107 protein-coding genes, 4 tRNA genes, 3 pseudogenes and 1 riboswitch (1 of these 115 running past the window's edge) are annotated in these 115,343 nt (G+C 44.6%); of the genes and pseudogenes, 49 read left to right on the top strand and 65 right to left on the bottom strand.

Annotation, left to right across the window (positions count from 1 at the left end; all coding sequences use genetic code 11):
• The 7 genes from feoB to LQ247_RS00525 all read right to left on the bottom strand — a co-directional run.
• Positions 1-605: the beginning of a ferrous iron transport protein B gene (feoB, locus tag LQ247_RS00555; RefSeq protein ID WP_020453561.1), read on the bottom strand. The gene continues 1,408 nt to the left of window position 1, outside the view; only the first 605 of its 2,013 coding nucleotides appear in the window; it begins with the start codon at positions 603-605; the stop codon falls past the left edge of the window.
• Positions 602-829, bottom strand: coding sequence for a FeoA family protein (locus LQ247_RS00550; RefSeq protein WP_020453562.1), 228 nt, complete (start codon positions 827-829; stop codon positions 602-604). Before LQ247_RS00550 ends, feoB begins: the two co-directional genes overlap by 4 nt.
• Before the next feature lie 183 nt (positions 830-1,012).
• A complete protein-coding gene (locus LQ247_RS00545; protein ID WP_020453563.1) occupies positions 1,013-2,101 on the bottom strand; it encodes an acyltransferase family protein in 1,089 nt (362 codons plus the stop codon).
• Between the two features lie 144 nt (positions 2,102-2,245).
• Positions 2,246-4,132 carry an FtsX-like permease family protein gene (locus LQ247_RS00540; RefSeq protein ID WP_020453564.1) on the bottom strand — a complete coding sequence of 629 codons (1,887 nt, stop codon included), beginning with the start codon at positions 4,130-4,132 and terminating at the stop codon, positions 2,246-2,248.
• A complete protein-coding gene (locus tag LQ247_RS00535; RefSeq protein ID WP_020453565.1) occupies positions 4,107-4,871 on the bottom strand; it encodes an ABC transporter ATP-binding protein in 765 nt (254 codons plus the stop codon). Before LQ247_RS00535 ends, LQ247_RS00540 begins: the two co-directional genes overlap by 26 nt.
• Before the next feature lie 91 nt (positions 4,872-4,962).
• Positions 4,963-5,970, bottom strand: a complete 1,008-nt coding sequence (locus LQ247_RS00530; protein WP_020453566.1) for a sensor histidine kinase — start codon at positions 5,968-5,970, stop codon at positions 4,963-4,965.
• Complete coding sequence (locus LQ247_RS00525; RefSeq protein WP_020453567.1) at positions 5,967-6,674, bottom strand: response regulator transcription factor; 708 nt, start codon at positions 6,672-6,674, stop codon at positions 5,967-5,969. The genes LQ247_RS00530 and LQ247_RS00525 overlap by 4 nt, the downstream gene beginning before the upstream one ends.
• A gap of 181 nt (positions 6,675-6,855) precedes the next feature.
• On the opposite strand from LQ247_RS00525, the gene LQ247_RS00520 reads away from it, so the two are divergent.
• Positions 6,856-7,242, top strand: a complete 387-nt coding sequence (locus LQ247_RS00520; protein WP_020453568.1) for a YxeA family protein — start codon at positions 6,856-6,858, stop codon at positions 7,240-7,242.
• 28 nt (positions 7,243-7,270) lie between these two features.
• Here LQ247_RS00520 and LQ247_RS00515 read toward each other — a convergent pair whose 3' ends face one another.
• A complete protein-coding gene (locus LQ247_RS00515; protein ID WP_020453569.1) occupies positions 7,271-8,956 on the bottom strand; it encodes a methyl-accepting chemotaxis protein in 1,686 nt (561 codons plus the stop codon).
• A 162-nt stretch (positions 8,957-9,118) separates the two neighbouring features.
• Positions 9,119-10,543 (bottom strand): alanine/glycine:cation symporter family protein, encoded by a 1,425-nt coding sequence (locus LQ247_RS00510; protein WP_026580389.1) that lies wholly within the window; start codon positions 10,541-10,543, stop codon positions 9,119-9,121.
• A gap of 313 nt (positions 10,544-10,856) precedes the next feature.
• On the opposite strand from LQ247_RS00510, the gene ald reads away from it, so the two are divergent.
• Positions 10,857-11,987 (top strand): alanine dehydrogenase, encoded by a 1,131-nt coding sequence (gene ald / locus LQ247_RS00505; protein ID WP_020453571.1) that lies wholly within the window; start codon positions 10,857-10,859, stop codon positions 11,985-11,987.
• Between the two features lie 162 nt (positions 11,988-12,149).
• On the opposite strand, the gene LQ247_RS00500 is transcribed toward ald, so the two are convergent.
• From LQ247_RS00500 to LQ247_RS00475, 6 genes are all read right to left on the bottom strand, one after another.
• Positions 12,150-13,424, bottom strand: coding sequence for an arabinogalactan endo-1,4-beta-galactosidase (locus LQ247_RS00500; protein ID WP_025810526.1), 1,275 nt, complete (start codon positions 13,422-13,424; stop codon positions 12,150-12,152).
• 100 nt (positions 13,425-13,524) lie between these two features.
• Positions 13,525-15,579 carry a beta-galactosidase gene (locus LQ247_RS00495; RefSeq protein WP_020453573.1) on the bottom strand — a complete coding sequence of 685 codons (2,055 nt, stop codon included), beginning with the start codon at positions 15,577-15,579 and terminating at the stop codon, positions 13,525-13,527.
• Between the two features lie 35 nt (positions 15,580-15,614).
• Positions 15,615-16,454, bottom strand: coding sequence for a sugar ABC transporter permease (locus LQ247_RS00490; RefSeq protein WP_020453574.1), 840 nt, complete (start codon positions 16,452-16,454; stop codon positions 15,615-15,617).
• Between the two features lie 3 nt (positions 16,455-16,457).
• A complete protein-coding gene (locus LQ247_RS00485) occupies positions 16,458-17,714 on the bottom strand; it encodes a carbohydrate ABC transporter permease (RefSeq protein WP_025810524.1) in 1,257 nt (418 codons plus the stop codon).
• 81 nt (positions 17,715-17,795) lie between these two features.
• Positions 17,796-19,064, bottom strand: a complete 1,269-nt coding sequence (locus LQ247_RS00480) for a sugar ABC transporter substrate-binding protein (protein WP_231005408.1) — start codon at positions 19,062-19,064, stop codon at positions 17,796-17,798.
• A 143-nt stretch (positions 19,065-19,207) separates the two neighbouring features.
• The gene (locus LQ247_RS00475; RefSeq protein ID WP_020453577.1) at positions 19,208-20,200 is read right to left on the bottom strand and encodes a LacI family DNA-binding transcriptional regulator; all 993 of its coding nucleotides are present in this window, start codon (positions 20,198-20,200) and stop codon (positions 19,208-19,210) included.
• A gap of 241 nt (positions 20,201-20,441) precedes the next feature.
• Between LQ247_RS00475 and LQ247_RS00470 the strand changes: the two genes are divergently transcribed.
• From LQ247_RS00470 to galT, 3 genes are read left to right on the top strand one after another with little or no spacing between them, the layout of a single operon-like run.
• Positions 20,442-21,611 (top strand): galactokinase, encoded by a 1,170-nt coding sequence (locus LQ247_RS00470; RefSeq protein WP_144497498.1) that lies wholly within the window; start codon positions 20,442-20,444, stop codon positions 21,609-21,611.
• Positions 21,612-21,625: 14 nt separating this feature from the next.
• Positions 21,626-22,627 (top strand): UDP-glucose 4-epimerase GalE, encoded by a 1,002-nt coding sequence (galE, locus tag LQ247_RS00465; protein WP_095291223.1) that lies wholly within the window; start codon positions 21,626-21,628, stop codon positions 22,625-22,627.
• Positions 22,624-24,111, top strand: a complete 1,488-nt coding sequence (gene galT, locus LQ247_RS00460; RefSeq protein WP_231005406.1) for a UDP-glucose--hexose-1-phosphate uridylyltransferase — start codon at positions 22,624-22,626, stop codon at positions 24,109-24,111. The genes galE and galT overlap by 4 nt, the downstream gene beginning before the upstream one ends.
• 35 nt (positions 24,112-24,146) lie before the next feature.
• On the opposite strand, the gene LQ247_RS00455 is transcribed toward galT, so the two are convergent.
• On the bottom strand, positions 24,147-25,322 hold the full coding sequence (locus LQ247_RS00455) for an ROK family transcriptional regulator (RefSeq protein WP_231005404.1): 1,176 nt from the start codon (positions 25,320-25,322) through the stop codon (positions 24,147-24,149).
• A 206-nt stretch (positions 25,323-25,528) separates the two neighbouring features.
• On the opposite strand from LQ247_RS00455, the gene LQ247_RS00450 reads away from it, so the two are divergent.
• From LQ247_RS00450 to gnd, 7 genes are all read left to right on the top strand, one after another.
• Positions 25,529-25,900 (top strand): MarR family winged helix-turn-helix transcriptional regulator, encoded by a 372-nt coding sequence (locus LQ247_RS00450; RefSeq protein ID WP_228119609.1) that lies wholly within the window; start codon positions 25,529-25,531, stop codon positions 25,898-25,900.
• 12 nt (positions 25,901-25,912) lie between these two features.
• Entirely contained in the window at positions 25,913-26,305 is a 393-nt protein-coding gene (locus LQ247_RS00445) for a rhodanese-like domain-containing protein (protein ID WP_020453583.1), read from the top strand.
• The gene (locus LQ247_RS00440; RefSeq protein ID WP_128822245.1) at positions 26,299-26,733 is read left to right on the top strand and encodes an EVE domain-containing protein; all 435 of its coding nucleotides are present in this window, start codon (positions 26,299-26,301) and stop codon (positions 26,731-26,733) included. Before LQ247_RS00445 ends, LQ247_RS00440 begins: the two co-directional genes overlap by 7 nt.
• Positions 26,734-26,919: 186 nt before the next feature.
• On the top strand, positions 26,920-27,651 hold the full coding sequence (locus LQ247_RS00435; RefSeq protein ID WP_020453585.1) for a GntR family transcriptional regulator: 732 nt from the start codon (positions 26,920-26,922) through the stop codon (positions 27,649-27,651).
• Positions 27,644-29,185, top strand: a complete 1,542-nt coding sequence (gntK, locus tag LQ247_RS00430) for a gluconokinase (RefSeq protein WP_231005403.1) — start codon at positions 27,644-27,646, stop codon at positions 29,183-29,185. Before LQ247_RS00435 ends, gntK begins: the two co-directional genes overlap by 8 nt.
• 21 nt (positions 29,186-29,206) lie before the next feature.
• Positions 29,207-30,553 carry a GntP family permease gene (locus LQ247_RS00425; RefSeq protein ID WP_023856844.1) on the top strand — a complete coding sequence of 449 codons (1,347 nt, stop codon included), beginning with the start codon at positions 29,207-29,209 and terminating at the stop codon, positions 30,551-30,553.
• 30 nt (positions 30,554-30,583) lie between these two features.
• Positions 30,584-31,990 carry a decarboxylating NADP(+)-dependent phosphogluconate dehydrogenase gene (gene gnd, locus LQ247_RS00420; protein ID WP_231005402.1) on the top strand — a complete coding sequence of 469 codons (1,407 nt, stop codon included), beginning with the start codon at positions 30,584-30,586 and terminating at the stop codon, positions 31,988-31,990.
• Between the two features lie 72 nt (positions 31,991-32,062).
• Here gnd and LQ247_RS00415 read toward each other — a convergent pair whose 3' ends face one another.
• The gene (locus LQ247_RS00415) at positions 32,063-33,985 is read right to left on the bottom strand and encodes a 3'-5' exonuclease (protein WP_231005401.1); all 1,923 of its coding nucleotides are present in this window, start codon (positions 33,983-33,985) and stop codon (positions 32,063-32,065) included.
• A 364-nt stretch (positions 33,986-34,349) separates the two neighbouring features.
• On the opposite strand from LQ247_RS00415, the gene adhE reads away from it, so the two are divergent.
• The 3 genes from adhE to ahpF all read left to right on the top strand — a co-directional run bounded on the left by adhE (position 34,350) and on the right by ahpF (position 39,327).
• Positions 34,350-36,953, top strand: coding sequence for a bifunctional acetaldehyde-CoA/alcohol dehydrogenase (adhE, locus tag LQ247_RS00410; protein WP_231005400.1), 2,604 nt, complete (start codon positions 34,350-34,352; stop codon positions 36,951-36,953).
• 267 nt (positions 36,954-37,220) lie between these two features.
• Positions 37,221-37,784 (top strand): alkyl hydroperoxide reductase subunit C, encoded by a 564-nt coding sequence (gene ahpC / locus LQ247_RS00405; RefSeq protein ID WP_020453590.1) that lies wholly within the window; start codon positions 37,221-37,223, stop codon positions 37,782-37,784.
• A gap of 13 nt (positions 37,785-37,797) precedes the next feature.
• Positions 37,798-39,327 (top strand): alkyl hydroperoxide reductase subunit F, encoded by a 1,530-nt coding sequence (gene ahpF, locus LQ247_RS00400; RefSeq protein ID WP_020453591.1) that lies wholly within the window; start codon positions 37,798-37,800, stop codon positions 39,325-39,327.
• A gap of 48 nt (positions 39,328-39,375) precedes the next feature.
• On the opposite strand, the gene LQ247_RS22005 is transcribed toward ahpF, so the two are convergent.
• From LQ247_RS22005 to LQ247_RS00390, 3 genes are all read right to left on the bottom strand, one after another.
• Positions 39,376-39,498 (bottom strand): hypothetical protein, encoded by a 123-nt coding sequence (locus LQ247_RS22005; protein WP_257419524.1) that lies wholly within the window; start codon positions 39,496-39,498, stop codon positions 39,376-39,378.
• A 127-nt stretch (positions 39,499-39,625) separates the two neighbouring features.
• Positions 39,626-40,978, bottom strand: a complete 1,353-nt coding sequence (locus LQ247_RS00395; RefSeq protein WP_043054522.1) for an amino acid permease — start codon at positions 40,976-40,978, stop codon at positions 39,626-39,628.
• Between the two features lie 147 nt (positions 40,979-41,125).
• A riboswitch (glycine riboswitch) is annotated at positions 41,126-41,205 on the bottom strand.
• A gap of 237 nt (positions 41,206-41,442) precedes the next feature.
• Positions 41,443-42,405: a helix-turn-helix transcriptional regulator gene (locus tag LQ247_RS00390; RefSeq protein ID WP_025810516.1), complete on the bottom strand. Its 963-nt coding sequence runs from the start codon at positions 42,403-42,405 to the stop codon at positions 41,443-41,445.
• Positions 42,406-42,514: 109 nt separating this feature from the next.
• On the opposite strand from LQ247_RS00390, the gene LQ247_RS00385 reads away from it, so the two are divergent.
• From LQ247_RS00385 to LQ247_RS00325, 15 genes and pseudogenes are all read left to right on the top strand, one after another.
• Positions 42,515-43,000, top strand: coding sequence for a GyrI-like domain-containing protein (locus LQ247_RS00385; RefSeq protein ID WP_231005399.1), 486 nt, complete (start codon positions 42,515-42,517; stop codon positions 42,998-43,000).
• A gap of 21 nt (positions 43,001-43,021) precedes the next feature.
• Complete coding sequence (locus tag LQ247_RS00380; RefSeq protein WP_023856840.1) at positions 43,022-43,486, top strand: hypothetical protein; 465 nt, start codon at positions 43,022-43,024, stop codon at positions 43,484-43,486.
• Positions 43,487-43,699: 213 nt separating this feature from the next.
• Positions 43,700-43,792 (top strand): annotated as a pseudogene (locus tag LQ247_RS22245) (hypothetical protein); the annotation flags it as partial.
• 507 nt (positions 43,793-44,299) lie between these two features.
• Positions 44,300-46,225 carry a fructose-1,6-bisphosphatase gene (gene fbp, locus LQ247_RS00375; protein WP_023856838.1) on the top strand — a complete coding sequence of 642 codons (1,926 nt, stop codon included), beginning with the start codon at positions 44,300-44,302 and terminating at the stop codon, positions 46,223-46,225.
• Between the two features lie 109 nt (positions 46,226-46,334).
• Positions 46,335-46,673, top strand: a pseudogene (locus LQ247_RS00370) (FAD-dependent oxidoreductase); the annotation flags it as partial.
• A 381-nt stretch (positions 46,674-47,054) separates the two neighbouring features.
• Positions 47,055-47,280 (top strand): annotated as a pseudogene (locus tag LQ247_RS22240) (iron-enterobactin transporter ATP-binding protein); the annotation flags it as partial.
• A complete protein-coding gene (locus tag LQ247_RS00365) occupies positions 47,231-48,151 on the top strand; it encodes an iron-hydroxamate ABC transporter substrate-binding protein (RefSeq protein WP_041817479.1) in 921 nt (306 codons plus the stop codon). The pseudogene LQ247_RS22240 and the gene LQ247_RS00365, both read left to right, overlap by 50 nt.
• An 84-nt stretch (positions 48,152-48,235) precedes the next feature.
• Complete coding sequence (locus LQ247_RS00360; protein ID WP_035339312.1) at positions 48,236-49,246, top strand: FecCD family ABC transporter permease; 1,011 nt, start codon at positions 48,236-48,238, stop codon at positions 49,244-49,246.
• Positions 49,243-50,247, top strand: coding sequence for a FecCD family ABC transporter permease (locus LQ247_RS00355; RefSeq protein ID WP_075212818.1), 1,005 nt, complete (start codon positions 49,243-49,245; stop codon positions 50,245-50,247). The genes LQ247_RS00360 and LQ247_RS00355 overlap by 4 nt, the downstream gene beginning before the upstream one ends.
• Positions 50,248-50,662: 415 nt before the next feature.
• Positions 50,663-52,306 carry a DUF2075 domain-containing protein gene (locus LQ247_RS00350; RefSeq protein ID WP_231005398.1) on the top strand — a complete coding sequence of 548 codons (1,644 nt, stop codon included), beginning with the start codon at positions 50,663-50,665 and terminating at the stop codon, positions 52,304-52,306.
• Positions 52,303-52,614: a nucleotide pyrophosphohydrolase gene (locus LQ247_RS00345; RefSeq protein WP_023856830.1), complete on the top strand. Its 312-nt coding sequence runs from the start codon at positions 52,303-52,305 to the stop codon at positions 52,612-52,614. Before LQ247_RS00350 ends, LQ247_RS00345 begins: the two co-directional genes overlap by 4 nt.
• Before the next feature lie 265 nt (positions 52,615-52,879).
• Entirely contained in the window at positions 52,880-53,782 is a 903-nt protein-coding gene (locus LQ247_RS00340) for an ABC transporter ATP-binding protein (RefSeq protein ID WP_035338100.1), read from the top strand.
• Positions 53,779-54,516 (top strand): ABC transporter permease, encoded by a 738-nt coding sequence (locus LQ247_RS00335; RefSeq protein WP_144497493.1) that lies wholly within the window; start codon positions 53,779-53,781, stop codon positions 54,514-54,516. The genes LQ247_RS00340 and LQ247_RS00335 overlap by 4 nt, the downstream gene beginning before the upstream one ends.
• A gap of 6 nt (positions 54,517-54,522) precedes the next feature.
• Positions 54,523-55,662, top strand: a complete 1,140-nt coding sequence (locus LQ247_RS00330) for a sensor histidine kinase (protein WP_035338104.1) — start codon at positions 54,523-54,525, stop codon at positions 55,660-55,662.
• A complete protein-coding gene (locus tag LQ247_RS00325) occupies positions 55,659-56,261 on the top strand; it encodes a response regulator transcription factor (protein ID WP_035338106.1) in 603 nt (200 codons plus the stop codon). The genes LQ247_RS00330 and LQ247_RS00325 overlap by 4 nt, the downstream gene beginning before the upstream one ends.
• A 306-nt stretch (positions 56,262-56,567) precedes the next feature.
• Here LQ247_RS00325 and LQ247_RS00320 read toward each other — a convergent pair whose 3' ends face one another.
• The 19 genes from LQ247_RS00320 to LQ247_RS00230 all read right to left on the bottom strand — a co-directional run bounded on the left by LQ247_RS00320 (position 56,568) and on the right by LQ247_RS00230 (position 72,588).
• Positions 56,568-58,556 (bottom strand): AAA family ATPase, encoded by a 1,989-nt coding sequence (locus tag LQ247_RS00320; protein ID WP_035338108.1) that lies wholly within the window; start codon positions 58,554-58,556, stop codon positions 56,568-56,570.
• A gap of 114 nt (positions 58,557-58,670) precedes the next feature.
• On the bottom strand, positions 58,671-59,150 hold the full coding sequence (gene rlmH, locus LQ247_RS00315) for a 23S rRNA (pseudouridine(1915)-N(3))-methyltransferase RlmH (RefSeq protein WP_003177946.1): 480 nt from the start codon (positions 59,148-59,150) through the stop codon (positions 58,671-58,673).
• Between the two features lie 80 nt (positions 59,151-59,230).
• Positions 59,231-59,389 carry a CxxH/CxxC protein gene (locus LQ247_RS00310; RefSeq protein WP_003177948.1) on the bottom strand — a complete coding sequence of 53 codons (159 nt, stop codon included), beginning with the start codon at positions 59,387-59,389 and terminating at the stop codon, positions 59,231-59,233.
• Between the two features lie 198 nt (positions 59,390-59,587).
• Complete coding sequence (locus LQ247_RS00305) at positions 59,588-60,070, bottom strand: DUF4234 domain-containing protein (protein WP_025810499.1); 483 nt, start codon at positions 60,068-60,070, stop codon at positions 59,588-59,590.
• A gap of 429 nt (positions 60,071-60,499) precedes the next feature.
• Entirely contained in the window at positions 60,500-61,018 is a 519-nt protein-coding gene (locus LQ247_RS00300) for a GNAT family N-acetyltransferase (protein WP_043054528.1), read from the bottom strand.
• 30 nt (positions 61,019-61,048) lie between these two features.
• Complete coding sequence (locus LQ247_RS00295) at positions 61,049-61,519, bottom strand: hypothetical protein (protein WP_020453614.1); 471 nt, start codon at positions 61,517-61,519, stop codon at positions 61,049-61,051.
• A gap of 252 nt (positions 61,520-61,771) precedes the next feature.
• Entirely contained in the window at positions 61,772-62,623 is an 852-nt protein-coding gene (locus LQ247_RS00290) for an SAM hydrolase/SAM-dependent halogenase family protein (RefSeq protein WP_043054529.1), read from the bottom strand.
• 288 nt (positions 62,624-62,911) lie between these two features.
• Complete coding sequence (locus tag LQ247_RS00285) at positions 62,912-64,123, bottom strand: S1C family serine protease (RefSeq protein ID WP_026580409.1); 1,212 nt, start codon at positions 64,121-64,123, stop codon at positions 62,912-62,914.
• A gap of 82 nt (positions 64,124-64,205) precedes the next feature.
• A complete protein-coding gene (locus LQ247_RS00280; protein ID WP_003177960.1) occupies positions 64,206-65,000 on the bottom strand; it encodes an MBL fold metallo-hydrolase in 795 nt (264 codons plus the stop codon).
• A gap of 14 nt (positions 65,001-65,014) precedes the next feature.
• Positions 65,015-65,863: a two-component system regulatory protein YycI gene (locus tag LQ247_RS00275; protein WP_101561262.1), complete on the bottom strand. Its 849-nt coding sequence runs from the start codon at positions 65,861-65,863 to the stop codon at positions 65,015-65,017.
• Positions 65,850-67,214: a YycH family regulatory protein gene (locus LQ247_RS00270; RefSeq protein WP_020453618.1), complete on the bottom strand. Its 1,365-nt coding sequence runs from the start codon at positions 67,212-67,214 to the stop codon at positions 65,850-65,852. The genes LQ247_RS00275 and LQ247_RS00270 overlap by 14 nt, the downstream gene beginning before the upstream one ends.
• Positions 67,204-69,048, bottom strand: coding sequence for a cell wall metabolism sensor histidine kinase WalK (walK, locus tag LQ247_RS00265; RefSeq protein ID WP_231005397.1), 1,845 nt, complete (start codon positions 69,046-69,048; stop codon positions 67,204-67,206). Before walK ends, LQ247_RS00270 begins: the two co-directional genes overlap by 11 nt.
• A gap of 7 nt (positions 69,049-69,055) precedes the next feature.
• Complete coding sequence (gene walR / locus LQ247_RS00260) at positions 69,056-69,763, bottom strand: cell wall metabolism DNA-binding response regulator WalR (RefSeq protein WP_003177967.1); 708 nt, start codon at positions 69,761-69,763, stop codon at positions 69,056-69,058.
• A 415-nt stretch (positions 69,764-70,178) separates the two neighbouring features.
• Positions 70,179-70,251 (bottom strand) — tRNA-Phe (locus LQ247_RS00255).
• 21 nt (positions 70,252-70,272) lie between these two features.
• Positions 70,273-70,349, bottom strand: a tRNA-Asp gene (locus tag LQ247_RS00250).
• A gap of 88 nt (positions 70,350-70,437) precedes the next feature.
• Positions 70,438-70,509: transfer RNA gene (locus LQ247_RS00245), tRNA-Glu, on the bottom strand.
• A gap of 7 nt (positions 70,510-70,516) precedes the next feature.
• Positions 70,517-70,592 (bottom strand) — tRNA-Lys (locus LQ247_RS00240).
• A 226-nt stretch (positions 70,593-70,818) separates the two neighbouring features.
• On the bottom strand, positions 70,819-71,232 hold the full coding sequence (locus tag LQ247_RS00235; RefSeq protein ID WP_025810498.1) for an NUDIX hydrolase: 414 nt from the start codon (positions 71,230-71,232) through the stop codon (positions 70,819-70,821).
• Positions 71,233-71,295: 63 nt separating this feature from the next.
• Positions 71,296-72,588 carry an adenylosuccinate synthase gene (locus LQ247_RS00230; protein WP_020453621.1) on the bottom strand — a complete coding sequence of 431 codons (1,293 nt, stop codon included), beginning with the start codon at positions 72,586-72,588 and terminating at the stop codon, positions 71,296-71,298.
• A 265-nt stretch (positions 72,589-72,853) separates the two neighbouring features.
• Between LQ247_RS00230 and LQ247_RS00225 the strand changes: the two genes are divergently transcribed.
• On the top strand, positions 72,854-73,120 hold the full coding sequence (locus LQ247_RS00225) for a holin (protein ID WP_020453622.1): 267 nt from the start codon (positions 72,854-72,856) through the stop codon (positions 73,118-73,120).
• A 17-nt stretch (positions 73,121-73,137) separates the two neighbouring features.
• On the opposite strand, the gene dnaB is transcribed toward LQ247_RS00225, so the two are convergent.
• Positions 73,138-74,502, bottom strand: a complete 1,365-nt coding sequence (gene dnaB / locus LQ247_RS00220; RefSeq protein WP_020453623.1) for a replicative DNA helicase — start codon at positions 74,500-74,502, stop codon at positions 73,138-73,140.
• Positions 74,503-74,685: 183 nt separating this feature from the next.
• Here dnaB and LQ247_RS00215 point away from each other — a divergent pair, with 183 nt between their 5' ends.
• Positions 74,686-74,883: a DUF2188 domain-containing protein gene (locus LQ247_RS00215; RefSeq protein ID WP_101561260.1), complete on the top strand. Its 198-nt coding sequence runs from the start codon at positions 74,686-74,688 to the stop codon at positions 74,881-74,883.
• 33 nt (positions 74,884-74,916) lie between these two features.
• Here the strand turns inward: LQ247_RS00215 and LQ247_RS00210 are convergent, their stop codons facing one another.
• A complete protein-coding gene (locus LQ247_RS00210) occupies positions 74,917-75,144 on the bottom strand; it encodes a hypothetical protein (RefSeq protein WP_371268723.1) in 228 nt (75 codons plus the stop codon).
• Between the two features lie 133 nt (positions 75,145-75,277).
• Between LQ247_RS00210 and LQ247_RS00205 the strand changes: the two genes are divergently transcribed.
• From LQ247_RS00205 to nagE, 7 genes are all read left to right on the top strand, one after another.
• Positions 75,278-75,430 carry a YycC family protein gene (locus LQ247_RS00205; protein WP_020453626.1) on the top strand — a complete coding sequence of 51 codons (153 nt, stop codon included), beginning with the start codon at positions 75,278-75,280 and terminating at the stop codon, positions 75,428-75,430.
• Positions 75,431-75,487: 57 nt separating this feature from the next.
• Positions 75,488-76,693: a CynX/NimT family MFS transporter gene (locus LQ247_RS00200; RefSeq protein WP_020453627.1), complete on the top strand. Its 1,206-nt coding sequence runs from the start codon at positions 75,488-75,490 to the stop codon at positions 76,691-76,693.
• A 131-nt stretch (positions 76,694-76,824) separates the two neighbouring features.
• On the top strand, positions 76,825-78,075 hold the full coding sequence (gene nagA / locus LQ247_RS00195) for an N-acetylglucosamine-6-phosphate deacetylase (protein WP_081303461.1): 1,251 nt from the start codon (positions 76,825-76,827) through the stop codon (positions 78,073-78,075).
• A complete protein-coding gene (gene nagB / locus LQ247_RS00190; protein WP_025810495.1) occupies positions 78,072-78,818 on the top strand; it encodes a glucosamine-6-phosphate deaminase in 747 nt (248 codons plus the stop codon). The genes nagA and nagB overlap by 4 nt, the downstream gene beginning before the upstream one ends.
• Positions 78,815-79,546 carry a GntR family transcriptional regulator gene (locus LQ247_RS00185; protein WP_020453630.1) on the top strand — a complete coding sequence of 244 codons (732 nt, stop codon included), beginning with the start codon at positions 78,815-78,817 and terminating at the stop codon, positions 79,544-79,546. Before nagB ends, LQ247_RS00185 begins: the two co-directional genes overlap by 4 nt.
• Positions 79,543-80,439, top strand: coding sequence for an N-acetylmuramic acid 6-phosphate etherase (gene murQ / locus LQ247_RS00180; RefSeq protein ID WP_035338126.1), 897 nt, complete (start codon positions 79,543-79,545; stop codon positions 80,437-80,439). The genes LQ247_RS00185 and murQ overlap by 4 nt, the downstream gene beginning before the upstream one ends.
• Positions 80,440-80,441: 2 nt before the next feature.
• Positions 80,442-81,815, top strand: coding sequence for an N-acetylglucosamine-specific PTS transporter subunit IIBC (nagE, locus tag LQ247_RS00175; RefSeq protein ID WP_020453632.1), 1,374 nt, complete (start codon positions 80,442-80,444; stop codon positions 81,813-81,815).
• A gap of 44 nt (positions 81,816-81,859) precedes the next feature.
• On the opposite strand, the gene rplI is transcribed toward nagE, so the two are convergent.
• From rplI to LQ247_RS00155, 4 genes are all read right to left on the bottom strand, one after another.
• Entirely contained in the window at positions 81,860-82,309 is a 450-nt protein-coding gene (rplI, locus tag LQ247_RS00170; RefSeq protein ID WP_020453633.1) for a 50S ribosomal protein L9, read from the bottom strand.
• Positions 82,306-84,288: a DHH family phosphoesterase gene (locus LQ247_RS00165; protein ID WP_020453634.1), complete on the bottom strand. Its 1,983-nt coding sequence runs from the start codon at positions 84,286-84,288 to the stop codon at positions 82,306-82,308. Before LQ247_RS00165 ends, rplI begins: the two co-directional genes overlap by 4 nt.
• 35 nt (positions 84,289-84,323) lie before the next feature.
• Complete coding sequence (locus LQ247_RS00160) at positions 84,324-85,253, bottom strand: YybS family protein (RefSeq protein WP_020453635.1); 930 nt, start codon at positions 85,251-85,253, stop codon at positions 84,324-84,326.
• 216 nt (positions 85,254-85,469) lie between these two features.
• The gene (locus LQ247_RS00155; protein ID WP_020453636.1) at positions 85,470-85,610 is read right to left on the bottom strand and encodes a hypothetical protein; all 141 of its coding nucleotides are present in this window, start codon (positions 85,608-85,610) and stop codon (positions 85,470-85,472) included.
• A 159-nt stretch (positions 85,611-85,769) separates the two neighbouring features.
• Here LQ247_RS00155 and LQ247_RS00150 point away from each other — a divergent pair, with 159 nt between their 5' ends.
• Entirely contained in the window at positions 85,770-86,246 is a 477-nt protein-coding gene (locus LQ247_RS00150) for a spore coat protein (protein WP_035338130.1), read from the top strand.
• Between the two features lie 42 nt (positions 86,247-86,288).
• Here the strand turns inward: LQ247_RS00150 and LQ247_RS00145 are convergent, their stop codons facing one another.
• Positions 86,289-86,708: a universal stress protein gene (locus tag LQ247_RS00145; RefSeq protein WP_020453638.1), complete on the bottom strand. Its 420-nt coding sequence runs from the start codon at positions 86,706-86,708 to the stop codon at positions 86,289-86,291.
• Positions 86,709-86,725: 17 nt separating this feature from the next.
• Positions 86,726-88,192: a SulP family inorganic anion transporter gene (locus LQ247_RS00140; protein WP_020453639.1), complete on the bottom strand. Its 1,467-nt coding sequence runs from the start codon at positions 88,190-88,192 to the stop codon at positions 86,726-86,728.
• A gap of 214 nt (positions 88,193-88,406) precedes the next feature.
• Between LQ247_RS00140 and LQ247_RS00135 the strand changes: the two genes are divergently transcribed.
• Positions 88,407-89,708 carry an MFS transporter gene (locus LQ247_RS00135; protein ID WP_023856804.1) on the top strand — a complete coding sequence of 434 codons (1,302 nt, stop codon included), beginning with the start codon at positions 88,407-88,409 and terminating at the stop codon, positions 89,706-89,708.
• 77 nt (positions 89,709-89,785) lie between these two features.
• On the opposite strand, the gene rpsR is transcribed toward LQ247_RS00135, so the two are convergent.
• The 6 genes from rpsR to LQ247_RS00105 all read right to left on the bottom strand — a co-directional run bounded on the left by rpsR (position 89,786) and on the right by LQ247_RS00105 (position 93,626).
• On the bottom strand, positions 89,786-90,025 hold the full coding sequence (gene rpsR / locus LQ247_RS00130) for a 30S ribosomal protein S18 (RefSeq protein WP_003178022.1): 240 nt from the start codon (positions 90,023-90,025) through the stop codon (positions 89,786-89,788).
• 51 nt (positions 90,026-90,076) lie between these two features.
• Complete coding sequence (gene ssbA, locus LQ247_RS00125) at positions 90,077-90,589, bottom strand: single-stranded DNA-binding protein SsbA (RefSeq protein ID WP_003178024.1); 513 nt, start codon at positions 90,587-90,589, stop codon at positions 90,077-90,079.
• A gap of 46 nt (positions 90,590-90,635) precedes the next feature.
• Positions 90,636-90,923 (bottom strand): 30S ribosomal protein S6, encoded by a 288-nt coding sequence (gene rpsF / locus LQ247_RS00120; protein WP_020453642.1) that lies wholly within the window; start codon positions 90,921-90,923, stop codon positions 90,636-90,638.
• Between the two features lie 113 nt (positions 90,924-91,036).
• On the bottom strand, positions 91,037-92,137 hold the full coding sequence (gene ychF / locus LQ247_RS00115) for a redox-regulated ATPase YchF (protein ID WP_035338134.1): 1,101 nt from the start codon (positions 92,135-92,137) through the stop codon (positions 91,037-91,039).
• A gap of 181 nt (positions 92,138-92,318) precedes the next feature.
• Positions 92,319-92,525, bottom strand: a complete 207-nt coding sequence (locus LQ247_RS00110; protein ID WP_011201785.1) for a DUF951 domain-containing protein — start codon at positions 92,523-92,525, stop codon at positions 92,319-92,321.
• 87 nt (positions 92,526-92,612) lie between these two features.
• Entirely contained in the window at positions 92,613-93,626 is a 1,014-nt protein-coding gene (locus LQ247_RS00105) for a YkvI family membrane protein (protein WP_023856802.1), read from the bottom strand.
• Positions 93,627-93,929: 303 nt separating this feature from the next.
• Between LQ247_RS00105 and yyaC the strand changes: the two genes are divergently transcribed.
• Positions 93,930-94,547 carry a spore protease YyaC gene (yyaC, locus tag LQ247_RS00100; RefSeq protein ID WP_035338136.1) on the top strand — a complete coding sequence of 206 codons (618 nt, stop codon included), beginning with the start codon at positions 93,930-93,932 and terminating at the stop codon, positions 94,545-94,547.
• A 36-nt stretch (positions 94,548-94,583) separates the two neighbouring features.
• On the opposite strand, the gene LQ247_RS00095 is transcribed toward yyaC, so the two are convergent.
• From LQ247_RS00095 to rpmH, 12 genes are all read right to left on the bottom strand, one after another.
• Positions 94,584-95,432 carry a ParB/RepB/Spo0J family partition protein gene (locus tag LQ247_RS00095; RefSeq protein WP_020453646.1) on the bottom strand — a complete coding sequence of 283 codons (849 nt, stop codon included), beginning with the start codon at positions 95,430-95,432 and terminating at the stop codon, positions 94,584-94,586.
• Positions 95,425-96,186, bottom strand: a complete 762-nt coding sequence (soj, locus tag LQ247_RS00090) for a sporulation initiation inhibitor protein Soj (RefSeq protein ID WP_020453647.1) — start codon at positions 96,184-96,186, stop codon at positions 95,425-95,427. Before soj ends, LQ247_RS00095 begins: the two co-directional genes overlap by 8 nt.
• 242 nt (positions 96,187-96,428) lie before the next feature.
• Positions 96,429-96,872 carry a carboxymuconolactone decarboxylase family protein gene (locus LQ247_RS00085; RefSeq protein WP_023856800.1) on the bottom strand — a complete coding sequence of 148 codons (444 nt, stop codon included), beginning with the start codon at positions 96,870-96,872 and terminating at the stop codon, positions 96,429-96,431.
• Between the two features lie 66 nt (positions 96,873-96,938).
• Entirely contained in the window at positions 96,939-97,796 is an 858-nt protein-coding gene (locus LQ247_RS00080) for an RNA polymerase sigma-70 factor (RefSeq protein WP_231005396.1), read from the bottom strand.
• 55 nt (positions 97,797-97,851) lie between these two features.
• Positions 97,852-98,703: a nucleoid occlusion protein gene (gene noc / locus LQ247_RS00075; RefSeq protein ID WP_023856799.1), complete on the bottom strand. Its 852-nt coding sequence runs from the start codon at positions 98,701-98,703 to the stop codon at positions 97,852-97,854.
• 97 nt (positions 98,704-98,800) lie between these two features.
• Complete coding sequence (rsmG, locus tag LQ247_RS00070) at positions 98,801-99,520, bottom strand: 16S rRNA (guanine(527)-N(7))-methyltransferase RsmG (protein ID WP_020453651.1); 720 nt, start codon at positions 99,518-99,520, stop codon at positions 98,801-98,803.
• Between the two features lie 13 nt (positions 99,521-99,533).
• Positions 99,534-101,420, bottom strand: coding sequence for a tRNA uridine-5-carboxymethylaminomethyl(34) synthesis enzyme MnmG (gene mnmG / locus LQ247_RS00065; protein WP_020453652.1), 1,887 nt, complete (start codon positions 101,418-101,420; stop codon positions 99,534-99,536).
• Positions 101,421-101,436: 16 nt separating this feature from the next.
• Positions 101,437-102,816: a tRNA uridine-5-carboxymethylaminomethyl(34) synthesis GTPase MnmE gene (gene mnmE, locus LQ247_RS00060; protein WP_020453653.1), complete on the bottom strand. Its 1,380-nt coding sequence runs from the start codon at positions 102,814-102,816 to the stop codon at positions 101,437-101,439.
• A 335-nt stretch (positions 102,817-103,151) separates the two neighbouring features.
• Positions 103,152-103,775, bottom strand: coding sequence for an RNA-binding cell elongation regulator Jag/EloR (gene jag / locus LQ247_RS00055; protein WP_020453654.1), 624 nt, complete (start codon positions 103,773-103,775; stop codon positions 103,152-103,154).
• Entirely contained in the window at positions 103,772-104,572 is an 801-nt protein-coding gene (gene spoIIIJ, locus LQ247_RS00050; protein ID WP_095291183.1) for a YidC family membrane integrase SpoIIIJ, read from the bottom strand. Before spoIIIJ ends, jag begins: the two co-directional genes overlap by 4 nt.
• Positions 104,573-104,737: 165 nt before the next feature.
• Entirely contained in the window at positions 104,738-105,097 is a 360-nt protein-coding gene (gene rnpA, locus LQ247_RS00045) for a ribonuclease P protein component (RefSeq protein WP_020453656.1), read from the bottom strand.
• Positions 105,098-105,181: 84 nt separating this feature from the next.
• Complete coding sequence (gene rpmH / locus LQ247_RS00040; protein WP_003178075.1) at positions 105,182-105,316, bottom strand: 50S ribosomal protein L34; 135 nt, start codon at positions 105,314-105,316, stop codon at positions 105,182-105,184.
• 641 nt (positions 105,317-105,957) lie between these two features.
• Between rpmH and dnaA the strand changes: the two genes are divergently transcribed.
• The 7 genes from dnaA to gyrA all read left to right on the top strand — a co-directional run bounded on the left by dnaA (position 105,958) and on the right by gyrA (position 115,017).
• Entirely contained in the window at positions 105,958-107,298 is a 1,341-nt protein-coding gene (dnaA, locus tag LQ247_RS00035) for a chromosomal replication initiator protein DnaA (protein ID WP_023856797.1), read from the top strand.
• A gap of 177 nt (positions 107,299-107,475) precedes the next feature.
• Positions 107,476-108,612: a DNA polymerase III subunit beta gene (dnaN, locus tag LQ247_RS00030; protein WP_224146244.1), complete on the top strand. Its 1,137-nt coding sequence runs from the start codon at positions 107,476-107,478 to the stop codon at positions 108,610-108,612.
• A gap of 166 nt (positions 108,613-108,778) precedes the next feature.
• Complete coding sequence (yaaA, locus tag LQ247_RS00025) at positions 108,779-108,994, top strand: S4 domain-containing protein YaaA (protein WP_003178084.1); 216 nt, start codon at positions 108,779-108,781, stop codon at positions 108,992-108,994.
• 16 nt (positions 108,995-109,010) lie between these two features.
• Positions 109,011-110,123, top strand: coding sequence for a DNA replication/repair protein RecF (recF, locus tag LQ247_RS00020; protein ID WP_003178089.1), 1,113 nt, complete (start codon positions 109,011-109,013; stop codon positions 110,121-110,123).
• A 17-nt stretch (positions 110,124-110,140) separates the two neighbouring features.
• Positions 110,141-110,383, top strand: a complete 243-nt coding sequence (remB, locus tag LQ247_RS00015) for an extracellular matrix regulator RemB (RefSeq protein ID WP_023856795.1) — start codon at positions 110,141-110,143, stop codon at positions 110,381-110,383.
• A gap of 60 nt (positions 110,384-110,443) precedes the next feature.
• On the top strand, positions 110,444-112,357 hold the full coding sequence (gene gyrB, locus LQ247_RS00010; protein ID WP_101561254.1) for a DNA topoisomerase (ATP-hydrolyzing) subunit B: 1,914 nt from the start codon (positions 110,444-110,446) through the stop codon (positions 112,355-112,357).
• Between the two features lie 191 nt (positions 112,358-112,548).
• Positions 112,549-115,017 (top strand): DNA gyrase subunit A, encoded by a 2,469-nt coding sequence (gyrA, locus tag LQ247_RS00005; RefSeq protein WP_023856793.1) that lies wholly within the window; start codon positions 112,549-112,551, stop codon positions 115,015-115,017.
• Positions 115,018-115,343: the final 326 nt, after the last annotated feature.

Raw genomic sequence — 115,343 nt, 5'->3', positions numbered from 1 at the left:
TATTGAAGAGCCATCCACCGTTTTAAAACGCCGGGACGTTCCGGTATGATCGACTCGATCCGGCCAATCGCTTCTTCTACTGTGCTTCCGTAATTGATGACGAGCGGCTTTGTTCTCTTTTCTTTTTCAAGAAGCAAATGCCGGCTCAGTTCATCACACCCTTTGCCGCTGCGGGCAATCACAGGAATCACCGGAACATCTAGCGCTGCAGACAACTTTTGATGATCAATGAAGACGCCTCGCTGTCCTGCGACATCGATCATATTTAAACCGATTGTGAGCGGATGACCAAATTCGAGGAGCTGCACAGTTAAGTGCAAATTCCGCTTTAATTGGGATGCATCGACAATATTCAATATGTCTGAAAATGATTCGTTGAGCAGGAAGTCAGTGACGACCCCTTCATCGCGGGACAGCGGGCTCAATGTATAAACGCCCGGGAGATCGACCATCATTCCTTGTTTATGGCGGAGCAGTCCCACCTTTTTCTCAACGGTCACCCCACTCCAGTTGCCGACATACTCATAGGAGCCTGTCAGCGCGTTAAACAATGACGTTTTCCCCGTATTCGGATTTCCGAAAAGGGCAATCTGCCGGCTGTTCATAGCTTTTCAATCCTGATCTTTTTTGCTTCTTCAAGCCGTATGCCGAGGCACTGTCCGCCTGACTCAAACATGAACGGTCCGCCAAACGGCAATTTCCGCTGCACGCAAATTTCAGCTTCTTCTTTCATCCCGAGCTGAATGAGCCTGCGCTGAACAAGTTCATTCACTTCTGAAAAATCTATGATTCTTGCTCTCTCTTTTTGTTTTAATTCAGCTAAAACCATTGTTGAGGCCTCCACATTATGAAAATGATAATCGTTATCATAATATGATTATAGGCAATAAGCCACCTTCCATTTAAAAGAAGATGTGTCAAAACCGGAACATTTTTGCGAGAATATAAAAAAGCGAAAAGCTCCGGCGGTGCAACCTGCCGTTCTGGCTTTTCGCTCTATCAATCTAAGTCGTTAACCGGCATGATGGCTCACTTTTTGCTCGATTCTCCTCTTTTTCGGCACATAAATTTTTCCGACAAACATATAGCCATACTTCAATTTATTGACGGCCCAAGATATGAAAACCGCAACGCCTGTAGAGATCGAAAACAAGAGCAAAACAGCCGAAACCGTACCGATGCTTTCAAAGCTCGTTAAAATGACCAATCCGAAAATCAGGATAAAAGCGTGCAATAAATAAATAGAAAAAGAATAGTTGCTGATCATCATGATCAGCTTCGGCACCGACTTCAGTTTTGAAAACAGGTGAAAGCATAAGAAAATGATGCTTGTTGAATAAAGCAGGATATCCGGACGCTTTGACGTCACTGCGATGTCTTGTCCGAAGTAGGAAACCGCTACAATGAAACATCCGGTCACAGCAGCCGCTGCATATACCGCATGCCTGTATCGTTCCAGCAATGCCAAAAAGCGCTCGTAATTTTTGCCGCAATAATAGGCCAAACAAAAATAAAAGAGCCAGCCGGGAAACGGCACCCATGAAAAAGGAAACGGCGCCTCTTCCTGTACAACCGGAGGTTGAATGAACGTGAAATAGCTCAAATAAGCCGCTGTGACCGCAAAAGAAATCGAGAGCACCCATTTAGGCGACGCCTTTTGCAAAAATGAATGGAAGCACATGTGCAACAAGTAAAATTGAAAGATGACGAGGATGAAATAACCGATGAAATTCCCCAGGAAAATATTCGCCAACAGTTTTTTTAAAATGACCGATGCATGAAATTGCTGCATCATCAGACCAGCGGTCATAAAAGCATCCAAAACAGCGATAAATAGAAAAGGGATGAAAATCGTTTTAAACCGCTTTTTTAAAAACCCTTCCGGAACGCCGCCAGGGTAAGCATGCGCGAGCAAAAATTCGGAAATAAAAATAAACGCAGGCGTACTGAACATCAGGAGCGTTCTGAAAGATTCAACAACCCGGAAAACCGTATCTCCAAGCATGTCCGCCCGCACCATGAGCACCATCGATATCGCATGAAGCAAAACAACGCTTAAGCAGGAAATAAAGCGAATAACAAATATTTCTTTTACCTGCAAATCGATCACTCCTCTTTCAAATTTGAAATAATATCAAATTAACATAATCATCCAAATGAAGAAAGAGGCAAAATACATAGGTATGTTTATCCCAAATTTTCCGGCTGCAAGTATAAAAAAAGATTAGACGCAGTCTAATCTTTTTTAAATCGCCGCTTTTATCTGTTTTGTATAGTAGAAGCGGACAATGAAGTAATATATAACCTGGATGGCGAAGAACACGCCGAGCACCATTGCAGATTCCTTGAAGAGGTTGTACTGAAAGGCATGCGATAAAGCGGTCAGCGCCACAGCTCCATGGACAAGGGCAACAGCGATAGGCGCGAAGAACAGAATGCCGATCTGCCTGTTCAGCACTTTATGCAGTTCCCGGTCTGTTAAGCCCATTTTGGCAATCGATTTGAATTTCTGCTTATCATCGTCCAAATCAGTGTACAAGCGGAAGTAGAGAAAACTTCCTGCTGAAACGAAGAAGACGATTCCGATAAACAGTCCAACAAATAATACCGGGCCATACCCTTTGCTTATATCATATACCTCATAATCTACAGCCGCGAAATAAATCCGATCCAGTTTCTTTTGCAGAACCTCCCCGGCTTTCACTAAAGCCATGCCGTCAGATTCTTTTGCCTGCCAGGCATAGAACCGGTTTTCGCTTTTCGGTTTTTTCAACTGTGCGAAATCTTTGTCTGTCACAATATAATAACTGTTTTCAGATAACGCTTTTGAACGGACCGTTTTGTCAGCCTGCAGCTTTTGTCCGGTTGCAAGAGGGATTGATGAAGGGAGCGGCTGGTCGTCTTCTCCCTCTAGGCCAACCTTGACATCATACTCGGCAGCTGCGGCTTTCCCTTCTTCAAGCTTGACGTGGTCGGCCCCGACCAGATCGGCAAACTTGTTATAGTCAGATTCTTTCACAATCAGCATGTCATGGCCATCGACATCGAAATATTGAAGGACAGCTGATGCTTTGTCTGTTTTGATATTTCGTTCTTTTAGCGTGTCGTTGATGAAAGCCACGTCTTGTTCGGTGTCTTTGTTTGTTTTCGGCGGTTTATACGAGAACGTATGCGGGTTCATATCTTTAATTCCGTTTGTCAGCAGAGTTTGGAAACCATACAGCGTCCCAATCGCACTGAACGCGACAGTAGAGATAATGGCCACCATAAAAAACGTCCGCGCATTGTCTTTCATCCTGTAAGACAGATCAGAAAACAAAATCATATTCGTTTTCCGCCAAAACAGGCTTTCCCGTTTTTTGAGCCTGCGGATCACATAAACACTCAGCTGCGTAAACAGCAGATATGTGCCGATAATGACAACAATCGTCACCGGAACCATCGCCACAAGAACGCCTATTTTCTTGACAATCAAAGCGGTGTAATAGCCTCCGGTAAGCAGAACAGCTGCAACCACTGTAAGCAAGGCAGATGCTTTCGGCTCCCCTTTGGAGATTTTGTTTCCTTTTAGCAGAACAATCAGCTTCTCGCTCCTGAGCACAAATGACACAAGAAAAGAAATAAATAAGAACAGGCCGTTAAAAGAAATAAACGTCACAATGATCGCCATCAACGGAAAATAAAAATCGAGCTTGTTATCAATAATCAGCACATTTTCCGCTGTGAGCAGTATCAATTTGGCGAAGACAAGTCCGAGCACAATCCCGCCGATTGTCGCAAAAAGCCCAATCAGCATATTTTCAAGAAATACCATCATACGAATTTGGCGCATAGACATCCCTTGGATCATTAAAACGCCGAATTCCTTTTTTCTCGATTGAAGAAACGAACTCATTGAGTACAGAACAAAGAAGAAAGAAAAGACAAAGATAATGCCGCTGGAGACTAACAGGCCAATGGAAACATGCTGCCCGATGCCGGAGGTCAAAGAATCACTTGTCATCACCGGGTGGAAAGCAAAGATCGCGAATGCGAAAAAAACCATCACTGTAAACATGCTGCTGAGAAAATAAGCGGCATACAGCCTTTTGTTGCGAATGACGTTGTTAAACGCGAACTGACGAAAGGTCATTTGCATCCCCTCCCAACAAGGACAGTGTATCGAGAATCTTTTGGAAAAACGCTTGGCGGTTATCGCCGCGGTTGATCTCCGAATACAGCTTTCCATCCTTAATAAAGACGACCCGGTTGCAATAGCTTGCCGCCTGAGGGTCATGCGTGACAAGCATCATGGTCGCTTTTTCGTTGCGGTTGATCGATTCAAGCATTTCCATCACATCTTTGGATGACTTTGAATCAAGGTTGCCTGTCGGCTCATCAGCAAGCAGAAGCTTCGGCGAATGAATCATCGCTCTCGCTACAGCGGCGCGCTGGGCCTGACCGCCCGAAATCTCATATGTGCGCTTTTTCATAATGTGGGTAATTCCAAGCTTTTCAGCTAAATCGTTTGCCCTCCGCTTCATTTCCCTGACCTTTTCACCGTCAAGCGTCAAAGGAAGTACGATATTTTCTTCAACGGTTAATGTCGGCAGAAGATTAAAGTCCTGAAACACAAATCCCAGCTCTCTGCGGCGAAATTTAGCCAATTTTTCTTTTTTGAGAACATGCGGGTTTTGGCCGCTGATCAATATTTCGCCCGTCGTCGGTTCATCGATCGTTGCAATCATATTTAATAGGGTCGTTTTTCCGCTTCCGGACGGCCCCATGATGCCGACGAATTCACCTTTATCAATCGTTAGGTTAATATCCGTTAACGCGCGATACGCAATTTTTCCTTCGTAAATCTTACTGGCTTGTTTGACCTGAAGCATCACAAGATCCCCTTTCACCTTTAACTTTTGATCTGTGATCAGTTTACCTAAATTTCTTGTTGATGAACTATCGATTCTTCTTTCACTTTCATTACATCGATGTAAGGTTTTGTGTAGCCGTGAAAATCAGCCGGATTGTCGTGCCTTGCCCTTCTTGTGAGTCAAGTTCGATCCGGTGTCCAAGCTGGTCAGCCGCCGCTTTTGCCAAATAGAGACCCATTCCGGTTGATTCTCTGAAACGGCGTCCGTTTTCTCCTGTGAAAAACGGGTCGAATACCCGCTTTTGATCTGTATCCGGGATGCCGGCGCCGAAATCTGTCACTTCCAATACCGCTTCCGAATCGTTTTCACCAATAGAAATAATAACCGTATTGCTTTTTCCCGCTGAGTATTTGACCGCATTGTTGACAAATTGGGAAATGATGAAAAACAGCCACTTTTCATCTGTTTCGACTGTGATGCCTTTTTTGACTTCCTTGAACTTAGGATAAACTTGACTGCGAATATAGAAGCGCTTGTTTTCACGATTGACCTCATGAACGATATCCGCCAATGCGACCGGTTTTATCCGGAAATCCTGCTCGATCGTCCGCAATCTGGCCATATAGAGAATCGTATTGAGGCCCGTTTTCATCCGTTCGGTCTCCTCGCGGATGCTTGATGATTCCGGTTCATCCAAATTTTGAGCCGTCAGTTCGATGACCGACAGCGGCGTCTTCATTTGGTGCACCCATTGATCCATGAAGGTCAAATGCTCTTTTTGTCCAAGCTCCAGCTTCTTTAATTCTTGACGGTATTGCCTGTACTGGCTTTTCAGCAGCTGTTCAAGCGCTTCTGAAAGAGGGGATTGGGGCTGATTCGATTGCCTGAAGGTGTCATCCAATGATTCCAGCCCGCTCGTCATCCGTTTGTAGAACTTCCGGCGCGTATAGTAATGGTAGAAAAGATAGCAGACAAGAAAGAAAAAGCCGAGAAAAACGGCGTAAAAAGCCGGCCTGATGTGCTGATACCCATCAAGCCAGTACACCGACAGCATCGTGATAAACTGCAGCACTTGCACGGCAATCAACAAATAGTGTTCTTTGAAAAAAAGCTTCATTCCTCTCCCGCCTTCACCCAGGATATATTCAAGCGGTAGCCTGCGCCCCGCACTGTTTCTACCGCATCTTCAATTCCGAGCTCCTGAAACTTTTTTCTGACGCGTGTAATGTTGACATTAAGCGTGTTTTCATCCACATAGGCCTGATCATCCCACAGTTTGGCCAGCAAATCTTCCCGGCCGGAAATCCTCGGGTGGCGTTCCATTAAGCTTTCGATAATATCGGCTTCTTTTTTCGTCAAAGCAGCCGTTTGACCGCCGAATGTCAGTTCAAGTCTTTCCGGATACAGCCGCAGTCCTTCTTTTTCGAGAAGCCGTTCCTCCGCTTTTGCTGCATACTCCCCGTAAGCTCTGCGAAGCTGGCTGCGTATTTTTGCCATCACGATTTCGGCGTGAAACGGCTTGGTGATAAAGTCATCCCCGCCGTTTTCCAATGCCATGACCTGATCCATTTCGCCCGTCCGCGCCGAAATAAACAAGACAGGGCAAATCGATTCCTGGCGGATTTGCCGGCACCAGTAATAGCCGTCAAAGCTCGGCAAATTAATATCAAGCAGAACAAGATCAGGCGCCGTGCTTCTGAACTCATCGATGACACGGTCAAAGTCTTTCACGACATGAACGTTGTATCCATATTTGACAATATGCGATTTTAACAGATCGGCAATCTTCGGGTCGTCTTCTACAATCATCACTTTTTGCATCTCGGTCTCTCCTTTTGTTTGGATATATTATGACACGAAGCTGTCTGATAAACAAAAGCCGCCGCGATTCGTCCTACCTTACAATCATGTAATTGTACTGTAATATGAATCAATTTCTTCTCCTTGCGCCTTTTTTATAAAATAATACCATTCACAAACTGAATGAAAGAGGAGAAGGTATATGAAGACACGGGCAGGCGGCCTGATTGCCGCGGTTCTGATCGCCGTTGCCGGCGTTTTTATTGCCGGCGTTTTTATCCTGCAGAAAGCGACAGGGGGCCTTGTGCCGCTGGCCGATCATTTCATACAAGGCCAGGGAAAGCCTGAGGCTTATTATCTCAAAGCCGAAGATCATGCAGAAAAGCTGAATAACGGAAAGTACAACTACACATTAACCGGATATGACGCGAGCGGACACAAACAGCAGATTGAAGCAGAGGCGGACGAAAAACTGCGTCCCGGCGCTTTCATCAAAGTATGGGCGTACGGAACGAAAGCCGGAAGCTTGACTGAAGTACACGAAGAGGAAATCCCCGAGGGCGCTATAGCCGCCATGAAAACCAATTAAAACCCCATCGCCTGATGGGGTTTTCTGCTTAATATTTAAATCGATTGATGACGGTTTGAAGTTCTTCAGCCAATTGAGACAGCGATTCTGCTGCATAAGAGATTTCTTCCATCGAAGCCAGCTGCTCCTGAGTTGAGGAAGCAACCGCTTTTGTGCCAGCCGACGTTTCCTGTGATCCGGAAGCTAATGTTTGAATGGTGTTTTGAACCATTTCGACACCTGATGTCAGCTGCTGAGTAGAAGCTGCGACTTCTTGGATTTGAGAAGCAACCTGTTCCACCAAGTTCAAAATTTCGTTGAAATTGCCGGTTGTCTCCTGGGACAGAGCGATTCCGGAGCTGACATTTTCTTGAACGACTTTAATATTATTCACCGTTTCTACCGATTCATTTTGGATCGTTGTGACTAACGATTGAATATGGTTCGCCGATTTATTCGTTTCGTCCGCCAATTTCCGGACCTCTTCCGCCACGACGGCAAACCCTTTTCCTTGTTCTCCCGCTCTTGCTGCTTCAATTGCCGCGTTTAGCGCCAGCAAATTCGTCTGCTCCGAAATATCGGTGATAAGCGAAGAAATGTTGCTGATTTCCGCCGTGCTGGACACGAGCGCCTCGAGGCCGCTGCCGGCTGAGTCGACGGATTTATCAATGAAGTTCATTTGCTCGAGCATTTTATGAACGGATTCGGAGCCGATTTCGGCTTTGTCTCTCATCGAAGACGACAGATCCGCTATGCTGCCTGTATTGGAGGCAACGGATGATAAACGGTCCAGCAATTCATGAATCGATTCCGAGCTCTGTTCTGTCATTTCGCTTTGCGTCATATTGCTGTCAGCAATCGCCTGCATCTCTTCCGAAATCAGTTCGGAGGTCGATTTCGATTCCTCCGCGCTTGCCGACAACTGTTCAGAGGATGCGGCGACTTGCTCAGACGAACTGCTGATCTGCTTCACAATTTGCGTCAGCGACTGAACAAAAGCATTGAAAGAATTTGCAAGCTGGCCGAACTCGTCTTTATTTTTGACGATCACTTTCTTGGTTAAGTCCGCCTCACCGTGGGCGATGTCCCCAAGCTGCTGATTCAGGCTTCTCAACGGTACCAGAATAGACTTCAAGAGCAGCAGACTCAAGACAATTCCAACTATGGCTGATACTGCTGTGACAGTGATGATGACCCATTCGCTCATCGTCCCGTTGGCGCTGATCTCTGCTTTCAGATCTTCCACCTCTTGTTCCAGGCTTTCGACCAGCTGGTTGACAGACGGATCGAGGACTTCTTTTCTTAATGTTCTTTCCTCTCCGAAATGAATCGATTCAGCTTTTTTAGAGCTTGAAGCGTAAGACTGTATAACTTGTTGATTTAAACCCCAATAAGCCTTAAAATTTTCTTTAATTTCTTCGACGTTCGCTTTGTATGTGTCTTCCCGGATCAGTTTTCCTGCGCGGTCAAGACTCTTTAAAACATCGTCGGCCTTGTCCTTCATTCCTTCACTGTATTCATTATCTCCGGTCATAATAAGGCCTCTTTCGTCATTCGACAAACCGGTCAGACGATATTGAATATGCTTAATCTCTTTTTGAAATTCCATCTTGTCCTTAAGTTCTTCATTCTTTTTCACCGTAGAAGAAATCATAAAAACAGAGGAACCTCCGATTCCAATAATGGAAACGACTAAAATTGATATAATTCCCAGCAGTTTTGTTTTTACTTTCATGATGGTGATCCTTTCTCCTTTATGTCATCAATGATAAAATGCAATTTTCAAATTAAAGATCTTCTTCATTTCATAGTATCGACATTTTTCGTCAAAATTTGAGATCTTGTATGATTGTAAACAAAGAAAAAGCTCTGCCTGGAAGGCAGAGCTTTCAATTGATTAATGAATTGGTTTACTTGGCGGACCCGCCGATTTGGTATGTTCATAGAAGTGATGAAAATAATCATTTGTCTCTGCTTTGATAACTTTCCAAAGCAGCAGGATGGCGATCAGGTTTGGAATCATCATCAGCGCATTCGCCATATCGGCAAATGCCCAGACGGTGACGAGGTTGGCGACCGTCCCGATGCCGCAGGCGAGGATGTAGACCAGCCTGTAGCCCGCAATTCCTTTGGAACCGGCCAAATACTCGAAGCATTTTTCTCCGTAAACATACCAGCCGACAATTGTAGAGAACCCAAAGAAAATCACCGACAGCGACACAATATATTCGCCAGCCGCGCCGAGTACTGAGGCAAATGCCGCGCTCGTCAATGCCCCGCCTTCAAGGCTGGCATTATGGGCCACGCCGGATATCAAGCCACCAGACGGATCCCAGAAACCGGTAATAATAAGGGTTAAACCGGTCATCGTACACACCACGATCGTAACGATAAATGTCCCGGTCATTGCGACGAGCGCCTGTTTTACCGGATGATCTGCACGCGCATTTCCGGCGATTAGCGCAGCCGTCCCAAGGCCTGCTTCGTTTGAAAAAATGCCGCGGGACACCCCGTTCCGAACGGCTTCAGATACGGCAATTCCAAGGAAACCGCCGGCTGCTGCCACAGGGTGGAAAGCATAATAGAAAATCAGCTCAAAAGCCGGAATAATCTTGTCATAATTCAAAATCAGAATCAAGATCGCCCCGCCCATATAAAGAAAAGCCATGATCGGCACAAAGAAGCTGGCAACCGTGCTGATCCGCTGGATGCCGCCGAAGATGATGACGCTGACAAGAATGACGAGAATCAGCCCTGTCACCCAGTTTTCGATACCGAAGCTGTTCTTTGTAATATCGGCAATCGTATTGGATTGGACGCTGTTGCCTATCCCCAAAGCGGCAAAAGCTCCAAACAGCGCAAAAGCGATGGCGAGTCCTTTAAATCTGCGTCCGAGTCCTCGTTCGATATAATACATCGGCCCGCTTGAATATTCCCCTTTTTCATTTTTTACGCGGAATTTAACAGCAAGCAAGGCTTCCGCGTATTTCGTTGCCATGCCCAACAGCCCGACAACCCACATCCAGAAGATCGAACCCGGTCCGCCGAGTGTCAATGCCGTCGCGACACCTGCGATATTTCCGTTTCCGATCGTGGCGGCAAGCGCTGTCATTAAAGCTTTAAAATGGCTCACATCCCCTTCGGCAGCTGCGTCTTTGCTGTCTTCCTTGCCAAATCCGATCTTAAACGCATAGATCAGGCGGCGAAATTGCAGTCCTTTTAAAACAAACGTTAAAAATAAGCCTGTCCCAAATAATAAAATTAAACTGGGCGGCCCCCATAATACCTTATTAATCTTGCCTAGTATTTCTAAGATATCCATATGACTCACTCCCAACAAAGATAACGCTTTCATAGATGCAAGAGATATTCTATCACAACGAAATATGGTTATGTTTGTGAAACGACACAAAATGTAATCGCTTACATTTGTTTTTTTAACAAAACTATTTTTTAAAGAAAAAAATTTTAATAGATAACTCCTCATATCAATCCTTTCACTTCATTCAACGTTCACCAATTTGTTAAATTTCACAAAAAAGCGCTTACATTTTTAATTTTACACACGATGCTCTTGCCGGTTCAGAGATTTATACTAGCGGTAGAATCATATTTCATTTGAGGGGGACGACATCATGATCATTGGAATTCCGAAAGAAATTAAAAACAATGAGAACCGTGTAGCCATTACGCCGGCCGGAGTAGTCGCGCTTAAAAAAAGCGGTCATCAAGTTTTAATCGAACAGGGAGCCGGACTTGGAAGCGGCTTTGAGGATGCTGACTACAAAGCAGCCGGGGCAGACATTTTGGTTGAAGCGAAGGATGTATGGGCAAAAGCGGATATGGTCATGAAGGTGAAAGAGCCGATCAGCTCTGAATACGGCTATTTCCGAAAAGGACTTGTTTTATTTACGTATCTGCACTTAGCAGCTGAGCCTGAGCTTGCGAAAGCGCTTGTGGACAGCGGCGTCACAGCCATCGCCTACGAAACGGTCGAAGTGAACCGGACGCTTCCGCTCCTGACTCCAATGAGTGAAGTCGCCGGACGCATGGCTTCACAGATCGGCGCGCAATTTCTTGAGAAATCAAAAGGCGGCAAAGGCATCCTGTTATCAGGCGTACCCGGCGTAAAACGCGGCAAGGTTACGATCATCGGCGGCGGAGTAGTCGGTACGAACGCTGCCAAAATCGCAGTCGGACTTGGCGCTGACGTCACTTTGATCGATTTGAGCGCTGAGCGCCTCCGCCAGCTCGATGACCAGTTCGGCAAAGACATTCAAACGCTTATGTCCAACCCGCTCAACATTGCGGAAGCCGTAAAAGACTCTGACCTTGTCATCGGCGCCGTCTTAATCCCTGGTGCAAAAGCACCGAAACTTGTCACAGAAGAGATGATTCAGTCGATGTCCCCAGGCTCAGTTGTTGTAGACGTGGCGATTGACCAGGGCGGCATTATTGAAACGGTTGATAAGATCACTACGCATGACGATCCGACTTATACGAAGCACGGCGTTGTCCATTATGCAGTCGCCAATATGCCGGGAGCCGTTCCCCGTACTTCAACGATCGGCTTAACAAACGTCACTATGCCTTACGCTTTGCAAATCGCAAATAAAGGCGTTGAACAAGCAGTCGCCGAAAATCAGGCGCTCGCTCTCGGCGTCAACGTTGCAAACGGAAGCATTACCTACAAGGCCGTCGCGCGCGACCTTGGATATGAATACGTATCTGTAGAAGATGCATTTCAAACGGTAACCGCTGGTTAAGCGGACCCTATCTTTCTGTCAATTGAATGAAAACATTTTAATTACGCTTTCTGACTGTCCTTTCACGAAAAAAAGCCGGATATCATCCGGCCTTTTTTCATTCTGCTTTAAACCGCTTTCCGGCAAACGGCGTTCGCCTTCATCCGAGAAATCGGCTGCAAGTCAATTTTTGAATGGTGTTCCCGTATCAACATACTTAAATACATTCAGAGACGGCAATGGACGTCCTTTAAAATCAAACAATGCCTGATTGTCTACGGCGCTGCCGCCAAACCACTTTCCTGCGTCTTCCGGGTCGTATTCAGCGGCATAGCTTGTGGCCCAGCCTGATCCGTATGTCTCCCAAAGCGCTTTATTTTTCTCAAGCTGGCGTGCCGGTCCTACTGGAATCCATGCCGGTTCCCAATAGAAAACGCCGATTCCGGCTTCTCCTACATCGCTGACCGCTTGAATCACATCACGGACCGCGTTCGCCTGTCCTTGAACGGTGACCGGGTAATTGAGCGTTTGACCGTTTTTAGGGGCTGTATTTTCGTGTCCGTCTCCGTCTTCAGCCGTATACGTATAAGATGTCTCGGCTACCATGACCTTTTTGCCGTACGTATCCGCGACGGATGTCAGGACGGATGTTAGATTCTTCAGTGTGCCATGCCAAAATGGATAATACGAGCTTGCAAATACATCATAGTCGACATGGTGCCGGTGAAGCGTCTCGGCAATCCAAGCGTACCTGCCGGACGTCTCCGGATTGGTAAAATGCAAGGCGACTAAAATATTCGAATCCGTCTCCCGGACCGCTTGGCTCCCCGCATTGAATAATTGGCTCATCTTCGCCCAGTCCGTTTCACCGGCAAGACCCCCGTTTGTTTCGTTTCCGACCTGCACCATGCCGACGTTGATGCCCGCTGCTTTCATCGCTTCAAGGCTTTGTTTTGTATATTGGTAAAGCGCCGTTTTTTTATCTTCAAAGTTTAGGTTTGCCCATGCTTTTGGCGCTTTCTGTTTCGCCGGGTCCGCCCAGAAATCGGAATAGTGGAAATCCGCCAGCAGCTTCATTCCGTTGGCAGTGGCCCGTTTTCCGATCTGAATCGCTTTTTTCAGATCATTATTGCCCCCTCCATAGCCATTGCCGTTAGCATCATAGGGATCATTCCAGATGCGCACCCGGACATAATTGACGCCTGCTTCTTTCAGCGTTTTGAATATATCCTGTTTCTTTCCGGATTCATTGTAAAAGGCGACGCCGCTCTCTTCCAAAGCGATGATACTCGAAACATCAACCCCTTTTATAAAATCCTTGTGAAGCCCTGAAACCTTTTCGACAAAAAGGCCGCTTTCTGCCGCCTTGGAACCTCTGGCGGCTTCCGCCGGACCGCCGGTTCCAAGTGCGCCCAAAACAACAATCAGCACCACAAAAACAGCCACCACGTTTTTCATGAATCTCGCTTCTCCCCTTTCATGATTGATACACGCCAAAACGAAAACGCTTTCATTTTTTTAAGAGAAACACCCACATTAAAGCGGATGTCCCCCGGGCTTATTTTTTTGTTTTTACCGCTATTCTGGCTTCATATTTTTCCAATGTGATTTCGCCGGTCAGCGTTTCTCCGGTCAGCATATCTTTAACGGCCGACTCCAACACGACGGGCTGGCGTTTTTCTGTGAAATTCATGATGAAAATATAATCATTTTCTTCATCCTGTCTGACTTGAACGGAGACGCCAGGCTGATGTTTCACATCAAAAGCCGGTTGAATCGATAGCTCTTTGATCAATGTTTCATAAAAATCCCGATGAAATTGACTGCTTAAGCGCGCACCGATATAGTACGTCTTCCCCTGTTTGTATGAATGGCATGTAACAGCCGGCGTGTCCACATAAAAATCGTCCTCATAGAATCCCACGGGATCTGCCGTATCCAGCTTCAGCACGGTCGCATAATCTTTCAGCTCATAGGACCGGTTTTGATAACGGACCCTATTTTTGTCGCCCGGATAGAGCGTATCGGTTTCAACAGGTTCCATGCCAAACATCTCTTGCAGATCTTGCGGCCATCCGCCTAAATAGGTCAGGTCAGATTCGTTGACGATTCCGCTAATATACGTCATCACCAATGTGCCCCCGTTTGCAGCAAAGGCTTTTAAACGCGCGATTGTTTCTTCACTTGCTAAGTAAAGCATCGGAACGATCAGCAGCCGGTACGGCGAAAAATCCTGTTCCTTCGTAATCACGTCGACTGGAATATCACGCTCCCAAAACGCGCGGTAGTGCTCGTGCAAGGTTTGGGGATACCGCTTGGTTTTCATCCCGAATCCTTGTGCATCTTCGAGCGCCCAATGGGTTTCCCAATCATAGAGGATCGCGACATTCGCGGGCCGGGTCGTTCCGACGACTTCAGACAGTTCATCAAGGGTTTGCCCCACTTTTGCCACTTCTTTAAATACGCGGTTCTCGGAACAATTGTCATGGCCGACAACCGCACCGTGAAATTTTTCCGATGAGCCGCGGGATTTCCGCCATTGAAAATAGAGAATGCTGTCAGATCCGTGGGCGATCATCTGCATAGAAGACAAGAGATGCATCCCCGGCCGTTTCGCTTTATTAAAATTGTGCCAATTGACAGCGCTTGGCGTCGATTCCATTAAAAGAAACGGCTGCTGTTTCAGGCTGCGGTACAAATCATTGATAAAGCCGACTTTCATGGCCAAATCAGCTGTGCTTTCCCAATCATTGTGCCAGGCGGGATACGCGTCCCAGCTGATCACGTCCAGATGCTTGGCAAACTTGCTGTAGTCCAGCCCTTGAAATGGAATGAGATCATGCGTGTCAGCCATAAAGTTGGTCGTAATCGGAATATTCGGCGTGATTTCCTTCAACGGAACGATTTCATTTTGAAAGAAAGAGATCGTCTGATCAGTGACGAAGCGGCGCCAGTCCAAATTCAAGCCGTGCACCGCATTTTCACCGATCGGAGACGGCGATTCAATCTGTGACCAATCGTTGAAGGTATGGCTCCAAAAAGGCGTCCACCATGCATCATTCAAAGATTTAAGATCATTGTTGTACTTCTTTTTCAGCCAGTCTCTAAAAGCGTGCTGGCATTGATGACAATGGCATTCTCCTCCGTATTCGTTGGAGACATGCCACATCAAAAGGGCAGGATGGCTGCCGTACCTTTCGGCCAGCAAGCGGTTGATCTTTCTCGTTTTTTCACGGTATACGTATGAAGTGAAGCAATGATTGTGCCTTCCGCCATGCAGCTGTTTGACACGTTCCGCATTGACGCGCAGCACTTCCGGATATTTTTGCGACAGCCAAGCAGGACGGGCGCCGCTCGGTGTCGCCATTATAATCCTTCCGCCGTTCCGGTGAATGTTCTCAAACATATCATCCAGCCATTCAAACGTATAGACGCCTTCCTCCGGCTCAAGAGCGCTCCATGAAAAAATCCCCACTGAAAATGTATTCGTATGGGCAAGCTTCATCAGCTTGATATCATCTGCAAGAATATCCGGACGGTCAAGCCATTGATCCGGATTGTAGTCTCCCCCGTGAAGCATGTATTTTGCTTGTGTCGTATAAATTTTTGGCATAATACTCTCCTTTTTTAGACCATATTCTTCTCGGACTATCCTTTCGTTCCGCCTGCGGTCAACCCTGATACAAAGTTCTTTTGCAGCATGATAAAGATGACGGCTACCGGAATGCTGATCAAAATGGCGCCGGCGGCAAACGTCGTATAGCTGGCTCCCATGACTTCATTGACTAAATTGTATAAACCGATCGGCAATGTATACGACTCCGGCGTCCGCAATATGGTCGAAGACAAAACGAAATCCCCGAGCGGTCCGGTGAATCCGTTCATGGCGACGACCGCGATCATCGGTTTGGATAGCGGCATAATAATCTGCAGAAAAATCCTTGTATTGCTAGCGCCGTCAATCTTAGCGCTCTCATCCAAATCGATGGGAATGGAATCCATATACCCCTTCATCAAATACGTGTTCATCGGTATAAGTCCGCCGATGTACAGCAAAATCAGCAGCCAATGGCTGTTCATCATTCCGAGCATCTGCGCTAAAACGAAGAGCGCAACCAAAGCCGAAAATTGAGGAATCATTTGCAGCAGCATGAATAAAACTAAAGCGTTTTTTCTACCTTTAAAACGAAACCGTGAAAAAGCATAAGCTGTAAAAGAAACACTGATGATTGATCCGATCATCGTAAAGATGCTGATTTTAAGCGAGTTTATATACCATTGCCCGTATTGAAGGCTCTCTTTTCCTGCAAATAATTCTCTATAGTGATCCAATGTCGGATTTGCCGGAATGATAGAAGTACTGACCAAACTGTTGCCGGGATTAAAGCTGGCTCCCACCGTCCAAAGCAGAGGATATATGATAACGGCTGTCATAAAAACCAACAGAGAATAGGTCAGAAGGAGCCGAAAGAATCTTCTTTTCTTCATATGTTAAGCCCCCTCTTTGAAAGAATTTGTCCGTCTGAACTGCCACAGCGCGATCGAGATGACAAAGACCGACAGCAGGATCGTCAATGCGGCGGCTAAAGAGTACTGGCTCGACTGCATCGTCAATTTGTAAATCCAGGACACCAGAATGTCGGTTCCTCCCGCTGTTGACCCGGGAACAGCTGGACCGCCTCCATTGAATAGATAGATAATGTTGAAGTTATTAAAGTTAAAAGTGAATTGCGTGATGATAATCGGCGCCATTGCGATTAAAATCAGCGGCATTGTGATATGCCTGAATTTCGAAAACGCGGACGCGCCGTCAATTGTCGCCGCTTCATACAGGTCGTCCGGAATCGACTGCAGAACACCGGTCGTCACAATAAACACATAAGGAAAACCGAGCCACCCCTGCATGAGGATAAGCGCCAGCTTCGTCCAATTGGCATTCGTCATCCAAGGAATCGGATCGATGCCGAATGCGGCGAGGATTTGATGATTGAATGCACCGAAGCTGTCATTAAAGAGGCCGGCAAACACAAGAATGGTAACAAAGCCGGGCACGGCCCAAGGCAAAACCAGAATCGTCCGGAAAAATTTCTTGAAGCGGACTTCCTTCTGATTGACGACAACCGCCAACAAAATTCCCAACCCGACTTGGAGCGTAGAAGCGACAAGCGTCCAGACAATGGTCCAAGCTAAAACATCCAAAAAGGTCGACCGCCAAATATCAACGGTGAAAATTTCGGAAAACGTTTTAAGCCCTACCCAATCGACAAGGTGGGCAGGCGGAGAATGGTAGAGGTTATAATTTGTAAAAGCTAATGCAAAGCTGAACAAAATCGGAAAAACAACGGCGAAAATCAAAATGAACAGTGATGGTCCGCTGATGAGATACGGATATCCCTGAGCCATTAAATTATGATATTGTTCCTTGAGTGAACTGAGCTCCTTTTGTTCATCGCGCCGCTTTCCGTTTTGGTAGGCATCCCGCAAATTGGCGTAATAGACAGCCAGCCCAAAACCGGTGACAATCACGGCGATGATGCCTTCTGCCAATAGAAAAATCGAGTTATCGCGCGGCACTTCGGTTCCAAGCGTAAACAGGCCCCACAGCCCCATATTCAGCAAATCGCCAAAAACCGCAAAGAACGAGACGCCTAAAAGAAGGAATAACAGACCCTTTATCCATTGTTTATTGTAGAATTGGCCCAAACCGGGAATGATTGATAATAGTAAAGCTTTTTTGCGATGCTGCACCTTCTCTTTCACCTCTTTATATGGACGTCCTGATCATAAATGGCGCCAAACTTAAGACAAGTTTGACACCAATGCTGCGGCTTATTTGCTGCCGCTGTGCTTCGCTTTGATCTGTCCTTGTATCGTTTCCGCGGCTTGATCAAGCGCTTTTTTCGATTCCGCTTTTCCGGTTGCGATCGTTTGCAGAGCCGCATCCGCCGGCGTCCATACTTCATTCATCTCAGGAATATTCGGCGTCAACTCTGAGTACTGAGATTGCTCGGCAACAGCTTGAGCCGCTTCGCTTTTTGTGACGGCAGGATCAGCCGCCAGTTCTTTGACAGCGGGAACTTCTTTTGTGATCTCATATCTCTTCTTTGAGTTTTCTTTATTGGCGAGAAAGACGGCTAATTCTTCCGCTAGATCGGCATTCTTCGAATAAGCGCTTACATTGTAGCTCTTCACGCCGACAAAAGAACTCATATGTTTGCCGTTGGACAGCTTAGGCAGCTTGGCAACCCCGTAGTCGATGCCCGCTTTTTTGAACGGTTCCAGATTCCACGGACCAGAAATAATCGCTGCTGCTTTTCCTTCCGTAAACAGCGATTCCAGCACATTGATGCCCTGCTCCCCAATAATTCCGGCAGGGAACAGCCCTTCTTGATAAAACTTCTGAATGTACTCGGCTCCTTCAACTGCACCTTTGTTATTCAAGCCGAGATCAGCCGGATCATAAGTGCCGTCTGCATGGCTCTTAAAAATGTAGCCGCCGTATCCTCCCATGACGCTCTGTGCATAATAAATCTGGTCAAACAGCGCCAGGAAGCCGAATTTTTTGCCGTCAGCCGTTTTTTTCGAATACTCATACCATTCATCCAGCGTTTTCGGCAGTTCTTTTTCAGAAATCAAATTTTTATTATAGTAGAGCATCGTCGTTTCGACCGCTTTCGGCAGGCCGTAGACCTTACCGTTTGTCACCTGGGATCTCATTGCCGGTTCCGTATAGATCGATTGGATTTCTTTGTCCACCTTTAATTCCTTGATCAAACCTTCCGTTACCGCTGTTCCGATTTGATCTCCAGGCATCGTTAACACATCAGGCCCCGTTCCTGCCGGTCCATCCATCCGCAAGTCTTCGATCTGCTTTGCGTAAGGCTTTTCGACGATTTTGACAGATACGCCGTGCTCTTTTTCAAACTGGGCAACGGCATCTTTAATGCCTTCGCTTTTTTCTTTATCTTCCCAGACCACGAGTTCCTTTTGCTTCGAGCCTGATGCTTCATTGCTGCTCTCTTTAGGTCCGCAGGCAGTTAAAGACAAACCGAGAGCAATCACACTGCTGATTCCAACATATTTTTTCATATTCATCATTTGTCTCATTCCTTTTATTGGATTGAAAGCGTTTCACAAAAACAATATAGCATGTCTAAGAAAAAGTGTAAACAATTATTTTACTGACTATTAGTAAAATGTTTTACGAAAAAGGCGCGGCTTATGAACAGCCCGCGCCTTTTTTAATTGGTGCTTTTCCTGACCACCAGTTCTGCACCGATATATAGCGTTTTTACAGCTTTTCTCTTTTCAAGTATTTGTTCAAGAAGCAATTCAATGGCGTTTTTGCAAAGTTCTTTAATATCGATATGGAATGTCGTCAGCGGCGGAGATACGTATTTCGCCACACTGATGTTGTTGATGCTGATGACGCTCACCCTGCCCGGGATGGCGACCCCTTTTTCATTTAAAGCCTGAAGGCAGCCTACGGCGATCGGATCCGCCGCTGTAAAGAAGGCCGTCGGCAGCTTTTCGCCCAATGTTTCAACCGCTTTATCCATCAGATGGTAGCCGTTTTCCACAGAAAATCCCCTGCGGCAAAAAATAAAGCCTTCCTCCAAGAGCCCTTTTTCCCTCATATAATCGCGAAACGTTCGTTCCCTTACGTCCATTTCGTCTTCATCGGTATTGGGATTGTGGTACGTGCCTCCGATAAAGCCGATCTTTTCATGCCCTTTTTCGATAAGAAAGTCCACCGTTTTCCTCGTCATCTGCTTTAAGTCCGGCCTGACTGAATCAAAATGATTCGGATCCGGCGTCGAATCGATAAATACTCCGTGAGGCGTCATCTGCCTTAACCGGGTTAATTCATCATCTGAAAATGATCCGACCGCAATGAATCCTTCAATGTTTTCGGGGATGGCGTCAATACCCCCCGAAATTTTATACGTCGTCAGTTCAACGTTGAATTGCTTTGCGAGCTTCTCGATTTCCAGCCTCATCGTTTTAAAATACACGTCTTCGAGTTCCTCTTTATCCGTCAGCCAGTACAGAAACGCGATGTTTTTTACCAGTGTTCTGATCGTTTTTTTGCGGTAGTTCAGGCTTTCCGCCACTTCAAATATTTTCTCCCGCGTCTCATCGGGTACGGACAGGCTTTCGTCGTTATTTAATACGCGGGAAACCGTCGAGATGGAATACCCCGCCTTTTCTGCAACATCTTTTATCGTCGCCACGATTGCAAAACCTCCATGAACATCTTTCATATTTTTTAGTAAAATATTTTACTAATTTAACGTTGATTTTTGTAAAAGTCAAGTGCTGATTGCCCTATCCCCGCCAATAAGGATTTTACATGAAAACGTTTCATTTGAAAAAACACTTTTTATTGCACCAATTGAAAACCCGTAGTAAACTGGGGTTAAACTTAATTAAATTAATTTATTAAGTCTGCACGTCAAACGAATGGGAGGATATATGAATACTGCAGCCGCTTTATCAAACGACTTTCGCTCTATTTTTAAGACAGAACAGACACCGCGAACCTTTTTTGCTCCGGGAAGAATCAACTTAATCGGCGAACACACGGATTATAATGGAGGGCATGTTTTCCCCGCTTCGATTTCATTTGGCACCTATGCCCTTGGCGTGAAACGAGATGATCAAATGATCCGTTTCTATTCAAAGAACTTCCCTGACAAAGGCATAATTGAATGCAGCTTGAGCGATTTAGCCTTTGACCGGTCTGACGGCTGGGCCAACTATCCGAAAGGAATGTTCCTTTTGATGAAAGCGGCAGGCCACCAAATCGTTCACGGCGCCGATATTTTGTATTACGGAAATATTCCGCACGGGGCGGGCCTCTCTTCTTCCGCATCGATTGAACTTGCGACAGGCGTTCTTTTAAAAGGGCTTTATGGTTTGCAGACAGACACGATCTCCATGGTTAAGCTCGGACAAAAAGTCGAAAACGAATACATCGGCGTAGGCAGCGGCATTATGGACCAATTTGCGATCGGCATGGGGAAAAAGGATCACGCGATTTTGTTAGACTGCCAAACACTTCATTACACATACGCTCCCTTCGTATTGAAGGAACACGATGTGATCATCATCAATACAAACAAACAGCGGACGCTGGCCGGATCTAAATATAATGAAAGGCGTGCCCAATGCGAAGAGGCGCTCCGCGATCTGCAGCAGGAGTTACCGATTGCAAGCCTGGGCGAAATGACGGCGGAAGCATTTGAAGCTCATCAGCACCTCATCCGAGATGAAATTAATCGAAAACGTGCCAGACATGCGGTGTACGAAAATGCCCGGACGCTGAAAGCGCTGGAAAAACTTCGCGGGGACGACCTCGCCGGGTTCGGCAAGCTGATGAATGAATCTCATATGTCTTTAAGGGATGATTATGAAGTGACAGGGCTGGAGCTTGATACCATTGTCCAGGCGGCTTGGGAACAAGACGGCGTCCTGGGTGCACGCATGACCGGCGCCGGGTTCGGCGGCTGTGCGATTGCGATTGTAGAAAAAGACCGGACAGACAGCTTTAAAGAACGCGTGAATGCCGTCTACCGCGAAACGGTTGGCTATGATGCCGCATTTTATACTGCGGCGATAGGCGACGGCGCCAAAGAAATATAGAAAGGGGAATGGATATGAGTGTGTTGGTTTTGGGCGGTGCCGGCTATATCGGTTCACACGCCGTGTATCAATTATTGGACAGGGGCGAAACCGTCGTTGTCGTTGACAACCTTGAGACCGGCCAAAGACAGGCCGTACATCCTGAGGCAGTCTTTTATGAAGGGGATGTGCGCGATCGCGACTTCCTCCGCACTGTTTTCGAAAAGGAACGTATTGAAGAAGTGATCCACTTCGCCGCCAGTTCACTTGTCGGCGAATCAATGAAAGATCCGCTTAAATACTACGACAACAATGTATCCGGGACACAGGTTTTGCTTCAGACGATGCTTGAGCACGATGTGAAAAAAATCGTATTCTCCTCGACGGCGGCCGTCTACGGAGAGCCTGAATCGGTGCCGATCACAGAAGACATGCCGACGCGGCCGACAAGCACCTACGGGGAAACGAAACTGATCATGGAGAAGCTCATGAAGCGGACTGAAGAAGCCCATGGAGTCAGCTTTGTGTCTCTCAGGTACTTTAATGTCGCAGGAGCAAGGGAAACGGGAGAGATCGGAGAAGACCATCATCCGGAAACACACCTGGTCCCCATCATCCTGCAAACCGCTCTCGGACAAAGACCGCATATTACGATTTTTGGGGATGACTATGATACGCCCGACGGCACGTGCATCCGCGACTATGTTCATGTCGAAGACCTGATTGACGCTCATCTGTCGGCTTTGGACTATTTAAGAGAAGGCGGCAAAAGCGATATATTCAACCTCGGCAGCAGCGAAGGATTTTCGGTGAAAGAAATGATTGATGCGGCGAGAAAGGTCACCGGCAAAGACATTCCCGCCGAGATCGGCAAGCGCAGAGCCGGCGACCCGAGCATCCTGATTGCCGGCTCTGACAAAGCAAAGCAGGTCCTAGGCTGGAGGCCTTCGCGCACTTCTGTAGCAAAGATCATTGAAGACGCCTGGAAGTGGCATTCATCACATCCAAACGGGTACAGGAAGGAAGTGTCAACATGATTGAACAAGACATAGCCGGACTCATTCAAAAAGCGCTTGAAACAGGGTTAATCGAACCGGATGACGTGAACTACGCACGCAACCAAGTGATGAACCTGCTGGGTCTGGACTCGTTTCCCGAAGAAGCCCCTGCGGCTTCCGGTGACTCCATCCCCGACCTTTTGGAAAGACTCGCCGCTTATGCAATTGAACACGGCGTCATAACCGACGACGCAGACGCGAAAGACATGCTGGCGGCAAATGTGATGAATTGCTTTGTTGCAAGACCTTCTGTCATCAATGCCGTGTTTCAGCAAAAATACGAGCAATCGCCGCTGGAGGCGACCGCCTATTTTTATCAGCTCAGCAAAAACAGCAACTATATCCAGACAAAACGAATTGAAAGAAATATTTCGTATCAGGCGGATACACCTTACGGCACAATGGATATTACGATCAATTTGTCAAAGCCGGAAAAAGACCCTGAGCAAATCAAACGGGAGCGCGCCGCTGCAAAACGAGCACGCAGCTATCCGACGTGCCTGCTGTGCAAAGAAAACGAAGGGTATGCAGGACGAATCGGGTATCCCGCCCGGGCGAACCACAGGATTATTAAAGTCCCGCTCGCCGGAGAAAACTGGTATTTTCAATATTCTCCATATGCTTACTATAACGAGCACAGCATTTTATTTTCTGAGCAGCATCGGCCGATGAAAATTGATAAGCTTGCCTTTCACAGGCTGCTTGTTTTTACAGAGCTGTTTCCGCATTATTTTATCGGATCGAATGCCGATTTGCCGATCGTCGGCGGGTCTATTTTAAGCCATGACCATTATCAAGCCGGACGATATGAGTTTGCAATGACGCGCGCAGAAGACGCGTTCTCCTTTCAAATCAAACAGCATCCGGACATCGAAGCCTCTGTTTTAAAATGGCCGATGTCTGTCATCCGCTTGAAAGGAACGGCGATCAACAGCCTTGTCGATGCGGCGGATCATATTTTTCAGACTTGGAAAAACTACTCGGATCAACAAGCGGATATTACGGCTTTTACAGATGAAACGCCTCATAACACGATTACGCCTATTGCAAGAAACGTGAGCGGTGTTTTTGAAATCGACCTTGTGCTCAGAAACAACCGGACATCTGCCGAGCATCCATACGGCATATTCCACCCGCATGCTGACGTTCACCATATTAAGAAAGAAAATATCGGCTTAATCGAAGTGATGGGCCTGGCCGTTCTTCCTCCCCGCTTAAAGACCGAACTGGCAGGTGTCCAAGAATTCCTGCTCGGTCAGTCAGATGCCGTTGAAGCGCATCACCGGGAATGGGCCGAACAGCTCAAAACCGAATACGGAGAGCTGTCCGGGCCGAAGCATGCTGAATCAATTGTACGAAAAGAACTTGGCCGGAAATTTGTTAAAGCCCTTGAGGATGCCGGGGTATTCAAAAACCGCGAAGCTTTCATGCGCTTCATCCACACGTTCAATCGTCAGGGGTAAGGCTTCACCGGTGTTAAAACAGGCGAAAAAAAGGCTTATTTTAACACCGGATCAAACAGCTCCGCCAACAGCAATGAAACGGCTCCGTAAAGCGTCGCTTCATCGCCGAGCTTCGTTATCGTCACCTCTGTCTGCCTCGCTTCGGCTGTTAAGGCTTTCTGCTGTATCGTTTCTCGTATCGCCGGCAATATGAACCTCCCGCCTTTCATCACTCCGCCGCCCAGCACGATTTTGCCCGGATTGACAAGATGAATGAAGTTGGTCAGCCCGATTCCAATGATCACACCGGTTTCCCGAAAGAGTTCGATACACGTTTGGCAGCCGTTCTCGGCCATTTCAAACAAATCTTTGGCTGTCAGGCTATCCGGACTTTCTTTTAACCGTTTGTTCCCCCGCTCGGCAATTGCTTTACCGCTCACAATCGTCTGCAGGCAGCCACGGTTGCCGCACTCGCACTTCTCTCCATTAATATCAATGATCATATGGCCCAGTTCCCCTGCGATTCCTTCCGCTCCATGGTACAGTTTTCCGTTGATGACAATCCCCGCACCGACACCGCGGCCGATGTTTACGGCCGCCATACTGCCGCCTGCATCATCGCGGCCGCCGAACCACGATTCGCCAAGCGCCATCGCCCTGGCATCGTTTTCAACTCTGACCGTTAAGTTGAATTCTTGTTCCAGCATATCTTTAATGGGAATATTGGTTAGGTTTAAAATCGGGGCGATGCGTGACATTCCCGTTTCAGCATCGACGACCCCGTGCATTGCGATGCCGATCCCAATGATCTTTTCCTGATTGACATCGGCCCGTCCCAAAATCGCATAAATATTTTCTTTTAAAACATCAATGAACATCTCGTTTGTCAGCGGTTTTTTCAGCAGGCTGGATGTCCGCTGCAGTATCCCTCCGGCTAAATCGGTTAAGACGCACTCCACCGTCTCAGGCCCGGCATCAATGCCAATGACATAATAGGCACCTGTGTTGATGTGCAGCATTGTCGGCTTCCTTCCGCCGCTCGAATGGCCGAGCGTGCTTTCTTTCACGAGCCCTTGTTCGATCAGCTCTTTGACAATGCTTGAGACCGTGGGAGGGGTAATCTTTGTTTCCTTGGCGATCTCGGCTCTCGAAATCGGCTCTGAAGTTCTGATTTTATTAAGAATGATCGATTTGTTCACCGATTTCATTAATTGAAATGTACCGCGCTGCATGTGAAATCCTCCATTTACACCATATCGTAGGTTTTATTGTACCACGGTTAATTAATTAAATTAACAAACGAAAACAAGAAGGCTTGCGTTCAAAAATATAATCAGTTATACTGACTATATTGTTTGGTGATTATTTTAGGTGGTGATGATTTTTGAAACAGTTAAGTCAATTTTACGGATTTTTGCTAGGAAAGGTTCTTCAGCAAATGGAGGATCAATTTGCTGATGTTCTCGCTCCGTATAGCTTGAATGCCAGGCAATTCGGAGTACTTGTATTTATTGAAGAAAACCCTTTTTCTTCTCAAAAACTGATTTCTGAACAACTGCAGATCGACCGTACGACAATGGTGAGCCATGTTGACCATTTAGAAGCTTCAGGCTTTGTGGAAAGGACAAAAAACGCAAGTGATCGCAGGGCATACAGCCTAATCCTTACTGAAAAAGGCAGCGATGTACTGTCATCATGCAAACAGGTTTTAGTACAGACAGAATATGAGGTTTTATCCCCTCTGACTGACAATGAAAAAAAATTATTTAAAGATTTGCTTTTAAAAGTATGGAAAAAGTATAAAAACTAGGAGGCATACCCTATGAATTCACTCGATTTTTTTAATGCACGTTTAGAAGCCACCATTAGTCCAATGGATTATTTTAAATCTTCAAAGAATCACCCTGAAAAATATTTTTTAATAGATGTAAGAAACGGGCCAAGCGAAGTCAGGAGTTTGACGATAAAAGGTGCTCAAGCGATACCTGAACACGATCTCCCTCATCGATTAGAGGATATTCCAAAAGATAAAGAAATCATTGTGTACTGCTGGGATGTCTGGTGCAATACGGCAGCTAAAGCAGCTAAATTTTTATTAGAAAAAGGCTATCAAGTGAAAGAGCTGACCGGAGGGATCGCGGCATGGAGAGAAATGAATTTTCCTGTGTCAGCATGCACCGAAGGGGATACTGACAAGGATGCTTGCGGATGCTGAATGGAATGAAAAGAAGGTATTGGATCGGCGTAGCTTCGCGCGATCACGTCTTGAAAGGTGTATCCGGGGGCTTTGCTCAACTTTGCCACGGAAAAGAGGCGCCTTTAAAAAGAATGAATCCCGATGATTGGATCATTTATTACTCGCCAAAACAAAATCTCAAAGATGATGCGCCCTATCAAAAGTTTACAGCTGTAGGGGAAGTGAGTGATAACAGAGTTTACAAGGTTCATGCGGGAGAAGGATTCTCACCTTACAGAAGGAAGATCAACTTTTTAAAATGCCGGGAAACGCCGATCCACCGATTCATTCCCAACCTCTCTTTCATCAAAAACAAACGGCACTGGGGTTATTCCTTTCGATTTGGGCACATAGAAATTAGCGAACATGACTTCAAACTCATCGTTAAACAAATGGTCAAAATATAAAGGGCAGCTGCTCCCTTTATATTTTTTTGCTTTAGTGGAGTATTTCGAGCGCATTGGCAAAACAAATCGTTTTATAAATGGAAAAAATTTTTCGGAAAATTTGAAATGAAAGTGTTTGCATAATCAAAATAATCGCGTTATCATACTTGTATACAAGTATACTCGTATAACTAGGAAGGTGAGTGTATGAGCCAATCTAAAAATCTTTTATATCCGGAGAAGTGGCTTTCAAGAGCTTCAACAGGTGTTCGCGTCGCATGCGAGCTGAGAATGCGCATTATTTCCGGCTTGATTGAAAGCGGTACCATTTTATCTGAAAATAAATTGGCTGCGGAATTCTCGGTGAGCCGGTCTCCCATCCGTGAGGCTTTAAAAATACTGGCATCGGAAAAAATCATCCGTTTGGAACGGATGGGCGCCGTTGTCATCGGTTTAACCGAAAAAGAAATTGGAGAAATTTATGATGTGCGTCTGGTGATGGAAACATTCGTATTCGAACGGCTTGGACGGGCCAATGTCGACGAACTGGTAACAGACCTCAGCAAAATATTGGAGATGATGAAAGTCTCCATCAAATACAAAGATGCCGACGAGTTCTCATTTCAAGACGTCTTATTTCACGAAACGATTGTCCGCTCCATCAATCATTCTTACATTTTGATGATATGGAACAATCTCAAACCTGTGATGGAAAGCTTTATTCTTTTATCCATGCGGGCCCGCTTAAAAGAAAAATACGAAGACTTTGAACGAATTCTCGATAACCATGAACTTTATATCAAAGCGATCAAAACGAAAGACAGGGATCTGATGCTTAAATCCCTCCATCAAAATTTCGATGACGTGCAAGGTAAAGTTGAAGATCTGTGGCTGTCGCAACAAATGCTGGCGAAAGGGGCCGAACAAGAAAATGACTAGTTATATGTTAGGCATAGATATCGGTACGACAAGCACGAAAGCGGTTTTATTCAGTGAAAAAGGGGACGTGATCCAAAAGGAAAGCATCGGCTACGCGCTTTACACCCCGGACATCTCGACCGCTGAGCAAAACCCGGATGAGATTTTTCAGGCCGTCATCCAGTCAACGGCGAAAATCATGCAGCAGCATCCTGACAAACAGCCGTCATTCATTTCATTCAGCAGCGCGATGCACAGCGTGATTGCGATGGACGAAAACGACAAGCCGCTCACCTCCTGCATCACTTGGGCAGACAACAGAAGCGAAGGCTGGGCTCATAAAATCAAAGAAGAAATGAACGGGCACAATGTCTATAAACGGACGGGAACGCCGATTCATCCAATGGCGCCGCTAAGCAAAATCACATGGATTGTAAACGAGCATCCTGAAATCGCTGCCAAAGCAAAAAAATATATCGGAATCAAAGAATATATTTTTAAAAAGTTATTTGATCAATATGTCGTCGATTACTCCTTAGCTTCGGCGATGGGAATGATGAATCTCAAAACATTGGCCTGGGACGAAGAAGCATTGGCCATTGCAGGCATCACACCTGACCACCTATCAAAGCTCGTTCCGACAACAACCATTTTCCATCACTGCAATCCGGAACTGGCGGCGATGATGGGAATTGATCCGCAAACGCCATTTGTCATCGGTGCCAGCGACGGCGTGCTTTCCAACCTCGGCGTCAACGCGATTAAAAAAGGCGAAATCGCCGTCACTATTGGGACAAGCGGTGCGATTCGCACGATTATCGATAAACCGCAAACCGATGAAAAAGGCAGAATCTTTTGCTATGCCTTAACTGAGAATCATTGGGTCATCGGCGGGCCAGTCAACAACGGCGGGATCGTCCTTCGCTGGATTAGAGATGAATTTGCATCATCAGAAATCGAAACGGCAAAACGTCTCGGCATTGATCCGTACGATGTCTTGACCAAAATTGCCGAACGCGTCAGGCCGGGTGCCGACGGACTGCTGTTCCATCCATACCTCGCAGGCGAACGGGCGCCGCTCTGGAATCCGGATGTGCGCGGTTCATTCTTCGGCCTCACCATGTCGCATAAAAAAGAACACATGATTCGCGCGGCATTGGAAGGGGTTATTTACAATCTGTACACCGTCTTCCTGGCGTTGACAGAATGCATGGACGGTCCAGTTGCCCGAATTCAGGCGACCGGAGGTTTCGCAAGGTCTGACGTATGGAGGCAAATGATGGCCGATATTTTCGAATCGGAAGTCGTCGTGCCGGAAAGCTATGAAAGCTCTTGTCTCGGAGCCTGCATTTTGGGGCTGTACGCGACAGGGAAAATCGATTCATTCGATGTCGTCTCCGACATGATCGGAAGCACGCACAGACACGCGCCGAAAGAAGAATCGGCCAAAGAATACAGAAAATTAATGCCGCTTTTTATCAACTTATCTCGAGCACTTGAAAACGAATATACACAAATTGCAAATTATCAAAGAAGCTTATCCAGCAAAAAATAGGGGAGAATTGGAGGCGTTATCATGCCATTACTGATCGTAGCAATCGGGATTGTCGCATTATTGCTTTTGATTATGGGATTAAAACTGAATACGTTTGTTTCCTTGATTATCGTATCGTTCGGGGTTGCATTGGCGCTTGGAATGCCGCTTGACGACATCGTCAAAACGATTGAAGAAGGCCTTGGCGGAACGCTCGGCCATATCGCATTGATCTTCGGGCTCGGCGCCATGCTGGGCAGGCTGATCGCGGATTCAGGGGGCGCTCAGCGCATTGCGATGACCCTCGTCAACAAATTCGGAGAGAAAAACATCCAATGGGCGGTCGTCATCGCCTCCTTTATCATCGGGGTAGCATTATTCTTCGAAGTCGGATTGGTATTATTGATTCCAATTGTATTCGCCATTTCAAGAGAATTGAAGATATCTATTTTATACCTTGGAATTCCAATGACGGCGGCCTTATCCGTCACACACGGCTTCCTGCCCCCGCATCCGGGACCGACGGCTATCGCGGGAGAGCTCGGCGCCAATATCGGGGAAGTGCTGCTCTACGGTATCATTGTTGCAATTCCAACCGTTCTTTTGGCCGGACCTTTATTTACGAAACTGGCGAAAAAAATCGTCCCGCAATCATTTGAGAAAATGGGCAGCATCGCTTCACTCGGTGAGCAGAAAACGTTCAAGCTTGAAGAGACGCCCGGCTTCGGCATCAGCGTCTTCACAGCTATGCTTCCGGTCATTATCATGTCTATTTCGACTGTTATTACGCTTATTCAAGAAACGATGGGCCTTGCAGACAACAGCCTGCTGGCAGCGGTTCGTTTAATCGGGAATGCCTCGACTTCGATGGTCATCTCCCTGTTGGTCGCGATCTATACGATGGGGATCGCCAGAAAGATCCCGATCAAACAAGTGATGGATTCCTGTTCAACCGCCATTACACAAATCGGAATGATGCTCTTGATCATCGGGGGCGGCGGCGCCTTCAAACAAGTCTTGATCAATGGCGGAGTAGGCGACTATGTAGCTGAATTATTCAAAGGAACAGCCATGTCGCCGATCTTGCTCGCCTGGGTCATCGCCGCAATTCTGCGCATCTCCTTAGGATCCGCGACAGTTGCTGCATTAAGCACAACCGGACTCGTTCTTCCGATGCTCGGACAAAGCGATGTCAATCTTGCGCTGGTTGTGCTTGCAACAGGGGCCGGAAGTGTAATCGCTTCCCATGTCAATGACGCAGGCTTCTGGATGTTCAAAGAGTATTTCGGACTAAGCATGAAAGAGACATTTGCCACCTGGACACTGCTTGAAACCATTATCGCGGTGGCCGGATTAGGATTTACTTTATTGTTAAGCCTATTTGTATAAAAAAGTCTTAAATGAAGGAGCAGGTATTACATGCGCAATACAATCGGTGTCATAGGTTTGGGAGTCATGGGGAGCAATATCGCCCTGAACATGGCAAGCAAAGGCGAACAAGTCGCCGTCTATAACTACACAAGGGATTTAACCGATCAACTCGTCCAAAAAACGGGAGGCCAAACAGTCAAGCCGTACTATGAACTTGAAGATTTCGTACAGTCTTTAGAAAAACCGAGAAAAATCTTTCTTATGGTCACAGCAGGCAAACCGGTTGATTCTGTTATCGACTCGCTCGTTCCTCTGCTTGAAGAAGGGGATGTCATCATGGACGGCGGCAACTCCCACTACGAAGATACGGAACGAAGATATGACAGTTTGAAAGCGAAAGGTATCGGCTACTTGGGAATCGGCATTTCCGGCGGCGAAGTCGGCGCTTTAAAAGGCCCATCCATTATGCCCGGCGGAGATCGGGACGTCTACGAAAAAGCAGCTCCGATTCTCACAAAAATCGCCGCCCAAGTAGAAGGAGATCCATGCTGTGTCTACATCGGTCCAAAAGGCGCGGGGCATTTTGTCAAAATGGTGCACAACGGCATCGAATACGCAGACATGCAGCTTATCGCTGAAGCGTATACATTTTTAAGAGAAAAGCTTCTTTTGCCGATAGATGAAATCGCTGACATTTTCGACACGTGGAATCAAGGAGAGCTGAAAAGCTATTTAATCGAAATCACGGCAGAGATCCTGAGGAAAAAGGATGAGCGAACGGGCGCTCCGCTCATCGACGTCATCCTCGACAAAACCGGCCAAAAAGGCACGGGCAAATGGACGAGCCTGCAGGCCATCGACAACGGCATTCCATCATCAATTATCACGGAATCCCTGTTTGCCCGTTACCTGTCATCATTAAAAGACGAACGGACAGCTGCCGAAAACGTATTGGCCGGCCCTGAAACAGAAGAACGGCCCCTGGATCAGAACGTGTGGATCGACCGCGTCAGACAGGCGTTATACATGGGGAAAGTCTGCGCCTATGCCCAAGGCTTCGCTCAATATAAAATGACGTCTGACCTGAACGGATGGCACCTGCCGTTAAAGGACATCGCCCTCATCTTCCGCGGCGGCTGCATCATCCGCGCACAATTTTTAAATCTCATCAGCGAAGCTTTCGACAAACAGCCGGACCTGTCCAACCTGCTGGTCGCACCTGACTTCGCTGAAAAACTAAAAGAATACCAGTCCGGCTTGCGAAAGGTCGTCTGCGAAGGCATCAGCTCAGGCATCTCATTCCCGTGCCTGAGCACCGCCCTCTCCTATTACGACGGCTACCGGACGGGCCGCTCAAACGCAAACCTGCTGCAGGCGCAGCGCGATTATTTCGGCGCTCACACGTATGAGCGGACGGATATGGAAGGCGTGTTTCATACGGACTGGTATAAGTGAAAACAAGGAGCCCTATAGTTGTTTTCAGTCAAATAAATGAGGCTGTCGAGAATATCTCGACAGCCCGATTTTTCACTTCAGTAATACCTGTTCATCGTGTTGTTCCTCTTTCAGTTCATCAAAATAATTTGTATATTCCGAAGCCCCCGAATATGAAATATACAGGAATTCCTTTGCACGCGTCATGCCGATATACATGAGTGATACTTCCCGTTCTTGATCTTCTTCAAGTGGAAACGGCATGAGATCAGCTTTGACCAAAAACACAGCCTGAAAATCAAGTCCTTTACTGCTGTCAATCGTACAGATTTTGACTGTCTCTTCCTCAGGGTTAAAACTGCGCTTCGTTTCTTCATTTTCCGCTATCCAATTAAAAGGAATATTTTGCGCTTTGAGCGCTTTTTGTACAGTTTTTACAACATTAAATTTATTCGTCCGTTTCACTCGATAAAGAATGGCGATTTCCGAGTAAGGCACTTTCTTTTCTTCATGAAGATTCATAATTTGTTTTGCAATGACCTGCATTTCTTTGTTAATCGTATCAAATTTCAACAATGCCGGTTCAGGCCCCTTACGTTTTGTACTTTTTGGCGAAATAATCTCAACGCTCTCTGTCTGCCCTAGTTTGACTTTGTCTTGTAAAACCGAATGCTTCTCATAAAAATCCCAAGCAAAGGAAACAATTTGCGATGTATTTCTGTAATTGATGTTTAGAATTTTTGACCTTCCTCTAAAATCAAGTCCTGTATCTTTTATATAGCTCCTTTTCCTGCCGTAAATAGATTGTGCACGGTCTTCCACCAAAAGTAAGGATTTCGTTTCCGGACTCAGGCACAGGCTGATCAAATGAAGCCAATTTCCTTCAAAATCCTGACCTTCATCGATCAGAATGGCATCATACTTCGGAGATATTGCCTCGCCTTTTTCCAGCTGTTCAATATATTGATCAATCATAAACTCATTCGTTTTTATTTTTAGATCTTGCTTAAGCCACTGGTGAAAGTTACGAATTTGGATACTTTCAGGAACTCGAGACTCAACAGCTTTTCCTTCTTCAGTATATTGAAAGTCAAATAAATGATCCGGTTCTGCAAACATTGAACGAACCATTTGAGTAATATTCGATGCTAATGAAATATTGTAACAGAGGATTAATATCTTCCAATCAGGGTGGTTTTTTGCCAGTATCTTTGCACGACTTGCGAGAATTAAGGTTTTTCCGCTTCCTGCTACACCGCGAATTATACGGTGTTGATCACCAATCTGCTTTGCCATATTCTCTTGATGCAAGTCCATCGTTTTAATGTCCCGCAACGATAAAAGAAGCTGGTCACGGTATGGAACAGATTGTTCAAACTCCGCTCCAATGCGCACTTCCGGAAAAAGATAATATCGAATAGTATTAATGTCTTCATATGTAAGAGAGGTTTTCATTTGAAATTGCACATGAAACATTTGAAACAGCTTTTCTATCAACAATTCTTCTGAAAAGTTTACATGATCAGGATCAATTTGATCTCGAGTCAAGATAAACTCTGGATCTATTATTTGATAAACTTGCTTTTCCAACAATTGAATTTCATTTAATCTGGTAAATACAACGCCATATCCATAAGGAAATTTCAGTTTAAATTGATACTTACCCTCCGTTTGAATTAAACTCTTATCCTTTTGGAGTACATCAGCTATTTTAAAAGCATACTCTCTTGCTTGTCTTAACGGATTCTTCACACTGCACATGTCGCCGCTCGCATTTCGAATCTGCCAGTCATCTTTTGTGAACCTATAAAACGAATTTTTCGTATAATCCTTTACTTCAAGCACAAGCAAGCCCATATCCGGCCCTATAATAACAAAATCAGGACAGACACCTTGAATTTCAGGTTCATAGTACACAATATAATCATCAGGCAAATAGTTTTTCAATGTACGAAACAAAATCCGTTCTCCCACTGTTGCTGAACTTCGTATTGATTCGGGTATTGTCATTGCCAATTTAACCAACTCCTTCGATGCCTACTAGCCACGTTTTCCATATATTTATATTATCGGGGGTTAGAAAGGAAAGTAAAGGAAATCTATTTGTAAGAGATGAAAAATGCACCATTAAACAGGATTTTCTTAGTTTCTGTTGATTTCATACTTTGTTCAACATTTCACAAACTCATACTTCAAATTCGTGATATGATAAATTCAGCCACAGGAAAGGAGGACTGATACCAAAATAAACCAGATATCCGCTTCAGGGATAAAATTTTTTAACTCCACTTGTGAAATGTTTCACAAACAATGTCCGCATCATTCATCCCTGAACATCCTGTTGTAATCAAATTCCTATTCATTCACTGGAGGGTTTACAATGGCAATCGAAGAAAAGGAAATGAAACAAAAGCAAAATGCCTCAACAATGGTTGATCAGCTAGTCGAAAAAGGCCTAAAGGCATTGGAAGAATTCCGCAGCTTTGATCAGGAGCAGATTGATGAGATCGTCAAACAGATGGCGCTTGCCGGCCTTGATCAGCACATGCCTCTCGCCAAACTTGCCGTCGAAGAAACGAAGCGCGGCGTTTATGAAGATAAAATCATTAAAAACATGTTTGCCACAGAATATGTCTACCATCATATCAAATACGATAAAACAGTGGGCATCATCAATGAAAACGAACACGACGGAGTCATTGAAATCGCGGAGCCTGTCGGTGTCATCGCCGGGGTGACGCCGGTGACCAACCCTACTTCCACTACAATGTTCAAGTCCCTGATAGCGATCAAAACAAGAAACCCTATCGTGTTTGCTTTCCATCCATCGGCCCAAAAATGCAGCCGCGAAGCGGCGAGAATCCTTCGGGACGCAGCCGTCAAAGCAGGAGCACCCGACAACTGTATCCAATGGATTGAAACGCCTTCGCTGAATGCAACTCAAGCCTTAATGACCCATCCGAACGTTTCCCTGATTCTCGCAACAGGGGGCGCCGGCATGGTGAAATCAGCGTACAGCTCCGGAAAACCGGCCCTTGGCGTCGGACCTGGAAACGTTCCGTGCTACATCGAGAAGTCTGCCAACCTGAAGCAAGCCGTCAATGATCTGATCTTATCCAAAACATTTGACAACGGCATGATTTGCGCATCAGAGCAGGCCGTCATCATAGACAAAGACATCTACTCAGACGTCAAAGTCGAAATGACAAGAAACAACTGCTATTTCTTAAATGAAACCGAAAAATCAAAGGTCGAGAAATTGGTCATCAATGAAAATACTTGCGCGGTAAACGCTGATATCGTCGGCATGCCGGCATTCAAAATCGCTGAAATGGCCGGTGTCAAAGTGCCTCAAGATACAAAAATCCTCATCGCCGAATTAGAAGGCGTAGGTCCGGATTACCCGCTGTCCAGGGAAAAACTGAGCCCTGTTTTAGCGTGCTACAAAGTCAGCGGAATTCAAGAGGGATTAAAACGCGCCGAAGACATGCTCGCGTTCGGTGGAACCGGCCACTCGGCGGTAATTCATACGAACGATCAAGAAGCCGTTAAAGAATTCGGATTACGGATGAAAGCCGGGCGGATCATCGTCAATGCACCGTCGTCACAAGGGGCGATCGGCGACATTTACAACGCCTATATGCCTTCTTTAACACTCGGATGCGGCACATATGGCGGAAACTCCGTCTCGTCAAACGTTGGAGCTGTTCATTTAATCAACACGAAAAAAGTGGCGAAAAGGAATGTCAATATGCAGTGGTTTAAAGTTCCTCCAAAAATCTATTTTGAAAAACACGCAACCCAATATTTAGCGAAAATGCCTGACATCTCAAAAGCGTTGATTGTGACTGATCCGGGGATGGTGAAACTCGGATATGTAGACCGCGTCCTACACTACTTAAGAAGGCGCCCGGATTACGTTCATTGTGAAATTTTTTCTGATGTCGAGCCTGATCCTTCAATCGAAACGGTGATGAACGGAGTCGACATGATGGCCAAATTCCAGCCGGATGTCATCATCGCCCTCGGCGGAGGTTCTGCAATGGATGCCGCAAAAGGAATGTGGTTGTTCTATGAGCACCCGGATGCTGAATTCTTTGGATTAAAGCAAAAATTCCTGGACATCCGCAAGCGCATTGTCAAATACCCGAAACTGGGCGAAAAAGCAAAATTCGTCGCGATCCCGACGACATCAGGCACAGGCTCTGAAGTCACTTCATTCTCTGTCATTACAGACAAAGAAACGAATACGAAGTATCCGCTGGCCGACTATGAATTAACGCCGGACGTCGCGATCATTGACCCGCAATTTGTCATGACAGTGCCGAAACATATTACGGCTGACACAGGAATGGACGTATTAACTCACGCAATTGAATCATACGTATCGTGCATGGCTAACGACTATACAGACGGCTTGGCCATGAAGGCCATCCAGCTGATCTTCGAATACCTGCCTAGAGCATACAAAAACGGCAGCGACGAGCTGGCCCGCGAAAAAGTGCATAATGCATCAACGATTGCCGGAATGGCGTTTTCCAATGCCTTCCTTGGCATCAACCACAGCTTAGCCCATAAGCTTGGCGCGGAGTTTCACATCGCTCATGGACGGGCAAACGCCATCCTTCTGCCGCACGTGATCCGCTATAATGCAGAAAAGCCGAAAAAGTTCACGGCATTTCCTAAATACAGCCACTTCATAGCCGATCAGCGCTACGCGGAGATTGCCAGAACGCTCGGCCTGCCTGCAAAAACAACTGCAGAAGGCGTTGAAAGCCTGAACCAGGAGATTATCTCGCTCGCCAAAGAGCTTAAAATTCCGATGAGCATTAAACAAAACGGCGTGGATGCTGCCGCATTCGAAAGCAAAGTGGATCTCATGGCCGAACGCGCCTTTGAAGATCAGTGTACGACAGCCAATCCGAAGCTGCCGCTCGTTTCGGAGCTTGCTGAGATTTACCGTTCCGCATATAAAGGAGTTTAGCCAAAGAAGCCGTCATTCCGACGGCTTTTCGTTTTCAATTAGGCCTCTTTATTCTCACTACTCTACCATTTGTGCCAATCATACTATATGAAAGTTACGAAACTCCAACTCTTTTCTTTAGCTGAAATACTTAACAAAAAATTAACGGGCTTTCCCCTTGACAAAAAATATTTATTACTTGATAATTTGTATATAATTATAATAATTACAGAGAAATAAAGTTTACAATTTTTATTTCTCTTAAACTACATTCAGGAGGACGATATTATGTCTCTAATCGGAAAAGAAGTACAACCATTCGCAGCGAAAGCTTACAAAAACGGTGAGTTTATCGATGTTACACACGAAGATCTAAAAGGCCAATGGAGCATTTTCTGCTTCTATCCAGCAGATTTCTCATTTGTTTGCCCGACTGAGCTTGAAGACCTTCAAAACGAATATGCTGCCCTAAAAGAACTTGGTGTCGAAGTATACTCTGTTTCTACAGACACTCACTTCGTACATAAAGGATGGCATGACAGCTCTGAGAAAATCGGCAAAATCACTTACGCGATGATCGGCGACCCGTCTCAAACGATCTCCCGCAACTTTGAAGTGCTGAACGAAGAAGAAGGTCTTGCTGACCGCGGAACATTCATCATCGATCCGGACGGTGTGATCCAAGCTGTTGAAATCAACGCAGGCGGTATCGGCCGTGATGCAAGCACCCTGATCAACAAAGTAAAAGCGGCTCAATACGTCCGCCAAAACCCAGGCGAAGTTTGCCCGGCTAAATGGGAAGAAGGTTCTGAAACACTGACACCAAGCCTTGACCTAGTAGGCAAAATCTAAGGAGTGCATTCAATTGGTACTTGAAGCAAATATCAAAGCACAATTAAACCAATACATGCAGATGATTGAAAATGACATCGTCCTTAAAGTCAGTACAGGCGATGACAGTGTCTCTAAGGATATGCTGGCTCTTGTAGAAGAGCTGGCTTCCATGTCATCAAAAATCACTGTTGAAAAGGCGCAGCTCGACAGAACGCCAAGCTTCAGCGTCAATCGTGCCGGAGAAGAAACAGGCGTCACATTCGCCGGAGTTCCACTCGGTCACGAATTCACATCTTTGGTGCTGGCACTCTTGCAAGTAAGCGGCCGACCGCCGAAAGTCGATCAAAAAATCATCGATCAAATCAAGAACATCAGCGGCGAATACCGCTTCGAATCTTATATCAGCCTCACATGCCACAACTGCCCGGACGTTGTGCAGGCATTGAACATGATGAGCGTGCTCAACCCGAACATCACGCACACGATGATCGATGGTGCGGCATACAAGTCAGAAGTCGAAAGCAAAAACATTATGGCTGTGCCGACCGTATACTTGAACGGCGAATCCTTTGGAAGCGGCCGAATGACGCTTGAAGAAATTCTTGCGAAAATGGGCAGCGGCACAGATGCATCTGAGCTTTCTGATAAAGATCCGTTCGATGTACTCGTTGTCGGAGGCGGACCTGCCGGTGCAAGCGCAGCAATCTATGCGGCGCGCAAAGGCATCCGCACAGGAATCGTTGCCGAACGCTTCGGCGGCCAAGTCCTTGACACGATGAGCATCGAGAACTTCATCAGCGTGAAGCGCACCGAAGGGCCTAAGCTTGCGGCAAGCCTTGAAGAACACGTGAAGGATTACGAGATCGACGTCATGAACCTGCAACGCGCAAAAGGTCTCGAGAAAAAAGATCTTTTCCATCTTGAACTCGAAAACGGCGCTGTTCTGAAAAGCAAAACCGTCATTCTGTCAACTGGCGCACGCTGGCGCAATATCGGCGTACCTGGCGAACAAGAGTTCAAAAACAAAGGTGTCGCATACTGCCCTCACTGTGACGGACCGTTGTTTGAAGGCAAAGACGTCGCCGTCATCGGCGGCGGAAACTCCGGTATCGAAGCAGCGATTGACCTTGCAGGTATCGTCAACCACGTGACTGTTCTTGAGTTCGCACCGGAGCTGAAAGCAGACGAAGTTCTGCAAAAACGTCTCTACAGTCTCCCTAACGTGACTGTCGTGAAAAACGCCCAAACAAAAGAAATCACGGGTGATGAAAACGTAAACGGCATCACTTACGTTGACCGTGAAACAGGAGAAGAAAAACACGTCGAGCTCCAAGGCGTCTTCGTCCAAATCGGTCTTGTGCCGAACACGGAATGGCTCCCTGAAACCGTCGAACGCAACCGCATCGGCGAAATCGCAGTCGACAAACGCGGCGAAACAACCATCCCTGGCCTATTCGCTGCCGGCGACTGCACAGACGGACCATATAACCAAATCATTATTTCAATGGGATCGGGGGCAAATGCCGCATTAGGGGCGTTTGATTATTTGATCCGGAACTAACACGAAAGGCGCTATGCTGCTTAAACGGCAGTATGGCGCTTTTTTATGTTATAACCCATATAAATAGGACTTCACATCATGGCCGACAAACGCTTTCCATATGATCAAATTGTACGGATAGGACCAAGCGGGATATTGCGATTGTCCATTCATGTATGAATTGTATTCCATGACTCCATTCCTCTCGTTCTCATGTCTACATTAAATATAAACCTATAAAAGGAAACGGTTAATCAAAAATAAAGACGGCATACTGCATGCAGTACACCGTCTTTTTCAAGAGATTTAATTTGACTCATCATGTTCTTTTTGTCCTGTTTTTTTTCATCCAAAATAAAATAAACAATACAATAAACCATAGAGGAGTCAGCAGCAAGGCCGGGCGAGTCGCATCCGCATACAGCATAATCATGAGAATGACCGCAAACATCGCCAGGACAACATAATTGATAAACGGCGCGAATGGCGCTTTGAATGTTGATGCTGCGTGTAAGTGCGGACGGGTTTTCCTGTATCTAATATGGCTGACAAGAATCACACCCCACACCCATATGAAACAAATCGCGCTGATGGTTGTCACGATCCCAAAGGCTTGTTCCGGTATCAGTTTGCTTAATAGCGCTCCTGCTGACAGGACAATGGTTGATACCCATAACGCGTGACTCGGCACATGGTTTTTATTCAGCTTCGCAAAATTGGCCGGGCCCTGTTTCGTTTTACTTAAATTGTACAGAATCCGGCTTGTTGAAAACATCCCGCTGTTACAAGCAGACGCGGCTGACGTTAATACAACAAAATTAATGATTCCCGCGGCAAGCGGGATGCCGACTAAGCTGAAGGTTTTCACAAAAGGACTTTCCGCTGCATTCAGTTCCATCCAAGGGTTAATACATAATAAGACGATAAGCGCGCCGACGTAGAAAAATAAAATCCGTAAAGGAATTTTATTAATAGCCGATGGAATATTTTTTTTCGGGTTCGACGTTTCCGCCGCCGATACACCTACTAATTCCACACCGACATATGCAAAGATCACCATTTGGAAAGAAAGCAAAAAGCCTGAAAATCCGTTTGGAAACAAACCGCCATGCTCCCAAAGGTTGGTAACCGAAACCGTTCCTGTATGCGTCTTAAACCCGATCACCAGCAAAATAACACCGATGACAATTAACGCAAGAATCGTGATCACCTTTATTAAAGCGAACCAAAATTCCAATTCTCCAAAAAGCTTGACAGTCAACAGATTGAGCCCTAATAAAATGAGTAAACAGATAAGTGCAGGGACCCACTGCGGAATATCAAACCAATATTTCACATAGACACCGACGGCAATCACATCCGCCATAGCCGTCATAATCCAGCAAAACCAATAGGTCCACCCGGTGACAAACGCCGCACGCGGCCCCAGATACTCCTCGGCAATATCGGTTAACGATTGATAACCCGCTTTAGATAACAGTAATTCTCCCAGCGCCCGCATCACGAAAAAAAGCGCAATACCTACAATGAAATACGCAAAGATGATAGAAGGACCCGCCAATTGAATCGCCTTACCGGAGCCTAAAAACAACCCGGTGCCAATCGTCCCGCCAATAGCGATAAGCTGTACGTGCCGATTGGATAAGTCCCTCTTTAATTCCCGCTGTTCCACATCAAACTCCTCCTTACCTCTCTAGTGAACGACGAGCAGTAAAAAAGCCCATAAAAAAAGAGATTGGATGTCCTCCAATCTCGCGGTCATAAGAATATCAAAATATATTTGTGCCGCTGACAATCATCAGCACGACAAATACATATTCGGTACTCTTCTGTCCTTTTGCCTGAGATTGTGAACCCTTCGGCGCCGCAGAATTCCGCGGTCTCTCCAGAAGCTGCTCCTGCTGTAGTTCGACCCACAGCAATCATAGCTTGCATGTATTGAGTTTTTCGATAGAGATGATTACTATCGGATAACTTTTAATTTTAATAGAGGTTGAGTGATTTGTCAATGGTCCTATTTATAGTTAACGCTAGTATTCTTAAACTCACCTATACTAGCGACAATATTTTCACCTGGTTTATAAATCAGCTTCTATTACGGAATCCTTTCGAAAATTGGGGTTTAACTGGCACTGCTCATGGGCAGAATAAGCATAATCTCTCTTGTAAACCTTCTAATACTTCTTCTGGTACTTCCCTGACCTTGATATCTTCACCTAGGAAAAGCAGCCAATTTGTTATTTCGGACAATTCTTCGGGATGATTCACATTGATAAAAGTCTTTAGAATGGCTGCGGTTTGATAAGGATTCGTATAGGAAATTGAAATTTTTAAAGGATGATATTTTTTGAATTGGGCAATCGCCTGTGGACCAAGTTCAAGGACAAGGTTGATTACTTCTTCCTGCTTACTTAGTTTCTCTAAAATCTTTTTCTTACTTATTCTTTTTTTCACAGAGTATGGTTTGACATTGGTAAGATTGTCCACAGGGAAAATCCTCCTCCTTTCATCCTTTAAGTCAAAGCCTTCAATCAGCCAAAGGCCTTTTTCATGATAAAGGTGCAGAAGATAAATGGGATAAGTCTTTATTACCTTCTCTTCTTTGATGGTAATCAATAAATAGCTATCCAAAAGAAGGAGCTGGATGAGTTTTTCTAACATGGGATGGGGGAGATCTGAAAGCTCAAGCAGGTCGGGATTATTGGGGTTTGTCCCTTCAAAAAGCAAGATTCGATTTAAAAAAACCAGGGCCTCTTGCTGGTTTTCTGAGATAAGGCCCAGTAATTTTTCAGCTAAAGACTGACGGCTCTTTAGATAAGGGAGTTGTTGATTTCTTGTAGCCATAAAAGCGATAAAAAGAGCTTTAATCTCATGATCGGTAAAGCGAACAGCAGGCAGGACAGAGTGGTTCATGACAAAATAACCCCCGCTCCTTCCAACTTCAGCAACAAGCGGCATCCCCATAGCTTCAATTTCCCTGATATCCCTGATAGCTGTCGAACGAGAGATGTGAAATTCCTGCATGATTTCAGAAATTGTAAAGTGGGCGCGGTTGTTGATATACCGCATGATGATATTAATCCGTTCAACTTTTTTCATCGGGGCCTCCTAAACAGTATCATTTTTTGACATGATTTAAGGTTATTATAAACGCATCAAGTGAAAAGACAAATCATTTGATTATTTTAAAAAAAGGAAGGTTTTGAATATGAAAAATTACACGCTGGAGGAAAAAGACAGCTTTACCGTTTTTGGTATTGGAACGGAGCTTGAGAGCGATTACACAGATTCTGCTGGCATAAATAAGGAAAAGGCAGACTTTTGGGCGGCCGTCAAACAAGATGGAAGGCTTGACACTTTAAAAGCCATAGCTACAAATGACTATATTTTTGCCGTGAACGAAGCGGTAAACAACAAGATGATGCATTATGCTGGCGTGATGACAGAGGCAGAGGCGTCGGTGGCAGGAGAAACCAGAGTTATCCAATTTCCTAAGGGGGAATACCTGGTTGTTAAAGGGGAAGGGAAGACGGCTGATGAGTTGAGCAATAAGCTTACTAGCATTGCCTTCGGTCAAGTCTTGCCGGAAGCAAAGAATTTTGCCTATGTTGGCGGGCCGAATGCAACGGTTGAGATGGGGCAGCTAAACGGCTTAGTATTCGGTGAAATGTGGATTCCTGTTGTTAAGAAATAAAAAGATAAAGGAGCGCTGGAATTGTCCTATATCGTTGATTTTAAAAATGTCTCTACGGTTGGATTAGAAGCTTCACCTGCAGCAGAAGCACTTGCTGGTTTACGTGCTAATGAAGCCCGTTACTTTATGAACAAATACAAGCATGAATTTACGGTTGTACCAGCCAGCGAGTCCTGCGAGACCCTTGATTATGTGAACCGAATTTTGAAAGAAGAACGTGATATTGAGTTTGCGGCCAAACCTTTAGAAACGTCGCGTTTTCAAGTGGAAAATATCAAAATTGCCTATGTTTTTTATGAGGATGGTCTTGCAGTCAACGTCATGTATACGATTGATGATCCTAAAAAGCGGGCCGTTGGGTTTAAGCTTTCTGAGGGGATGGAGGTACCAAAGGAGTTAGAAGGGAAGTTTAAGTTCGCTAGGCAGAAGTCTAAATTAGCTGGAACCATTAGGGGCTCCTACTTTGTCATTAAAGGAGAATATTAAAGTAAAAAGCGTAAGTGCCGGAATTCAGTCATTTTTCGTATTTGATCATTCTTTTTCTTTATTCGGATAAGAAAAACTTGGTTGAGCAAAAAAGCAAATTCAGCACAAAGCAAAAACAACAACCATTCATGCATTCAAATAACAAAACAGCACCTCTCCATCAAATTTGAAGGTGCTGTTATTTTTTTAGCGTAAACCTTATTGACGACTACTGGTACGGCTGGTGCAAATGCAGCTATCCACCCTGCCTGTAAAGGCATCCGCACAGGGATTGCCGCTGAACGCTTCGGTGGTCAAGTTCTTGACGATGATAAAAAGCCCCATAACAAAGAGACCGGATGTCCTCCAATCTCGTGGTCATAAGAATAACAAATCATATTTGTGCCGCTGACAATCATCAGCACGACAAATACTGCTTAAGATTGTAAAACCCTTCCGCGGTCTCTTCAGAAGCTTCCCCTGCTATAAGTACGACCCACAGTAATCATGGCCTGCTACGTATTGAGTTTTCATTCCTCTCATTTCTGAAAACGAGACAATCCTGCGATAGAAAAATGACCAAGCCAAAGCCGGGTTACTTCCTAAGCTGAAATGCGGTGTCCGATTAATGTTAAAGAAAGCCTTCTCAAGCTTTCTCTCCGCTCATCTCAGCGCCTCTTTCCCTCGTTTTGATTGTCTCAAAAAGGAGTTATGCGGTACTATCATATAAAGGTCAATTATTTAAAAATAATGTCATACTTTTAAAATCACCTTATCATGCAAATGCTCGTACATAGGGGGACAGCTCCTATTCTAAAAAGGGGATGGACGATTTTGGAAACCAAATATTTAGATTTACTCGCACAAAAATACGATTGTGAAGCAAAAGTGGTAACGGAAATCATTAATTTGAAAGCGATACTGAACCTGCCGAAAGGCACCGAGCATTTTGTCAGTGATTTGCACGGGGAATACCAGGCATTCCAGCACGTGCTGCGGAATGGTTCAGGAAGAGTAAAAGAGAAGATACGCGATATTTTCAGCGGTGTCATTTATGATAGAGAAATTGATGAATTAGCAGCATTAGTGTATTATCCGGAAGACAAACTGAAGTTAATAAAACATAATTACGATACGAAAGCATCGTTAAACGATTGGTATAAAGAAACGATTAATCGAATGATTAAGCTCGTATCTTATTGCTCTTCCAAGTATACCCGCTCCAAATTACGCAAAGCACTGCCCTCTCAGTTTGCTTATATTACGGAGGAGCTGCTGTATAAAACAGAAGAAGCTGCCAACAAAGAACAGTATTACTCCAAAATCGTAGATCAGATCATTGCGCTTGGCCAAGCTGATAAGCTGATCACCGGTCTTGCATATAGCACGCAGCGATTGGTTGTCGACCATCTGCATGTTGTCGGCGATATTTACGACCGCGGACCGCAGCCGGATCAGATTATGGAAGAACTAATCAACTATCATTCAGTCGATATTCAGTGGGGAAATCACGATGTCCTTTGGATAGGCGCTTATTCAGGCTCTAAAGTATGCCTGGCAAATATTATCCGCATCTGTGCCCGCTATGACAACTTGGATATTATTGAAGACGTGTACGGCATCAATCTGAGACCGCTCTTGAACCTTGCCGAAAAATATTACGATGATAACCCATCTTTCCGTCCGAAAGCAGACGAAAACAGACCGGAAGATGAGATTAAGCAAATCACAAAAATTCATCAAGCGATTGCGATGATTCAATTCAAGCTTGAAAGCCCGATTATCAAGAGACGGCCGAACTTTAATATGGAAGAGCGGCTGTTATTAGAGAAAATAGATTACGACAAAAACGAAATCACGCTGCACGGAAAAACATATCAGCTGGAAAACACCTGCTTTGCGACAGTGAATCCGGAGCAGCCAGATCAGCTATTAGAAGAAGAAGCAGAAGTCATAGACAAGCTGCTATTCTCTGTCCAGCATTCCGAAAAGCTGGGCCGCCATATGAATTTTATGATGAAAAAAGGCAGCCTTTATTTAAAATATAACGGCAACCTGTTGATTCACGGCTGTATTCCAGTTGATGAAAACGGCAATATGGAAACGATGATGATTGAGGATAAACCGTATGCGGGCCGTGAGCTGCTTGATGTATTTGAACGATTCTTGCGGGAAGCGTTTGCCCACCCGGAAGAAACCGATGATCTGGCGACGGATATGGTCTGGTATTTATGGACAGGTGAGCACTCCTCCCTTTTTGGAAAACGCGCTATGACGACCTTTGAGCGGTATTTCATTAAAGAGAAGGAAACACATAAAGAGAAGAAAAACCCGTATTACTATTTGCGTGAAGACGAGGCAACCTGCCGAAACATCCTGAAAGAATTCGGCCTCAACCCGGATCATGGCCATATCATCAACGGCCATACACCGGTAAAAGAAATCGAAGGAGAAGATCCGATCAAAGCAAACGGAAAAATGATCGTCATCGACGGCGGCTTCTCCAAAGCCTACCAATCGACAACAGGTATCGCCGGCTACACGCTGTTATACAACTCCTACGGCATGCAGCTCGTCGCCCATAAACACTTTAATTCCAAGGCGGAAGTGCTGAGCACCGGAACTGATGTCTTAACGGTGAAGCGATTAGTGGATAAAGAGCTTGAGCGTAAGAAAGTAAAGGAAACGAATGTTGGTGAGGAACTCTTGAAGGAAGTAGCTATTTTGGAGAGATTGCGGGAGTATCGGTATATGAAGTGAGGAAATGTGGAGTTCAGGGATCATTCTCTGGGCTCTTTTTTACGGTTTTCCACTTCGTACAGCAAATTGCTAACAAGGTCTGGTTTTCTGCTCGTTCATAGAAAAGTAAGCGGCGATTGATCTCGCAGGCATCGTCAACCATGTCACTGTTCTTGAGTTCGCACCGGAGCTGAAAGCGGAGGAAGTCCTGCAAAAACGCCTCTACAGCCTGTCAAACGCGACTGTAGTGAAACATGTACAAACGAAAGAAATTACAGGTGACCTAAACGTAAACGGCATCACTTACGTGGATCGTGAAACAGGCGAAGAACAACACGTTGAACTCCAAGCTGTCTTCGTCAAAATCGGTCTCGTGCCAAACACAGAGTGGTTAGACGGATCAGTCGAGTGCAACCGCATCGGCGAAATCGCAGTCGATAAACGCGGCCAAACAAGCACCCCCGGCCTGTTGACTCATCACCGTTCACTTCCAAACATCATTCGTAATTGATTATCAATGATAAGTTATTAAACTTGTTTTCATCATAATTAATTTTTTCTTTCTAAAAGGTTTCACTTTCATGAGGGTACTATGATAAGGACACAATTTCTGTATTGACATATTGAAAAATGAAATATATATTTATTGTTGATATTGATAATCATTATCGTTTATTTATTTTCATTCTGCGGTTCATACAGCTATTTACTGAAGAATTAAATACTGGCTCTGGAGGACGTTTAATTGTAAAAAATCTCTGTGTAACGATTCCAGATAAAAAGGAACAACCATATCCTGAGGTCAGCGCCAATGTGTTTGAATTGCTATGGCTCTTGTACGGGAGACGGACATGATTTACATCGAGCTGCTCGTTTTTTTCGGATTATATCATTGCATTAAAGACGGCGAAGTCGTGAAGGCTGGGCTTGTGAAGAGGCGAGTACTGCGGGAAGTCTTTCAAATTGGCCCGAGAACAAATAAACCGAAGTGTGTTACTTACAATTTATTAAGAGGTGAAAATGAGCATGAAGAAACTATTAATCCCGTTTATGCTACTGCTGACGCTTATGATTAGTGCATGCGGCAATGAAGAGTCAGCAACAAAGGATAGCGGCTCAGCAAAAAAAGAATCTAAAACGATTACATACCAAGCGGAAACAGGACCAATCGAAGTTCCAGCCGATCCGCAAAGAGTTGTTATGCTTTCAGGGTATACCGGAAATGTGTTAGATTTAGGAGTCAACGTTGTCGGTGTAGACACTTGGTCTAAAAACAATCCAACCTTTAAAGAAAAGTTAAAAGATGTTCAAGAAGTTTCAGAAGATGACCTAGAAAAAATTATTGAATTAGAGCCAGATTTAATCATCGCGTTATCAACGGTAAAAAATTTAGACAAATTAAATGAGATCGCTCCTACTGTTACTTATACATGGGGTAAAGTAGATTATTTAACTCAGCACGTGGAAATTGGCAAGCTACTAAACAAAGAAAAAGAAGCCCGAGCATGGGTTGACGACTTTAAACAGCGGGCAGAAGAAATCGGAGAAGATATTCGCACAAAAATCGGCAAGGATTCAACTGTATCTGTTATTGAAGCATATGGAAAAGACCTTTATGTTTACGGTAATAACTGGGCGCGCGGTACAGAAATCTTATATCAAACGATGAAACTAAATATGCCTGAAAAAGTAAAGAAAGACGCATTAAAAGCAGGGTATTATACGTTATCAGCTGAAGTGCTTCCAAAATATGCGGGAGATTATGTCATTTTAAGTAAGTACTCTGATGCGAATACATCTTTCCAAGAAACAGACACATACAAGAACATTCCAGCTGTCAAAAATGGACATGTCATTGAAATGCAAGGTGAAGGCGCATCATTCACTGACCCAATCACACTTGAAAAACAACTAGCATTCTTTAAAAAAGCGTTTCTAGGAAACTAAGACTAGAAAAGCAGAGGTCTATTGAAAGGGGTTGGCCAAAGGGCAGCCCCTTTCCCATTCTAAGAAAGGAAAATGATGAGCTTTATGATAAGAAAAACTCAATCTTTTACCTCATTTGCCTTCAAACTCATCTTAGGAATTCTAGTGTTTATTGGTATGTTTTTTATGGCAATGGTATTTGGAGCTGCAGACGTTTCAGTTGAAGATGTATGGTTGGCTCTTTCGTCTTCTGCAACCGGCGATCATATTTCGATTATCCGTGATATTCGGTTACCTCGTGAAATAGCTGCGATTTTTGTTGGCGCAGCTCTTGCTGTCTCTGGTGCAATCATGCAAGGTATAACAAGAAACCCACTTGCTGATCCAGGTTTACTAGGATTATCTGCCGGGGCTTATGCAGCATTGGCTGTTACGATCGCTTTCATTCCATCAGCCAATTACTTTTTGACGATGGTTGCCTGTTTTATTGGAGCCGCACTCGGTGCCTTGTTGGTTTTTGGAATCGGTTCGATGAAAAAAGGCGGATTCTCTCCTTTCCGTATTGTATTAGCGGGTTCTGCTGTTTCCGCCTTTTTATACGCCATTGCTGAAGGGCTTGGCCTTTATTTTAAAATTTCTAAAGATATCTCGATGTGGACAGCAGGAGGGATGGTTGGAACAACTTGGAATCAACTGCGAATCATCGTACCTTTTATTATCATTGGAATTGTTGTTTCCTTTTTCCTCTCGAGACAACTTACCATTCTCAGCTTAAATGAAGAAGTTGCAGTTGGCTTAGGTCAAAATATCATCAGAATTAAAATCCTTCTATTTATTATCATTATCATTCTCGCGGGAGCATCTGTTGCTCTGGTTGGCAATATGACCTTTATCGGTCTTATGATTCCTCATATTGTTCGGGCAATTGTTGGAACCGATTATCGTTTTATTTTACCAATGTCTGCAACTTGCGGAGCTACTTTTATGCTATTTGCTGATACACTTGGCCGTACCTTAAATGCACCATATGAAACACCTGTTATAGCCATTGTCGCTATGCTTGGTTTACCGTTCTTCCTGATCATTGTCCGAAAGGGAGGAAAAACACTCTCATGATACATTCAGCATTAATCAAAAAACAGCGAATGATTTTATCGATTTCTCTAATACTCATCATAGCTACAGCTATAATTGGGATGGGAATAGGGTCTGCTAGTTTATCTTTTGACAGACTCATCCACACTCTATTAGGTCAAGGAACCTTTAAAGAGGAATTTATATTATATTCTATTCGCTTGCCTCGAATATTGATTACTTTATTAGCTGGGATGGCACTTGCTATGTCAGGTGCTATTTTGCAAGGAATCACAAAAAATGATTTAGCTGATCCAGGCATTATTGGGATTAACTCCGGTGCTGGGGTTGCCATTGCCGTTTTCTTTTTATTTTTCCCAGCTGAAGCTGGATCATTTGTTTATATGATTCCAATTGTTGGCTTTATAGGAGCGATTATAACGGGCTTCTTCATTTATCTGTTAGCCTATAACAAAAATAGTGGTATGCAGCCTATAGGCTTAGTCCTCATCGGAGTCGGATTCTCAACTGCACTTTCCGGAGCTATGATTGTCATTATTTCTTCTGCTGAACGGACAAAAGTTGATTTCATCGCCAAATGGCTGGCAGGGAATATTTGGGGTACAGATTGGCCATTCGTTGGGGCGCTCCTGCCTTGGTTAGTCATCTTGATTCCGTTTACTTTGTACAAAGCAAATCGACTAAATCTATTAGGATTAAGCGAGCCTGTAACCATTGGCGTTGGGGTTTCCATTGAAAGGGAGCGGATCGTTTTACTTTTAACAGCTGTCGCATTAGCGGCTGCTGCCGTTTCTGTCACAGGAGGTATTTCCTTTATCGGATTAATGGCCCCACATATCGCAAAAACTTTAGTAGGACCCAGAAATCAACTATTTATCCCTGTTGCTATTCTACTTGGCGGTTGGTTCTTATTATTCGCCGACACAATCGGACGTAATATCATTGAAACCACTATACCGGCTGGAATCATGGTCTCATTAATCGGGGCACCTTATTTTATTTATTTGCTATTGAAAAAGTAAAATCCATAAAAACGAGGCTGTTCCAATGAGTCTCCAAAAATTCATTTCAAAATGGACCCATTAAATCAAACCCTTTGGTAGTCCATTTTGCAGAGGTGGTATGAAAGGAAGGCGTTTTCTCTTTTCAGACGACCTCTTTTATCTATTAGAGTGAAAATCTAAAAAAACCTCATTTACTTTTGATCCAATGCCGTTCTGATCTGATTAACAGCCACCTTCTATCGAGGCTTGCTACGGTTTTATTTCAACAAAAAACTGCTTTGTTATAGCTGCTTCCTTGTCATCGTAGAGTCCGTGACAACCGAACGCCGCTTTTTCTGACTCTTTCTCCGGAAAATATTTGCATACTTATATCAATAGGCTGCCATAAATATGGTACTATTATTTTAAAAAAAGAGATTCAGAGGCTGAAACAATGAATGAACTTGTGTTTGAAAAGAGAGAATTTACTTCAGATCATGTCAATGTTGTAAAAGCAATGCATATAAATAACTATCCGATTGTGTACATCCTTTATAATGAGAAAAAGAAACCGACTGCATATATTGGGCAAACGGTTCAAGCTGCACGGCGTTTGAAGAATCATATAGATGATGAAAAGCGAAAGAAATTGAATCGCTTTATATTAATCGGGCATGAGAAATTTCATCAGTCTGCGACATACAATATTGAATCAAATTTAATTAACTATTTTATCGCCGATAACCGCTATCAGCTGCAAAATGTGAGCCAGACCAGGTCTAGGGAAATGCACAATTACTATCAGAAACCCTTTTATAATGAAAATATCTTTCAAGTCATTTGGGAGAAGCTGAGAAAAGAGAAAATTGTGGGCGATTCTCTTGAAAACCTTAGGAATAAAGACATTTATAAATTATCTCCTTATAAAGAGCTCTCGCCTCAGCAGCTTGATATTAAAAAGAAGATCCTTGATTTCTGTAAAGAACATATACAAAAAGAAGGAAATCATGTCATTGTTATTGAAGGAGACGCCGGCACAGGTAAAAGTGTCCTGTTAAGCTCCCTGTTTAATACAATTCAAGATTTAGCTAAGAGCGAAGACTCTTTTTTGGAAGAAACAGATAATTACTTGCTGGTGAATCATAGCGAAATGCTGAAAACCTATAAAAGCATCGCCAACAGCTTACCGAATTTAAAGAAAAAGAGTTTCATGAAGCCAACACCTTTTATTAACGAGAAAACAAAGACGGGAGCAACAGCGGATATCGTATTAGTAGACGAAGCTCATCTGCTTCTGACAAAGGAAGATTCCTATAACAATTTCCGCTACCAAAACCAGCTGGATGAGATCATTAAGCGAAGTAAAATCACTGTTGTGATCTTTGATCCAAAACAAGTCTTAAAGATTAAAAGTTATTGGAACGATAGATTGCTCGAAGAAATCATCAATCAGTATGATGCGAAAACTGTGAAACTTACAGACCAAATGAGAATGAATGCCAATCCAGAAACGATGAAGTGGATTGACAGCTTTGTTGAAAAGAAAATTCTTTCTTTGCCGACTGAAGACTCCTCCTTCGAGCTAAAAATATTCGATGATGCTGCTGCGTTTAAGAAAGCCATTGAAAGTAAAAACAACAAAGACGGGCTCTCTCGGATTGTCTCGACATTTGATTATTTACATAAAAAAGATAAAAAGACGTACATCGTTGATGAAGAAGGGATTAACATGCCCTGGAACAGCACCCAGGATAAAGTGACATGGGCCGAAAATCCGACTTCAATTAAAGAAGTCGGCTCCATTTATACTGTTCAAGGGTTTGATTTAAATTACGTCGGCGTCGTTCTCGGCCCTTCCGTAAGCTATGATGAAGACAACGACGAACTGGTAATTAATACTTCCAAATACAAAGATACAGGGGCATTCATTTCTCGTACAGATTTGTCGCCAGAACAGAATGAACAAGTTAAAGAACAAATTATCTTAAATTCAATAAATGTCCTGATGAAACGGGGCATTCACGGCCTCTATATTTATGCGACAGACCCTAAATTAAGAAAAAGACTACTCGAGTTAGAAAGGGGAAAATCATCATGAGTGATATCCAAAACCTAATCAACGCAATCAACGAATTCAGAGATGAACGAAACTGGAGACAATACCATAACCCAAAAGACCTCGCCATCTCAATCTCCATCGAAGCAGCCGAGCTGCTCGAAGACTTCCAATGGATCAGCAGTGAAGAAGCACTCAAAGCCAATAAAGAAAACATCCGTGAAGAAATCGCAGATGTTTTAATCTACTCATTCATGTTATGTAACGATCTTGGACTGGATGTAAAAGAGATTGTGGAAGAGAAGATTGTGAAGAATGGGAGGAAGTATCCGGTTAATCATAATGGTTGAGACTCTCCTTTTAAGTAGAGAGAGCTTCTTTCCCAATTGAAGACCGCTCTCTCTATCTCCATGATGCGTTGATGATGATGGCGCTCTGCTCGTTTACTTACCGTAATCTCCCCACTTCATTTGCTTTTTAGCACCGTTCGCTAGCTCCCTGTTATTTTTTTAAAAAATGACATTTGTCACCCGATTTTCATGACCTCACTTACTAAAATCCGCCTCCCTCAGCTTATACAATGGAATGAGTAAATCAGGAGGTGGTCTGTAAGCCATGAGCGATGTTGTGAGCTTGACGAATGTGACAAAGACATTCCGCCAAAAAACGGCGGTTAATCAGATAGATTTTTCAATTAAAAAAGGAGAAATTATAGCCATTCTAGGGCCAAACGGCGCCGGGAAAACAACAACGATTTCTATGATATTGGGGCTGTTAAAACCGACGGCAGGCAATATCACATTATTCGGTTCCATGCCGCATGAAAAACGGGTGCGTGAAAAAATCGGCACGATGCTGCAGGAAGTCAGCGTCATGCCTGGTTTGCGTGCAGGTGAAATCATCGAACTCGTTAGGAGCTACTACCCAAAGCCTCTATCCTTTCAAAAGCTTAGAGCGTTGACAGGTTTGACAGACAAGGATTTAAAAACACAGGCGGAAAAATTGTCAGGTGGGCAAAAGCGGCGTCTCGGCTTTGCCTTGGCGCTTGCCGGCGATCCAGAACTGATGATCTTTGACGAACCCACGGTCGGAATGGATATCACTTCAAGAAACCGCTTTTGGCAAACGGTTCAAACGCTCGCAGAGCAAGGAAAAACGATCATTTTTTCTACACACTACTTACAGGAAGCAGATGATGCCGCGCAACGAATCTTGCTGTTTAAAGACGGCAGCATAGTAGCTGACGGGACGCCGCTCCAAATAAAATCAAGAATATCGAAGCATTCAGTTTCATTTATAGTCGATCCCGAACAGTCGCTTGAAAAGCTGTATCAGCACCCGGAAATCAAACAGATTTTTCGTAAAAACAACCGGGTTTACATCGACACGGCCAATACGGACAAAATATTGGAACTCATTTTCGCAGAAAAGATCGGCGCTTATGATATTCAAATTGAACGCGGAAACCTTGAAGAGGCGTTTCGCCAGCTGACAGGCAAAGGAGACGATGTAAAATGAATGTATTTCAGATGCAATGCAGAATGGAAATCAAAAGAATGCTTCGAAACCGCTATTTTGTCTTTTGGTCATTGGCCATGCCGATTGCTTTTTATTATATTTTTACAAATGTCGTCAATACGAATGCTCCCGACCCTGCGGCTTGGAATGCGCATTATTTAATGTCAATGACAACATTCAGCGTCATGGGCTCTTCGATCATGACGCTCGGCATCCGCATGGTTCAAGAACGGACCCAAGGCTGGTCGACGTTCATACGCGTAACGCCTCTTCCCGACCACATTTATTTTATCGCTCAAATGGCGGGGCAAAGCGTCATTCATATTCTTTCGATCACAGTCATCTTCTTAGCCGGCGCCTTGATTAACGGCGTTTCTTTATCCCCGTTGGAATGGTTCCTGTGCGGATTGTGGGCCCTGCTTGGCTCGCTCCCTTTTCTTGCGATCGGGACACTGATCGGGATGATGAAAAAAGTGGATACAGCAGCCGGAATCAGCAATGTGCTGTATATGGGGCTCGCCGTATGCGGAGGGATGTGGATGCCGCTTGAAATTATGCCAAAAATGATGCAGAATATCGGCCATTGGCTGCCGTCTTATCATTATGGCAGCGGCGCCTGGGAAATCGCTCAAGGTCAAATGCCAAACTGGAAAAGTATTCTCTTTCTATTAGTCTATTCAATCGTTGTTATGCTACTATCTAAATATATAAGAAGAAAACAAGAAGCGGTGTGAACAAGAATGAAAAAAAACTTCAGCATGTTTCCAAAACGGTACGGCTTTTTTCCCTATATCTTTTTAATCTATTTACTGCTGCCTATTTCTTATTTGACGAATCAGACCTCGGGGATCAAACAGCTGATCGGTTTTGGACTCGTGCTGCTTTTCTTAGTGACGTACCGCCAGCTTTTTTTTATTTCGCCGCAAAAAAAATTATTTACTTACTGGCTGGCCATCCAGCTTTCGATCATTTTGATCTACACTGTATTTTATGATATCAATTTAGTCTTTTTAGGCTTTTTTTCAGCGAACTTTATCGGCTATTACAGGGAAAAAAAGATATTTCGGCGCGGGCTTGCCAGCCTGGTTGTTGTATTGGTCGCCCCTTTTATCTATCATCTGCTGAAAGATCCATCCCTGCTAAATCGGCTCTTTTATTTTCTGCCCTTTCTTGTGATTATGCTCATTTCACCATACGGCATCCGCTCCATGAACCGCCGCATGGAACTGGAACAAGAGCTTGATGAGGCAAATCAGCAAATTAAGGAACTGGTCAAACGCGAGGAGCGTGTACGAATTGCCCGTGATCTGCATGATACACTTGGCCATACTCTCTCACTGCTGACATTAAAAAGCCAGCTTGTCCAGCGTACCATCGCCAGCGACCCCGAACGGGCGCGAAAAGAAGCAAGAGAAATGGAAACCACATCAAGAGCAGCTTTAAAACAAGTCCGGGAACTCGTGTCTGATATGAAAACGGCAACGATCGCAGAAGAGCTCATCCACATCCAGCAAATCCTGCGGGCTGCAGACATCACATTCGAATACATGGGAGGTTCCGATTTTTCAAATATCTCTCCTGTCACACAAAACATTGTCAGCATGGGTATACGCGAAGCCGCCACAAATATCGTCAAACACAGCCGCGCCACCCATTGCACCATTTCCATCTCTCAAACAGATGATAAAATAAGCATTACCATCAAAGACGACGGAATGGGGATGGATCAGCAAACACCATTTGGTAACGGCTTGCGCGGAATGAAAGAAAGACTTGCATTAATCGACGGCGCTCTCGACGTTTCAACCCATAACGGTACAGTTTTAAACATCACCGTTCCGATTGTAAAGAAAGCTGAACGAAAGGAAACAATCCAATGATTCGTTTATTTATTGCCGAAGACCAAAGAATGCTGTTAAGCGCGCTGGGGGCCTTGCTTGATCTTGAAGAAGACATGGAAGTGATCGGCCAGGCGACAAACGGCGAAGAAGCGCTCACCGCCATTCTCAAACTAGAACCGGACGTCTGCCTCATGGATATCGAAATGCCCGTCAAAAGCGGCTTAGAAGTGGCAGAAGAGCTGATGAAACGGGGCTCAAAAAGTAAGGTTATCATATTAACAACATTTGCCCGCCCCGGCTACTTCGAGCGCGCCGTCAAAAGCAATGTCCACGGCTACCTGCTCAAAGACGGGGAAATCGACGACCTCGCAGACGCCATCCGAAAATGCACGGAAGGAAAGCGAATCTTCAGCCCGGAACTCACCTTTGATGCCATCCGCAAGGTAAACCCGCTCACCGAACGCGAGCAGGAAATCCTGCGATTGGCGGCTTTAGGAATGACGACGAAAGAAATTGCCGCCGAGTTATTTTTGTCAGCAGGCACCGTCCGGAATTATATTTCTGAGATTATGCATAAGCTGGATGCGAAGAACCGGACGGAGGCGGCGAAGGTTGCTGAGGGGGAGGGGTGGATTTGAATAATGTTAATTTAAACCAACTGTGAGAAATTTCATCTCCATAGGTAAATATCAACCTTTCTCCACCCTTTTTAGCATAGTATTTCTCTACTTTATTCATTAATTGTATTAGCAAACTATGATCCTTGCCGATGGATAACTTGAAGGATAAATAAATGTTATTTTCTTTCTTGCTATCTATTGAACAACTCCTAATAGGCGTTTTTGAAACAATAATGTTTACCAATAAAAAACATACTTCTTATAACTTTGTCTATTCAAACTAACATGATTACATTATTAATAGCCATCATTCTGTTAAGAAAGCTAATTATCATTAAATAGTTCTATTATTTTGTTTATTAGTCGCATAAAATCGGTATCATTATTCGATGCGATATTTTCCAACACCTTTTTTTCAAATTTATCTTTACTTACTCCTAATTTTTTCGCTAACATACCCATCGTAATATTAAAAACATTTTTTCCATCTAATAACTCTAGCCAGCTTGTTTCCCAATTTTCTTCAGCATATGTTTCTTCCATATAATTAAAAACATTTATTAAATCGGCAAGAACGTCGTTCCAATTATTACCATTAAAAAGATTTTTAATATAACTTTCATGATTTTTTAAATTGTCTACCTTTAAATCTTTTTGTTTTATAAATGATTCTATAGTACTTAGCTTATTTCTTAATAATGAATTCATATATTTTTTCTTTGTATATTGTAATTGTTCATCTGCAATAGATCTAACCCTATCTTCTATTTCATTTATACTTATCTCATTAATTCCAAAAAAATTTGTAAACTCATCGCAAACTTCTTTAATGATGTTTAAATCTAGAAAATAATTTTCTATTTCATGTTTTTCTAATACTATGAAGTGCCTATCAAAATAATCTACATCTCTATTCCTCATCTCTTTTATTGATTTTTCATCTCTTGTGTCTCGATCAATAAGAAATACAAATCTTGGATCCAGAAGGTATTTTTTAACTTTTACTAAACCGTTAAAAGTTCTAATTATTTCAGCGCAATTCCCCAATTCTCTTACTTTAATATTCTCTTCTGCTAATAGGTTTTGAAGTAAAGTAACTTCTGTATTTCCTTCCACAAATAAAATCTTATCATTTGTATAGCTCAAACCAAGACTTCTTAGTGTTTTTTCACAGGATTCATATTCAATTTTATCTATAGATCTTTTTCCTAAAACATAATTTTCTCCGTTTCCAAAATTATTATAAATTAATGTTTTTGAATGCGTAATTAAATATGTTTGTCCTAATCTTAAATTAGTGAAATCAATTTTTGAAGAACTTATGTCGCCCAAAAGTTTAGTAAATCTACAAGTAAGTTCTTCGTGCAAGTGATTCTCTGGTTCGTCAATAACTAGAATTCCCATATCTTCTATATAAGCCAATAACAAGAAGCTATACCAGACTAACTTCTCTCCAGAACTAAATTTTCTAACGTCAAAGTTTTTTCCGTTTCCATCACTATTTGCTAATAGTATAAATTGATTTTCTCTTACCTTACCAGAAAAATTAGAAACTTTAATATATGGAATTAATTCATTAAGTAACTTTTTTGCTTCATCAAAGTATTTATTCTTTTTAGGTGTCAAAGGAATTATTCTTTGATAGATATGATCATTTATCATTAGAGAATATAAATTATAGTATATCTTTTCTGGTTCTAAAACAAAGTCAACTATTGGAGAGAACTCATTCTTGCCATCAAGTTTTACCTCTTGAAACGTAATATCTCTCTCTCCTACTGTTTTGTCAGCAGAAATATATGCAATGATGCTTTTGGGTTGATCTAAGTCCCAAAAACTATTTAGAACCTCCTCTTGAATAAAATTTTCTGTTTTAATATTCCATTTTACGTTTTCAGTTAAAACTTCTTGCACAAATAGAGTTAATTTTATATCAAAATACTCAGGGATTTCAGTTCCGAATTCGCTATTTTGCAATAACCTTTGAATTTTATGCGAAGATAAATTACTAAAGTCTTCTTTTTCGAATTGAAGTTCTGTAACTATTGAAGATTCTTCACTTCTAATAAAATCAAAAAACTCCTTACCTATCATATCTTCTAATACTATATCTTTATATGTATTCATTAAATTATTCATCATTCTCTTTGCAAAGTATGCTTTCTGAATCAGCATTACTGACTCAAAGATAGTCGTTTTACCTGAACCATTTCGACCACTAATTGTATTTATTCTTTTGGCACCATCAAAATTCAAACATATACTTGAATTAAAACGTTTAATGGAATTTAGTACAATATTTTTTATTTTCATTTTTTCACTCCTTAAAATGAAAGTCCTCGATTATTATACCAAAAGATAGCTTATATCTTTTTACAGATATAAGCTATCTTTATTAATGAATTTTCATTTAACACATAGTCTTACTCACTTATGATAAGGCTCCCCCCGGTTAATCCGAAACGCCCGATAAACCTGCTCCAGCAAAATCAGCCGCATGAGCTGATGCGGGAACGTCATCCTTGAAAACGACAGCTTTTCATCTGCGCGCTTCAGGACGGCGTCGCTCAAGCCGAGTGAGCCGCCGATGACGAAGGTTACCTTGCTCTTTCCATATGTGGCGAGTCTATCCATATTATCGGCTAATTCTTCCGAACTTTTCATTTTTCCTTCGATTGCCAGGGCGATGACGTGGGCGTCGGGGCTGATTTTGGAGAGGATTCGTTCGCCTTCTTTGTCTTTGACGATTTTCATGTCCTGGTCACTTAAATTTTCCGGCGCTTTTTCGTCCGGCAGTTCGATGATGTCGACTTTTGCGTATGCCGAAAGCCGTTTTATGTATTCGTCAATTCCTTGTTTTAAATATTTTTCTTTTAGTTTTCCGATTGCTACGATTGATATATTCACAGGTCATCCCCACTTTAAGAACAAGTTATTCAGAAGCATTATCCACAATTGTGGATAAAGGTTGTGTATTTAGTGTCCGATCATTCGTTCCCCACTATATATACTGCAGGCTTATCGCACAATTCACAGGTTGTGGATAAACTGTGTGTATGTTCGATTTTTCTGATTTCAGGGGCCAATTCTTCTTCATCCACATACATGTCAATGACGGTTTCAATATGCTCTTCGCAAGACTTCATAAAAGTCCCTCCAATATCTGTATCATTGGGCTCTTTTATAAAAAAGCTCCTTATTCAATATACCCTATTTATGCACATGTTAGTAGGTTTTAGCATGACTTCGCGCGGTTATCCACAAGCTTTTTATATTCCTCTGGATAACTCTGTTTTCCCTAAATAAAAAACACCAGCTACCCTCGCTGATGCTCTAATCTTTTTCTATACTACTTCTCTTTTTTCCTGAACAACTAAAGAATGCTGATTCGTGATATGCTGCAAATATGAAACGTTAAGAATGAAAGTCCAAAACCCGTTAACCGGCTTTTTAGAGAACCTCATAAACGATTTTCTAACCTTAAATGCACTAACTAGATTTATCGTCCAAAAAAGGAGAAATGAGAGCTGCGGGAGGAAGCTGTGTCCGGGGCGCAGCGGGAGAAGCAAAATGCTGTTGCTGTATGGCAGCAACTCTTCTCTTTGAAATGTGATTGAGTAAAAAGTCCAAAAAGGCTCCAAAATTGAAAAGACGCTTAGCAGCAGCGTCACTTTAATGGCGACATAGGGGAGCTTAATTTGGCATCGTTCTAAATTCTTTCTTCTTGAAAGAAACCAGTACGGGATGTATATGCCAGACGTTATGATTGTTAATAACACCGCATATATGGCTTTTATTTTCGGAAATTCTTCTAATTCCTTACTCATGCTGAAACACTCTTCTTTCCTTAAAACTGTTCTTCCAGGTCTTTTTATCCTTGTCATCTATACTTTTCCACTTTCCTTATCAAAATGTACTATATTGAATGCAATAAATCAAAATCCATTGAAGTGTCAAATTGGGATTTTCTTAGGTATATGGATTCTTTTTTTTGACCAGAATAAAAAAATTGTATCTTTTAGCCTGATCCCTATTTCGTATTTACCTGCAGAAATTCGACAATCAATAGGACATTATTCGTCATATTTTTACCTTTGTAATATACAATCTGTCATTGCGTAACATAAAGGGGTTCATTCGAATCATTTTGTCTTTTTTTCTTTATTTCCTGCCTCTCTCAACTAGGAATAATGACACGCTTTGTTTCATGTGGAACATTGGCCATGAAAAAAGACCAAAGCTTCACAGCCTTGATCTTACAGCCTCTTGCTCATATGCAAATCCGTCGTCTCAAAATTCATTTTTTCATAAAGCCGCTTCGCCTTTTTATTATGGGCGAATACATGTAGGGACAGCTTTTGGACTCCTAATTGCTTTGCCTCTTCTTCTAAGACGGCTAAAGCCTGCTGGCCGATTCCCTGCCCTCGATACGCTTCATAAAGCCCGAAATCGTAAATAAATGCTTCCTTTTGAGGATGGTGCGGGTCAGCGTAGAGCCAAAGCCAGCCTGCGGCATCCTCGCTGTCTTCCTTGATTGACCATAGATGATGGTTGTTCGTTTCAATGCCGTTTGGCAAAAGAGCTGCAAATTGCTCTTCTGCTTTCTCCATCGCTTCCGCCACTGTCCATGTGCCCGCTTTTACTTTCTCCATGGCGTAATGCTGGATGGAATAGGCATGGTATGTCTTAAAGTCTTCTTCCGTCATTGGCATTAAACGGATTGCCGGTTTTTTTCTCGGTTTGTTTAAGTCAATTTTAATTTTTGATTTCAACATCAAATTGTGCTTCACTTCCTTGTTTATTGATCATGATGCTTTGCTCAGCCATTCGCTTTTCGGCTCGGAAAGTTTATTGATTCTGTGCTGAATGTAAATGACATTCAAAAGGAACGCAAAAATGGATCCATTCGCAGGTTCTTTGCCTGAGAGCTTGTTTAATGAAGCGGTCACCACCAGTGCGCAGTAAATCAAAACACCTGCGGACAGAATCAAAATCACGCGGTCGAGCAGCATATAAAGGCTGTAATGCATGTCAGGAAAAGCGATTTTTGCTGATATTCTAATTGGAATCGAAAATAAATGATAAAATATGATAGCTTTTAACGTGGTGTAGGGAATATCATGATAAGGCAGCAAATCGAAGCTTTTTTTCCTGGATAGAAACCAGTATGGTATGTAAACCCCCAGTGTGATCAGACATAGCACAAAAACGGACACGATACTTCTGCTCTTTACATTAGACAGCGTTTTCAACGCAGTCTGCACATTGTCGTTCATATCATTCCTCCGGACACTCGTTTTCCAAACAAATGAATTGAATGAATTTTTTCATAGCAGCGGCACACCCCCTCAATATATTCTTTTCTCCGCTTTTAGACAATATGACTTAGGTACCAATATGACAAATGTACTATTTTTTAAAAAGGATTGCCGCCTTCTCGATTAGCTGAAAAATGTGTGACAACCGTTTTTATGTCATAAGAATGAAACAAAAAACAAAGAGCCTGATTGGAATTCAGGCTCTTTTGTTTACCGCTGTATACTTTTTTGAAGAGAAATCTGCCAGTTGATGCCGGTGCCAATATGGTGTGTTTTGGCAAAGGATCCTTGATTGAGGGCAATACCCAGGCGGTCTAATGAATTGATATAAACAACCGGCTTACCGACCGGCATATCAGCAAACGACCGTCCAAAAGCCATCGTTTGCTGATAGACTTTGGTGTCCTCGTGTTTGATAACCACTTCCACAGGATCTCCGTATTGAACGTCAAGTGACTTGAACAGTTTACGGCTGATATTTGTCCAAAGGTTTCCAAACCGGATATCTAAAATGTCGATCGTTCCGGTTATCCAATCATTTTCGATATAAGCTTCCATGACCGGAAGTTTGACGATGGAATCTGTTGAAACTTCAGGACCGATCCGGTCGAAGCTGAGAATCCCGGCTGCCAGTCTTGCCCCGGTGTAAGCGTAAATGTCGCGTCCATGGAAAGTATGTGATTCGCCTGATCTCGGAAGCCTGTTTTGCGCTTCATCAAGATAGCGCACTTCGACAATCCCATTCTGCCGGCTGATATGGGTGAGTGTTCCGTTGTCCGGTGTGATGATATATTGATCGGAAGAGGTTCTGACTGCGACGCTGCGGCGTTCCGAACCAACACCTGGATCGACGACAGACACGAAGACAGTGCCTTCAGGCCAATAAGAAACGGACTGTAGCAGCCGATAGGAAGCCTCCCAAATGTGAAAAACGGGAATGTTGTGCGTCAAATCAAAAATCCGGAGTGAACTGTCAACTGAATAAGCCACGCCGTACATCGCATTTACCGCCCCGTCATCAAGGCCAAAATCAGATTGTAATACAAGTGCATGCTGACTCATCCTATCTCCCTTTCCGCCTTGATTTTCGCAGTGAATCTGCCTTTGCCAAAATGTTTAAATCATCATATCGTACGCGAAATTGAAACGCAATATGATGTTTTGTCCATTTTTTAGAAACTCTCATTTTTATTGAAGCAAAAACTTCGATTTCACACCCTAAAAACCCGATTATTCATCCGGAAAGTCTTATTTTCCTCTCTAACTATCCCATTTTTGACTTTTGACGATCATTCCTCAGACTTGGCATAATAAAAAAACAGCCCGGCCGTACCGGCCAGACTGTCTTTATCAGCTTCCCAATTTGGATCGGGACAGCTTTACTTCTGTTGTTCTTTCTTTTCCGCCCCGCAGGTATTTGATTTTCACCTTATCGCCGACGTTTTTGGTGTAAAGCTTTTTACGCAGATCAACGATATCGTAAACGCGGTCACCGTTGAATTCGACGATGACATCAAGCTCTTTCAAACCGGCTCTGCCTGCAGGAGACACCGGCTGAACGCCCATTACAACGACCCCTGATGTTACGTCTTTCGGCAGTTTAAGCGTTTCCTGCCAGTGGTAGCTTGCAATGTCGCCAAGTGATTTCATCTCAATTCCGAAATACGGCCGTCTTACTTCTCCGTACGTTTCCAAATCTTCGATAACCGGAATGGCAAGGTTGGCAGGGATGCTCAGACCGATGCCTTCGACGGCTGATTCAGCGATTTTCATCGAATTAATGCCGATGACTTTTCCATCAATATTAAACAGTCCGCCTCCGCTGTTGCCCGGGTTAATGGCAGCATCCGTCTGCAATACTTCGGCATTCCAGTCCGGCTGTCCGTCTCCGTTTGAATCGACCGGAACAGCGCGTTCGGTTCCTGAGATGATTCCTTGTGTAACAGACCCTGAAAACTGCAGGCCGAGCGGGTTTCCAATCGCGATGACAGGCTCGCCTGTCTTCACTTTATCAGAATCTCCGAATTCAGCAGCCGCTTTTATTTTATTGCTGCTGACTTGCAGGACGGCCAGATCCATCAGTTTATCACTGCCGATCAGTTTTGCCGGAATCCGCGTTCCGTCATTCAGACTGACTTCGATTTGGGATGCCCCTTCAATGACATGGTGGTTGGTCACAATGTGGGATGTTTTGCCGTCCTTTTTATAAATAACGCCCGAGCCTGTTCCCGCTTCGCTGTCTCCATCCCATACACCGGTTTTTTGGATGTTGATAACGCCGACAACAGAATCAGAAACCTTAGAGACCACTTGTGTGACTTCATTGTTCACGTTGACGGATACATTGCGGACCGCACCGCCCTGCTGAGCTCCTTGACCTCCGCGCGCTTCAATGACTTGCAGATTGTAAGGCAGCCATCCCTGCTGCGAGAGATACGGCAGGGCAAACACTGTTAAAAGAGCGCCGATAACGGCGCCGACCAGGCTTGAAAACAAAAAGCTTCTCCAATTTCTCACCGGCTTTTCCCGAACGAATTTTTCCTCATCATGATTAAACTCCACTATATTCAAATCCTTTCAAGGAACGATATATGTATATAGTGTGGATCATCTGCCCGCAGATTAATCATTCAATCAGTAAAATTTACACCGCTACAAGAGGTGTCGGTTTCTTAGGATCGGTATCATATAAGTCAAACGTTTCTCCCGCTGCAAATCCTTTGGCAGCCAACGTTTGCTGGACGGACATTCTCGCCAGCTCTTTCATGTTGTTGTCCTGGCTTAAATGAGCCAAATAAATTCGCGATGTCTCATCACCGATTACATCAGTCATTGCGAGTGCCGCGTCCTCATTGGATACATGTCCGACGTCGCTTAAGATCCGGCGCTTGATGTTCCACGGATAGCGGCCCATTTGCAGCATGCCGACATCATGATTGCTTTCAAAAACAAAAGCGTTTGCCGAGCGGATAATGCCTTTCATTCTGTCGCTGACATAGCCCGTATCCGTAATCAAAGCGAGCTTTCGGCCATTGTAATGAAAAACATAAAACATCGGCTCTGCAGCGTCGTGGGATACGCCAAACGATTCGACATCGAGGGAGCCGAACGATTTGACGGTTTCCATTGGAAACACGAATTTTTGGCCGTTATCCATTTTGCCGATATGCCCTTCCATCGCCTTCCACGTTTTTTCATTGGCGTAAACGGGCAGCTCATATTTTCTTGCCAGCACACCAAGTCCTTTTATATGATCACTGTGCTCATGCGTAACAAAAATGCCGTCAAGCTGATCAAGCTTTCGGTCAATTTGCGCCATCAGCCCTTCCATCGCCTTCCCGCTAAGTCCTGCGTCAACTAAAAAAGCGTGGTCATCGGTTTCCAAATATAAAGCATTACCGGTACTCCCGCTCGCAAGTACGCTAAATTGCAGGCTCATGGTTTCTCACTCCATTATGATTTTTCCTTTTTCTCTTGTGATTGAAGAAGCGCTCCATCCCGTGCATCCACGATAAATTCTTCGTGAATGGTTTTATCGTCCGTTTTGCGCTCCACTTCGATCCGCCAAACGGGCACGAAAATTTGGGCGCTTGCCAGCGGATACTGCGTGAAATAGCCAAGTTCGGCTGATTTAATTTTGCTGTACTTCTTCAAATAATCCGGATAGTACAAAGCTTCAACCGCTCCGACTGCGGAGATCAGACTTTCCGTTTTGACTTCTTTTATATCCTGCAGCATCGACTGCTTATATGAAACAACTTCGTTTTTATTATTCAGGTACAGAACGACTTCGCCCATCTCTGTGTTATCATCGTTTTGCCGATCCTGAAAAATGTAATTTCCATTATAGGTTTGGAAGAAAACGATCTGTTTTCCGGATTTATCGACTTTCCAAAGCTTGTACTTGTTGCCGTCGATAATCTCTTCGTTCACGATTTCCCTTGCTTTTGTCTCCCTATCCGCTTTCGGAAGTGCAATGGGTGTTTCAAATTCCATTTCTATTTCCGTCAAAGCGTTCTCTTTTGCGGTATTCATTAACGCCTTCGGCTTCTGCCCTTTTAACGATTTAATCTCGCTTTGCTTAAAGACTCGCTTTTGTGCAGAGATTGAGGAACCTTTTGACGTCTCTTTAGACAAGTTGCCATATGAAATGTGGTCTGCTTTCATATCTTCCTGCAGCGTTGATTTTTCTAAAATCGGAAACTGATTGTTGCTGCGCTTATCAAAGTATTGAAAGGCCAAAAAGATATCAAGGATGAGGAAGACGATAATGAAGATTGTTTTAGTTCTATTCCACTCCACTCTCAATGCCCTCCTTCACCGCTGAATCTTTCTTTGATACCGGCTTTATCGTACCGTTTATTTTAATGCACCAAGTCGGTACAAGTTTTACAAGAGGGTCTTGTTCCTCTGATACTGAGACCATTTCATAGGCAGGAAAGATTTGCTCAATCTTATCAAAGTCATACTCTTCATTGTCTTGCAGGAACTGAATCAATTCTTCTCCGCTCATGATTTCTTTATCCTTTTTGCTGACCGGATTAGCGTTTGCGCCCAAGACATATGTTGGGTGTTTATAATCCAATATGTCGTTGTTTGCCCAGCGAAGTTCAATCGCTGTCGTTCCGAAAGGCTGGTTTTGGCTGTTAACGACCGGCAGCTGATCCATAAACAGATTAAAGTTGATCTGCTGATTTTCATTCAAGCCGAAAAATTGATAATCATCCGTCCAGCTTCCCGTGTCGTTTAAATATTTAAAGCTTTTATTGATCAGCTCTCCATTTTGATAAGCAGAACTCGGTTCCAGGTTGCGGTGCTGGAACTTAATCTGCCTGTTGTTCGAGTAGACCTCCAAAAGGCTTGTTCCATCCGTATATACCGGTCGGTTTAAGTTGGTTTCCTGCCGGACGGTTTGCGGATCATCAAATAAAGCTTTTTTAAAACGCGTCGGGCTGATCGTTTCTGTAAAATACTCTTTTTCAGACAGCTTCAGCCTATTAACCGGAAGCAAGACATCTCTGCGAGAATTGATTGCAAAGTCCTCGTAAAGAGGCATCTGCGATTTTTCTTTTTCAATGTCTGCAAGGATGTTGCGGTAATTTGCCGATTCAATCACCGCTTCAACAACCGTCTCTTTGCTGAAGGATACAAAGTAGATTTTTTTCATGCCCCGTCCTTCATTGAAAGGAAGAACGATTCTGTCAAAAGAGTTGTATTCATAAGAGTTGGCGGACCATTTGAAAAGCGGCTGCAGCACATCGATTGGAATATTGTCGCTAAAAACGAGATCCAATTTGGAGTCTTTATTTTTAGCGTACAGCCAGTTTTTGAACTGCTGCCTGTCAAATTTGTCCGAGATATCCTTTAACGATTTGACTTCCCATCGGCTCATGTCGTCCCAGAGCTGAGAATAGAGCGTCGTATCATTCAGCAAATAATGCTGTCCATTCTCATGAATGAACATTTGCTGCGGTTTGACGGCTTCATTTAGCAACTTTGTCTGATTTGTAATCGGCTGTTTATCGCTGACCTGAGCCTGTGAATCTTCCACTTTTTCGTAATTCCCCTGAAATCCCCAAATATTAAAAGTAAAAAGAAGACTGATCAAAACCAAAAGGGACAGTATTATCGTTTTAATTGTTTCACGCTTCATCCCAATCATCCTCTTGTTCTTCTTTATATGGCAGGGTAAATGTGATCGTTGTTCCTTTTCCTTCGATACTGTCGGCCCAAATGTCGCCGCCATGGGCTTGTACCATTTCTTTTGCGATCGCAAGACCAAGCCCCGTACCGCCGAGTCTTCTTGTTCTGGCTTTATCAACACGGTAGAAACGCTCGAAGATCTTCTCCATGTCTTTTCTCGGAATGCCGACACCTTCGTCTTTGACACTGATATAAAGAAGCTCTTCTTCTTCATTTACATCAACAGAGAACGTGATATGGCCTCCTTCAGGGGAATATTTCAATGCATTTGAAATGATATTATCGAGCACTTGCGTAATCTTGTCCGGATCGATTTCAACATACAATTCTCTATCCGGCAGATTGCTGATAAACTCAACATGCTGCTCTTTCGTCATTTCAAAGCGCTCAATAATCAATGAGAAGAAACGGATAAAATGAATCCATTCTTTATTGAATTGGTAGTCCTTGCTGTCAAACTTAGAAAGCTGCAGCAAGTCGTTGACAAGTCTGATCATGCGCTCTGTTTCATTCTGTGTCACATTCAAGAAGCGCGGCGCAATGTTTGGATCCTGCCACGCGCCTTCCGCAAGCGCTTCTAAATAGCTGCGCATTGTGGTGAGCGGCGTTCTGAGTTCGTGGGAGACATTTGCCACAAATTCTCTCCGTTCTTGATCGATCTGCTCTTGTTCTGTGACATCGTAAATAACCGCAATCAACCCATCAATCTTTCCGTGTTCTTTTTGGATGACCGAGAAATTGACGCGAAGCACAGACGTCCGTTCTTCCTGTTCAATTTCAAGAAAGAGCGAGTCCTGCTGTTCAACCAAATCTTCGAACGTGTATTCATCTTCAAGGCCGAGCAGTGAGGTGATCGGCATTTCGAGAGCCGTTTCACGTGAAACATTTAAAAGCTCCAGTGCCGGCGTATTAAGCAAAATAATCGCGCCATTTCGGTTTGTTGCGATAACCCCGTCTGTCATATAGGCAATAACAGAAGATAGTTTTTTTCGTTCGCCTTCTGTCATGGACTGAGCTTCTTTCAGCTCTCTCGTTAAATAATTAAACGTTGTGGCCAGCTGGCCGATTTCATCGTTTCCGTACTTTCTGACTTTTCTCGAGAAATTTCCTTTCGCCAGTTCAATGGCCTGCTTTCTCATATCTGACAGCGGATGTGTAATCGTTCGCGCGACAAAAATCCCGAGGAATGCAGTGATTCCAAGCGCAATAAAAGTTCCAGACGCTAAAATGGTGTTGATCGTCCGGATTTGATTGTAGACATTATCCATCGATGCCACGACATAAATGGCCCCGATCGTCTCTTGATTCGATTTTTTAATCGGCGTGACTGAAATCCGCACTTTGCTGTCACGCTCCGGGTCGAAAAATTTGTTTTCGTACGGAATACCGACAAGCAGTGTCCTTTTAATAATGCCCTCTGTTGTCTTTTTCCCCGCCACCTCCCGGTTATAAGGATTGGAGGTCGCGATGACTTCATAGCTTTTATCAATCAGACTGACTTCGAGAATTTCGCCTTCCTTGCTGAAATCATTTAGAATCCGCTCTGCGTCTTCTTTCAAGGTAGTCGAGGAAGACGTGCTTCTATCCTTCGTCATTTCCTGTTCCAGATAATACGAGAGGTTGTTCACCCGCTGGTCAAGAGAGTCATTATATGATTTAAGAAGTGACTTCTCCATCTCATTGACAAAGTAGACGCCGATAATCTGCATGGCAACGATAATCAGCAGAACGTATATTAAGGTAAACTTAAAATGAATCGAGCGGAAAAAACTGACTTTATTCATTTCGGTTTTAGTCCTGTTCCGGATTTCTCAAATAGTAGCCGACACCGCGCCTTGTGACGATCCAGCTTGGGTGACTCGGATTATCCTCGATTTTTTCGCGAAGGCGTCTGACCGTAACGTCAACTGTCCGGACATCTCCAAAGTAGTCGTATCCCCACACGGTTTGCAGCAGATGCTCACGCGTCATGACTTGCCCGATATGTTTAGCAAGGTAATGCAGCAGTTCGAATTCCCGATGCGTCAGTTCGATTGTCTCGTCTCGTTTTGAAACGACGTAGGCATCCGGAAAAATGACGAGCGATCCAATTTGAATTTCGTTTGAAGACGATTCTTCTTCGGCAGGAGCCGCTGTGTTCTGTCTTCTCAAGTTCGCTTTGACACGCGCGAGCAGTTCGCGAGTGCTGAACGGTTTTGTCACATAGTCGTCAGCTCCCAGTTCAAGACCGATGACTTTATCGATTTCCGAATCCTTTGCTGTCAGCATAATGATGGGCATATCATATTTTTTGCGGACTTCACGGCACACTTCCACACCGTCCTTGTTCGGAAGCATGATGTCGAGCAGAATCATATCAGGGTTGAGATCCTCAACCATCTGAAGCGCTTCATTGCCGTCGTATGCGCAATGGACTTCATAGCCCTCTTTTTTTAGATTAAACTCTAAAATATCAGCAATCGGCTTTTCATCATCTACAACTAGTATCTTTTTTTCCATTGTTCGTTCCCCCTGGTTCAGAGTTTGGTTACAATACAGCCAGCGGATGGCTGCCTAAGTTTTATATCAAGTACACTGCATGTCGTCATTAAAAAACACTTTCTAGAAAATAGATTTCTTATACATTATAACGTTTATGAAGCAAAAGTTAAAAAAATAGTTCAAAGGAAAACGTTTGGAAATTAAATCCACCTGCTATTTTTCCGCTTTTATCACAACAATTAAATTTTTGTGACTTTTTTTACTGAAAAATGAAACATCTTCCCCTTCAAGACCGTCTATATAGTAACGTCTTCTTCTTCGGCCGGGTTACCGGCCTCCCTTTTTTTCTCCTTTTTATTCCTTCAGCATTTTATTTCTTTGTTTTCAGCTAAAAGAAAACGCATCTGCTTAAAAACAGACGCGCTTTTTAGAGTGGCTCGGGACGGAATCGAACCGCCGACACACGGATTTTCAGTCCGTTGCTCTACCAACTGAGCTACCGAGCCAGGTATGTAACTTTTTTAAAATGGCGGTCCGGACGGGACTCGAACCCGCGACCTCCTGCGTGACAGGCAGGCATTCTAACCAACTGAACTACCGGACCTTGCATATTTACAGTACCTGCTTCGGAGAAGAATCGTGGTCTCCTCCGGAGCAAGCGGGGATTTAGCAATTACGCTAAAGTAAATCAATGACCCGTACGGGATTCGAACCCGTGTTACCGCCGTGAAAGGGCGGTGTCTTAACCGCTTGACCAACGGGCCAGGGAAATGGTGAGCCATGAAGGACTCGAACCTTCGACCCTCTGATTAAAAGTCAGATGCTCTACCAACTGAGCTAATGGCTCAAGATTAAATTACACCCTTAGATTTAATCTGAAATAACGACGTCCACATCTCAGGAAGCTTTTTCGAGATGTCTCTCGATGTGTACGCTGAAGCGAATTCTCCGAAGCTTATTCGGACGTGCTCTACCAACTGAGCTAATGGCTCGTTTCGTTGTTTTCGCAACAACGAGATTTATATTATCATAGAACGAACAGAAGTGGCAATATATTTTTTTATTTTTTTCTATTATTTTTTCCCTTCGTGATGATACTCCGCCCCTTCGCGGTTCAGCCAGTGCATGATTCCGTTCGGATGGAATACAGACAGCAGCCGGTCAGCTTCATGAAGCGGCATCCACTTGGCTTCAACAATGTTCTCGTCAAACGTGATGGCATCCGGACGATCGGTGATCCGGGCTCTAAAGACGATGAAATATACATGCTCGCCGCCGATAATCGCTTCATTTATAGCTAATATATCAAGAGGCTGAATTCCATAGCCTGTTTCTTCCTTCATTTCTCTCGCCGCGGCTTCTGTTAGCGATTCTCCAGCTTCCACCTTGCCGCCCGGCAGCGTCCACGATTGATTTTTCTTATTTTTCACCATCAGGATGTTTCCGTTCTCTTCCACGAATGAATATACAACATCGACACGTTCCACCCGTTTGCCCTCCTTGTCCTTGAAAAACAAAGCCCCTGCGAACTGCAGAGGCTCTTCTGGAATTTAGTTCGGACGATAAACGCTTCTCACCACATTTGTTTGAGAGCGGTCAGGACCGACTGAGAAAATAGAAAGCGGAATGCCTGTCAGCTGAGAAACTCGCTCTAGATAATGGCGGGCATTTTCAGGCAGATCGCTCAGGCTTTTGGCTCCTGTGATATCTTCTGTCCAGCCCGGCATTTCTTCATAGACAGGCTCACATTCAGCGAGCGCTTTTAAGCTTGCCGGGAACTCTTCGAGGATCTCGCCGCGGTATTTGTAAGCGACACAGATTTTCAATGTTTCAATACCGGTCAATACGTCAATTGAATTTAATGAAAGGTCGGTAATTCCGCTGACGCGGCGGGCATGGCGGACAACCACGCTGTCAAACCAGCCGACGCGGCGCGGGCGCCCTGTAGTTGTTCCGTATTCGCGGCCGACCTCACGGATTTGGTCTCCGATCTCATTGTTCAGCTCTGTCGGGAACGGCCCGTCTCCGACACGCGTTGTGTAAGCTTTCGATACACCAACGACATGCTGGATTTTTGTCGGTCCCACACCTGAGCCGATCGTTACGCCGCCGGCGACAGGGTTTGAAGATGTAACAAACGGATATGTTCCTTGGTCGATATCAAGCATAACCCCTTGCGCCCCTTCGAATAAGACGCGGCGGCCGTCATCAAGCGCGTCGTTTAAGACGACGGACGTGTCGCAGACATATTGTTTGATCTGCTGGCCGTACTCATAGTATTCGTCTAAAATGTCTTCTATTTTAAATCCTTCCGCATCGTACATTTTTTCCAGCAGACGGTTTTTTTCTTCTAAATTGCGGGCGAGCTTTTCTTCAAAGACTTCTCTATCCAGCAGATCGGCGATGCGGATTCCGACGCGAGCGGCTTTGTCCATATAAGCCGGGCCGATTCCTTTTTTCGTCGTGCCGATTTTATTGGCCCCTTTCCGCTCTTCTTCGACCGCATCAAGCTTTAAATGATACGGCAGAATGACATGGGCCCTGTTGGAGATTCTCAAGTTGTCCGTGCTGACGTTCCGCTCATGAAGATAAGCCAGCTCCGTCACCAATGCTTTCGGATCAACAACCATTCCGTTGCCGATCACACACGTTTTATCCTTATAAAAAATACCGGATGGAATCAAATGCAGTTTGTACGTTACCCCGTTGAATTTAATTGTATGTCCTGCGTTATTTCCGCCTTGGTACCGTGCGATTACCTCTGCGTTTTCGGAAAGAAAATCGGTGATTTTGCCTTTTCCTTCGTCACCCCACTGCGTACCTACAACAACTACTGAAGACATATCCGTGCACCTCCGTTAACCTTTTCAAACGATATCAATATCAAACACATTCAGTTTATCAGTGTCATCCCGCAAAGTCAATCGGAAATCCGAACATTAATTTTAACACCAAACACATTTGTTCGTTATTATAAAGCAAATTTCATATATTTTCTTTTTAATAGACAGTCTGTAAGTCAAATCTTAAAAATAAGCGTTTTTCTTGGACAAAGACACATAAAAAACCGGCAACACAAATATTCAATAAGTAAGGAGGGAGATGCCGATGGAGACGGTATTAATTTTTGCATCTGTTTTATCGCCGATTATTTTGGCGCTGGTCGAATTGGTGAAGAAGACGTTCAAGGTGCCGAAAAACTTGATTCCGCTCGTTTCACTCTTGATAGGTTTGCTGATCGGGGCCGCAGCATATCCTTTTACAGACCTTGAACTCGTGCTCCGTTTATGGTCCGGAGGACTTGCCGGATTAACCGCAACGGGGTTATTTGAAATCGGTAAAAACCGCAATGCAAGAAAAAAGAAAAATCCCTGAGAGCATGTCTCAGGGATTTAAGCACCAGGCGCAACACCCGCGTCATCAAACCGGCGTTCCAGGTTGACGAACTTATTATATTCTTTTACAAAAGCGAGTGAGACGGTCCCGACCGGGCCGTTCCTTTGTTTTGCAATAATGATTTCAATGATGTTTTTATTCTCAGATTCTTTGTCATAGTAATCATCGCGGTACAGGAACGCAACGATATCGGCGTCCTGCTCGATACTTCCCGATTCCCGGATGTCCGACATCATCGGACGCTTGTCCTGGCGCTGCTCGACGCCCCGGGAAAGCTGTGAAAGGGCGATGACTGGAACTTCAAGCTCCCTCGCCAGCGCTTTCAGCGCACGGGATATTTCCGACACTTCCTGCTGACGGTTGTCACTTGATCTGCCGCTTCCTTGGATGAGCTGCAGGTAGTCGATTAAAATCATGCCGAGGCCGTTCTCCTGCTTTAACCGTCTGCACTTGGAACGGATTTCGCTGACGCGGATCCCCGGTGTATCATCGATGAAAATACCGCTGTTTGATAAGCTTCCCATCGCCATTGTCAGCTTGCCCCAATCTTCTTCCGTCAGGTTTCCGGTCCGGAGATTCTGGGCGTTGATGTTGCCCTCCGCACAGAGCATCCGCATGACCAGCTGTTCGGCGCCCATCTCAAGGCTGAAGATCGCGACGCTTTCATCGGTTTTAGTCGCCACGTTTTGGGCGATGTTTAAGGCAAAAGCAGTTTTACCGACTGACGGACGGGCGGCTACGATGATCAAATCGTTTCTTTGAAAGCCCGCCGTCATTCGGTCAAGCTCGGTAAAACCTGTCGGGATCCCGGTGATGTCCCCTTTTCTGTTGTGGAGCTGTTCGATATTATCGTAAGTTTGAACGAGCACATCTTTAATATTTTGAAAGGCCCCGGAGTTTTTGCGCTGGGCGACTTCCATAATCGTTTTTTCTGCTTCGCTTAAGAGGTCTTCGACTTCATCCTCCCTTGTATATCCGTCTTGAGCAATCGTCGTTGCCGTACGGATCAAGCGGCGGAGAATCGATTTTTCTTCCACGATTTTCGCATAATACTCTATATTAGCCGCAGTCGGCACAGAATTTGCAATATCCGTCAAATAAGAAATACCGCCAACCTCTTCCAAAAGGTCCGTGTTCGCAAGCTCTGATGTCACCGTCACCAGGTCTACAGGCTCGCCGCGGTCTCCAAGAACAAGCATGGCGTTATATATTTTTTGGTGCGACATTCTGTAAAAATCATCTGGAATCAAGACTTCTGACGCCAAAGTTAAAGCTGATGGTTCTAAAAAAACAGCACCTAACACGGCCTGTTCGGCTTCGATATTTTGCGGCGGCAGCCTGTCATTCAGAAGATCTGTCATGTTAAGCACCGTCCTCCCATTTAAAAATAATCCAACGTCTATTTTACCATTTTTACAGAAAAAAAGTAGACTCGCTTTTTGTAGAAATATTTTCATAGAAAGGGAGAACGGCAATGAGGATGTTTGCTCCCCTGATTTATCCGGGAAAACAAATCAATAACATGTTTGGGGAGGTTGTTTTTCATGAAGGTCTATATGGTGACACCAAATGCCGAGACGGACGGATGGTTTTTGAAACTGGAAGATATGGCGCCTGTTGAGCTTTATGACACAAGGACAGAGGCCGTAGAAAAAGGAGAAGAGATGGCGAAAGAGAATCGTCCTGCGAAGCTTGTCATCTATGACCGGCAGGACAACAAAGAAGACGAACGGTCTTATTAAACACCTCGGCCGAGGTGTTTTTTTATTCCACTATTAATCCAGCCGGCTGTTCCAATTGTTTTTCAAAAGCATGCTGACCATCAAATCGGTCGCATGTTGGTACAAATCCCATTCTTCATAGGCCGCAAATTTCATCCGCAGCGTTTGCAGCACATTGCGCATATCTTTGTATTCTTCAAATGTGTAAAGCCCTTTCGCTCTGATCTGCTGTTCATACAATTTCTTTTTCAGCACAGATAATGTCGAATTCAAGACGATCACCTCCTCTTTATTTATATCGCTTTTTTCTTTTTCTTCCAACTCACTTGTCATATGATGTTACAATATATATCGGAGTCAATATTCACTGTTGCGTACTCTGTACGCTGGGGTACAATATAAAATGGAGGACTTTATGAAACCTTTACAAATATCTGCCGAAACGGCGCAAAAACTTTCGGAAAGCTTAAATCTTCCTCTTGAACAAATCATGCATATGCCGCAGCATATCCTGCTTGCGAAAATTGCCGAAATTCAGAAGCAAGATCAAAAAAGTAACCTTGGATGATGTTCCGGGTTTCTTTTTCATGTCACTTTTCCACCTGAAAGCAAAGGAGAATACAGCATGCATTACATTGACGCTCGACGCCCCCGTTTGAACAATATCTTATTGATTGCAGGAATCATATTTATCGCTTTTAATTTAAGACCGGCTATTACATCTGTCGGGCCATTGATCAGTTCGATCCGCTCGGATATGGATTTGACGAACGGCATGGCCGGCTTCTTGACGACGCTGCCGCTGTTATCTTTCGCCGTCCTGTCCCCCATCGCCCCTAAGCTCGGACAGAAGCTGGGCAATGAGAGAACCCTCTGGGTCGGATTGGTCATCTTATTGATCGGGATTTTGCTGCGCTCTTACGGAGAAGCTTTCACACTATTTGCGGGAACCGCATTGATCGGAGTCGGCATCGCCATCTCCAATGTGCTCTTGCCCAGCCTGATCAAACATAAATTTCCTGACAAAGCGGGAATTATGACAAGTTACTATACGACAGCCATGTCGATTTTTGCGGCGCTCGCCTCAGGGATCAGCATTCCGCTGTCACACGGTTTAGCGTGGGGATGGAGCGCATCGCTTATGGTCTGGGCCGGTCTCGCGTTTGTTGCGATTTTGATCTGGGTTCCCCAGCTCCGCTATCATGATACGGGAAACCGTACGGTCAGCTTAAAGACGGACGGCCAAACGGTCTGGCGCTCGAAAATCGCCTGGCAGGTCACATTCTTTATGGGCATACAGTCGTTCTTGTTTTACTGCACGATCGCCTGGCTGCCTGAAATTCTCCGTTCGCATGGGATGAGCATGTCGCTTGCCGGCTGGATGCTGTCGCTGATGCAGTTTGCCAGCCTCCCGTCGACATTTTTGACTCCGGTTCTTGCCGGACGGTTCCGAAACCAAAAAAGCATCGTGCTGGCCCTTGGCATCCTATACTTGGCGGGGATGTCAGGGCTATTGTACGGAGGCAATACAGCGATGCTGACGCTGTGGGTCATTTTAATCGGAATCGGACAAGGATCCAGCATCAGTTTAGCCTTGACTTTAATCGGGCTGAGAAGCGAAAATGCCGATCAAGCAGCGGCATTATCAGGAATGTCGCAATCAGCCGGATATTTGCTGGCAGCGATTGGTCCAAGCTTTGTCGGTTTTCTTTACGATCACATGCACTCATGGAACGGACCGATTTTACTGTTCATCGGTGCGCTGGTCGCTTTAATCGGTGCAGGACTCGGTGCGGGAAGAAATCAATATATTTATGCTAAAGCAGCATAACGAAGCCGGCAGATAAGCCGGCTTTTTTTTTGGACATAACCTGACAACACAGCGGCTAAATGAAGTGTGATGCTGTATGATCAGATTTGACAAAAATAATTCTCTTAATGGTCTAGACAACTAGAGTTGTAATGTTCTATACTGATGATAACGTTTTCAAGAAAGGACTTTTGACTGTGAAAACCAACCCATCCCAACGCTATATGTTTAAACATCTTCATATTTACAGTGAAAATGGAATGATAGAAGACGGATTTCTTCTGACGAACGGGGGAAAAATCGAGGCTTACGGACCAATGACTGATATTCCCGCTTCCGCCGCAACAGCAGAACAACTGACATTTCCGGAGAACTTCAAAGTGCTGCCGGGCATGATTGATGTTCATATTCACGGAGCAAACGGAGCAGATGTCATGGACGGAACAGCCGAGGCTTTGGAAACAATGGCCGAAGCCCTGCCGAAAGAAGGAACGACAAGCTTCCTGGCGACGACGATGACCCAGGATAAGGCCACGATCGAGCATGCGCTGGCAAACGTTCACCGCTATAAGGAAGCCGGCGGACAGCCCGGGACAGCCGAAGTATTAGGCGTTCACTTAGAAGGCCCTTTTATTTCAGAAAAGCGGTGCGGCGCCCAGCCGCCGGATGATATTATCCCGCCGGATCTTTCGTTATTTAAAGAATGGCAGCGCATCTCCGGGAATAACATTAAATTAGTCACACTTGCGCCAGAGCTGGAAGGGTCTTTGGAACTAATTTCCTTTTTGAAAGAAACAGGTGTCACGGCTTCCGCCGGCCACTCCGACGCCGGACTCAAAGAAATGGCAGACGGGATTAAGGCCGGCATCTCCCATGTCACCCATTTGTTCAACGGCATGCGGGGGCTGCACCATCGGGAGCCGGGGACGGCCGGAAGTGCCCTTCTGCATGATGAACTGAAGGCCGAAGTCATAGCCGACGGCATTCATGTTCACCCTGCGGTCGTCAAGCTGGCATTTCAGCAAAAACAGAAAGAAGGCATCATTTTAATTACGGATGCGATGCGCGCAAAATGCTTAAAAAATGGAACCTATACATTAGGCGGACAGGAGGTGTTCGTGAAAGGCGAAAAAGCCGTCTTAGAGGATGGTACGCTTGCCGGCAGCATCTTGAAGATGAACCAGGCTGCTCTGAACATGATGGATTTTACAGGTTGTTCACTCGAAGATATCGTGTACATGACAGCGGTCAATCCCGCCAAGCAGCTTCATGTGTTTGACCGAAAAGGCAGCATACGAAGCGGGAAAGATGCCGATTTGATCATTTTAAATGAAAAAAATGAAGTTGTGATGACGCTTTGCAAAGGCGTGATTGCTTTCAGCAAAAGGGAGGTTTCACCATGAAAATCATTGAAGCTAAAGATTATCAGGACATGAGCCAAACGGCCGCCCGACTCATCATCGAGAAAGTAAACCGCTTATCTGCGCCTGTTCTCGGCCTTGCAACCGGAGGAACGCCTCTCGGCACATATCAGGTTTTAAGGGAAGATCATGCGCATAACAAAACGACTTACAAGCACGTCTATACCGTTAACTTAGACGAGTATGTCGGCGTTTCTCCGGATCATGAAAACAGCTATACATTCTATATGAAAAAACAGCTTTTCGATCACATTGACATTCCGCTCAGCCATACCCATCTTCCGGACGGAATGGCTTGTGACCTGGACGCTGAATGCAGCCGCTATGAAGCGCTGATCGAGCGGCTTGGAGGCATTGATCTCCAAGTGCTCGGCCTCGGCTTGAACGGCCACATCGGATTTAACGAACCGGGCACCCCATTTTCATCGAAAACGCATACAGTCGAACTGACACAATCAACGAAAGAAGCCAATGCCCGTTATTTTGATTCTTATGACGCCGTCCCGTCGCAAGCCATAACGATGGGCATTTCCACGATCATGAAAAGCAAGCAGATTCTGCTGCTCGTTTCAGGAGAGAAAAAAGCGGGCATCCTGGCGAAGCTTCTCAGTGAAGAACCAAATGAAGACACGCCCGCTTCTGTCTTAAAAACACACCAGAACGTCGTCATCATAGCGGACAGCGATGCTTTATCAATCGTGAAAGAAAGGGGTATGGCCTTTTGATCAAAAAAGATTCCCACATTCCGATTTACTATCAGATTGAGACCGAGATTAAAAAGCTTGCCGAAACAAAAGATTTGAAGCCCGGCGACCTCATTCCTTCTGAAAGAGAGTTTGCAGAAAAATATGAGGTAAGCAGGATGACCGTCCGGCAGGCAGTCAACAATCTCGTCAATGAAGGCATCCTCGTCCGACAGCGGGGAAAAGGAACATTTATTGCCGAGCCTAAAATTGAGCAGCCTCTCAAAGGATTGACAAGCTTTTCCGAGGACATGAAATCAAGAGGCATGAGACCCGGCACAAAAATGCTCGGCTTCGGCGTCATCCCGTGTGACCAGAGCACAGCGCGCAAACTGGAGATACATGAAGGGGCTTCCGTCTATGAAGTCAAACGAATCCGTCTCGCCGATGACATCCCGATGGCTTATGAAATCTCCTATTTGCCCGCCGACCTTATCAACGGCCTGACAGAAGACATTATGAGCGCATCTTTGTATGACTATGTCGAAAATACGCTCTCCCTTACGATTGACCGAGCCGCACAAACACTCGAGCCGGCGATTGCCTCTCCGGCAGAGAGCGAGCCCCTCGACATCGAGGAAGGCGCACCCGTCCTGCTCATCGAACGTTTGAGCTATTTGGACGACGGCAGACCGTTTGAAGTAGTCAAATCCGTTTACAGAGGCGACCGCTATAAATTCGTCATCGATATGAAGAGGGAAGAACAATGAAGAAGACAGAGGACACGAACGACAAAAGCAAAGCACTTGATGAAATGAATGCTTTAGATATCGTCACCTTGATGAATGAGGAAGACTATACAGTCCCTCGCGCCATTACGCCCTGCCTTCCCCTGATCGCTGAGGCGGCGGATACGATTGTCAGCCGTTTTAAGCAAGGCGGAAGAGTGTTTACAGCTGGCGCCGGCACAAGCGGCAGAATCGCAGTCCTTGATGCCGCAGAACTCTCGCCGACATTCTCTATTGACGAAAGCCGTTGGACCGGCCTGATCGCAGGCGGATATGACGCGATGTGGACGCCTCTTGAAGAAAATGAAGATGACCATGAAAAAATCGTCGCCGAACTGAAAGCGCAATCATTCTCGGAAGATGACGTCTTAATCGGCGTCACAGCTAGCGGCTCGACACCTTATGTCCTTGGCGCATTATCCTATGCCAAACAGCTCGGAGCCGCGTCTGTTTCGATTAGCTGCAACGCGGATACAGAAGCGGGCAAATTAAGCGATATCGCAATTGAGGTGCAAACAGGACCGGAAATTATCCGCGGTTCAACGCGGCTGAAAGCAGGAACCGCTCAGAAAATGATCTTGAACATGCTGTCAACAGCTGCAATGGCGAGGCTTGGCCGCGTCTACCAAAACGAGATGGTGAATATGAGACTGCTCAATCAAAAATTGGCCGGGCGAGCTGTCACCATTCTGATGAATACCACCGGATTATCACAGAATGAGGCCAAGCAAGCTTTAAAAGAAAGCGGCAATGACATCAAGGCAGCGATCTTTATGGTGTTGACAAACGGAACACTTGAAGATGCCCGCCGCTGTTTATCCCATGAAAATGGACATTTGAAAAAAGCGATTCAATATTACCGAAAGGGGTTTTAACTATGTTGGGATTTCTTCAAAATATCGGCCGCGCGCTCATGCTGCCGATTGCCGTTCTTCCTGCTGCAGGCCTCCTGCTCGCCTTGGGAAGAGAAGACCTGTTAAACATTCCGTTTATCGCCGCTTCAGGACAATCGATTCTTGACCAACTGCCGATCATCTTTGCGATAGGCGTTGCAATCGGTTTGTCAAAGGATGGCCACGGGGCCGCCGCACTATCCGGAGCCATCGGTTATTTTGTCCTGACAGGCGGCTTAGCAGCCATCAATGAGAACCTGAACATGGGCGTTCTCGGCGGAATTATTTCAGGTGTAGTCGCCGCCGTCATGTATAACCGCTTTAAAGATGCAAAACTGCCTGACTGGCTCGGGTTTTTCGGCGGAAAACGAAGCGTTCCGATTATGACAGCCTTCTGTTCCATTATTCTTGCAGGGATTTTCGGCTTCGTCTGGATTTACGCACAGCAGGCCATTGACGCCATTGGCGGCTGGATTATCCATGCTGGGGCATTGGGAGTCGGCATATTCGGTCTTTTAAACAGACTGCTCCTGCCGCTCGGCCTTCATCACATTTTAAACAATATGGTTTGGATGGTCTTTGGAGAATTTGCAGGCAAAACGGGTGACATGAACCGGTTCTTTGCCGGAGATCCAAGCGCCGGCGCCTTTATGACAGGGTTCTTCCCGATCATGATGTTCGGTCTTCCTGCGGCATGTCTGGCAATGATCGCGGCCGCAAAAAAGCATCGCCGCAAAGCAACGGCCGGATTGCTGATCGGATTGGCGTTCACATCATTTTTAACAGGTATCACGGAGCCGATTGAGTTCACATTCATGTTTTTATCGCCGCTTCTCTTCGGTATTCACGCCTTGTTAACCGCAAGCGCCATGACCGTGACCAATATGCTCGGTATCCACCACGGCTTTACCTTTTCAGCCGGGACGATCGACTACCTTTTAAACTTTGGAATCGCCACAAAGCCGCTGCTTTTGCTGCCGCTCGGTCTTGTATACGGCATTATTTATTTCATCATCTTTTATTTCCTGATTACGAAGCTCAATTTGAAAACGCCTGGACGAGAGGAGGACGATGACCAGGAAAACACACCTGTCAGCCCTGACACAGGATCGTCCAAATACGATACCCTTGCGGACAAATACATCGAAGCGCTTGGCGGAAAAGAAAACATCGAGACGCTGAACAATTGTGTAACCCGCCTCCGTCTCAAGGTCCGCGATGCTTCCAAACTGGATGAAAGCACGATGAAAGCCATGGGAGCAAAAGGATTCGTGAAGCTTAATCAGCACGATGTACAGGTGATCATCGGTACAGACGTTGAATTCTTGGCCAATGAAATGAGAAAACGCACTGAATAAAAGATAAGCCCCTTCTGCACTTTGCATGAAGGGGCTTTGTTATTTTATGATTGCTCTTTCACGTGAACTTTCAGTGTTGCTTGTACTTCTGGATGGAGTTTCACGGGAACATTTGTATATCCCAATGAGCGAATCGCATCGTTTAATTCGATTTTACGTTTGTCGATTTTTAACTGGTGGCTTTTTTGCAGCGCGTCCGCGATTTGTTTGCTTGTCACGGAGCCGAATAGACGGCCGCCTTCTCCGGACTTGGCTGAAAGTTCCACCGTGATGTCCTCAAGTTGTTTTTTCAGCTCTTTCGCATGTTTCAGTTCTTCAGCCGCTTCTTTCTTCTCTTTTTTCTTCTGGCCTTCAAGCGCGCTGATATTGGATGATGTCGCTTCAACAGCCAGCCCTTTTTTGATCAAAAAGTTGTGCGCGTATCCATCCGCTACATTTTTTACTTCGCCTTTTTTCCCTTTGCCTTTAACATCCTGTAAGAAAATTACCTTCATTTCTGAATGCCTCCTTCGAAATACTCGTCAATCGCTTCTTTCAGTCGGCGGAGCGTTTCTTCAACCGTGATATCGGTCAGCTGTGTCGCGGCATTGGTTAAATGACCGCCGCCCTCGAGCGCTTCCATGATGATTTGAACATTCACTTCGCCGAGCGACCTCGCACTGATGCATACCGTATTCTCGTCTCTTCTCGCCACAGCAAATGACGCTTCGACATCACTCATGGACAGAAGAGAATCCGCGGCTTGCGCAATGATAACCTGGTCAAAATATTCGTCCGCCTCATCGTCCGGCAGCGATGCGATGGCGATGCCGTTTTGATAGAAAACGGTATGCTGAATCAGCTTCGCCCTTTTAATATAATGATCGGCTGTTTCTTTTAAAAACTTTTGCACCAATACGGTGTCAGCGCCTTTTGCGCGCAAATATGACGCCGCATCGAACGTACGGGAACCGGTGCGCAGCGAGAAGCTCTTCGTATCGACAATAATCCCGGCCAAAAGGGCTGTTGCTTCGATCATGTTAATTTTTAAGCGCTTCGGCTGGTACTCGAGCAGCTCTGTCACAAGCTCCGCTGTAGATGAAGCGTACGGCTCCATATAGACGAGCAGCGGGTCTTTAATAAACTCTTCCCCTCTTCTATGATGATCGATAACGACGATATTTTCAATTTTATTGACCAGCCTTTCTTCAATGACAAAGGAAGGCTTATGTGTATCAACGATCACGAGCAGCGTGTCGTCTTTCGCAATCTCAAGCGCCTCTTCCGGCGTAATAAACCTGGACCACAGTTCTTCGTATTTTTTAATTTCCCCGATCAGTCTTTGAACGCTTGAACCGATCTGATTGGAGTCGATCACGACAAAACCGTCTTTGCCGTTTGCTTGTGCGACCTTCAAAATCCCGATGGCTGATCCAATCGAATCCATATCGGGAAACTTATGACCCATGATAATCACATTGCTGCTTTCAGAGACAATCTCCTTGAGAGCGTGTGAAATGACCCGGGCCCTGACGCGCGTCCGTTTTTCCATCGGATTCGTCTTGCCGCCGTAAAACTTCACTTTCCCGTTCGGCTGCTTGATTGCCACCTGATCTCCTCCGCGTCCCAGCGCCAGGTCAAGGCTGGATTGCGCCAAGTCGCCAAGCTCTTTCAATGATGCAACAGATGCACCGATTCCGATGCTTAACGTCAAGGAGATCGTATGAACGGATGTCTTCTCCCGAACTTCATCAAGGATCGAAAACTTCGATGCTTCAAGCTCGCTTAATATGTGTTCGTTTAATACACCGATAAACCGCTCAGAGGAAACACGTTTTAAGAAAATGCCGTACTCTTGGGCCCACTGGTTCAAAAGCGATGTCACTTCACTGTTTATCGAGCTTCTTGTCTGGTCATCAAGCCCTTGTGTCACATCGTCGTAATTATCGAGAAAGATGTAGGCAAGGACCGTTCTTTCATTTTCGTATTGTCTCTCAATCTGCGTCTGCTCTGTGACATCGAAGAAATAAAGCAGCTTTTCTTCCCGTTTGATAACCACATTAAATTTCCGCTCATTCAGCGTAATCGTTTCTGTGTCCACTTCCTGCTTAATCAAAGGGACGACAGATTCACAAGTATCATAAAGCGACCGGCCGACGAGCGTATTTTCATTAAAGCATGACGCCATAAAAGGATTGGCCCACTCGATATAGTACTGATCGTTAAACAGCATGATCCCGATCGGCATTTCGAGCAGCGCCTCTTCCCCGACTTTTTTCAGACGGTAAGACAGCGTCGATATATAATCGTCCAGCTCTTTTCTGATTTGGGAGTCCGCCCGTCTCAAAAAGTACAATATGACACCCAGAATCAGAACGCCGGCCGCTCCTGCCACCCAATTAAAATAAATGTTGATGAGGACAGAAATGATTGTGACGACGATTAAAGAATATATGGGGTATCGAAATAACGGTTTTTCATAAAAACTTGGCACTCAAATCAACTCCTCACCATTGGAGAACATCGTGGCTACGATTTTTTTACTCTTTCTCTCAAGTTAAAGCCTATGTCAATTATACCTAAGATGCGAACAAGGTACATCAGGGGCGAAAACAACCCGATAATTAAAAAAAGAACCGGCAGGACAGTTGGCAGTTTCTTGGCATGGCAAAAGTAAAACACAAATGAAAACCCTTGAATGATCAAGACAAAGCCCATGATGAGACTCGCATTTAGCAGAATGGAGTAATATATGCTGCCCTCTTCAACGGGAGCCAGCGACAGAAGAATCGTCAATAAATAGATCCAAATCATGCTTTGCGGAAGCCTCATATCCCTGAACGGTTTCAAAGACGGTATTTGGATGATGCGCCGAAGCACCGGCTTGGCGAGCAGGTGATTCAAAAACGCGGTGATTCCGGAAAATATCACAATGGCTGTCGGATATAAATATTGCGCCTGTTTGAATTGTTCATTCAGCAATTCGATCTGTTTAGCCGCTTCTTTATCATTTCCAAACTGTTTGATACTTGATTCAAAGGTTTTGATTGTTTCATTATATGCTTGATTGGCCGTCTCTATTAAGTTTAACCCGAGAAACTGAATGCTGATGAAAAGCAGCAGCACGATCGAAATCATGTATGTAACAGCTGATGCAGCAATCGCTTGGGCTGGCTCTTTTCTTCTGTAGAAAAAGCCCATGATCACACCCGCAGCACTTACTGGAATAGCAAACATCAGCCCGCCTAAGGAACCGGCAATCAACGAAACGGGTAAACTGACCAACCCTACCGAAATCCCGGGCTTTGGACCGTGCCTGATTGTTTGAACCATGGCAGGCAGCGGCAGCGTCAATAAAAGAATGGTTCCGATAAAAGGCATATAGAGGCTGATCATCAGCAAAACGGCAAAAATACTGACCATGATAGCGCCTTCTACTAAAGCTCTTGTTTGTTTCACTTGTTCACCTCGTATGTTTAAATGTCATGAATCAAAAAGAGCAGCATAGACGACTGCTCTTTTCTAACGCCGAAAATTTCATTTTCAAATAAAGACGATAAGATGAGCAGGTCTCGGCCTTCTCTCATTGTTTCTTTATTCTAACATAAGGTCAAATCGCAAGTAAAACGATCATAAGGCTTGAGAAAACGAGTAAATGTTCCATGTGAAACACTGTCAGTCGAGAAACCCCGACTTCTCTTTATTTTTCTTTCTCGCTTTTCTGATCAACAACAATATAATCAAAATTGCGATCAGAAGCGTCACGCGAAGCCCGCCACTCAAGAATAGAAAAAAGTCCTTCAACACATCCAACACATTGATCACCTCTCATTGTTGTCACTTAGATGCAAAAATCCCGTATTATTTGATTTCCCCTTTCCAAAACGGTCTAAAACGTCCCTCCGATTCTTCTATTAACCTTTTGACGGCAATGGGCATATGCTGACTAAGAAAAAGCAATAAAGGAGAATCTGCATGACAACAAAAACATTGGCTTGGCATGAAACGATGGAGTTGCATGAACTGATCGCGGCCCAGTCTGTCGGATTGGTCAAGATCAAAAAAAGCATAAAAAAAATCAGCGATCCTCAGTTAAGACAGCTTTACAGTGTTTCAGCGAAGGCATTGGAGCAAAATTTAAGGGAGCTTCTTCCCTTTTTGCCAAAAACCCCGGCATTTCATCGGGAGGAAGAACGGGCCGACCTGTATTTTGATGCGGGTGATCTGTTGGTATTGGCGAAAACGACCGTTCGAAACTATGCGATTGCGATCACGGAAACGGCGACGCCTGAACTCAGGAGAGTGTTTGTTAAACAAATCAATGCGGCTATTAAATTGCATGAGCAAATTTTTTATTTTATGTACCAAAAAGGCTTATATCCCGCCTATAATCTCGTTGACCTGCTAAAAGGCGACGCCATGCACGCGCAAAAAGCGATATCGATGAGATAAAAAAGCCAGCAAGGATAGGATCCTTACTGGCTCTGTTTTAGGCTATTTTACAATTAAAACCGGACACTTCACTCTTTTCGCCACTTTATGGCTGACACTTCCCAGCACCATTTCCTGCAAAGTGTTCAGCCCCCTGCTTCCGATAATCACGATATCAACATCATGATGGTTGGCGTACGATACTATCGTCGGGCCCGGCTCCCCGTGCTGCATCGTCATTTGATAGGGAACGGCCGATTGTTTTAATTTATTTTCTATCGACAGCAGCCTGCTGCGCCGTTCACGTTCGAGTTCTGCACGGTTTTCGCTATGCAGAACTTCATGTTTTGCTTTCGCATAATCCAATACATAAATAACGTCAACGACCGCCTGCTTTGACATGGAAGCCAAATGAATCGCATGATCGGCCGCTCTTTCAGAATGCTTTGAGCCGTCAGCAGCCAGCAATATATTTCTATACACCCTTCATCACCCGTTTCTTAGTGATTTGACACTGAACGATGAGGCTGATCATAAGTTGCCAGTTTTTCGACCAGCTTCCAGCTGGACTCATTTAAACCAATTAAGTCAACGTCTATTCCCTGATCTTTCATTTTCAAAACGACTTTATCGATAGCCGCCACAGCGGAATCATCCCATATATGGGCCTCTGAAAAATCAAGAATAACCTTTTTCGTTTGCTCATCCGTTTTAAAAGACTTTACGAAATCTTGAACAGATGCAAAGAAAACTTGTCCTTTGATGATGTACTTGATCGCATGTTCTTCTGACGTTTCTTCAATCTTCAATTTAGAAATTTTCGCCACGAAGAAGATCGCGCTCAAAATAACACCGGCGAAAACCCCTTTTGATAAATCGTGGGTCGCCACAACGGTAATAACGGTCACAAGCATGACAATGGAATCCGTTAGCGGCACCTTTCTTAACATGCTGAACGAAGACCAGTCAAACGTACCGATCGATACCATAATCATCACACCGGCTAAGGCCGCCATCGGAATCTGTACGACCCAGTCGCCCAGCACCATGATCAAAAACATTAAGAAAACGCCGGCAACCAAAGTGGACAAGCGGCCTCTTCCTCCTGATTTCACATTGATCACAGACTGGCCGATCATCGCGCATCCCGCCATGCCTCCGAAAAACCCGGCGACAATGTTGGCGATGCCCTGTCCGCGGCTTTCCTTGTTTTTATCGCTTTCCGTATCCGTCATATCATCAACAATAGAAGAGGTTAATAATGACTCAAGCAAGCCGACGATGGAAAGCGCAAAGGCTGTTGGAAAAATAATGGCCAACGTCTCAAAATTGAAAGGAATATTGGGGATCATAAAAGCAGGCAATGATTGCTTTATTTCTCCCAAATCACCGACAGTGCGCAAATCAAAATGGCCAAAAATAGCAAATGCAGTCATCGCAATAATAGCAACAAGTGCAGATGGAACGGCTTTTGTAAAGCGGGGAAGAACATAGATAATCAACAACGTAATCCCGACCACAACATACGTCATATTCGAAACTCCAACAAAATGAGGAACCTGCGCCATAAAGATTAAAATGGCGAGCGCATTTACGAAACCTACCATAACCGACCGCGGAATAAATTTCATAAAGCGCGCAATCTTCAGCACCCCAAATATCAATTGGATGATTCCCGTTAAAATCGTAGCAGCAAATAAATAATCAAGCCCGTGATCCCTGACCAAAGATCCCATCAAAAGAGCCATCGCCCCGGTCGCGGCTGATATCATCGCCGGACGGCCGCCCGTAAAGGAAATGACAACAGCAATACAAAAAGATGCGTACAAACCGACCATCGGGTCTACACCCGCAATGATGGAAAACGCTATGGCTTCAGGAATGAGAGCAAGCGCTACGACGATACCCGAAAGGATATCCCCCCGTACATTAGAAAACCATTCGCTATTTAATTGTTTAACATTCAAAGATTCAACACCTCGTTCGTAATCATTTGCTTCTAACTCTCATAGAAGCCATCTGTTTTTAACATGTTTCACTTTAGCAGACCTGTATCAAAATGTCTATATGGTTTTTTTTCCGCGGCCGTTTACTCCCCGCAATCCCGTGGAAATGAACACGAAGAAATTAAGAATGTAATTTTGAAAAGAGTCCAATCTAATCATTAGAGGAGGTTTCAATATGGCGCAAGAGCTGGAAAAACGACCGGGGCATACAAGATGGTATATTTCTTCTTTATTAAGCAGCATGATCATTTTAAATTACTTTGACCGTGTTGCTATTTCAGTCGCGGCTCCTGCGATACAGGATTCCTTTCAATTGACGGCAACCCAATTAGGCATTGTCTTTTCCATCTATACCTATTCATACACGCTGATGCAGATTCCGGTCGGGAGTCTCTTGGACAAGTACGGCGTTGCCTGGGTAACAAGGGTCGGAATGACCGTATGGAGTTTTCTAACCATTATATTGGCTTTTTTACAGGGGAAATTGCTTCTTTATATTGTCAGATTTTTAATCGGGCTGACGAGTGCTTCAGCATTTCCTGCCGCTTCCAAAGCCACGGCCTTATGGTTTCCGCAAAATGAGCGCGGTCTTGCCAATTCCCTGTTCGACTCAGCGGCCAAGTTCGCAAATGTCATCGGTGCGCCTCTCGTTGCCTTTTTAGTCACGACATTTGACTGGCGAGCCGCTTTTTTAACGATTGGAATCATCAATGTACTATTTACCGTATTTTTCTGGATGTACTATGAACAACCCGATCGGCACAAACGAATCTCAAAAGAGGAGCTCCATTACATTCAAAAGCATAATGCCGTATCAGAGGAAGACATCTCGGAACGGACGCTCATTGCTTTAAAAGCAATGCTTGCAAACCGCAAAGCATGGGGGCTGATGATCGGATTCACGGGTTATGGCTATACATTCAACCTGCTCTTAACCTGGCTCCCGACTTTCTTTAAAGAAACATACGGAATGGATATTATGTCATCGGGGCTGTTTACTGCGGTTCCCTGGCTGATATCGACGATTTCCGGAATCGTTGTGGGCGGATGGCTCGTCGATTTTTTAATTCAAAAGGGGCATTCGAATACAAAAGTATACCAGACCATCATCGCAATCGGCATGAGCCTTGGATTTGCCTTTTTGGGAGCTGTCTTCACGCACAACATCACGATCGCGATCATCTGCATTTCCGTCGGCTTAGCCGGAATATCTGCGACTGCGCCCGTTGGCTGGTCGATATCAGCTGATATTGCACCGGCTGGTTCCATCTCTCTGCTTAGCTCAATGGTCAATTTGGCAAATAACTTATTCGGAGGGATTATCGCGGTTTCTTTAACGGGTTATCTGGTCGATGTGACCGGTTCATTTACGCTCAGCTTTCTAGTAGCCGGGTTTGTTTTACTGCTTGGACTCGTGTTCTACCTTGCAGTCCTCGGCGACATCAAACGGATACAGATTGACAAGCAGGAAACCTGAATGCTGCAGGAAACGACCCGGTTTTTGATGAATAAAAAAAGAACAAGACCGTATTGGGTCTTGTTCCTTTTATCGGCTTACTCGCCTGCTACGTATGGAAGTAAAGCCATTTGACGAGCGCGTTTGATTGCAACAGTCAATTTACGTTGGTATTTCGCGCTTGTTCCTGTTACACGGCGTGGTAAGATTTTACCGCGCTCAGAGATAAATTTTCTAAGAAGATCTACATCTTTGTAGTCGATGTGCGTAATGCCGTTAGAAGTGAAATAACACACTTTACGGCGTTTCGCACGACCGCCTCTGCGTCCTCCTGCCATCGTTATTTCCCTCCTTTCTATTCTGGTTTTGTTTTATTCGTCCGTCATCCATTAAAATGGCAAGTCGTCATCAGAGATGTCAATCGGCTTTCCATCGTTTGCGAATGGATCGTCATTGAAGCTGTTGCCTTGATTGCGATTCTGATTGTTTTGACTGCCGCCGAATGGAGCCGGTTCATTCTGTCCGCCGCCAAAGTGTTGGCCTCCCTGGCCTCCGCTGTAACCGCCTGAACCAGAACCGCCGCCTTTAGGCTCCAGAAATTGAACACTTTCAGCTTGAACTTCCGTAACGTATACACGCTGTCCTTGCTGATTTTCATAGCTGCGCGTTTGCAAACGTCCATCTACACCCGCAAGACTTCCCTTTTTAAGGAAATTCGCAACGTTTTCGGCTTGTCTTCTCCAGACAACACAGTTGATGAAATCAGCTTCACGTTCACCCTGCTGATTCGTAAACGTACGATTGACAGCAAGCGTAAAGGTGGCAACAGCTGCACCGCTTGGAGTATAACGAAGCTCTGGGTCCTTTGTCAGTCTGCCGACTAAAACAACTCGGTTAAGCATATTGAGAGACCATCCTTTTGCTTTAGAATATATAATTCAATTCTGTTTATTCTTCTTCTTTAACCACGATGTGGCGAATGATGTCATCACTGATTTTAGCTAAACGGTCAAATTCTTGAACTGCTTCAGCTCCAGCTTGAACGTTTAAGATTTGGTAGAATCCGTCGCGGAAATCGTTGATTTCGTACGCAAGACGGCGTTTTCCCCAATCTTTTGTTTCAGTGACCTCCGCACCGTTAGTTGTTAAAATGTTGTTAAAACGCTCAACAACAGCCTTTTTAGACTCTTCATCAACGTCTGGGCGGATGATGTACATGATTTCGTACTTTCTCATTTGTATTTGCACCTCCTTTTGGACTAAGCGGCCCATTATATTGGGCAAGGAGCAATAATCCTATTACTCACAATTTTATATTATATCAAAGCTCTTGTCCTATTTCAACCGCGTTATACATTAAAACGGAAATGAATGACATCGCCGTCTTTCACAATGTATTCTTTCCCTTCAAGGCGGACTTTTCCGGCCTCTTTTGCTGAGGCCATGCTTTTCGCCTCCAGCAGATCGTCGTAAGCGACCGTTTCCGCACGGATAAATCCGCGTTCAAAGTCTGTATGGATGATGCCCGCACATTCAGGGGCTTTCATTCCTTTTTTAAATGTCCAGGCTCTGACTTCCTGTTCTCCCGCTGTAAAATAAGTGGCTAGTCCAAGGAGGGAGTAAGACGCTTTAATCAGCTGATCCAGACCGGATTCTTCGATGCCGAGTTCTTCAAGGAACATCGCCTTCTCTTCGCCTTCAAGCTCTGCGATTTCGGACTCAATTTTGGCGCAGACGACGATGACTTCCGCGTTTTCAGCAGCAGCAAATTCCCGGACCTTCTGGACGTACTCGTTTCCTGAAGGATCAGCCACTTCATCCTCGCTGACATTCGCTACATATAAGACAGGTTTTGTCGTCAGCAGATGAAGCTGCTTCAACACCTTTTGCTGCTCTTCCGAGAACTCGACAGAACGGGCCGGCTTTTCCTGTTCAAATGCCTCTTTTAACTTTGTCAAAATCTCAAATTCAAACACGGCTTCTTTGTCTTTTTGCTTGGCCATCTTTCCGACCCGGCCGATCCGCTTCTCAACGGTTTCAAGGTCAGCCAGTATCAGCTCAAGGTTGATCGTCTCGATATCCGAAATCGGGTCTACTTTCCCGGACACGTGCGTGATATTGTCGTCGGCAAAACAGCGGACAACATGGCAGATTGCGTCCACTTGGCGGATGTGGGACAGGAACTTGTTTCCGAGCCCTTCTCCTTTTGATGCTCCTTTTACAATGCCGGCGATATCGGTGAATTCAAATGCGGTAGGGACCGTCTTCTTCGGATTGACGAGTTCTGTCAGCTTTTGCAGACGCTCATCAGGAACCTCTACGATTCCGACGTTTGGATCAATCGTACAAAACGGGTAGTTGGCCGATTCTGCCCCGGCCTGAGTAATTGCATTAAATAAAGTTGATTTCCCAACGTTAGGCAAACCAACAATCCCAGCTGTTAAAGCCATTGTTTCATCTCCTCTATAATGAACATCCATGTGTAGTCGTAAATGTTAAACCTGCAACAATTATAAGGATGATTACAGTAAAAGACAAGCTGACAAAACTTGCTTTTCACTCATACAAACTAGGTGAAAATTCATTTTTCGTTGAGATCGAAAAAAAAAGCATGAGGGGGGTCCGCTAAGATTAAGATTCGGACTCCTCATGCTTAACTAATATCTTTTTCAGCTTTCTTTGAAACTCTTTACGCGGGATCATGACACTGTGTGAACAGCCTTCGCACTTAATCCGGATATCCATTCCCATCCGAATGATCTTCCAGCGGTTCGTCCCGCAAGGATGCGGCTTTTTCATTTCGACCACGTCATTCAGGCCAAATTCTTTATCGGCCAACATCTTTCACCTCTTTGCTTCCTTGTTGTGATCTTATTGTACAAAAAACCACAGCGAAAGAGCAATTCTTCATAACCATAAATATATTTATTTCCATTTACTTAAAATTGGATAAAGTAAAATATTTACCAATAAATACAAATTTAATAACCCGTAAATTGGATATAAAAAAGCGATTAAATTTGAAAAGCCGATTGATGTAAAAGGCACCATGATCGACAGGAGCAGGAGGACGATTACCCATCTCGGCCAGTTCACAAGTGACAGAAAGCGGCTGGACAGCCCGAGAATGCTTGAGATCGTCGTTGTGTAGATCGCGACGCAAAGAACAGCCGTCATAAAAATAAAAATCGGAAAAGGCGCGCCCTCCAAAACCGCGAATAAAGGAATTTCATAATGGGCCAGTTCACCGGCAAGCTCTACAAGGGTCTCATTGTACATGTATGAAATAGCGCCAAACACCAGGCCGCTTAATATGCTGGCAATCTTCGCTTCTCCGACTCCCTTCATCTCTTTGCCGACCGCAGACAATACAGCGACAACAGATAATATGTTCAGCGAAGTGAATGCGATCCCGGCAGGCCAGTTGTATTGATGAGTCAAATTGAGCAGCCACGGCTGATGATGAGCGGTTTGAAAAGAAATCAGCGCATACAACAGCCCAGCCACCAAAATCGGGATTAAGTAGCTGTTAACGGACAATATGCCATTAAGCCCCCAGAAAAACAACAACCCTGTGCATAAACAAAATAAGATGACGCCCGTCCAAAACGGGATATGGAAGATTTGCAGCGTTACCCCGCCTCCTGCAATCATCACAATCGTCGTCGTAAACAAATACAGGATAATCAACACATCGTATACTTTAGCCAGCAGCGGACCGATTAATGTTTCGAGCACAGGCAGAAAATGCTCTGATTTTTGTTCGTAGCTGATCTTCATCACAATATAGGTTGACAGGCTGAACATGATCGTAAACAACAGGATAGCCAGTCCGCTTTCATCACCAAAAAACTGCCATATTTCCTGGCCGGACGCATATCCCGCACCTATTAAGCTTCCTAAAATAAGAAGCATCCACTTCATCCCGGCTCTCCACACGATTTGCTCACCCCAGCAATATAGTTTTTAAGCTTGTTTCTCCGCTCATGACACTATATTGCCGGTCCTCTATAAAAATTCATGAAACTCCTTTCGACTTTTCTCATTCAAATGAATAAATTATATCAATATAATAAAGTAAATTATCATATCTTCTTTTAGTAAAGTATTTTTTTCGGCTGACCAAATCGTTTCATCCAAAGCATAAAAAAAGAGACAGCTGGATATACTGTAAACAACCATTCATACTCGAAAAATACACCAAGGCACTGCTGTTACCATGATGACAAGGATGTGAAGCCTATGAATCGAAAAGGCGGAATTTTTTCTCAAGAACCAATAAATGAATATATTTCTCATTCGGATCCGCTAGCTGTGAAACAAATAGAGAAAGTTCTTTCCGTCTATTTAAAGGAAGCCGAAGACCGGCCCATCGTGATCGTTTGCATCGGTACAGACCGCTCCACCGGAGATTCGCTCGGTCCCCTCGTAGGAATGAAACTCTCCGCAAAACAGCTGTCACGTTTTCATGTCTATGGAACACTTGCCGACCCGGTTCACGCCGTAAACTTAAATGAAAAGATTGATCATATTCATCAGCAGCATCAAAATCCATTTATAATCGCGATCGATGCCTGTCTTGGACGAACCAAAAGCGTGGGATCTTTTCAAATCGGCAAAGGACCTTTGAAGCCGGGAGCAGGCGTTCAGAAAAGCTTGCCTGAAGTCGGCCACGTGCATATTAACGGAATTGTCAATGTCAGCGGCTTTATGGAGTATTTTGTCCTGCAAAATACAAGGCTCAACCTTGTCATGAGCATGGCAAATGTGCTTGCTGACGGGTTGTCGCATCTGGAGAAAGCCGGGTGGCAGCGACGCCATGTGTCACCAATTCAAAAAATGACCGGAAGGATGTCATAAAAAAACCATCTGTACATGATCAGATGGTTTTTAAGCTTATGCGTCTTCTTGGGCCAACAATTCGAGAATACGCTCCAAGTCTTCATTTGAGTAAAATTCGATTTCGATTCTGCCTTTTTTCTTTTGCTTTTTAATGGTCACCGGTGTTCCAAAATAGTTTCGCAAGTACGACTCTCGTTCTTTGATTACTGCATCTTTTACTTGTTTCGGCTTCTTTGTTTCACGTGGAACATCAGCATTCAACTGTTGAATTAACTTTTCAAGCTGGCGAACGTTCAGCTGTTCGGACACGACCTTTTGAACAAGCGGCTCAAGCTTTTTCTTGTTTTTCAATCCAAGCAATGTTCGGCCATGGCCCATCGATAACGTGCCGTTGTCGATTAACTTTTGAACGTCTTCAGGTAGTGTCAGCAGCCGTAAGTGGTTGGCGATGTGAGGCCTGCTTTTTCCAAGCCTTTTTGCCAGCTGTTCCTGGGTCATATCGAGATGTTTGAGCAAAGATTCATAGGCTTTTGCTTCTTCAAGCGGAGACAGGTCTTCTCGTTGAAGATTTTCCAATAGGGCAATCTCCATCATCAGGGATTCCGACAGCTCGCGCACAATCGCAGGAATGGTTTCCAATCCGGCTTTTTCAGCAGCCCGGTAGCGGCGTTCTCCGGCTACAATATCATAGCCTTTAATTGACTTTCTGACGATGATGGGCTGCAAAACACCGTGTTGCAAAATGGACTCCTTCAAATCTTTTAACGATTGGTCATCAAACGTTTTTCTTGGCTGATAAGGGTTGGGCCGCAAGTCTTGCAGCTTAATTTCCTCAACCGTTTCTTCGGATAAATCAACATTTGAAAACAATGCATTAATCCCTTTTCCGAGACCTTTAGGCATTCGCAGCCACTTCCTTTGCTAATTCTAAATAGACTTCCGCTCCTCTGGAACGCGGATCATATAAAATGATCGGCTTTCCATGGCTCGGCGCTTCACTGAGCCGGACATTCCGTGGGATAACGGTTTGGTATACTTTATCGCGGAAGTACTTTTTCACTTCTTCGATGACCTGTATGCCTAAATTCGTTCTTGCATCAAGCATTGTCAGCAATACACCGTCTATCATCAGATCCGTATTTAAATGTTTTTGTACGAGCCGGACAGAGTTGAGCAGCTGGCTCAGCCCTTCCAGCGCATAATATTCGCACTGGACCGGAATCACGACGGAATCGGACGCCGTAAGCGCATTGATTGTAAGCAGCCCTAATGACGGCGGGCAGTCAATAATCATGAAATCATAGTTTTGTTTAACAGATTCCAAAGCCCTTTTCAGCCGGACTTCACGGGAAATGGTCGGAACGAGTTCAATTTCCGCCCCCGCAAGCTGAATCGTTGCAGGAATGACATCCAAGTTTTCTACGGATGTTGTTTTGATGACATCTTTTACATCTGCATCATCTACTAATATATCGTACACACATTGATCAACATCAGCCTTTTCAACGCCGATACCGCTTGTTGCGTTTCCTTGCGGGTCTATGTCGACTAACAAAACCCTTTTCCCGATGTAAGCTAAACAAGCTCCCAGGTTAACAGAGGTTGTCGTTTTACCAACGCCACCTTTTTGGTTTGTGATCGCAATAATTTTCCCCACAATGTCACCTACTTTCACATTGAACAAGTTTCTCTCATTTCTCTATTTTAACAAAAAAAGAATCGGCCGTTTGCTTTTTTTGAATTTTTGTTTTTTCAAAGAGATCCGTTTTTTCTATTTTTCGACATAAAGAAACCATTTTTTTATCTCAGAAAAAAGAGAAGAGATATTCAAGTGAAATGAAAGATAGTTTTATTATTATATTAATATAAAAAAATCCCCCTGTCTTAGGGGGATTTCAATCAATCTGCTGCGGGCATTTTCCGGGTAGCGATGGCAATTCTGTTCCAGGCATTTATTGTGATGGCTGCCATGATCAGTTCGGCTGTTTCAGCTTCTGTAAAATGGGTCCTGACTTCGTTGTATACTTCATCCGGCAGCCCGTGCTCGCCGATTCGCGTAACGGCTTCAGTCAGCGCCAATACCGCCCGCTCTTTTTCCGTGAAAAAAGGCGCTTCCCGCCATGCATTGAGCGCATATATCCGCTGTTCCGTCTCACCGTTCTGCCTTGCATCTTTCGTATGCATATTTAAGCAGAAAGCACATCCATTCAGCTGTGAAGCCCGGATTTTGATCAGTTCCTTTAAAATGGGATCAATGTTTGAGGAAGCCTGCGCTTTTTCAAGCTCCAGCATTCCTCTGTAGCCCTTAGGGTTTACTTTTTCCATTAGAAATCTCGTTTCCATGTCTATTCCTCCTTTAAGTGTTTCACTTATATAACAAGTGAGGAACGACGTTTGTGACAGAAAACGTTATATTTTAATGTTCTTCAGTTTATCGGGGTTTGACACGATAAACACATTTTTGACGGAATCGCCTTCCGGGTTCCAAGCAAAGCAAACAGCGTAAGCCGGACGGTTGTTTTTCATGATCAAAACGCCCTTTTGGCCATTGATATCGACAGGCATAAAGCGACCGGAAAAGCTTCCCTTTGAAACAACTCCCGTAAAAAAAGCATAAATGCGGCTCTTTCCATAGATCGGTCTCAACGCGCTGCGTACTTTTCCGCCGCCATCTGTATACAATACGGCATCTTCAATCAATGTTTTGGAAAACTCCTCAAAGTCACCGGTTTTCGCTGATTCGATAAAAAGCCGGGCCAGTTGCTGTTCTTCGACCGGCTGTGATAATACCGAAATATCCCCATTTAGCTTCTGTTTCAGCCGGCTGTGGATTTTACGGCAGTTCGCTTCAGACTTCCCGATTATGGACGATATTTCCTTATAGTGATATCCAAATACTTCTCTAAACAACAAAATGGCTCTTTCCACAGGATTTAATCGGCTCATAACTACCAGAAAAGCGTAGGAAACCTTTTCTTTTTCTTCAACGTATTCCGCCGGACTTTGAGCTGAAAGTGCCACCTGTGGTTCCGGAAGCCATTCCCCGATATATACCTCTCGCTTCTTGCGGGCAGACTGCAGTTCATTTATGCAGCGGTTTGTGATAGATTTCGTCAAATATGCTTGAACATGGTCAATTTGACTGATATCTTTTTCCTGAAGGTCTGCGAACAATTCCTGGACGATGTCCTCTGCATCTTGCAAAGAACCGAGCATACGGTAAGCAATTGAAAAAAGCAATGAATGATATTGTCGATAATATTCCATAGATGCTCCCCCATAGATATTTTGCCTAAAAAAATAAAAGCTCTATAGGGAGCTTTTATTTCGGTATCTTGATCGTAAACTGAATATATTCTTCAAATTCCTCTTCTTCCGTATTCAGTTTGACGCCGCTGTCTTCCACCATTGATAAGGACTGGCGAATCGTATTCATCGCGATTCTTGCGTCTCTGCTGTACGCTTTTCTCTTTGGTTTCGGCTTGCGTTTATCCTGCTCAAGCATTTTGACGACACGGTCTTCGGTTTGCTTTACATTTAAATTCTTTTCAATGACTTCATGTAACAGCTTGACCTGAAGGTCGGGCTGTTTCAACGGTATGAGCGCTCTTGCGTGGCGCTCTGAAATTTCTTTTTTCAAGATCGCTTCCTGCACCTCTTCCGGAAGCTTCAACAGTCTGAGCTTATTGGCGATTGTTGACTGGCCCTTTCCAAGCCTTTGTGCAAGGGCTTCCTGCGTCAAATCGTGAAGCTCTAAAAGCCTTGCATAAGCATGCGCTTCTTCAATCGAAGATAATTCTTCCCTCTGAAGGTTTTCGATAAGAGCGACGGAAGCGGTCTCCGTATCTGAAAAATCCTTAATAATAGCGGGAACCTTCTCCCAATCGAGCGTTTGAACCGCCCGCCAGCGCCGCTCTCCGGCTATGAGTTCATATTGGCCTTCCCGCTCTGTTTTTCTGACGACAATCGGCTGGATAATGCCGTGTGTATGAATGGTTGCAGCTAATTCTTTAATTTTTTCTTCTGAGAAAATGGTGCGCGGTTGAAAACGGTTAGGAATTATATCGCCTACTGGAATCTCTTGAATTTCTTCTTTATTCGTATCATGTTCAGCAATCTCTGCTTCTTCTTCCTTGTCGCCAAGTCCGAAGAGACGAGAGAATGAATGCTTCATGTACCTACACCACCTTTAAACACTGCCATTTTTATAATTCTATTTTCTCATGAATTTTCCTTCTGTGACATCACGAAATTTGAAGAAAACGAATAATTTAACCTTCTATAGGAGATTTATTAGGTGTTCCAGGCTTTCTTGGAAATTTCTTCGGTGTCTGCGATTGTTTTTTGATGACAATGATGTTTCTGTCGCTTTCTTCAATTGGCAGCTGAAAAGAATGTACGGTTTCAATTTTGCCTCCAAGCATTTTGATGGCTTTTTTGCCCGTTTCAATTTCTTCATCAGCCGAGGCTGCTTTTAATGCTACGAATAAACCGTCTTTTTTCACAAGCGGAAGGCAGAGCTCGCTGAGAACCGAAAGGCGGGCGACAGCGCGTGCCGTCACGACGTCATAGCTTTCCCTGTGGTCTTTCGATCTTCCGAATGTTTCCGCGCGATCATGGTAAAAAGCTGTGTTTTCCAGCTTCAAAGCATCTGACAGCTGATTCAAAAAGTGAATCCGTTTGTTCAGCGAGTCAACGATTGTGACGTGAAGGTGAGGAAAACAGATTTTTATCGGAAGGCTTGGAAATCCGGCGCCCGCTCCAACATCACAGAGACTGTTCATCTTTTTGAAATCAACATAAAAAGAAGCGGCAATGGAGTCGTAAAAATGTTTTAAATACACTTCTTTTTTCTCGGTAATCGAGGTTAAATTCATTTTTTCGTTCCATTCAACAAGCCATTCGTAATAGGTCTCAAATTGCTCCAGCTGGAAGGAAGAGAGGGAGATGCCTTTCTCCTCCAAACCGGCTGTAAATTGCTCAATGTTCATGCCGTCACCCTTTCTATTCCGCAACCTTGGCAATCCGTCCCTGCTCTAAGTAAACGAGTAGAATGGAAATATCAGCAGGATTGACGCCGGAAATCCGTGAGGCCTGTGCGACCGACAGCGGTCTGACCTCTTTCAATTTTTGGCGCGCTTCCGTTGCAATGCCTTTGATCGCGTCATAGTCGATTCTGTCAGGAATCTTTTTGTTTTCCATTTTCTTTAGTTTTTCGACCTGCTGCAAGGACTTTTCAATATATCCTTCATATTTAATTTGAATTTCAACTTGTTCAGCAACGTCGCCGGCGACTTTTTGTTCAGGCGGCGCAAGAGCAGTAACGGTTTCATAATTCATTTCAGGCCGCTTCATCAGGTCGGTCGCGCGTATGCCGTCTTTGAGCTCACTGCCGCCCAATGAACGGATATATTCCTGATTTTCCTTTGTCGGTTTGATAATAACAGAATGAAGGCGTTTTTTCTCTGCTTCAATGGCCGCTTTTTTCTCTTGGAACTTTTGATATCGTTCTTCAGAAATCAAACCGATCTGATAGCCGATCTCGGTCAGGCGCAAGTCTGCATTGTCGTGACGCAGAAGGAGCCTGTACTCCGCACGTGAAGTCAGCAGGCGGTACGGTTCGTTTGTTCCTTTCGTTACAAGGTCGTCGATCAATACGCCGATATAAGCGTCAGAACGGCTGAGAATGACCTCTTCTTTGCCAAGCGCTTTCCGGCCCGCATTGATGCCGGCCATAATTCCCTGTCCGGCCGCTTCTTCATAGCCTGATGTTCCGTTAATCTGTCCGGCTGTGAAGAGTCCCGGAATTTTTTTCGTTTCCAGTGTCGGCCACAGCTGTGTCGGTACGATCGCATCATATTCAATCGCGTATCCTGCCCGCATCATTTGCACATTTTCAAGACCGGGAATAGTTGAAAGCATTTTTCGCTGCACATCTTCAGGAAGGCTTGTCGACAATCCCTGGACATAGACTTCCTGGGTGTTGCGCCCTTCAGGTTCAAGAAAGATCTGGTGTCTCGGTTTGTCGTTAAAGCGGACAACCTTGTCTTCAATTGAAGGACAATATCTTGGCCCCGTTCCTTTAATCATACCGGAATACATCGGTGAGCGATGCAGATTGTTGTCAATGATTTCATGCGTTTCCGGGCTTGTATATGTGAGCCAGCACGGAAGCTGATCTGTAATATATTCCACTGTCTCATACGAAAAGGCCCGCGGCACTTCATCGCCGGGCTGAATTTCCGTTTTGCTGTAGTCAATTGAGTGGCTGTTGACCCGCGGCGGCGTCCCTGTTTTAAAACGGACGAGATCAAAGCCGAGCTCATCAAGATGCTCAGACAGCTTGATGGACGGCTGCTGATTGTTCGGCCCGCTGGAGTATGATAGATCGCCAAGAATAATTTTTCCTCTCAAAAATGTCCCCGTCGTCAGAACCACAGTCTTAGAACGGTACTCCGCCCCTGTTTGGGTTACAACGCCCCGGCATTCCCCGTCTTCAATAAGAAGGCGTTCGACCATTCCTTGCAGCATGGTCAAATTCGGTTCATTCTCAAGTGTCTTTTTCATCTCGTGCTGATATTGGAATTTGTCAGCCTGAGCCCGCAGCGCCCGGACGGCAGGTCCTTTTCCAGTATTTAAAAGCCTCATTTGGATATGAGTTTTATCGATATTTTTAGCCATTTCCCCGCCGAGCGCATCGATTTCGCGGACGACGATTCCTTTTGCAGGTCCGCCGACAGACGGGTTACATGGCATGAAAGCAACCATATCAAGGTTAATCGTTAAGACAAGCGTTTTTGCGCCTTGTCTGGCTGACGCCAGCGCCGCTTCAACACCGGCGTGTCCGGCGCCGACGACAACGACGTCATATTGGCCTGCTTCATAGCCCATATGCTTTGTTCCTCCTTTATTTTCCTAAGCAAAATTGAGAGAAGAGCTGGTCGATCAGGCTTTCGTGTACAGCATCGCCAATGATCTCTCCGAGAACTTCCCAGCATCTTGTTAAATCAATTTGAACCATATCGATCGGGACATCGTTTTCGATGCCCTCCAATGCGTCAGTAATGGCGCGCTTCGCCTCATGCAGCAGTGAGATGTGCCTTGTATTGCTGACATATGTCAAGTCGCCGCTCTCGATCGTTCCTGTGAAAAATAGCGATTGAATGGCTTCCTCCAGCTCATCAATCCCTTCCTCTTTCAATAAGGATGTCGTGACGACAGGCTGGTTCCCCGCCAATTCCCGAACGCGATCAAGATCAAGTCTTTGCTCAAGATCGGTCTTATTGACGATGACGATGATGTCCATGCCCTTCGTTGCTTCAAAGAGCTTGATGTCTTCTTCCGAAAGGGTCTCACTGTAATTGAGGACAAGCAAAATCAAGTCAGCTTCTTTTAATACCTGTCTTGAACGTTCAACGCCGATTCGCTCGACGATGTCTTCGGTCTCGCGGATCCCGGCTGTATCGACAAGACGCAGCGGCACGCCTCTGACATTCACATATTCTTCAATGACATCCCGCGTCGTACCCGGAATGTCCGTTACAATCGCTTTTGTCTCATGGACGAGACTGTTTAAAAGCGAGGACTTGCCGACATTTGGCCGCCCGATGATAACCGTCGAGATGCCTTCTCTTAATATTTTACCCTGCTCTGAAGTCGTCAGCAGCGCCTCGATTTCCTTTTTGACCTTTGTCGCCTTTTCAATCAGCATCTTATGGGTCATTTCTTCGACATCATCGTATTCCGGATAGTCTATATTCACTTCAACATGGGCCAACGTTTCAAGAATCTCGGCTCTCAACCGTTTGATCAGTGAAGACAGCCTTCCTTCCATCTGATTCATGGCCACATTCATAGCGCGGTCTGTTTTGGCCCTGATGAGATCCATGACAGCTTCAGCCTGGGAAAGATCGATTCTTCCGTTCAAAAAGGCTCTTTTCGTAAATTCCCCCGGTTCCGCAAGGCGCGCTCCCTCTCTCAAAACGAGCTGAAGCACCTGGTTGACGGTTACAATTCCGCCGTGGCAGTTGATTTCTACAATATCTTCCCGCGTAAAAGTTTTCGGCGCTTTCAGTACCGAAACCATGACTTCTTCCACGACTTTTTCCGTTTCAGGATCAACGATATGACCGTAGTTAATCGTATGTGAATCGACGGAACTCAGCCTTTTCCCGCGAGGTCCTTTATATACTTTATCGGCGATCGCAAGAGCCTCAGGGCCGCTCATCCGGACGATCGCAATCGCCCCTTCTCCCATCGGCGTTGAAATCGCAGCGATGGTATCCATGGCTTTCACCTCTCTTTTTCATTCCTCTATCTATTATCCCCATTTGTCCGGGTCATCTTCCAAACATCGTATATGGATGAAAAACTTTTATTGTAATCAAAATTTAAAGATATCATAGTTTCAATTGAAGTGGAAGTGACTTGAACCGTTATCCACAACCGTTCTAAGCCATCATTACTTACTTTAACTTATCCACATGTGAATAACAATTAAATTTCATTTTCATCAACAGCTTACACCGAAAAAACTAAAGCTTAAACCGATTTGGTCTGCATTTATCGATTTTGCAACGGCAAAAAACCGAAGCCCCAATTTTGGGAACTTCGGTTTTCATGTTATTTTTTATATGAGATGACAAGGTGCCGGTTATGGTCTTCTCCGGTAGAATAGGTTTCGATATGCTGCGAGTAGCCCGCAAGCGTATCATGGATGACTTTGCGCTCACTGGAAGGCATCGGCTCCAGATGAATGTCTTTTTTCTGCCTGGCCGCCTGGTCAGCAAGCTTCAATGCAAGCTGAGCGAGTGTTTCCTTCCGCTTTGCGCGGTATCCCTCGGCATCAACCACCGCTTGGATATATCTGTCTGAATGACGATTGAGCACGAGCTGCGTCAGCGTTTCAAGGGCATTTAAAGTTTGTCCTCTTTTTCCAATTAAAAGGGCTGTTTTATCGCCTTTTAACTGAAAAATCACTCGTTTTGACTCCTCTTCTGCCGTCACCTGGGCTTGTATTCCCATATTCGAAATCACATTTTCCAAATACTGTTTTGCTTCTTTAACCGGGTCTATTTTTTCTCGAATGTTCACGACTGCAGACCGATGACCGAAAATGCCGAATAATCCCTTTTTTCCTTCATCAACTACGTCGACTTCGACATCATCTGCATGAAGGCCCAGCTGTTCAAGCCCGGATTGCACTGCTTCATCGACGGTACGTCCAGTAGCAGTCAGTTCCTTCACTTTTTCTTACCTCCGGATTTTTTTCCTCCGGCTGCCGCTTCCTGCCTCTCTGCCTTTAAATCAGGCCCTTTGATAAAGAAGGTTTGAGCAATCATGAATAAGTTACCGACTACCCAGTACAGGGAAAGAGCCGCCGGGAAACTGACCGCAAATACAACGATCATGATCGGCATCAGCCAAAGCATCATCGCCATCTGCGGATTTTGTTGCGCTGTTCCCGCCATCATCAGCTTTTGCTGAATGAATGTGAACACACCGGCGAGAATCGGCAAAATGAAATACGGATCACGCTCCCCAAGGTCAAACCATAAAAAGCTGTGTTCTGCGATTTCCCGCGTTCTCATAATGGCATGATAGAATCCGATTAAAATCGGCATTTGAATTAAGATCGGGAAACATCCGGCAAGCGGGTTAACCCCGTGCTTCTGCATGAGAGCCATCGTTTCCTGTTGAAGCTTCTGCTGCGTTTTTTGATCTTTAGAACTGTATTTTTCGCGAAGTTTTTGCATTTCAGGCTGGAGAGCCTGCATCGCTTTCGAACTCTTCGTCTGCTTGATCATCAGCGGCAAAATTAAAAGTCTGATTAAGATCGTGACGATGATAATCGCGAGTCCGAAGTTTTCATTCGTTAAATTTGCTACATACGTGATCAGCTGTGACAGCGGGTATACGATATACGTGTTCCAAAACCCTTCGCTTTCTGCAGTGATCGGCTGGTTGATTTCCGTACATCCAGCTAACAGCACGATAACGCCGATCATACTGAACAATAATAAAATTCGCCTCTTCAACAATATTTCCTCCTAAATCTTCATTCTTCAACCGGTGTTATTCGGTTATGACCATTAAAAAGACATACTTTCTCGTATTTTATCATCTTTCTCCCCGAATGGGCGACGACATTTTTCAGGAGCTAAAGGAAGCGCTTAAAAATGAGGGCCATAACATCTTTTTAACCCGGACTATGATGGCTGATTCGGTTTTTTCCGGTAGACAAACGACTTTCTGAAAAGGTGCTGCAAACTTTTTTTCGTCTCTTCATATGACAATTCAGCTGCAGGCTTTCTTGCGATGATAATGTAGTCATTTTCTTGTTTTAATAGATCCCGCTCTTCCTGGATGACCTGGCGAATCAGCCGCTTTACCCGGTTGCGCACGACTGCGTTTCCGATTTTCTTGCTGACCGACAGTCCCACCCGAAACTCTTTCGCCTCAGGCTGGTGAAGCACATATAAAACATATTGCCGGTTTGCCATCGATTTGCCTTTTTTAAATACTTTTTGAAAATCTTCATTTTTCTTTAATCGATTTCGCTTTTTCATATCTTCTTTCACTCCGATAACAAGCTGGCAAATGGGCCTGGTCATTCCTCTATGTAAAAAAGACCACTGACATTATTCAGTGGCCTAAGCTGATAATACTTTTCTTCCTTTGCGGCGACGACGTGCTAATACAAGACGTCCATTTTTAGAACTCATACGGCTGCGAAAGCCATGAACTTTGCTGCGCTTACGGTTATTTGGTTGAAATGTTCTTTTCATGTATGACACCTCCCTCGAGGAATAGCTGTTAAAGACAGTCTAATTTATTATATTGGGATGAGCAGTTCATTGTCAACTTCGCTCACACATTTCTTTTTTGCACCATAATAGGATAACACATATCAATTTTCTTCGAAAGCCTAATTTCACTTTTCCTCAATTTTAGCTTAAAAGATTTTTTTGGAAGCGGGAAAATGGGATGAACGAAGCGAAAAAAAAAGCCAATGTGGATATCTTTCGCCTCGTTTTTTCTATCCACAGTCATTATCGACAACATTTTCACAAAACTAACCGTTGTGGACAATATTTCTTCAACAGTTTGTATAGTGTGTGGATAAGTTCCTCGCAACCATTGCAACCACTCGCTTATTCTGATATTATATTTGTGTTTTAACTCTTGATAACAAATTGGCTGCCAATCCATTATCCACAAACTGTGGATAAGTTGTGGAAAGTTTTTTCACAGGGTGTGCAGGAATTTGTCCACATCTTGTGAAGAATGTCGAAAAGACGTTTTTCTACTATATTATATGTTTTCAACATTTCATTAACGAATGGACTCATCCATTTGCTCTTTTTTTGTGTTCTATAACAGGTTGGACGAGCAAATATTGCTGGTAAAGGAGGGACGAACCGCCATTATGAAAAACATATCGGATCTTTGGAATCAAGCTTTGGGGCAGATCGAAAAAAAATTGAGCAAGCCCAGCTTTGAAACATGGATGAAATCGACAAAGGCCCATTCATTGCAGGGCGATACGCTGATCATCACCGCACCGAACGAGTTCGCCAGAGACTGGCTTGAATCAAGATACCTGCACCTGATCGCCGATACGATCTACGATCTGACAGGAGAAGAATTGAGCATTAAATTTGTCATTCCTCAGAATCAAAATGAAGAAGATTTTATGCCTAAGTCTCCAATCAAAAAAATGTCGAAAGAAGAACCGGCTGATTTTCCGCAAAACATGCTGAACCCCAAATATACATTCGATACGTTCGTTATCGGTTCAGGAAACCGATTCGCCCATGCGGCGTCTTTGGCAGTGGCCGAAGCCCCGGCGAAAGCTTACAATCCGCTGTTTATTTATGGGGGAGTCGGACTTGGAAAGACTCACTTAATGCATGCGATCGGGCACTATGTCATCGATCACAATCCATCTGCAAAAGTGGTTTATTTGTCATCTGAGAAATTTACAAATGAATTCATTAACTCGATCCGTGACAATAAAGCTGTCGATTTTCGCAACCGCTATCGAAATGTTGACGTTCTTTTGATAGATGATATTCAATTTTTAGCCGGAAAAGAACAGACGCAAGAGGAATTTTTCCATACGTTTAATACGCTGCATGAAGAAACAAAGCAGATCGTCATTTCCAGCGACCGGCCTCCAAAAGAGATCCCAACGCTTGAAGACCGTTTGCGCTCCCGTTTTGAATGGGGATTGATCACAGACATCACGCCTCCTGATCTAGAAACAAGAATTGCGATTTTAAGGAAGAAAGCAAAAGCAGAAGGACTTGATATCCCGAATGAAGTCATGCTTTATATTGCCAATCAGATCGACAGCAATATCAGGGAGCTGGAAGGGGCATTAATCAGGGTTGTCGCATATTCTTCCCTGATCAATAAAGACATCAACGCCGATTTGGCTGCTGAAGCTTTGAAAGATATCATTCCGTCTTCAAAGCCGAAAGTCATTACGATCAAAGACATCCAAAGAATCGTCGGCCAGCAGTTCAATATCAAGCTGGAGGATTTCAAGGCGAAGAAACGGACAAAATCGGTGGCTTTTCCGCGGCAAATCGCTATGTATCTATCAAGAGAAATGACAGATTCTTCTCTTCCAAAGATCGGCGAGGAGTTTGGCGGACGCGACCACACGACGGTCATCCATGCCCACGAAAAAATATCAAAACTGCTGAGCGATGATGAACAGCTCCAGCAGCATATTAAAGAAATTAAAGAGCAGCTGAGATAAATGGTGAGCGGGAAAGTGTGAATAACTTGAACATAGCCTTACACAGTCTGTCCACATGTGGATAGGCTGTGTTTCCGTTCGTTTTTATCACTTATCCACAAATCCACAGCCCCTACTAGTACTTCTGCTATTTTTATAAAACATAATAATTAATAGATTTCCGCAAGGAGGATGATTATGAAGTTTACAATTCAAAAAGACCGCCTAGTCGAAGGTGTCCAAGATGTGTTAAAAGCCGTTTCTTCAAGAACGACGATTCCGATCTTAACCGGTATTAAAATCGTGGCCTCTGATGAAGGTGTCTCTCTGACAGGCAGCGATTCCGATATTTCGATTGAATCGTTTATCCCAAAAGAAGACGGCGATTTAGAGATCGTGACAATTGAACAGCCCGGCAGCATTGTGCTTCAAGCGCGTTTTTTCAGTGAAATTGTCAAAAAGCTGCCGATGTCAACGGTGGAAATCGAGGTTCAAAATCAATACTTAACGATCATCCGCTCCGGCAAAGCAGAGTTTAACTTAAACGGTTTGGATGCAAGCGAATATCCGCTTTTGCCGCAAATTGAAGAGCATCACGCTTTTCAAATTCCGACCGATCTGCTGAAAAACCTGATCCGCCAAACCGTTTTTGCAGTGTCCACCTCAGAAACACGCCCAATCTTGACAGGTGTAAACTGGAATGTCGCGGACGGTGAATTAATATGCACTGCGACGGATAGTCACCGTCTGGCGCTAAGAAAAGCTAAGCTCGACATTAACGAAGACAATTCTTACAATGTCGTCATCCCAGGAAAAAGCTTAACCGAGCTGAGCAAGATCCTTGATGACCATCAGGAGCTAGTCGATATTGTGATTACCGAAACACAAGTGTTATTTAAAACAAAAAACGTGCTGTTTTTCTCCAGGCTGCTTGACGGAAACTATCCGGATACAAACCGCCTGATTCCTCAGGAAAGCAAAACGAACCTGATCGTCAATACAAAGGAATTTCTTCAGGCGATCGACAGGGCTTCGCTCTTGGCGAGAGAAGGACGAAACAACGTGGTGAAACTTTCCGCAGCCGCCAATGAGTCGATCGAAATTTCTTCAAACTCTCCGGAAATCGGAAAGGTTGTCGAAACGGTGAATGCCGAGCAGATTGAAGGGGAAGACTTAAAGATATCCTTTAGTCCGAAATATATGCTGGATGCCCTTAAAGTTCTTGAAGGAGAGGATATTCACGTGAGCTTCACGGGCGCTATGAGGCCTTTTCTGATCCGTACGCCGAATGACGATTCAATCGTCCAATTAATTCTTCCTGTCCGGACGTATTAATTTGTTGGAATAGAAAGTTGCCGGCTGGTCCGGCAGCTTCTCTTATTTTTCGGGAGAAAAGCGCTCTCGCCCTGCCTTGGTTGTTCATACCGCAAGTTTCCCCTTTCCTTCTTTCCCTGTTTTTTAGTACAATTAGATATTAGTGATATTGAAAGAGGTCGATATAATGACAAAGACGGTGGCTATTGATACAGAGATGATTACCCTCGGCCAGTTTTTGAAATTGGCGGATGTCATTCAGTCCGGAGGAATGGCAAAATGGTTTTTATCGGAATATGAAGTACTCGTCAATGACGAGCCGGATAACCGCCGCGGACGAAAACTGTATGTCGGAGATGTGGTGACGATTGAAGGATTCGGTTCATTTCAAGTCGTCGGCTAAAAGCAGGTGGTATTGATTGTATATCCAAAATCTTACATTATCATCTTACCGTAATTATGAGCGCCTTGACCTTCAATTTGAGAACAAAGTGAATGTGATTATCGGAGAGAACGCTCAAGGAAAAACGAATTTGATGGAAGCGATCTATGTGCTTGCGATGGCGAAATCCCATCGGACGTCAAATGATAAAGAACTCATACGATGGGATGAAGACTATGCTAAAATAGAAGGCAGGGTCATTAAAAAAAACGGTTCTGTTCCCATTCAGCTTGTGATTTCCAAAAAAGGAAAAAAAGGTAAAGTCAATCATATTGAACAGCAGAAGCTGAGCCAGTATGTCGGGGCTGTCAACACGATTATGTTCGCGCCGGAGGATTTAAATCTTGTAAAAGGAAGTCCTCAGGTCAGAAGAAGGTTTCTCGATATGGAAATCGGCCAAGTATCACCTGTCTATCTTCATGACCTTTCTCTTTACCAAAAAATCCTTTCACAACGGAATCATTTCCTGAAACAGCTTCAAACGAGAAAGCAAACCGACCAAACGATGCTTGACGTGCTGACGGAACAGCTTACGGAATTCGCGGCAAAGGTTGTGATGAAACGGCTTCAGTTTGTCGATCAGCTTGAAAAATGGGCTCAGCCCATTCATTCCGGAATTTCAAGAGGTCTGGAAGAGCTGACGTTAAAGTATCATACGTCTCTTCACGTATCAGATTCGCCCGATTTGTCGAAAATGATCAATAGTTATCAAGAAACGTTTTCTAAATTAAGAGATAAAGAAATAGAACGGGGGGTATCTCTGTCAGGTCCCCACAGGGATGATGTTCTCTTCTACGTCAATGGCCGTGATGTGCAGACTTACGGATCGCAGGGCCAGCAGCGAACGACTGCTTTGTCGCTTAAATTGGCTGAAATCGATTTGATTCAGGAAGAGATAGGAGAATATCCGATTCTGCTTTTGGATGATGTTTTATCAGAGCTGGACGACTATCGGCAGTCTCACTTGCTCCACACCATTCAAGGCCGTGTTCAAACATTCGTAACAACGACAAGCGTTGATGGAATTGATCATAAAACCTTAAACGAAGCGGAAATCTTTCGAGTTGAAAATGGCACGCTATCGGACTGAGAAAATGGGGTGAGGGATTGTATATCCACTTAGGTGACGATTTTGTCGTCTCAACGCGTGAAATTGTGGCTATTTTTGATTACAAGGCAAAGACGTCGCCGATTGTTGAAGAGTTTTTAAACAAGCAAAAACAGCAGATTGTCTCTTCTAACAGCACGCCGAAGTCAATTGTTGTCACATTACAATCGATTTATTTTTCTCCTTTAGCCTCAGGCACGTTGAAAAAACGGGCGCAATCCAAGCCGGAAATCGATTCATAAAAGAATCTTAACTATAAATTTATTATGTTTGAAGAAAAGTGTAGGTGAATGTGCGTGGCAATGGAACAGCAAAATAATTACGATGAAAATCAGATACAGGTTCTAGAGGGATTGGAAGCCGTGCGGAAAAGACCCGGAATGTACATCGGGTCGACAAGCGGCAAAGGTCTGCACCATTTAGTATGGGAAATTGTCGATAACAGCATCGATGAAGCATTGGCCGGTTACTGCACTGAAATCAATGTCGAAATTGAAAAAGACAACAGCATCACTGTAAAAGACAACGGACGGGGGATTCCGGTCGGTATTCATGAGAAGATGGGCCGTCCCGCTGTAGAAGTCATCATGACAGTCCTGCACGCCGGAGGAAAGTTTGACGGAAGCGGATATAAAGTTTCAGGCGGTTTGCACGGCGTCGGTGCATCTGTTGTTAACGCCCTTTCAACCGAGCTCGATGTAACGGTTTACAGAGATGGAAAAGTCCATTACCAGGAATTTGAACGGGGCGTTCCGAAAGCTGATTTGAAAGTCATCGGAGATACGGAAGTGACGGGAACGACCACTCACTTCAAGCCTGATCCGGAAATATTCACGGAAACGACGGAATACGACTATGATACGCTTGCCACTCGTGTCCGGGAGCTCGCTTTCTTGACAAAAGGCGTCAAAATCACGATTGAAGACAAGCGAGAAGGAAAAGAACGCAAGAATGAATACTGCTATGAAGGCGGTATTAAAAGCTATGTTGAACACTTGAACCGTTCACGGGAAGTGGTTCATGAAGAGCCAGTCTATATTGAAGGATCCAAAGACGGCATTACGGTCGAGGTGGCTCTTCAATACAACGACAGCTATACCAGCAACATTTATTCGTTTGCCAATAACATTCATACGTATGAAGGCGGAACGCATGAAGCCGGCTTTAAGACCGGTTTGACGAGAGTCATCAATGATTACGCGAGAAGGAACGGTGTCTTCAAAGAAAGCGATCCGAACTTAAGCGGGGAAGACGTCCGTGAAGGTTTGACAGCGATCATTTCAATCAAGCATCCGGATCCTCAATTTGAAGGGCAGACGAAAACAAAGCTTGGCAACTCAGAAGCGCGGACGATAACAGATGCGCTATTTTCAGAAGCGCTCGAAAAGTTTCTGCTTGAAAACCCGGATTCGGCGAAAAAAATCGTTGAAAAAGGGGTTATGGCCGCCAGAGCACGAATGGCTGCAAAGAAAGCACGCGAACTGACGCGCAGAAAAAGCGCCCTTGAAGTGTCGAATCTGCCGGGGAAACTGGCTGACTGTTCTTCTAAAGACCCGACGATTTCCGAACTTTACATCGTTGAGGGTGACTCTGCGGGCGGATCGGCAAAACAGGGCCGCGATCGTCATTTCCAAGCCATTTTGCCTTTGAGAGGGAAAATCTTGAACGTCGAAAAAGCACGCCTGGACAAAATTTTGTCCAACAATGAGGTTCGTTCTATGATCACCGCGCTTGGCACCGGGATCGGGGAAGATTTCAATCTTGAAAAAGCCCGCTACCACAAAGTCGTGATTATGACGGATGCCGACGTCGACGGTGCCCACATCCGAACGTTGCTGCTGACCTTTTTCTACCGCTACATGAGACAGATCATCGAACAAGGATATGTCTACATCGCTCAGCCGCCGCTTTACAAAATACAGCAGGGGAAACGCGTTGAGTATGCGTACAATGACCAGCAGCTCGAAGAAATTTTAAAAGAGCTTCCGCAAAATCCGAAGCCAGGCCTGCAGCGCTATAAAGGTTTGGGCGAGATGAACGCGACACAGCTTTGGGAAACGACGATGGATCCTGAAACGCGGACATTGCTTCAAGTAACGCTCAAAGATGCGATCGATGCGGATGAAACCTTTGAAATGCTGATGGGCGACAAGGTTGAGCCGCGCCGCAACTTTATCGAAGAGAATGCCCGATATGTAAAGAATTTGGATATTTAATGATTGTAAGACCTTATTTTCGCTTAATTGAAATAAGGTCTTTTCTAGAATGAGCCTTTGGCGCTCTAGTCATTTGATGTGTATAAAATCAAGATTATTGATATAATGGAGAATAGCCTAATTCGTTGAAGAGTATAAATTACAAATCTACTCCCACACAACTCATGTAGATTCTCCAGGGAGGTTTTTTAATGAGTGAACAACATAAGCCCCAAGTTCAGGAAGTCAATATCAGTCAGGAAATGCGCACATCTTTTTTAGACTACGCAATGAGTGTTATTGTTTCCCGCGCTCTTCCGGACGTAAGAGACGGTCTGAAGCCGGTGCACAGAAGAATATTGTATGCGATGAACGACCTTGGGATGACAAGTGATAAGCCGTATAAAAAATCCGCGCGTATTGTCGGCGAAGTTATCGGTAAGTACCACCCGCATGGTGATTCTGCTGTTTACGAAGCCATGGTCAGAATGGCGCAGGATTTTAACTATCGGTACATGCTCGTTCAAGGCCACGGAAACTTCGGTTCTGTCGACGGCGACTCGGCTGCGGCCATGCGTTACACAGAAGCGAGAATGTCTAAAATATCAATGGAAATTCTGCGCGACATCAATAAAGACACAATCGATTACCAGGACAACTATGACGGATCGGAAAAAGAGCCGGTTGTCATGCCCGCGAGATTTCCAAACCTGCTTGTCAACGGAGCGGCCGGTATTGCTGTAGGTATGGCCACAAACATTCCGCCGCATCAGCTCGGTGAAGTCATTGACGGGGTCTTGGCGGTCAGCAAGAACCCTGAAATCACGCTTCCGGAATTGATGGAAATCATTCCTGGACCTGATTTCCCAACAGCAGGGCTGATCTTGGGGAGAAGCGGCATCCGGAAAGCCTATGAAACAGGCCGGGGATCCATTACGCTTCGAGCCAAAGCTCAAATCGAAGAAACATCTTCCGGTAAACCGGTAATCATAATTACGGAAATACCGTATCAGGTGAATAAAGCTAGGCTGATCGAAAAAATCGCCGATCTAGTGCGCGATAAGAAAATCGACGGCATTACGGATCTCCGCGATGAATCAGACCGAAACGGCATGCGCATCGTCATTGAACTGAGAAGGGACGCAAACGCTAATGTACTGTTAAATAACTTGTACAAGCAGACCGCTCTTCAAACATCATTCGGCATTAATCTTTTGGCGCTTGTTGACGGACAGCCGAAAGTATTGAGCTTGAAGCAGTGTCTGGAGCATTATCTTGACCATCAAAAAGTCGTGATCAGAAGGCGCACGGCATTCGAGCTTCGCAAAGCGGAAGCGCGGGCCCACATTCTTGAGGGCTTGAGAGTGGCGCTTGATCATCTTGATGAAGTTATTTCCCTAATTAGAAATTCGCAAACAGCTGAAATCGCAAAAAACGGATTGATTGAGAAGTTTTCTTTGACCGAAAAACAGGCCCAAGCGATTTTGGACATGCGTCTTCAGCGTTTAACAGGATTGGAACGCGAAAAAATCGAAGAGGAATATCAAGGTCTTGTTGAGTTGATTGCCGAGTTAAAAGCCATCTTAGCAGACGAAGAAAAGGTTCTTGAAATCATTCGGGAAGAGCTCACAGAAGTTAAAGAGCGCTTTAATGATGAGCGCCGTACAGAAATCGTGACATCAGGCCTTGAAACGATTGAGGACGAAGATCTCATCACGCGCGAGAATATCGTTGTGACTTTAACCCATAACGGATATATCAAACGTCTGCCTTCTTCCACTTACCGCAGCCAAAAACGGGGCGGGAAAGGCATTCAGGGCATGGGGACAAATGAAGACGACTTCGTTGAACACCTGATTTCAACATCCACCCATGACACCATTCTCTTCTTCTCAAATAAAGGGAAGGTGTACCGTTCGAAAGGATATGAGATCCCTGAATTCGGACGGACAGCAAAGGGAATACCGATTATTAACCTGCTTGAAGTGGAAAAAGGAGAATGGATCAACGCGATTATCCCGGTAAGCGAATTTGATGACGAGTCTTATTTGTTCTTCACGACAAGACACGGAATATCAAAACGCACGCCGCTTTCCCAATTCGCGAATATCCGCAATAACGGATTGATCGCCTTAAGCCTCCGCGATGAGGATGAATTGATGGCCGTCCGCCTGACAGACGGAAATAAACAAATTATTATCGGCACGAAAAACGGTCTGCTGATCCGTTTCCCTGAAACAGATGTAAGGCAAATGGGAAGAACAGCAGCCGGTGTTAAAGGCATCACTCTGACAGATGACGATGTTGTCGTCGGCATGGAGATTTTGGAAGAGGATTATCATGTGCTAATCGTAACTGAAAAAGGCTACGGAAAACTGACGCCGGCTTCAGAATACAGGGTTCAAAGCCGTGGAGGAAAAGGGCTGAAAACCTGCAAAATCACAGAAAATAACGGCTCTCTTGTGACAGTGAAAGCAACAACAGGAGAAGAAGATTTAATGATCATCACAGCCAGCGGCGTGATCATTCGGATGGATATTAAAGATATTTCCACAACCGGCCGCGTCACTCAGGGCGTGCGTCTCATCCGCTTAGGTGAACAAGAGCATGTCGCGACTGTCGCTTTAGTTGAAAAAGATGAAGAGAACGATACAGAAGAACAGGAAGCAGACGAATCATAAAAACATGCAGCCAAATGGCTGCATGTTTTTCTATTCAATCTTTCAAATAAGATCTTTTCATCAGAAAGATCATGTGCTATAATTTCTTTTGGTCGCTTATAAAAGCAACAACAAAAACTTTTCCGAAAAAAAGTATTGACCGCTTGTCTCATAAATGTTATATTTAAGTGGTCGCTTTGAGAGCGGCAACGAAGTTCTTTGAAAACTAAACAAGACAAACGCACCTGTTAATTCATTAAATAAATCGCACATGCGAATGTGCGTAGTCATTATCAAACTTCATGGAGAGTTTGATCCTGGCTCAGGACGAACGCTGGCGGCGTGCC

It is taken from the genome of Bacillus sp. BS3(2021), from assembly GCF_021043345.1.
GTDB lineage: Bacteria > Bacillota > Bacilli > Bacillales > Bacillaceae > Bacillus > Bacillus paralicheniformis.
This window is presented reverse-complemented; position numbering and strand designations above follow the sequence as displayed.

Coding starts and splice junctions, on each gene's coding strand:
- LQ247_RS00550 (WP_020453562.1), bottom strand. CDS start 829: ATGGTTTTAGCTGAATTAAAACAAAAAGAGAGAGCAAGAATCATAGAT.
- LQ247_RS00540 (WP_020453564.1), bottom strand. CDS start 4,132: ATGACCTTTCGTCAGTTCGCGTTTAACAACGTCATTCGCAACAAAAGG.
- LQ247_RS00535 (WP_020453565.1), bottom strand. CDS start 4,871: ATGCTTCAGGTCAAACAAGCCAGTAAGATTTACGAAGGAAAAATTGCG.
- LQ247_RS00530 (WP_020453566.1), bottom strand. CDS start 5,970: ATGAAGCTTTTTTTCAAAGAACACTATTTGTTGATTGCCGTGCAAGTG.
- LQ247_RS00525 (WP_020453567.1), bottom strand. CDS start 6,674: ATGCAAAAAGTGATGATTGTAGAAGACGACCCGAAGATTGCCGATCTG.
- LQ247_RS00520 (WP_020453568.1), top strand. CDS start 6,856: ATGAAGACACGGGCAGGCGGCCTGATTGCCGCGGTTCTGATCGCCGTT.
- LQ247_RS00515 (WP_020453569.1), bottom strand. CDS start 8,956: ATGAAAGTAAAAACAAAACTGCTGGGAATTATATCAATTTTAGTCGTT.
- LQ247_RS00510 (WP_026580389.1), bottom strand. CDS start 10,543: ATGGATATCTTAGAAATACTAGGCAAGATTAATAAGGTATTATGGGGG.
- ald (WP_020453571.1), top strand. CDS start 10,857: ATGATCATTGGAATTCCGAAAGAAATTAAAAACAATGAGAACCGTGTA.
- LQ247_RS00500 (WP_025810526.1), bottom strand. CDS start 13,424: ATGAAAAACGTGGTGGCTGTTTTTGTGGTGCTGATTGTTGTTTTGGGC.
- LQ247_RS00495 (WP_020453573.1), bottom strand. CDS start 15,579: ATGCCAAAAATTTATACGACACAAGCAAAATACATGCTTCACGGGGGA.
- LQ247_RS00490 (WP_020453574.1), bottom strand. CDS start 16,454: ATGAAGAAAAGAAGATTCTTTCGGCTCCTTCTGACCTATTCTCTGTTG.
- LQ247_RS00480 (WP_231005408.1), bottom strand. CDS start 19,064: ATGATGAATATGAAAAAATATGTTGGAATCAGCAGTGTGATTGCTCTC.
- LQ247_RS00470 (WP_144497498.1), top strand. CDS start 20,442: ATGAATACTGCAGCCGCTTTATCAAACGACTTTCGCTCTATTTTTAAG.
- galE (WP_095291223.1), top strand. CDS start 21,626: ATGAGTGTGTTGGTTTTGGGCGGTGCCGGCTATATCGGTTCACACGCC.
- galT (WP_231005406.1), top strand. CDS start 22,624: ATGATTGAACAAGACATAGCCGGACTCATTCAAAAAGCGCTTGAAACA.
- LQ247_RS00455 (WP_231005404.1), bottom strand. CDS start 25,322: ATGCAGCGCGGTACATTTCAATTAATGAAATCGGTGAACAAATCGATC.
- LQ247_RS00450 (WP_228119609.1), top strand. CDS start 25,529: ATGGAGGATCAATTTGCTGATGTTCTCGCTCCGTATAGCTTGAATGCC.
- LQ247_RS00445 (WP_020453583.1), top strand. CDS start 25,913: ATGAATTCACTCGATTTTTTTAATGCACGTTTAGAAGCCACCATTAGT.
- LQ247_RS00440 (WP_128822245.1), top strand. CDS start 26,299: ATGCTGAATGGAATGAAAAGAAGGTATTGGATCGGCGTAGCTTCGCGC.
- LQ247_RS00435 (WP_020453585.1), top strand. CDS start 26,920: ATGAGCCAATCTAAAAATCTTTTATATCCGGAGAAGTGGCTTTCAAGA.
- gntK (WP_231005403.1), top strand. CDS start 27,644: ATGACTAGTTATATGTTAGGCATAGATATCGGTACGACAAGCACGAAA.
- LQ247_RS00425 (WP_023856844.1), top strand. CDS start 29,207: ATGCCATTACTGATCGTAGCAATCGGGATTGTCGCATTATTGCTTTTG.
- gnd (WP_231005402.1), top strand. CDS start 30,584: ATGCGCAATACAATCGGTGTCATAGGTTTGGGAGTCATGGGGAGCAAT.
- adhE (WP_231005400.1), top strand. CDS start 34,350: ATGGCAATCGAAGAAAAGGAAATGAAACAAAAGCAAAATGCCTCAACA.
- ahpC (WP_020453590.1), top strand. CDS start 37,221: ATGTCTCTAATCGGAAAAGAAGTACAACCATTCGCAGCGAAAGCTTAC.
- LQ247_RS22005 (WP_257419524.1), bottom strand. CDS start 39,498: ATGGAATACAATTCATACATGAATGGACAATCGCAATATCCCGCTTGG.
- LQ247_RS00390 (WP_025810516.1), bottom strand. CDS start 42,405: ATGAAAAAAGTTGAACGGATTAATATCATCATGCGGTATATCAACAAC.
- LQ247_RS00385 (WP_231005399.1), top strand. CDS start 42,515: ATGAAAAATTACACGCTGGAGGAAAAAGACAGCTTTACCGTTTTTGGT.
- LQ247_RS00365 (WP_041817479.1), top strand. CDS start 47,231: ATGAAGAAACTATTAATCCCGTTTATGCTACTGCTGACGCTTATGATT.
- LQ247_RS00360 (WP_035339312.1), top strand. CDS start 48,236: ATGATAAGAAAAACTCAATCTTTTACCTCATTTGCCTTCAAACTCATC.
- LQ247_RS00355 (WP_075212818.1), top strand. CDS start 49,243: ATGATACATTCAGCATTAATCAAAAAACAGCGAATGATTTTATCGATT.
- LQ247_RS00350 (WP_231005398.1), top strand. CDS start 50,663: ATGAATGAACTTGTGTTTGAAAAGAGAGAATTTACTTCAGATCATGTC.
- LQ247_RS00345 (WP_023856830.1), top strand. CDS start 52,303: ATGAGTGATATCCAAAACCTAATCAACGCAATCAACGAATTCAGAGAT.
- LQ247_RS00340 (WP_035338100.1), top strand. CDS start 52,880: ATGAGCGATGTTGTGAGCTTGACGAATGTGACAAAGACATTCCGCCAA.
- LQ247_RS00335 (WP_144497493.1), top strand. CDS start 53,779: ATGAATGTATTTCAGATGCAATGCAGAATGGAAATCAAAAGAATGCTT.
- LQ247_RS00330 (WP_035338104.1), top strand. CDS start 54,523: ATGAAAAAAAACTTCAGCATGTTTCCAAAACGGTACGGCTTTTTTCCC.
- LQ247_RS00325 (WP_035338106.1), top strand. CDS start 55,659: ATGATTCGTTTATTTATTGCCGAAGACCAAAGAATGCTGTTAAGCGCG.
- LQ247_RS00320 (WP_035338108.1), bottom strand. CDS start 58,556: ATGAAAATAAAAAATATTGTACTAAATTCCATTAAACGTTTTAATTCA.
- LQ247_RS00310 (WP_003177948.1), bottom strand. CDS start 59,389: ATGAAGTCTTGCGAAGAGCATATTGAAACCGTCATTGACATGTATGTG.
- LQ247_RS00305 (WP_025810499.1), bottom strand. CDS start 60,070: ATGAGTAAGGAATTAGAAGAATTTCCGAAAATAAAAGCCATATATGCG.
- LQ247_RS00300 (WP_043054528.1), bottom strand. CDS start 61,018: ATGTTGAAATCAAAAATTAAAATTGACTTAAACAAACCGAGAAAAAAA.
- LQ247_RS00295 (WP_020453614.1), bottom strand. CDS start 61,519: ATGAACGACAATGTGCAGACTGCGTTGAAAACGCTGTCTAATGTAAAG.
- LQ247_RS00290 (WP_043054529.1), bottom strand. CDS start 62,623: ATGAGTCAGCATGCACTTGTATTACAATCTGATTTTGGCCTTGATGAC.
- LQ247_RS00280 (WP_003177960.1), bottom strand. CDS start 65,000: ATGAGCCTGCAATTTAGCGTACTTGCGAGCGGGAGTACCGGTAATGCT.
- LQ247_RS00270 (WP_020453618.1), bottom strand. CDS start 67,214: ATGAAGCGTGAAACAATTAAAACGATAATACTGTCCCTTTTGGTTTTG.
- walK (WP_231005397.1), bottom strand. CDS start 69,048: ATGAATAAAGTCAGTTTTTTCCGCTCGATTCATTTTAAGTTTACCTTA.
- walR (WP_003177967.1), bottom strand. CDS start 69,763: ATGGAAAAAAAGATACTAGTTGTAGATGATGAAAAGCCGATTGCTGAT.
- LQ247_RS00230 (WP_020453621.1), bottom strand. CDS start 72,588: ATGTCTTCAGTAGTTGTTGTAGGTACGCAGTGGGGTGACGAAGGAAAA.
- LQ247_RS00225 (WP_020453622.1), top strand. CDS start 72,854: ATGGAGACGGTATTAATTTTTGCATCTGTTTTATCGCCGATTATTTTG.
- dnaB (WP_020453623.1), bottom strand. CDS start 74,502: ATGACAGATCTTCTGAATGACAGGCTGCCGCCGCAAAATATCGAAGCC.
- LQ247_RS00215 (WP_101561260.1), top strand. CDS start 74,686: ATGAAGGTCTATATGGTGACACCAAATGCCGAGACGGACGGATGGTTT.
- LQ247_RS00205 (WP_020453626.1), top strand. CDS start 75,278: ATGAAACCTTTACAAATATCTGCCGAAACGGCGCAAAAACTTTCGGAA.
- LQ247_RS00200 (WP_020453627.1), top strand. CDS start 75,488: ATGCATTACATTGACGCTCGACGCCCCCGTTTGAACAATATCTTATTG.
- nagA (WP_081303461.1), top strand. CDS start 76,825: ATGTTCTATACTGATGATAACGTTTTCAAGAAAGGACTTTTGACTGTG.
- nagB (WP_025810495.1), top strand. CDS start 78,072: ATGAAAATCATTGAAGCTAAAGATTATCAGGACATGAGCCAAACGGCC.
- murQ (WP_035338126.1), top strand. CDS start 79,543: ATGAAGAAGACAGAGGACACGAACGACAAAAGCAAAGCACTTGATGAA.
- nagE (WP_020453632.1), top strand. CDS start 80,442: ATGTTGGGATTTCTTCAAAATATCGGCCGCGCGCTCATGCTGCCGATT.
- rplI (WP_020453633.1), bottom strand. CDS start 82,309: ATGAAGGTAATTTTCTTACAGGATGTTAAAGGCAAAGGGAAAAAAGGC.
- LQ247_RS00150 (WP_035338130.1), top strand. CDS start 85,770: ATGACAACAAAAACATTGGCTTGGCATGAAACGATGGAGTTGCATGAA.
- LQ247_RS00135 (WP_023856804.1), top strand. CDS start 88,407: ATGGCGCAAGAGCTGGAAAAACGACCGGGGCATACAAGATGGTATATT.
- rpsR (WP_003178022.1), bottom strand. CDS start 90,025: ATGGCAGGAGGACGCAGAGGCGGTCGTGCGAAACGCCGTAAAGTGTGT.
- ssbA (WP_003178024.1), bottom strand. CDS start 90,589: ATGCTTAACCGAGTTGTTTTAGTCGGCAGACTGACAAAGGACCCAGAG.
- rpsF (WP_020453642.1), bottom strand. CDS start 90,923: ATGAGAAAGTACGAAATCATGTACATCATCCGCCCAGACGTTGATGAA.
- ychF (WP_035338134.1), bottom strand. CDS start 92,137: ATGGCTTTAACAGCTGGGATTGTTGGTTTGCCTAACGTTGGGAAATCA.
- yyaC (WP_035338136.1), top strand. CDS start 93,930: ATGAATCGAAAAGGCGGAATTTTTTCTCAAGAACCAATAAATGAATAT.
- LQ247_RS00095 (WP_020453646.1), bottom strand. CDS start 95,432: ATGCCTAAAGGTCTCGGAAAAGGGATTAATGCATTGTTTTCAAATGTT.
- LQ247_RS00085 (WP_023856800.1), bottom strand. CDS start 96,872: ATGGAAACGAGATTTCTAATGGAAAAAGTAAACCCTAAGGGCTACAGA.
- LQ247_RS00080 (WP_231005396.1), bottom strand. CDS start 97,796: ATGGAATATTATCGACAATATCATTCATTGCTTTTTTCAATTGCTTAC.
- noc (WP_023856799.1), bottom strand. CDS start 98,703: ATGAAGCATTCATTCTCTCGTCTCTTCGGACTTGGCGACAAGGAAGAA.
- rsmG (WP_020453651.1), bottom strand. CDS start 99,520: ATGAACATTGAGCAATTTACAGCCGGTTTGGAGGAGAAAGGCATCTCC.
- mnmG (WP_020453652.1), bottom strand. CDS start 101,420: ATGGGCTATGAAGCAGGCCAATATGACGTCGTTGTCGTCGGCGCCGGA.
- mnmE (WP_020453653.1), bottom strand. CDS start 102,816: ATGGATACCATCGCTGCGATTTCAACGCCGATGGGAGAAGGGGCGATT.
- rnpA (WP_020453656.1), bottom strand. CDS start 105,097: ATGAAAAAGCGAAATCGATTAAAGAAAAATGAAGATTTTCAAAAAGTA.
- rpmH (WP_003178075.1), bottom strand. CDS start 105,316: ATGAAAAGAACATTTCAACCAAATAACCGTAAGCGCAGCAAAGTTCAT.
- dnaA (WP_023856797.1), top strand. CDS start 105,958: ATGAAAAACATATCGGATCTTTGGAATCAAGCTTTGGGGCAGATCGAA.
- dnaN (WP_224146244.1), top strand. CDS start 107,476: ATGAAGTTTACAATTCAAAAAGACCGCCTAGTCGAAGGTGTCCAAGAT.
- yaaA (WP_003178084.1), top strand. CDS start 108,779: ATGACAAAGACGGTGGCTATTGATACAGAGATGATTACCCTCGGCCAG.
- gyrB (WP_101561254.1), top strand. CDS start 110,444: ATGGAACAGCAAAATAATTACGATGAAAATCAGATACAGGTTCTAGAG.
- gyrA (WP_023856793.1), top strand. CDS start 112,549: ATGAGTGAACAACATAAGCCCCAAGTTCAGGAAGTCAATATCAGTCAG.